At 37.3% G+C, this 115,343-nt stretch carries 99 protein-coding genes (1 of these 99 cut by a window edge); 60 read left to right on the top strand and 39 right to left on the bottom strand.

Annotated elements, in window-relative coordinates; translation table 11 throughout:
* Together ACMGDK_RS05770 and ACMGDK_RS05765 are read right to left on the bottom strand one after the other, a co-directional pair.
* A protein-coding gene (locus tag ACMGDK_RS05770; protein ID WP_436807053.1) for a hypothetical protein crosses the window boundary here: on the bottom strand, positions 1-318 show its beginning. It extends 342 nt beyond the left edge of the window; only the first 318 of its 660 coding nucleotides appear in the window; it begins with the start codon at positions 316-318; its stop codon lies off the left edge, out of view.
* Between the two features lie 8 nt (positions 319-326).
* Entirely contained in the window at positions 327-2,105 is a 1,779-nt protein-coding gene (locus ACMGDK_RS05765) for an AMP-dependent synthetase/ligase (protein WP_436807052.1), read from the bottom strand.
* A gap of 222 nt (positions 2,106-2,327) precedes the next feature.
* Between ACMGDK_RS05765 and ACMGDK_RS05760 the strand changes: the two genes are divergently transcribed.
* Entirely contained in the window at positions 2,328-3,467 is a 1,140-nt protein-coding gene (locus ACMGDK_RS05760) for an acyl-CoA dehydrogenase (protein WP_062652654.1), read from the top strand.
* Positions 3,468-3,489: 22 nt separating this feature from the next.
* Positions 3,490-3,855 carry a hypothetical protein gene (locus tag ACMGDK_RS05755; protein ID WP_436807051.1) on the top strand — a complete coding sequence of 122 codons (366 nt, stop codon included), beginning with the start codon at positions 3,490-3,492 and terminating at the stop codon, positions 3,853-3,855.
* Between the two features lie 173 nt (positions 3,856-4,028).
* Here the strand turns inward: ACMGDK_RS05755 and ACMGDK_RS05750 are convergent, their stop codons facing one another.
* Positions 4,029-4,979: a DUF4349 domain-containing protein gene (locus ACMGDK_RS05750; protein WP_436807050.1), complete on the bottom strand. Its 951-nt coding sequence runs from the start codon at positions 4,977-4,979 to the stop codon at positions 4,029-4,031.
* A gap of 360 nt (positions 4,980-5,339) precedes the next feature.
* On the opposite strand from ACMGDK_RS05750, the gene ACMGDK_RS05745 reads away from it, so the two are divergent.
* The 4 genes from ACMGDK_RS05745 (at position 5,340) to ACMGDK_RS05730 (ending at position 10,923) form a co-directional block, all read left to right on the top strand.
* Positions 5,340-5,738 (top strand): hypothetical protein, encoded by a 399-nt coding sequence (locus ACMGDK_RS05745; RefSeq protein ID WP_436807049.1) that lies wholly within the window; start codon positions 5,340-5,342, stop codon positions 5,736-5,738.
* Between the two features lie 7 nt (positions 5,739-5,745).
* Positions 5,746-8,007, top strand: coding sequence for a zinc-dependent metalloprotease family protein (locus tag ACMGDK_RS05740; RefSeq protein WP_436807048.1), 2,262 nt, complete (start codon positions 5,746-5,748; stop codon positions 8,005-8,007).
* 84 nt (positions 8,008-8,091) lie between these two features.
* Positions 8,092-8,580, top strand: coding sequence for a hypothetical protein (locus ACMGDK_RS05735; protein ID WP_436807047.1), 489 nt, complete (start codon positions 8,092-8,094; stop codon positions 8,578-8,580).
* Positions 8,581-8,595: 15 nt separating this feature from the next.
* The gene (locus ACMGDK_RS05730) at positions 8,596-10,923 is read left to right on the top strand and encodes a zinc-dependent metalloprotease family protein (protein ID WP_436807046.1); all 2,328 of its coding nucleotides are present in this window, start codon (positions 8,596-8,598) and stop codon (positions 10,921-10,923) included.
* 65 nt (positions 10,924-10,988) lie between these two features.
* Here the strand turns inward: ACMGDK_RS05730 and ACMGDK_RS05725 are convergent, their stop codons facing one another.
* On the bottom strand, positions 10,989-12,584 hold the full coding sequence (locus ACMGDK_RS05725; protein ID WP_436807045.1) for a peptide chain release factor 3: 1,596 nt from the start codon (positions 12,582-12,584) through the stop codon (positions 10,989-10,991).
* Between the two features lie 349 nt (positions 12,585-12,933).
* On the opposite strand from ACMGDK_RS05725, the gene ACMGDK_RS05720 reads away from it, so the two are divergent.
* The 8 genes from ACMGDK_RS05720 (at position 12,934) to ACMGDK_RS05685 (ending at position 25,601) form a co-directional block, all read left to right on the top strand.
* Positions 12,934-13,764 (top strand): CPBP family intramembrane glutamic endopeptidase, encoded by an 831-nt coding sequence (locus ACMGDK_RS05720; RefSeq protein WP_436807044.1) that lies wholly within the window; start codon positions 12,934-12,936, stop codon positions 13,762-13,764.
* A gap of 59 nt (positions 13,765-13,823) precedes the next feature.
* The gene (gene rdgB, locus ACMGDK_RS05715; RefSeq protein WP_436807043.1) at positions 13,824-14,411 is read left to right on the top strand and encodes an RdgB/HAM1 family non-canonical purine NTP pyrophosphatase; all 588 of its coding nucleotides are present in this window, start codon (positions 13,824-13,826) and stop codon (positions 14,409-14,411) included.
* Between the two features lie 87 nt (positions 14,412-14,498).
* On the top strand, positions 14,499-15,413 hold the full coding sequence (locus tag ACMGDK_RS05710; RefSeq protein ID WP_436807042.1) for a ribonuclease Z: 915 nt from the start codon (positions 14,499-14,501) through the stop codon (positions 15,411-15,413).
* A gap of 7 nt (positions 15,414-15,420) precedes the next feature.
* Entirely contained in the window at positions 15,421-16,191 is a 771-nt protein-coding gene (locus tag ACMGDK_RS05705) for a TIGR02757 family protein (protein WP_436807041.1), read from the top strand.
* A 12-nt stretch (positions 16,192-16,203) separates the two neighbouring features.
* Entirely contained in the window at positions 16,204-16,755 is a 552-nt protein-coding gene (locus tag ACMGDK_RS05700; RefSeq protein ID WP_436807040.1) for a DUF1003 domain-containing protein, read from the top strand.
* 227 nt (positions 16,756-16,982) lie between these two features.
* Positions 16,983-19,343, top strand: a complete 2,361-nt coding sequence (locus tag ACMGDK_RS05695; protein ID WP_436807039.1) for a choice-of-anchor L domain-containing protein — start codon at positions 16,983-16,985, stop codon at positions 19,341-19,343.
* 171 nt (positions 19,344-19,514) lie between these two features.
* Positions 19,515-23,114, top strand: a complete 3,600-nt coding sequence (locus tag ACMGDK_RS05690; protein WP_436807038.1) for a choice-of-anchor L domain-containing protein — start codon at positions 19,515-19,517, stop codon at positions 23,112-23,114.
* A gap of 108 nt (positions 23,115-23,222) precedes the next feature.
* The gene (locus ACMGDK_RS05685; protein ID WP_436807037.1) at positions 23,223-25,601 is read left to right on the top strand and encodes a choice-of-anchor L domain-containing protein; all 2,379 of its coding nucleotides are present in this window, start codon (positions 23,223-23,225) and stop codon (positions 25,599-25,601) included.
* Positions 25,602-25,679: 78 nt separating this feature from the next.
* On the opposite strand, the gene rsmA is transcribed toward ACMGDK_RS05685, so the two are convergent.
* Positions 25,680-26,450, bottom strand: coding sequence for a 16S rRNA (adenine(1518)-N(6)/adenine(1519)-N(6))-dimethyltransferase RsmA (gene rsmA / locus ACMGDK_RS05680; RefSeq protein WP_111960365.1), 771 nt, complete (start codon positions 26,448-26,450; stop codon positions 25,680-25,682).
* A 91-nt stretch (positions 26,451-26,541) separates the two neighbouring features.
* On the opposite strand from rsmA, the gene ACMGDK_RS05675 reads away from it, so the two are divergent.
* The 8 genes from ACMGDK_RS05675 to ACMGDK_RS05640 all read left to right on the top strand — a co-directional run bounded on the left by ACMGDK_RS05675 (position 26,542) and on the right by ACMGDK_RS05640 (position 32,570).
* Positions 26,542-27,441, top strand: a complete 900-nt coding sequence (locus ACMGDK_RS05675) for a cell division protein FtsX (RefSeq protein WP_436807036.1) — start codon at positions 26,542-26,544, stop codon at positions 27,439-27,441.
* A gap of 2 nt (positions 27,442-27,443) precedes the next feature.
* A complete protein-coding gene (locus tag ACMGDK_RS05670; protein ID WP_436807035.1) occupies positions 27,444-27,740 on the top strand; it encodes a DUF3098 domain-containing protein in 297 nt (98 codons plus the stop codon).
* A gap of 102 nt (positions 27,741-27,842) precedes the next feature.
* A complete protein-coding gene (locus ACMGDK_RS05665; RefSeq protein ID WP_436807034.1) occupies positions 27,843-28,661 on the top strand; it encodes an undecaprenyl-diphosphate phosphatase in 819 nt (272 codons plus the stop codon).
* A gap of 5 nt (positions 28,662-28,666) precedes the next feature.
* Positions 28,667-29,116 carry a hypothetical protein gene (locus tag ACMGDK_RS05660; protein WP_436807033.1) on the top strand — a complete coding sequence of 150 codons (450 nt, stop codon included), beginning with the start codon at positions 28,667-28,669 and terminating at the stop codon, positions 29,114-29,116.
* The gene (truB, locus tag ACMGDK_RS05655; RefSeq protein ID WP_436807032.1) at positions 29,116-29,814 is read left to right on the top strand and encodes a tRNA pseudouridine(55) synthase TruB; all 699 of its coding nucleotides are present in this window, start codon (positions 29,116-29,118) and stop codon (positions 29,812-29,814) included. Before ACMGDK_RS05660 ends, truB begins: the two co-directional genes overlap by 1 nt.
* A complete protein-coding gene (locus tag ACMGDK_RS05650) occupies positions 29,811-30,389 on the top strand; it encodes a hypothetical protein (RefSeq protein WP_436807031.1) in 579 nt (192 codons plus the stop codon). The genes truB and ACMGDK_RS05650 overlap by 4 nt, the downstream gene beginning before the upstream one ends.
* On the top strand, positions 30,389-31,111 hold the full coding sequence (rluF, locus tag ACMGDK_RS05645; RefSeq protein WP_436807030.1) for a 23S rRNA pseudouridine(2604) synthase RluF: 723 nt from the start codon (positions 30,389-30,391) through the stop codon (positions 31,109-31,111). Before ACMGDK_RS05650 ends, rluF begins: the two co-directional genes overlap by 1 nt.
* 238 nt (positions 31,112-31,349) lie before the next feature.
* Positions 31,350-32,570, top strand: a complete 1,221-nt coding sequence (locus tag ACMGDK_RS05640) for a YncE family protein (protein WP_436807029.1) — start codon at positions 31,350-31,352, stop codon at positions 32,568-32,570.
* An 82-nt stretch (positions 32,571-32,652) separates the two neighbouring features.
* On the opposite strand, the gene ACMGDK_RS05635 is transcribed toward ACMGDK_RS05640, so the two are convergent.
* Positions 32,653-33,927 carry a hypothetical protein gene (locus ACMGDK_RS05635; RefSeq protein WP_436807028.1) on the bottom strand — a complete coding sequence of 425 codons (1,275 nt, stop codon included), beginning with the start codon at positions 33,925-33,927 and terminating at the stop codon, positions 32,653-32,655.
* Between the two features lie 235 nt (positions 33,928-34,162).
* Positions 34,163-34,507, bottom strand: coding sequence for a MerR family transcriptional regulator (locus tag ACMGDK_RS05630; protein ID WP_034704939.1), 345 nt, complete (start codon positions 34,505-34,507; stop codon positions 34,163-34,165).
* Between the two features lie 196 nt (positions 34,508-34,703).
* Between ACMGDK_RS05630 and ACMGDK_RS05625 the strand changes: the two genes are divergently transcribed.
* On the top strand, positions 34,704-35,585 hold the full coding sequence (locus tag ACMGDK_RS05625; protein WP_436807027.1) for an AraC family transcriptional regulator: 882 nt from the start codon (positions 34,704-34,706) through the stop codon (positions 35,583-35,585).
* A 53-nt stretch (positions 35,586-35,638) separates the two neighbouring features.
* Here the strand turns inward: ACMGDK_RS05625 and ccoG are convergent, their stop codons facing one another.
* Complete coding sequence (gene ccoG / locus ACMGDK_RS05620; protein WP_436807026.1) at positions 35,639-37,081, bottom strand: cytochrome c oxidase accessory protein CcoG; 1,443 nt, start codon at positions 37,079-37,081, stop codon at positions 35,639-35,641.
* A 268-nt stretch (positions 37,082-37,349) separates the two neighbouring features.
* Here ccoG and ACMGDK_RS05615 point away from each other — a divergent pair, with 268 nt between their 5' ends.
* On the top strand, positions 37,350-38,243 hold the full coding sequence (locus ACMGDK_RS05615; protein ID WP_436807025.1) for an SMP-30/gluconolactonase/LRE family protein: 894 nt from the start codon (positions 37,350-37,352) through the stop codon (positions 38,241-38,243).
* Between the two features lie 214 nt (positions 38,244-38,457).
* Here the strand turns inward: ACMGDK_RS05615 and ACMGDK_RS05610 are convergent, their stop codons facing one another.
* Together ACMGDK_RS05610 and ACMGDK_RS05605 are read right to left on the bottom strand one after the other, a co-directional pair.
* On the bottom strand, positions 38,458-39,765 hold the full coding sequence (locus ACMGDK_RS05610; RefSeq protein ID WP_436807024.1) for a DEAD/DEAH box helicase: 1,308 nt from the start codon (positions 39,763-39,765) through the stop codon (positions 38,458-38,460).
* 297 nt (positions 39,766-40,062) lie between these two features.
* The gene (locus ACMGDK_RS05605; protein WP_436807023.1) at positions 40,063-41,325 is read right to left on the bottom strand and encodes a C45 family peptidase; all 1,263 of its coding nucleotides are present in this window, start codon (positions 41,323-41,325) and stop codon (positions 40,063-40,065) included.
* A 279-nt stretch (positions 41,326-41,604) separates the two neighbouring features.
* Between ACMGDK_RS05605 and rpsA the strand changes: the two genes are divergently transcribed.
* The 4 genes from rpsA (at position 41,605) to ACMGDK_RS05585 (ending at position 48,455) form a co-directional block, all read left to right on the top strand.
* Complete coding sequence (gene rpsA, locus ACMGDK_RS05600; RefSeq protein ID WP_116012919.1) at positions 41,605-43,395, top strand: 30S ribosomal protein S1; 1,791 nt, start codon at positions 41,605-41,607, stop codon at positions 43,393-43,395.
* A gap of 249 nt (positions 43,396-43,644) precedes the next feature.
* Positions 43,645-46,275: a T9SS-dependent M36 family metallopeptidase gene (locus ACMGDK_RS05595; protein WP_436807022.1), complete on the top strand. Its 2,631-nt coding sequence runs from the start codon at positions 43,645-43,647 to the stop codon at positions 46,273-46,275.
* A gap of 125 nt (positions 46,276-46,400) precedes the next feature.
* Positions 46,401-47,381, top strand: coding sequence for an EamA family transporter (locus ACMGDK_RS05590; RefSeq protein ID WP_436807021.1), 981 nt, complete (start codon positions 46,401-46,403; stop codon positions 47,379-47,381).
* A 78-nt stretch (positions 47,382-47,459) separates the two neighbouring features.
* Complete coding sequence (locus ACMGDK_RS05585) at positions 47,460-48,455, top strand: alpha/beta fold hydrolase (RefSeq protein ID WP_436807020.1); 996 nt, start codon at positions 47,460-47,462, stop codon at positions 48,453-48,455.
* A gap of 305 nt (positions 48,456-48,760) precedes the next feature.
* On the opposite strand, the gene rplS is transcribed toward ACMGDK_RS05585, so the two are convergent.
* Positions 48,761-49,117, bottom strand: coding sequence for a 50S ribosomal protein L19 (rplS, locus tag ACMGDK_RS05580; protein ID WP_034704964.1), 357 nt, complete (start codon positions 49,115-49,117; stop codon positions 48,761-48,763).
* 289 nt (positions 49,118-49,406) lie between these two features.
* On the opposite strand from rplS, the gene ACMGDK_RS05575 reads away from it, so the two are divergent.
* The gene (locus ACMGDK_RS05575) at positions 49,407-52,145 is read left to right on the top strand and encodes a fibronectin type III domain-containing protein (protein WP_436807019.1); all 2,739 of its coding nucleotides are present in this window, start codon (positions 49,407-49,409) and stop codon (positions 52,143-52,145) included.
* 223 nt (positions 52,146-52,368) lie between these two features.
* On the top strand, positions 52,369-53,070 hold the full coding sequence (locus ACMGDK_RS05570) for a CoA transferase subunit A (RefSeq protein ID WP_436807018.1): 702 nt from the start codon (positions 52,369-52,371) through the stop codon (positions 53,068-53,070).
* A gap of 183 nt (positions 53,071-53,253) precedes the next feature.
* Here ACMGDK_RS05570 and ACMGDK_RS05565 read toward each other — a convergent pair whose 3' ends face one another.
* Positions 53,254-55,059 carry an ABC transporter ATP-binding protein gene (locus tag ACMGDK_RS05565; RefSeq protein WP_436807017.1) on the bottom strand — a complete coding sequence of 602 codons (1,806 nt, stop codon included), beginning with the start codon at positions 55,057-55,059 and terminating at the stop codon, positions 53,254-53,256.
* Positions 55,060-55,180: 121 nt separating this feature from the next.
* On the opposite strand from ACMGDK_RS05565, the gene ACMGDK_RS05560 reads away from it, so the two are divergent.
* Positions 55,181-55,834 carry a CoA transferase subunit B gene (locus tag ACMGDK_RS05560; RefSeq protein ID WP_306844701.1) on the top strand — a complete coding sequence of 218 codons (654 nt, stop codon included), beginning with the start codon at positions 55,181-55,183 and terminating at the stop codon, positions 55,832-55,834.
* Positions 55,835-56,310: 476 nt separating this feature from the next.
* On the opposite strand, the gene ACMGDK_RS05555 is transcribed toward ACMGDK_RS05560, so the two are convergent.
* Positions 56,311-57,129 carry a DUF4197 domain-containing protein gene (locus ACMGDK_RS05555; protein WP_436807016.1) on the bottom strand — a complete coding sequence of 273 codons (819 nt, stop codon included), beginning with the start codon at positions 57,127-57,129 and terminating at the stop codon, positions 56,311-56,313.
* A gap of 102 nt (positions 57,130-57,231) precedes the next feature.
* Here ACMGDK_RS05555 and ACMGDK_RS05550 point away from each other — a divergent pair, with 102 nt between their 5' ends.
* From ACMGDK_RS05550 to ACMGDK_RS05510, 9 genes are all read left to right on the top strand, one after another.
* The gene (locus ACMGDK_RS05550; RefSeq protein ID WP_436807015.1) at positions 57,232-59,499 is read left to right on the top strand and encodes a glycoside hydrolase family 20 protein; all 2,268 of its coding nucleotides are present in this window, start codon (positions 57,232-57,234) and stop codon (positions 59,497-59,499) included.
* 148 nt (positions 59,500-59,647) lie between these two features.
* Positions 59,648-60,640 (top strand): isoaspartyl peptidase/L-asparaginase family protein, encoded by a 993-nt coding sequence (locus tag ACMGDK_RS05545; protein WP_436807014.1) that lies wholly within the window; start codon positions 59,648-59,650, stop codon positions 60,638-60,640.
* An 87-nt stretch (positions 60,641-60,727) separates the two neighbouring features.
* Positions 60,728-61,276: a hypothetical protein gene (locus ACMGDK_RS05540; protein WP_436807013.1), complete on the top strand. Its 549-nt coding sequence runs from the start codon at positions 60,728-60,730 to the stop codon at positions 61,274-61,276.
* Between the two features lie 18 nt (positions 61,277-61,294).
* Positions 61,295-61,957 (top strand): copper homeostasis protein CutC, encoded by a 663-nt coding sequence (locus tag ACMGDK_RS05535; protein WP_436807012.1) that lies wholly within the window; start codon positions 61,295-61,297, stop codon positions 61,955-61,957.
* Positions 61,958-62,072: 115 nt separating this feature from the next.
* On the top strand, positions 62,073-64,559 hold the full coding sequence (locus ACMGDK_RS05530) for a beta-mannosidase (RefSeq protein WP_436807011.1): 2,487 nt from the start codon (positions 62,073-62,075) through the stop codon (positions 64,557-64,559).
* A 161-nt stretch (positions 64,560-64,720) separates the two neighbouring features.
* Positions 64,721-65,632 carry an AEC family transporter gene (locus tag ACMGDK_RS05525; RefSeq protein ID WP_436807010.1) on the top strand — a complete coding sequence of 304 codons (912 nt, stop codon included), beginning with the start codon at positions 64,721-64,723 and terminating at the stop codon, positions 65,630-65,632.
* A 350-nt stretch (positions 65,633-65,982) separates the two neighbouring features.
* A complete protein-coding gene (gene priA / locus ACMGDK_RS05520; protein ID WP_436807009.1) occupies positions 65,983-68,430 on the top strand; it encodes a replication restart helicase PriA in 2,448 nt (815 codons plus the stop codon).
* 160 nt (positions 68,431-68,590) lie between these two features.
* Positions 68,591-70,060: a D-alanyl-D-alanine carboxypeptidase/D-alanyl-D-alanine endopeptidase gene (gene dacB / locus ACMGDK_RS05515; RefSeq protein ID WP_436807008.1), complete on the top strand. Its 1,470-nt coding sequence runs from the start codon at positions 68,591-68,593 to the stop codon at positions 70,058-70,060.
* Positions 70,061-70,145: 85 nt separating this feature from the next.
* Positions 70,146-72,074, top strand: coding sequence for a M1 family metallopeptidase (locus ACMGDK_RS05510; protein WP_436807007.1), 1,929 nt, complete (start codon positions 70,146-70,148; stop codon positions 72,072-72,074).
* Between the two features lie 232 nt (positions 72,075-72,306).
* Here ACMGDK_RS05510 and ACMGDK_RS05505 read toward each other — a convergent pair whose 3' ends face one another.
* On the bottom strand, positions 72,307-73,185 hold the full coding sequence (locus tag ACMGDK_RS05505) for a cupin-like domain-containing protein (protein WP_436807006.1): 879 nt from the start codon (positions 73,183-73,185) through the stop codon (positions 72,307-72,309).
* A 159-nt stretch (positions 73,186-73,344) separates the two neighbouring features.
* Between ACMGDK_RS05505 and kbl the strand changes: the two genes are divergently transcribed.
* The 4 genes from kbl to gldG all read left to right on the top strand — a co-directional run bounded on the left by kbl (position 73,345) and on the right by gldG (position 77,746).
* Complete coding sequence (gene kbl / locus ACMGDK_RS05500) at positions 73,345-74,541, top strand: glycine C-acetyltransferase (RefSeq protein WP_436807005.1); 1,197 nt, start codon at positions 73,345-73,347, stop codon at positions 74,539-74,541.
* Positions 74,542-74,731: 190 nt separating this feature from the next.
* Complete coding sequence (locus ACMGDK_RS05495; RefSeq protein ID WP_436807004.1) at positions 74,732-75,283, top strand: CopD family protein; 552 nt, start codon at positions 74,732-74,734, stop codon at positions 75,281-75,283.
* 59 nt (positions 75,284-75,342) lie between these two features.
* Positions 75,343-76,071, top strand: a complete 729-nt coding sequence (locus ACMGDK_RS05490) for an ABC transporter permease subunit (protein ID WP_336379860.1) — start codon at positions 75,343-75,345, stop codon at positions 76,069-76,071.
* A gap of 4 nt (positions 76,072-76,075) precedes the next feature.
* Complete coding sequence (gene gldG, locus ACMGDK_RS05485; RefSeq protein ID WP_436807003.1) at positions 76,076-77,746, top strand: gliding motility-associated ABC transporter substrate-binding protein GldG; 1,671 nt, start codon at positions 76,076-76,078, stop codon at positions 77,744-77,746.
* A 58-nt stretch (positions 77,747-77,804) separates the two neighbouring features.
* Here the strand turns inward: gldG and ACMGDK_RS05480 are convergent, their stop codons facing one another.
* From ACMGDK_RS05480 to ACMGDK_RS05470, 3 genes are all read right to left on the bottom strand, one after another.
* Positions 77,805-78,623: a YegJ family protein gene (locus tag ACMGDK_RS05480; RefSeq protein WP_436807002.1), complete on the bottom strand. Its 819-nt coding sequence runs from the start codon at positions 78,621-78,623 to the stop codon at positions 77,805-77,807.
* A 131-nt stretch (positions 78,624-78,754) separates the two neighbouring features.
* Entirely contained in the window at positions 78,755-79,396 is a 642-nt protein-coding gene (locus ACMGDK_RS05475; protein ID WP_436807001.1) for a hypothetical protein, read from the bottom strand.
* A gap of 563 nt (positions 79,397-79,959) precedes the next feature.
* A complete protein-coding gene (locus tag ACMGDK_RS05470) occupies positions 79,960-80,388 on the bottom strand; it encodes a DUF4268 domain-containing protein (protein WP_436807000.1) in 429 nt (142 codons plus the stop codon).
* Positions 80,389-80,520: 132 nt separating this feature from the next.
* Between ACMGDK_RS05470 and ACMGDK_RS05465 the strand changes: the two genes are divergently transcribed.
* The 3 genes from ACMGDK_RS05465 to ACMGDK_RS05455 all read left to right on the top strand — a co-directional run bounded on the left by ACMGDK_RS05465 (position 80,521) and on the right by ACMGDK_RS05455 (position 82,388).
* On the top strand, positions 80,521-80,928 hold the full coding sequence (locus ACMGDK_RS05465; RefSeq protein ID WP_034706128.1) for an RrF2 family transcriptional regulator: 408 nt from the start codon (positions 80,521-80,523) through the stop codon (positions 80,926-80,928).
* Between the two features lie 193 nt (positions 80,929-81,121).
* Positions 81,122-82,009, top strand: coding sequence for a sulfite exporter TauE/SafE family protein (locus tag ACMGDK_RS05460; RefSeq protein WP_436806999.1), 888 nt, complete (start codon positions 81,122-81,124; stop codon positions 82,007-82,009).
* A gap of 88 nt (positions 82,010-82,097) precedes the next feature.
* Positions 82,098-82,388, top strand: a complete 291-nt coding sequence (locus ACMGDK_RS05455; protein WP_116011384.1) for a putative quinol monooxygenase — start codon at positions 82,098-82,100, stop codon at positions 82,386-82,388.
* Between the two features lie 188 nt (positions 82,389-82,576).
* Here the strand turns inward: ACMGDK_RS05455 and ACMGDK_RS05450 are convergent, their stop codons facing one another.
* Together ACMGDK_RS05450 and ACMGDK_RS05445 are read right to left on the bottom strand one after the other, a co-directional pair.
* Positions 82,577-83,872, bottom strand: a complete 1,296-nt coding sequence (locus ACMGDK_RS05450; RefSeq protein WP_436806998.1) for a T9SS type A sorting domain-containing protein — start codon at positions 83,870-83,872, stop codon at positions 82,577-82,579.
* A gap of 181 nt (positions 83,873-84,053) precedes the next feature.
* On the bottom strand, positions 84,054-84,872 hold the full coding sequence (locus tag ACMGDK_RS05445; RefSeq protein WP_436806997.1) for a choice-of-anchor J domain-containing protein: 819 nt from the start codon (positions 84,870-84,872) through the stop codon (positions 84,054-84,056).
* A gap of 93 nt (positions 84,873-84,965) precedes the next feature.
* On the opposite strand from ACMGDK_RS05445, the gene ACMGDK_RS05440 reads away from it, so the two are divergent.
* From ACMGDK_RS05440 to def, 9 genes are all read left to right on the top strand, one after another.
* Positions 84,966-87,071: a TonB-dependent receptor plug domain-containing protein gene (locus tag ACMGDK_RS05440; protein ID WP_436806996.1), complete on the top strand. Its 2,106-nt coding sequence runs from the start codon at positions 84,966-84,968 to the stop codon at positions 87,069-87,071.
* Positions 87,072-87,085: 14 nt separating this feature from the next.
* On the top strand, positions 87,086-88,195 hold the full coding sequence (locus tag ACMGDK_RS05435; protein WP_436806995.1) for an HmuY family protein: 1,110 nt from the start codon (positions 87,086-87,088) through the stop codon (positions 88,193-88,195).
* 20 nt (positions 88,196-88,215) lie between these two features.
* Positions 88,216-89,094, top strand: a complete 879-nt coding sequence (locus tag ACMGDK_RS05430; protein WP_436806994.1) for a heme/hemin ABC transporter substrate-binding protein — start codon at positions 88,216-88,218, stop codon at positions 89,092-89,094.
* Positions 89,078-90,118: a FecCD family ABC transporter permease gene (locus ACMGDK_RS05425; RefSeq protein WP_436806993.1), complete on the top strand. Its 1,041-nt coding sequence runs from the start codon at positions 89,078-89,080 to the stop codon at positions 90,116-90,118. The genes ACMGDK_RS05430 and ACMGDK_RS05425 overlap by 17 nt, the downstream gene beginning before the upstream one ends.
* A complete protein-coding gene (locus tag ACMGDK_RS05420) occupies positions 90,118-90,888 on the top strand; it encodes a heme ABC transporter ATP-binding protein (RefSeq protein ID WP_436806992.1) in 771 nt (256 codons plus the stop codon). The genes ACMGDK_RS05425 and ACMGDK_RS05420 overlap by 1 nt, the downstream gene beginning before the upstream one ends.
* A 2-nt stretch (positions 90,889-90,890) precedes the next feature.
* Entirely contained in the window at positions 90,891-91,541 is a 651-nt protein-coding gene (locus tag ACMGDK_RS05415; protein WP_436806991.1) for a class I SAM-dependent methyltransferase, read from the top strand.
* 4 nt (positions 91,542-91,545) lie between these two features.
* Entirely contained in the window at positions 91,546-92,574 is a 1,029-nt protein-coding gene (locus ACMGDK_RS05410) for a hemin-degrading factor (RefSeq protein WP_436806990.1), read from the top strand.
* 214 nt (positions 92,575-92,788) lie between these two features.
* Positions 92,789-93,661, top strand: coding sequence for a ChaN family lipoprotein (locus ACMGDK_RS05405; protein ID WP_436806989.1), 873 nt, complete (start codon positions 92,789-92,791; stop codon positions 93,659-93,661).
* A 283-nt stretch (positions 93,662-93,944) separates the two neighbouring features.
* Positions 93,945-94,574 carry a peptide deformylase gene (gene def, locus ACMGDK_RS05400; protein ID WP_436806988.1) on the top strand — a complete coding sequence of 210 codons (630 nt, stop codon included), beginning with the start codon at positions 93,945-93,947 and terminating at the stop codon, positions 94,572-94,574.
* A gap of 18 nt (positions 94,575-94,592) precedes the next feature.
* Here def and ACMGDK_RS05395 read toward each other — a convergent pair whose 3' ends face one another.
* The 5 genes from ACMGDK_RS05395 to ACMGDK_RS05375 form a co-directional block, all read right to left on the bottom strand.
* The gene (locus ACMGDK_RS05395) at positions 94,593-95,153 is read right to left on the bottom strand and encodes a YdcF family protein (RefSeq protein WP_436806987.1); all 561 of its coding nucleotides are present in this window, start codon (positions 95,151-95,153) and stop codon (positions 94,593-94,595) included.
* A 41-nt stretch (positions 95,154-95,194) separates the two neighbouring features.
* Positions 95,195-95,917: an NERD domain-containing protein gene (locus ACMGDK_RS05390; RefSeq protein ID WP_436806986.1), complete on the bottom strand. Its 723-nt coding sequence runs from the start codon at positions 95,915-95,917 to the stop codon at positions 95,195-95,197.
* A gap of 116 nt (positions 95,918-96,033) precedes the next feature.
* Positions 96,034-96,456, bottom strand: a complete 423-nt coding sequence (locus tag ACMGDK_RS05385; protein ID WP_436806985.1) for an organic hydroperoxide resistance protein — start codon at positions 96,454-96,456, stop codon at positions 96,034-96,036.
* Entirely contained in the window at positions 96,457-96,891 is a 435-nt protein-coding gene (locus tag ACMGDK_RS05380) for a MarR family winged helix-turn-helix transcriptional regulator (RefSeq protein WP_436806984.1), read from the bottom strand.
* Positions 96,892-96,922: 31 nt separating this feature from the next.
* Positions 96,923-97,555, bottom strand: coding sequence for an NAD(P)H-dependent oxidoreductase (locus ACMGDK_RS05375; protein WP_436806983.1), 633 nt, complete (start codon positions 97,553-97,555; stop codon positions 96,923-96,925).
* A gap of 248 nt (positions 97,556-97,803) precedes the next feature.
* Here ACMGDK_RS05375 and ACMGDK_RS05370 point away from each other — a divergent pair, with 248 nt between their 5' ends.
* Entirely contained in the window at positions 97,804-98,556 is a 753-nt protein-coding gene (locus ACMGDK_RS05370) for an SDR family oxidoreductase (RefSeq protein ID WP_436806982.1), read from the top strand.
* 105 nt (positions 98,557-98,661) lie between these two features.
* Here the strand turns inward: ACMGDK_RS05370 and ACMGDK_RS05365 are convergent, their stop codons facing one another.
* The 15 genes from ACMGDK_RS05365 to ACMGDK_RS05295 all read right to left on the bottom strand — a co-directional run bounded on the left by ACMGDK_RS05365 (position 98,662) and on the right by ACMGDK_RS05295 (position 113,348).
* Positions 98,662-98,973: a hypothetical protein gene (locus ACMGDK_RS05365; RefSeq protein ID WP_436806981.1), complete on the bottom strand. Its 312-nt coding sequence runs from the start codon at positions 98,971-98,973 to the stop codon at positions 98,662-98,664.
* A gap of 68 nt (positions 98,974-99,041) precedes the next feature.
* Positions 99,042-99,995: a protein-glutamine glutaminase gene (locus ACMGDK_RS05360; RefSeq protein ID WP_436806980.1), complete on the bottom strand. Its 954-nt coding sequence runs from the start codon at positions 99,993-99,995 to the stop codon at positions 99,042-99,044.
* 295 nt (positions 99,996-100,290) lie between these two features.
* On the bottom strand, positions 100,291-101,337 hold the full coding sequence (locus ACMGDK_RS05355) for a serine hydrolase domain-containing protein (protein ID WP_436806979.1): 1,047 nt from the start codon (positions 101,335-101,337) through the stop codon (positions 100,291-100,293).
* A 174-nt stretch (positions 101,338-101,511) separates the two neighbouring features.
* Entirely contained in the window at positions 101,512-102,240 is a 729-nt protein-coding gene (gene lipB / locus ACMGDK_RS05350; protein WP_436806978.1) for a lipoyl(octanoyl) transferase LipB, read from the bottom strand.
* 83 nt (positions 102,241-102,323) lie between these two features.
* Positions 102,324-103,052: a tryptophan synthase subunit alpha gene (gene trpA / locus ACMGDK_RS05345; RefSeq protein ID WP_436806977.1), complete on the bottom strand. Its 729-nt coding sequence runs from the start codon at positions 103,050-103,052 to the stop codon at positions 102,324-102,326.
* Positions 103,049-104,587 (bottom strand): hypothetical protein, encoded by a 1,539-nt coding sequence (locus tag ACMGDK_RS05340; protein ID WP_436806976.1) that lies wholly within the window; start codon positions 104,585-104,587, stop codon positions 103,049-103,051. Before ACMGDK_RS05340 ends, trpA begins: the two co-directional genes overlap by 4 nt.
* On the bottom strand, positions 104,587-105,768 hold the full coding sequence (gene trpB / locus ACMGDK_RS05335) for a tryptophan synthase subunit beta (protein ID WP_436806975.1): 1,182 nt from the start codon (positions 105,766-105,768) through the stop codon (positions 104,587-104,589). Before trpB ends, ACMGDK_RS05340 begins: the two co-directional genes overlap by 1 nt.
* A gap of 45 nt (positions 105,769-105,813) precedes the next feature.
* The gene (locus ACMGDK_RS05330) at positions 105,814-106,338 is read right to left on the bottom strand and encodes a hypothetical protein (RefSeq protein WP_436806974.1); all 525 of its coding nucleotides are present in this window, start codon (positions 106,336-106,338) and stop codon (positions 105,814-105,816) included.
* 27 nt (positions 106,339-106,365) lie between these two features.
* Positions 106,366-107,025 carry a phosphoribosylanthranilate isomerase gene (locus ACMGDK_RS05325; protein WP_436806973.1) on the bottom strand — a complete coding sequence of 220 codons (660 nt, stop codon included), beginning with the start codon at positions 107,023-107,025 and terminating at the stop codon, positions 106,366-106,368.
* Between the two features lie 18 nt (positions 107,026-107,043).
* Positions 107,044-107,823 (bottom strand): indole-3-glycerol phosphate synthase TrpC, encoded by a 780-nt coding sequence (trpC, locus tag ACMGDK_RS05320; protein ID WP_436806972.1) that lies wholly within the window; start codon positions 107,821-107,823, stop codon positions 107,044-107,046.
* Positions 107,824-107,934: 111 nt separating this feature from the next.
* Entirely contained in the window at positions 107,935-108,924 is a 990-nt protein-coding gene (gene trpD / locus ACMGDK_RS05315) for an anthranilate phosphoribosyltransferase (RefSeq protein WP_436807255.1), read from the bottom strand.
* 32 nt (positions 108,925-108,956) lie between these two features.
* The gene (locus tag ACMGDK_RS05310; protein ID WP_436807254.1) at positions 108,957-109,526 is read right to left on the bottom strand and encodes an anthranilate synthase component II; all 570 of its coding nucleotides are present in this window, start codon (positions 109,524-109,526) and stop codon (positions 108,957-108,959) included.
* 80 nt (positions 109,527-109,606) lie between these two features.
* Positions 109,607-111,031 carry an anthranilate synthase component I family protein gene (locus tag ACMGDK_RS05305; RefSeq protein ID WP_436806971.1) on the bottom strand — a complete coding sequence of 475 codons (1,425 nt, stop codon included), beginning with the start codon at positions 111,029-111,031 and terminating at the stop codon, positions 109,607-109,609.
* A 249-nt stretch (positions 111,032-111,280) separates the two neighbouring features.
* The gene (locus tag ACMGDK_RS05300; RefSeq protein WP_436806970.1) at positions 111,281-111,925 is read right to left on the bottom strand and encodes a hypothetical protein; all 645 of its coding nucleotides are present in this window, start codon (positions 111,923-111,925) and stop codon (positions 111,281-111,283) included.
* Positions 111,926-112,289: 364 nt separating this feature from the next.
* Positions 112,290-113,348 (bottom strand): outer membrane beta-barrel family protein, encoded by a 1,059-nt coding sequence (locus tag ACMGDK_RS05295; protein WP_436806969.1) that lies wholly within the window; start codon positions 113,346-113,348, stop codon positions 112,290-112,292.
* 386 nt (positions 113,349-113,734) lie between these two features.
* On the opposite strand from ACMGDK_RS05295, the gene ACMGDK_RS05290 reads away from it, so the two are divergent.
* Genes ACMGDK_RS05290 through rlmF form a run of 3 tightly spaced genes read left to right on the top strand, consistent with a single transcriptional unit; the run spans position 113,735 to position 115,262 of the window.
* A complete protein-coding gene (locus ACMGDK_RS05290) occupies positions 113,735-113,959 on the top strand; it encodes a hypothetical protein (protein ID WP_436806968.1) in 225 nt (74 codons plus the stop codon).
* A complete protein-coding gene (locus ACMGDK_RS05285; RefSeq protein WP_436806967.1) occupies positions 113,959-114,333 on the top strand; it encodes a c-type cytochrome in 375 nt (124 codons plus the stop codon). The genes ACMGDK_RS05290 and ACMGDK_RS05285 overlap by 1 nt, the downstream gene beginning before the upstream one ends.
* A gap of 2 nt (positions 114,334-114,335) precedes the next feature.
* Positions 114,336-115,262, top strand: coding sequence for a 23S rRNA (adenine(1618)-N(6))-methyltransferase RlmF (rlmF, locus tag ACMGDK_RS05280; protein ID WP_436806966.1), 927 nt, complete (start codon positions 114,336-114,338; stop codon positions 115,260-115,262).
* The last annotated feature ends 81 nt before the right edge of the window (positions 115,263-115,343 follow it).

Genomic DNA, 115,343 nt, shown 5'->3' with positions numbered 1-115,343 from the left:
AGGAACAAATTTTCCCTTTTTATCAATGACGTTAGGATACATTTCCTCATCGCCTACAAAATTGTAAGCAATAATTTTATCATAATCAAGCTGGCTAAAAGGAACTCCGTTTCTGATGTTGGATTTTATGATATCTGCAGTTTTAATGTAATCCAATAGTGCTTTTTCTTTTAAAGCATTAGGAATAGTATTATATGAAGGTGTTGAGATTTCTGTTTTTCTCTCTGAGGAATCTATCTTTTTTTGGCAGGAAAACATAAAAAATACCAACCCAACAAGAGTGGATTGGTAAATTAATGTATAGTTGAATAATTTCATATAATAATTTAATCCTGATGATCATACATCTTATTATACAAAGCAATGAATTTTTCTTTTATCGCTTTTCTTTTAAGCTTTAAAGTTGGAGTAAGAAGTCCCGTATCGATGGCCCATACTTCAGGGGTAAGCTCAATTTTTTTGATCTTTTCCCAATTTCCGAGATGCTCATTGATACCTTCCATCTCCTTTTCAATTCTTTCCTTTAATTCGGGGCTTTTGGCAATTTCTGCTGGGGTTGAACCAATATTCAGGTTGTTTCTCATTGCCCAGCTTTTTGCAAATTCGAAATCGGGCTGTACCAAAGCACACGGCATTTTCTCGCCGTCTCCTACTACCATAATCTGCTCAATAAACTTTGAAGCTTTTGCCTGGTTTTCAATTATTTGAGGGGCAATGTATTTACCGCCCGAAGTTTTAAACATTTCTTTTTTACGGTCAGTGATCTGCAGGAATCCCTCACTGTCGATATGCCCGATATCTCCTGTTTTGAAAAATCCATCTTCAGTAAAAGCTTCTTTAGTCAGATCTTCGGCTTTAAAATAGCCTTTGAAGATAGAAGGTCCTTTTACTGTAATTTCACCATCTTCCTGAATCTTTACCTGAAGATTGTCTAATGGTCTGCCGACGGTACCGATCTTCATTTTCTCAAAACTGTTTACAGAAATAACCGGTGACGTTTCAGTTAAGCCATATCCTTCTAAGATAGGAATACCGGCATTTTGGAACATCAGGTTTAATCTTGTGGACAGAGCTGCAGAACCGGAAACCAAAGTGATAATTTCCCCGCCAAGGCCTTCTCTCCATTTAGAGAATACCAGTTTATCCGCAATAATTCCCTGCAATCCTGAAGGTTTGGAGATTTCTTTTTTCTTGCTGATTAAATTTAAAGCCCAGAAGAAGATTTTTGATTTCAGTCCGCCGGCTGAAGAACCTGTGTTATAGATCTTATCATAAACCTTTTCCACCAGTCTGGGTACAACGCTCATATAATGCGGTTTCACTTCTTTTACGTTTTCACCCATTTTTTCAATGCTTTCCGCGAAATAAACAGAAAAGCCACTGTACTGGAAAAGATAAAAAAGCATCCTTTCAAAAATATGGCAGATAGGAAGGAAGCTTAGCACCCTTGTATCTTTGTAATCCAGGCTTTTTTTCTTGGGAATTCTTGGAAAAGAGCCCAAAACATTAGAAACAATATTATGGTGGGTAAGCATTACACCTTTTGGTCTTCCCGTTGTTCCGGAAGTATAAATAATAGTCGCCAGATCCTCAGAATTAATGGCATTGGAAAGATCTTCCACTTCAATCTGAGTGGAATCGTCCTCACCAAGATCCATAATTTCTTTCCAGTTGGCTGCTCCGCTTATCGTGTCAAAAGTGAAAATTCCCTGTAATGAAGGGATATTGTGTTTCACCTTCATTACCTTATTAAGCAATTCTTTATCAGATACAAAACAGTACTGTATTTCGGCATTATTAAATATGAACTCATAATCTTCAGGAGAAATACTCGGATAAACCGGAACGGAAACGACACCGATTTGAGACAGTCCAAAATCCATAACCGCCCATTCCGTACGAGAATTGGTGGTGATCAGAGCAATCTTGTCCCCAGGTTTTATACCCAGCTTTAAAAGCCCTCTGGATATTTTATTTCCCTGATTGATAAATTCTAACGTCGAAGTTTTTTTCCACTCACCTTGATATTTAGTCACAAACATATCTGTTTTAGGAAATTTTTCCAAAGCATAGTGTGGAATATCGAATAATCTTTTGATTGTCATGATTTTTTAAGCAATTTTTAAAGAATTTTAAATATAAGCATTTTTTTTAATTGTAGTAATCATAAATCACCAATTGATAATTAATTGAATGCCTGCCATAATATCGGGGGGCTTTTACCAATTATTCTGTGAAAATTTGAAACTGTCTGTCCCTAACTTCCAATTCTATTTTCAGATTTCGCTAAAAAGTGTAAATTTACGGCTATCTAATTATTATTTTTTATGGACTTTAATTTATCGGAAGAACAGCTGATGATTCAGCAGGCTGCAAGAGATTTTGCACAAAATGAACTATTACCTGAAGTTATAGAAAGAGACCGCGATCAGAAATTCCCTACAGAACAAGTAAAGAAAATGGGTGAAATGGGACTTTTGGGAATGATGGTAGATCCTAAGTACGGCGGAGCAGGGATGGATAGTGTTTCTTACGTTTTGGCAATGGAGGAGATCGCAAAAATAGATGCTTCTGCAGCTGTGGTAATGTCCGTAAATAACTCTCTGGTATGTGCAGGTCTTGAAAAATTTGCTTCCGAAGAACAAAAAGTGAAATATCTTACTCCTCTTGCCAGCGGAAAGGTAATTGGTGCTTTTGCATTATCCGAGCCTGAAGCAGGTTCTGATGCTACTTCCCAAAAAACAACCGCAGAAGACAAAGGAGATTACTACCTTTTAAATGGTATTAAAAACTGGATCACAAACGGGGGAACGGCTTCTTATTATATTGTAATTGCACAGACAGATCCTGAGAAAAAACATAAAGGAATTAATGCTTTCATCGTTGAAAGAGGCTGGGAAGGTTTTGAAGTTGGTGTGAAAGAAGACAAACTGGGAATCAGAGGAAGTGATACACATTCTTTGATCTTCAACAATGTAAAAGTACCTAAAGAAAACAGAATCGGGGAAGACGGATTCGGATTCAATTTTGCAATGGCAGTATTGAACGGAGGAAGAATCGGTATTGCTTCTCAGGCATTAGGTATTGCTTCAGGAGCTTATGAATTGGCTTTAAAATATGCTAAAACAAGAAAAGCCTTCAAGACTGAGATTATCAATCACCAGGCAATTGCATTTAAATTAGCAGATATGGCTACCCAGATTACTGCAGCAAGAATGTTATGCTTTAAAGCAGCTTGCGAGAAAGATGCAGGTAAAGACATTTCTGAAAGCGGAGCAATGGCAAAATTATACGCTTCCCAGGTGGCAATGGATACTACGATTGAAGCAGTACAGATCCACGGCGGATACGGATATGTGAAAGAATATCATGTAGAAAGAATGATGAGAGATGCGAAGATTACGCAGATCTATGAAGGTACTTCCGAGATCCAGAAAATTGTGATTTCCAGAAGCATCGCAAAATAAATTAATATACAAAACACTGCTTATGAAAAAAACTTTGTGGATCAGCCTCGGCGTAATCCTTCTTCTGATAGGAGTAACGGTATGGTATAAGTACTATTTCGTCTTTGGAGAAGGAGTAAAATCCGGCTATCTGAATTATGCCATGAAAAAAGGCTATATTTTCAAAACCTATGAAGGAAAACTCATCCAGGAAGGTTTTGGTAAAGGAAAAACAGGAACCATTACAAGCTACGAATTTGAATTTTCTGTAGAAGATCCTGAAATTTTTAAACAGCTGGAAACCAACAGCGGTAAAACTTTCGATCTTCATTACAAAGAATACAATGGAGCGCTTCCATGGAGAGGAAACACAAAGTTTATCGTAGACAAAATCGTGAACATGAAATAGCGAAAGGCTCCCGATCGGGAGCCTTTCTTTTTACAAACCACTTTTTATAATATACTATCAAGCTGAATAGCTGATAAATAAATCAATTATAAATATACAAAGAACAGGTTCTGCAGGTATTTGATTTTTATTAAAATAATATTAAAAAATCCATCAAACGATGGATTTCAGCTTTATTGAGGATTGTTATCGGCTCGTTTTTTACTTTTTTTCTTGTAGAAATAATATCCTGCACCGGCAATCAGGAATAAAGGCCATAATGGAAGAATGAAAAGAAAGATAGAAGTTATTACATTCCAGCCTGATGAAACTGCTGCCAGTGATTTTTCGCCGAAAGTTTCAGGCACTTTTTCATATTCAGGTTTATCTGTAAGGGTTACCGTTATAGTACATAAAGTATTCTCTGAGTAATTGTTTCCGGAAACCTGTATGTTTTTTGTCTCAATATCGCCGATGTTGCTTAGATCGTTCATTAAGTCATCGAAATTACGGATAGGAACTTTGATATCCATATTATATACTCTTTGGCTATTTTCGGCGTAAGATGAACTTCTGCTGACTGCTTCTGCAGTAACATAAGAAAGCTCTTCGCTTTTGACGTAACCGTTATTTTTTACGGTTTCTTCTTTTACAAATTCTTTTACGGTTTCTGCATTAACTGCTTTTACAGAAAGAATACCTGTTTTTACCATTTTATTTTTAAGCTCATAGCTGTCATTCTGGGGCTTTTCTTTGTATACAATCTTGGTTTCTTTGATGACTTTTGGAGCTGGCACATGAACAACGATTTTTTCAGCCTTTTTCTCTGTTGAATCTTTCTTCTCAATCTTCGATTCCAGTTTTGTTGAAGCAATTTTTTCGGTTAAAGAGTCAACCATCTTAGACGTATTTTCTATTTTCTGCTGAATTTCGCCTTTGGCATCTTCAAAATCTTTTATTCTGACATTGGCTGAATCCAGAACTTTGTCGGCAGTATTATTTATAGAATTGATCGTTTCATTCATCGCAGCAACAGTGCTGTCTGCAGGATGTAAAGTATCTTCTATCTGGGATGTTGCAGCTTCTCCTTTTTTACACATAATAAACGTGCCTGATACTGCAAGAAGTAATATGAACTTTTTCATAACATTAATTTTTTGATGAAGTAAAATTAGCGGAGGATGGAGACAGACTTTTTGTAAAAGAAAAGTATTATTCTGGTAAAATTTTAAACAATTGAAAATCATAATATTACAAGTGTTTTACAATTATTTTACAAACTGTTTTTAATTTCAGAAAATATGATGACACAGATAAGATTTCAAAAAGAAAACATTTGCTTATTGTCTCATTTTAAGAATTTTAATGATCGGAAATGACAAGAGAAATAAGAATTTTATGTTTGAAATTTTTTTATATTTGTTATTATGGGTCTATTTATTAAAAGTTTTCTTTTTTTGAATTTTTTCAGCTTTTTGCTGATGAATTGTGCTGATTATAAAAATATGACACAGATGAGTCACCTGGACAAAAATCAGGATAAAGTAGAATTTACCGAGATCAGAAGACTTAATCTTAAAACAGATCTGAAAGAATATACAGTTATTACTTCTACAAAAGGAATCAAAGAGCTGTATAAGAAACTCAATGATTCAAAATATTCAAGATCAGCACCCATCCCCGTTTTAGAAGAAGGGGAATATTTTTTAGTCTTAAAACCTAAACTGAAAAAGATAAAAAACGGCGATATCGAAATTGAAAAACTGGAAACAACTGGTTCAACCCTGAAAGTTTTTTATAAAGAAGTTGAAAATCAGGAATACGCAGAAAAAAAACAATCTGATCCCATACTGATCCTGAAAATTATAGGTAGCCCTAAAAATATTAAATTGCTGATACAATAAATACAATATGATGAATAGAAAATTATTACTTCTGACAAGCCTATTGCTTCTTTCGGGAACAGCTGTGGCTCAGCAGAATACTTGGAGCAGAACTGGACAAAAGACCGTAAAAGAAACAAGAGAAAGAGGAGTAAGAACTTTAGAGTACCAATTGGTCAATCTGAATACGGAAGAGCTAAAACATCAGCTTTCGCTGGCTCCGGACAGAGACCGTCTTTCTTCTGAAAAAGGAGTTCTTGTAAAATTTCCCAATGATCAGGGAACATTTGACACTTACGAAATATTTGAAGCATCTACAATGCATCCCGATCTTCAGGCAAGATATTCCGATATAAGATCTTATGTAGGTCAGAGACTAGGAGACCCTACTACCAATATCCGATTTACTTATGATCCGTATTTCGGACTGAATGCGGTAGTGAAAGGAATAAAAGGAATGTACTATATAGATTCATATTCGCAGGACAACAAAACGTATATGGTATATGACAGGAAAAATGCGGTTTCTCAAAGCCGTTTCGACTGTCTGTTTAAAGGAGAATCTCCTTTAGCTAATCTTGTTCCGGATATGCATGGTAAAACTGTTGTAGACGGTCTGATGCGTAAATATAGATTGGCTATTACTACAACTACAGAATATACGGCTTATGCAGCTTTACAGGCAGGTGTAGGTGGTGGAACAGACGCCCAGAAAAAAGCAGCTGTACTTGCAGCAGTTAATCTAGTAGTAGCACGCCTTAATCAGGTATTTGAAAATGAAATTTCAGTGTCTCTGCAACTTGTTGCTAATACGGATCTGTTGTTTTTCATTGCTTCAGATACCTTTGATCCATTAGATGCCTATCAGATGATTGATGAGAATGTTACAGTGACCAATAATGCAATTGGTGTCAATAGTTATGATATTGGGCATGTATTTTTCCAGGCGACTCAGGGTAATGATAATGGCCTTGCTTATACTCCCTCAATTTGCGATAGTGATAAAGCCGGAGGAGTTACAGGATCTGAAATTCCTGTGGGAGATCCATTTGTAATTGATTATGTGGCACACGAAATGGGACATCAGTTTGGTGCCAATCACACTCAGAATAATGGCTGTAACAGAAACACAGCAACATCAGTAGAACCAGGAAGTGCAAGTTCCATCATGGGGTATGCAGGTATTTGTTCTCCAAATGTACAGAATAATAGTGATGCTTACTTCCATGCCGTAAGTATCCGTGAGATGTATACTAGAATTACCGGAGGCGGAAACTGCGGAATGAATACAGCATCAGGAAACAACGAACCGACTGCAAATGCGGGACCTGACAAAACAATCCCAATGGGAACTCCATTTGCTTTGACGGGTGTAGGCTCCGATCCGGATGGCGATGCAATTACCTATAACTGGGAACAAATTGATACCGGTGCTGCAACAATGCCCCCAAGACCTACCAATACTGTAGGCCCAATGTTCAGATCGATGTGGGCGACAACATCTCCTACAAGATATTTCCCAAGACTTTCAACAATTGTGGAAGGATATGATCCTACCATTATTATAGCTGGAAACTATAGAGCGTGGGAGAAACTGTCTACAGTAGCAAGACCTTTAACTTTCTCCTTATTGGTGAGAGATAATAAACCGGTTGGCGGACAAACAGGGCGTGATGATATCCAGCTTACTGTATCTACCGCTGCCGGACCGTTTACAGTAACCTCTCAGAATGCTGGCGGAATAGTATGGAATGCAGGAACCACTCAGACCATTACATGGAATGTAGCCAATACCAACGCAGCTCCTGTAAACACAGCGAATGTAACGATCCTGCTTTCTACAGACGGCGGACTTACGTTCCCTCATACGCTTGTGGCGAGCACACCGAACAACGGTTCTTACACATTCAATGTTCCGGGTGGCTTAGGAAACAGCTCAACGGCAAGAATAATGATCAAAGCAATTGATAATGTGTTTTTAAATGTGAATACAACAAACTTCACCATCAATTCTACATTAGGAACCAGCGAAACTGAAAAAGCTGAAGAAGGAATAAAGATTTATCCGAATCCTTCAAAAGGAATCTTTACTATCGAAACCGAAGCGGGCAACGGCATTTCGTACACGGTATATGCAATGGACGGAAAACTGGTCAATGCAACTAAAGAGGTAAAAGGAAGTAAGATTCGAGAAGAAGTTAACCTGTCCGGCCTTCCTTCAGGGGTTTATATCGTTCAGGTAGAAAAAGACGGCCAGAAAATATCTAAAAAGCTGGTTATTAAAAAATAATTTAAGCTTTTGCTATAAAATAAGCCGTTCAATAATTCCATTGAACGGTTTTAATATTTACATTTGCTTATTAATATTTTTCTGATGAAAAAAGTATTTTTGTTAATCTTTCTGTTGTTGCTTGGGTTGGGTGGATCAGCCTGTACAAACCTTTCTGCTGCAAAAAATGTTGTTGAAACAGAATCGGTAATGAGTAAGAATAATAATGAAATAAAATTTTCAGAAGTACGGAGAGTGAATAAAAATATACCATTAAAAGAGTATACAATTTTACAATCTTTTGAAGAAACAGTAAAATTATACAGTTTAATGCAAGATAAAAGATTTTCCCGGTCAGAGCCAATTCCTACGCTGTCTGAAAATGAGTTTCTTCTTGTGTTGAAACCTACATTGAAAACACTGCAATACGGAGATATTGAAATAGAGAAGATAGAAGAGGATAAATCTGTTTTAAATGTTTACTATAAAGAAATTAATAACGAAGAATATTTATTGAATAAAGAAAAGAATCCCATACTGATTCTTAAAATAGAAGGGAAAGTTCCTTCAGGTGTTAAACTAATAACCTCTTAATTTATAAAAAGTCAGATGAAGAAAAAATTACTAGTTCTGGGTGCCTTGCTTATGTTTTCAGCAGTAGGGTTTGCTCAGCAAAATCATTGGAAAAAACTTGACTCAAAAATCAACACTGAGATTCGCGAAAGTAATGTAAGGATTACAGATTTTGTTTTGTTTAAACTTAATGTCAGTGAGATTCAAAATCAACTCAAAAATTTGCCGGACAGTGACCTGCATTTGTCCCGAAAAGGAGTATTGTTGAATTTTCCAAACCTTGAAGGAGGTTTTGATACCTATGAGGTTTTCGAATCGTCAACGATGCATCCCGACCTTCAGAACAGATATTCTGAAATCCGGTCTTATACAGGCTTCAAAAAAGGTGACAAATCAGCAACTTTAAAGTTTACTATAGATCCTTATTTTGGATTTAATGGTATGATCAGGAATAACCTGGGAATTTATTATATCGATTCTTATACAACAGATAATAAGGTTTATAAACTTTATGATAGGAAAAATGCGTCATCTCTTAATCAGTTTGAATGTCTTTTTGATGAAAATAATGATGAACTGAAAGAATCAGCTTTAAACGCTCAGAAAACAGTTATTGACGCATTAAACAGAAAGTACAGGCTGGCTATTACAACGACAACAGAATATACTGCTTATATTGCAGGGCAAGCCGGTGTAGGCTCAGGAACGGATGCTCAGAAAAAAGCGGCAGTTCTTGCGGCTGTGAACCTGGCCGTAACAAGATTAAATGAAGTTTTTGAAAAAGATATTTCAGTAAGATTACAGCTTATTCCGAATACAGATTCTTTATTCTTTATCAGCACAGATACTTTTAATACCCTGAATGCAAGCCAGATGCTTAGTGAAAATATCACGGTTACCAATAATATTATTGGTGCCGCTAATTACGATATTGGACACTTGTTCTTTCAAGCCAATGCAGGAAATGATAATGGCTTAGCAGCCACTCCTTCCATTTGTGGAAACAGTAAAGCCGGTGGAGTTACAGGTTCTGCAGTTCCGGTAGGCGATCCTTTTGTAATAGATTATGTAGCCCATGAAATGGGACATCAGTTTGGTGCAAACCATACGCAAAATAATAACTGTAACAGAAACACACCTACATCGATAGAGCCGGGAAGTGCAAGCTCTATTATGGGATATGCCGGTATTTGTGCTCCAAATGTACAGGCCCATAGTGATGCTTATTTTCATGCAGTAAGTATTGCTGAAATGTATGCCAGATTAACTTCAGGTTCTACTTCGAACTGCGGTGTTAAAACGCCCATTGCAAACGCAGAACCTATTGTAAATGCCGGAACAGATAAGAGCATACCGAAAAGTACACCATTTATGCTGACGGCAACTGCAACGGATGCAGACAATGATGCTCTTACGTATACCTGGGAACAGACTGATTTTGGGGCTGCGGCTATGCCTCCCCAACCGGTAAATGGAGTGGGGCCACTTTTCAGGTCTGTAATGCCTACAGCATCACCTTCAAGATACTTTCCTAGGCTGTCAACCATTGTTTCCGGCTATGACCCTGCAATTGCAACCCCTGGAGATGTGAGAGCATGGGAAAAGCTTGCTTCCAGAGGTAGAGATCTTAATTTTTCAGTTCTTGTAAGAGATAATAATCCTCTGGGAGGGCAGACAGGACGTGATGATGTGAAACTTACCGTTGTGGATACTGCTGGACCTTTTGTGGTTACCTCACAAAACACAGCAGGAGTTGTCTGGAGTGAAGGTCAGTCATATGCAATTACATGGGATGTTGCCAACACAACAGCTGCACCCGTAAGCACACCTAATGTAACGATCCTTTTGTCAAAAGACGGCGGTCTTACTTTCCCAACTGTTTTGGTTCCAAGCGCTCCTAATAATGGTTCTTATAACTATACTGTTCCGGGTGGTCTTGGAACAATTTCTAATAATGCCAGAATTATGGTGAAAGCTGTGAATAATGTATTTTTAAATGTCAATTCGCAAAATTTTACCATTAATTCATCAGCGGTAGTAAATCCCGGAGGGGGAAATACGGGGAATCCAACAACCCCTATAAGAATATACAAAGGCTTGATGATATATCCGGTACCTTCAAATGATGGTTATGTTTACATTAAAGCTGATTTTCCTAGACAGATTCCGCTGCGTCCTTACGTTATTACTTACGAATTATTTTCAATGGATGGAAAACTGATTGTTCCTAAAAAGACCAAATACATATTTGACCAAGATCTGGAACAGATTAACCTAAAACATTTACCTACTGAATCCTATATGATCCATGTTACTGTAGATGGAGAAAAAATTGTTAAGAAATTAATGATGATACCTAAGTAAATCATTCAGATAGATTCTATAAAAAAAACCGTTCAGATGAACGGTTTTTTGTTTTTTATTGCAATTTAGTCTTGTTGAAATTCACTGATGAAATGCAGCTTTACATTCGGAAATTTTTCCTGTGTCATATGAATGGTGAATGAAGAATCCGCCAAAAATACAAGCTGATCATATTTATCTCTGGCAAGGAAGCGCTGCTTTAATCTCGCAAACTCCTTAAATTCCTCAGATTTTTCATCCGCTTCCACCCAACATGCTTTGTGCATTGAAAGAGGTTCATAGGTACATTTGGCACCATATTCATGCTCCAGACGGTACTGGATAACCTCATATTGAAGCGCTCCCACAGTCCCGATGATCTTTCTGCCATTCATTTCAAGGGTAAATAACTGGGCAACCCCTTCGTCCATCAGCTGATCAATACCTTTGGCTAACTGCTTAGCTTTAAGCGGATCGCTGTTGTTGATATAACGGAAATGTTCCGGCGAGAAGCTTGGTATACCTTTGAAGCTCAGTTTTTCACCTCCTGTTAATGTATCACCGATCCTGAAGCTTCCTGTATCATGAAGACCAACAATATCGCCAGGGAAACTTTCGTCTACAACCTCTTTTTTGTCTGCGAAGAATGCATTCGGGGAAGAGAATTTCATTTTTTTGCCTTCCCTTACCAACAGGTAATTTTCATTTCTTTTGAATGTTCCTGAAACAATCTTCACGAAAGCAAGCCTGTCTCTGTGTTTCGGATCCATATTTGCGTGGATCTTGAAAACGAATCCTGTAAAATTATTTTCTTCCGGCTTAACAAGACGTATATCACTTTCTTTAGGTTGAGGCATTGGAGCAATTTCGATAAATGCATCCAATAATTCACGCACTCCAAAGTTATTTAAAGCTGAGCCAAAGAAAACCGGCTGTAAATCACCGTTCATATATTCTTCACGGCTGAATTCAGGATAAACAGACTGTACAAGCTCTAGTTCATCTCTTAGGTTTTGGGCTGCTTTTTCACCAATTACTTCATCTATTGAAGGATCATTGATGTCATCAAACTTAACCGTTTCACCGACTCTTTGTTTCTTTTCTTCAAGAAACAGCTGGATATTGTTTTCCCAGATATTATAAATTCCCTGGAAATCACTTCCCCTACCAATAGGAATAGACAACGGAACCACTCTTAATCCTAATTTCTGCTCAACTTCATCCAAAAGATCAAATGCGTCCTTACCTTCACGGTCAAGCTTATTGATGAAAACCAGCATCGGAATGTTCCTCATTCTGCACACCTTAACCAGTTTTTCAGTCTGTTCCTCAACTCCTTTTGCAACGTCAATTACGACGATCACAGAGTCTACAGCTGTTAAAGTTCTGTAAGTATCTTCAGCGAAATCTTTGTGACCTGGTGTATCCAGAATGTTGATCTTGTGATCCTTATATTCAAAAGCCAATACGGAAGTCGCAACGGAGATTCCTCTCTGTCTTTCGATTTCCATAAAGTCGGAGGTAGCCCCTTTTTTTATTTTGTTGGACTTTACTGCACCGGCTTCCTGGATAGCACCCCCGAAAAGAAGTAATTTTTCCGTAAGGGTTGTCTTTCCGGCATCCGGGTGGGAAATGATCCCGAAAGTCTTTCTTTTTTGTATTTCTTTGATTAAGTCTGACATAGTGTATTTTGAAGTTGCAAAAATCGGGATTTTTTATGAGGTTTCAAATAATTTGCAGGAATAAATGGTTGCGTGTGATGGAATAGGGGTTTTATAGGTTTGAGAGGAGAGTTGTTGGGTGGAAATGGGTTAAGCTAATATTCCAATTTAGATTTAAGGCATCAGGTTTTAGACTGAATCCAAGACTTGACTGAGTTAAAAAGGGCAAAGCCCAAACCTTCACAGACTAAGAATCTTCATTCCTTCTCCGCTCAAACCCGAAACTAGCATGCTTCAACAATTTCCCTTTTTAGTTGCTTAAGGCTTTCAAAAAAATTATCTTTGTTTTTACAAACTTACAGAGAAAAGTATGGAGAATAGCAGGTATCCGAAGTTTACCTTTACATGGATCGGCGGTCTTGTTTTAGTGGCAGGATTATTTATAGGAACAATGGCTGTTTCTTTTTTCGGCAGTTTTTGGAAAATTGCTTTTAGGGAAAACCTCGAACTGAAAGACTGGTTCCTGATGGTAACCAATGCTGCAGGTTTTCTGACTGCTATTGCTTTTTTCGATTTTTTCATTGTAAGACCTTCAACCGGGAAAAAACTGAACTTCAATTTTTCTCCTACGAATTTTTCTACCTACCTCCTGATATTTCCTATGATGATGGGTATGATGTTCATTTCAGAATTTATAACATCTCTTATTCCTACCACAGGGCCGTTCTGGGGAAAATACTATGAGTTTTTCTCAAAGCTTATGGAGCAGCTGACCTTTGAGCCGGTCATCATGATCATTATGACCGTAATCATGGCCCCTGTTTTTGAAGAAATTATTTTCAGGGGGATTATCCAGAAAGGGCTTATCAACAAAGGGGTAGACCCACGGAGAGCTATTTTTTATGCATCCGTTATTTTTGGGCTGGTTCACGGAAATCCATGGCAGTTTGTAGGAGCCGTATTGCTGGGATGTGTATTGGGGTTTGTTTACTATAAAACAAAATCACTATTACTGCCGATGCTGTTGCATGGGTTTAATAATCTGTGTTCTTCATTGCTGGTTACCTACACCAAAAGTGAGAGCTTTGCAGACGCTTTTAAAATTTCCGAATGGGTTATTCTGGCTGTCGGGATTGTACTTTTTTCTTTGTTCTATTATCTTTTTACGAAAAAGTATAAAGTACATTACGCTGAAATTTAAATAAAATTCAGGATAGAAAATCAACCGTAAATGTTATGGAAAAAACAAATTGAGCAAAAATGAATATAGATATGGAATTATTGGTTGCCACACACAACGAACACAAAAAAGAAGAAATCCAGCAGATCCTGGAAAATAATTTTACAGTAAAAAGCCTTACCGATTATAATATACATGAAGAGATTGTAGAAGATGGCGACTCTTTCAAAGCGAATGCCCTGATCAAGGCAAAATACTGTTTTGAAAAAACCGGGATCCCAAGTTTGGGGGACGACAGCGGTCTTGCTGTTGAAGCTTTGGATGGCAGACCCGGAATTTTTTCTGCACGTTATGCAGGAGATCATGATTTTGCTAAAAATATTGAAAAGGTTTTAAGCGAGCTGGAAGGTCAGGAAAATAGAAAAGCCTATTTTATTACCGTTCTATGCTATTATGATGAAAATGGAGCCCGTTATTTTGAAGGAAAGGTTCATGGAAATTTACTTACAGAAAATAAAGGACACAAAGGTTTTGGATATGATCCTATCTTTGTTCCCGAAGGACATGACAGGACTTTTGCGGAAATGAATCCTGAAGACAAAAACAAGATAAGCCACCGCAAACAGGCATTAGACCTGTTTATGGACTTCCTTAAAGTAAAAGAGTAATAATTCTATGCTGGTCAGTATTTAAACTTACATCCAAAAGATATGTTTAGATTTTCTGTCGTACATTTGTTATAATAAACTATTGATTTGAGTACTTATTTAACGATATTAGGCTTTAATTCAGCTATTCCGACCATTAATTCTTCACCTACGGCACAGCTGCTGGAAATGGAAGAAAGACATTTTCTGATCGATTGCGGAGAAGGAACCCAGGTACAGCTGAGAAAAGCAAAAGCGCGATTTTCAAAGATCAATCATATCTTTATATCACATCTTCACGGTGATCACTGTTTCGGTCTTCCCGGTCTTATTGCCTCTTTCCGTTTGCTAGGAAGAGATAATCCTCTGCATGTTTATGGCCCGAAAGGAATCAAAAAAATGCTGGAAACCATTTTTACCATTACAGAAACGCATCGTGGTTTTGAAGTGGTTTATCATGAGCTGGATAAAGACTATTCCGAAAAGATCTATGAAGACAGCAGGGTAGAGGTATATACAATCCCGCTGGATCACAGAATATACTGCAATGGGTATCTTTTCAAAGAAAAACCTAAGGACAGGCACCTGAATATGAAGGAAATCGCTAAATACAGCGAAATAGAAACCTGTGATTACCATAATATAAAAGCAGGAAAAGATGTTGTGCTGAGTGATGGGTATGTTCTCAAAAATGAAGTGCTGACCCTGGATCCGGCACCTCCTGTTTCCTATGCTTTCTGCAGTGATACCCGATATCTTGAATCGGTGCTTCCGATCATTAAAAATGTATCGGTTCTGTATCACGAATCCACTTTCCTTCATGACCTGAAAGAAATGGCAGATTATACCGGACACTCAACGGCTTTAGAGGCGGCAATGATTGCCCAGAAGGCTGAAGTGGGAAAACTGATCTTAGGACATTTTTCAAACAGGTATGCAGACCTTACGGTATTTACGGATGAAGCCAGAAATGTTTTTCCCAACACCTTCCTGCCAAAAGCATTGGAGAGTGTAAAAATTTAAAACCTTTATGCTGAATTTTGAAGAATTAAAAAGCTTTTTGAATGAAAAGGCAGATCAATACAACAGCCCTGATTTTATTGAAGATGATCCCATACAGATTCCACACCGTTTCACTTTAAAACAGGATGTAGAAATTGCCGGTTTTCTGGCGGCCACTATTTCCTGGGGCAATCGGAAGTCAATCATCAAATCTGCAGATAAAATGCTTGATATTATGGGGAACTCTCCTTATGATTTTGTATTGAATCATTCTGAAAAAGATCTGGAAATCCTTCAGGACAAAAGTATACACAGGACCTTTAACGGTCAGGATTTTGCTTACTTCATCAGGCAGTTCAACAAGATTTATAACGAAAATGAAAGCCTGGAAAATTTATTTACGGTAAAAGATCAGGAGACTAATTTTCAGCATGCTATTGAAAGATTCAGAAGCAGTTTTCTGGAACCGGAGAAGCACAGAAGCCACAAACATGTCAGCTCACCTTATAAAAACTCTTCCTCCAAAAGAATTATTATGTTTCTGCGGTGGATGGTAAGGAAAGACAAACATGGCGTAGATTTTGGTATTTGGGGAAATATAGATCAGAAATACCTCTCGATCCCGTTAGATGTACATACAGGAAATATTTCCAGAAAGCTGGGACTGGTTTCCAGAACACAGAACGACTGGAAAACCGTAGAAGAACTGGATGTAGCCATCAGGAAATTTGATGAAAATGATCCTGCTAAATATGATTTCGCCCTGTTTGGGCTTGGAGTGACCAAAGAATTATTATAACACTAAGAAAGGATGAAAAAAGAAACTGAAAAAATAGACGCCTTAGAAAAAATTGCGAACGGCATTACTTGGTGGGTAGGGTCTATCCCGTCACTCATTGTTCATACTTTATTTTTTATTACCTCATTTCTTTTGCCGATGCTCAATATTGTTGAGTTTGATAAGATGCTTCTGATCCTTACAACGGTAGTTTCTTTAGAGGCAATTTATCTGGCTATTTTTATTCAGATGTCTGTCAATAAGAGTCATGAAAAGATTGAAGATATCCAGGAAGATATTGAGGAGATTAGTGAAGATATTGAAGACATTCAGGAAGATATCGAAGAGATTAGTGTAGATATTGAAGAGATCAGCGAAGATATCGAGGAGATTAATGAAGACATTGAAGATATCCAGGAAGATATTGAAGAGATCAATGAAGATGAGGATGAGGAAGACCATAATGAAAGGGCAAAAAACGTTATTCTGAAAAGTAATGTCAATTCCAATAAGAATGAAATCAAGGCATTAAAAGATATAATAAGCCAGCTTCAGACAGAGATAGATCAGCTGAAAAAGGAATAATACAAATGAGAACTGAATAGTTTTCAAAAAAACATAAGCAGACCATCAAATTGGAGCTGCTTTTTTTATGCTCATTATCCAAATTTTAAAATAAATCCTACTAATTTTGTGGAATATGTAATTATAAAATAAATTTATTGTTAATATAGATGCTGAATTAATAAAGTTAACTGTAAAAAAGTGTATTTTATTGATATTTTTGTTACATTTGAACAAATAAAAATAAAATGTTCAATTATAGACTGAATAATTACTTTTTAGTTACGATGTTTCTATTGGCTTCTGTTTCTGCATTTTCCCAGAAAGTGAACAGAAAGCCGCAACTCGAAAAGTTTAGCATCCAGAGTAAAAAAGCCGGTGCATTTATTGATGTAAATGTGCCTACTTACGCACCTTCCGCGTTCACCATAGATCAGCTTGTGAAGAATGTACTGATTTCCGGAGGATCTGTCTGCGCAGCTCCCAATGTGAGCAATGTAACCATATCTCCTAACCAGCCGCCAACAGATACGGAAAGGGCCTGGGGATATTTCCATAAAGGAACCACTAATTTTCCTTTTACTGATGGGGTTGTGCTTGTTTCCGGTAAGGCGCGAAGAGCTGGAAATGCATTGGAAGCGTCCACATTAAGCGATATTGTTCCGGGAGCAGGGATGAATGATCCTGATTTGGTAGCTGCTATTAATCCACCGGATGACCTTAAAGATGTTGTGTCCCTGGAATTTGACTTCGTTCCGAACAGCAATCAGGTGAAGTTTAATTATTTATTTGCTTCAGAGGAATATACAAGCGGATTCCCATGTGGAGACTTTGCTGACGGTTTTGCTCTTCTTCTGAAAAAAGTAGGAGACCCAACCTATGAAAATTTGGCAGTTCTGCCCAACGGAGCAGGACCGGTAAGTGTTCTTAATATTGTGCCAATGGGAGTAGGATGCGATGGTGAAACCATTAATGAGCAATACTTCGGCGGATTGAATACCACAAATATTGAAACCAATTTCATAGGTAGGACTATACCTCTTACAGCAGTGGCTACAGTTATTCCGGGACAGACTTATCATTTTAAAATGGTTATGGCAGATGCAGTTGACAATAGTTATGATTCTGCCGTATTTCTACAGGGAGGATCATTTGACATAGGGATGACAATTGTGGATGGTAACGGAAACCCGTTGGGTCAAACCCTGAATATGTGTGATAACACACCGCAGATTTTGAAAGCACAGGTAACAGCTGTGCCGGGAATGACTTACAAATGGTACAAAAACGGTGTAGTGATTCCTAATGCAACCAGTGCTGTATATATAGCCACTTCACCCGGGGTATATGAAGTAAAAACTTTTGTGGGCGGAACAGAATGTCAGAAAGCCAGCATTACCATTATAGGAGGAACGTCGCCAACGGCTCAGAACGCAACACTGAAGCTTTGTGCTACTCCGGCTCTGAGTACGTTTAATTTAGAAGATGCAAAGCCACAGATAAGTACTACGCAGGGTGCCGTATTTCGTTTTTATGCCAATCAGGCAGATGCGCAGGCTCAAAACAACAATTTTATCACGAATCTCACTAACTACAATGGTACCGATGGACAGGTTATATATGTAGTCGTTTCCAATGGTGCATTTTGTAGTAAAATTGTGACTCTTACGTTAAGACGAGAAGAAACACCTGTTGCCCAGGTTACCGCTCTAAGAATGAGGATCTGCGAAGGAGAATCTATGATATTAACAGCTGCAGGCGGTGTAACCTATCAATGGGGAGATACTTCTTTTACCGGAGGAGTAAGGACGGTAAACCCAACCCAGACAACAACCTATACAGTATATGCTATTGGTGCACAGGGCTGTAAATCTTTACAACCCGCATCCATTACCATTGATGTGGTTCCGGCTATTGTATCTACACTGAAAGGAGGACAAATCTGCGAAGGGGACATGATCCTTTTAGATGCCGGCTCCGGACCGGGTTATACCTATGAATGGAACACAGGAGAAACCACTCAGGGCATTACCGTATCAACTCCGGGTGAATATACCGTAATGATCAGTAATGGAGTATGTTTAAAAGAATTTAAAACCCAGGTGATACGCGCTGCGGTTCCCGAAATTATAAAAGTTGATTATAATGACAGTGGAACAATGGTTCTTACAGCGAGCAATCCTAGTAACGGGGTATTGGAATATTCGGTGGATAACGGCTTTACATGGCAGGCGTCCAATGTATTTTCCAATGTTCCCAAAAATACAGTAATATCTATACGTGTTAAAGTGAAGAATACCAGTTGTGTAGGATTTCTGGAGTACTTTACATTTGTTATGAAAAATGTAATTACACCAAACGGAGACAACGTAAATGACATCATTGATTTTAGCGGAGTAAGCAGTTACAAAGACTTCCAGGGTTTTGTTTTTGACCGTTACGGAAGAGAAGTGTTTAAAGCCGGAAAAACCAGACCGTATTGGGATGGCTATTTCCAGGGGAAACGTCTGCCTACCGCATCTTACTGGTATCAGGTAACCTATCAGGATCCTGCCAGTAAACAGACGGCAGTGAAAACAGGATGGATTCTTCTTAAAAACTTAGAATAATCTTTTATATAATTTACAGAAAGGCTGGCATTTTTGTCAGCCTTTCTTATTATTTTCAAACAAAGCAAATTTATATTGCAGAATAAGTAAACTTGCATTAGTGATAATGTAAATTGTGTTAAATGAAGTTTCAATCAAAAAAAATAGTATTTTTGTTTAAAATACTATAAAATGTTAAATAGGAGGATTGGAAATTTATTTTTGGCGTTATTTTTTGCATTCATCGGCAGTTTGGTTTTTGCTCAAAACACAGACAGAGCATCGATACCTGCAAAAAAAGCTAGTGCCGCCTCTATGAAAGCAGGTGTTTTTATAGATGTAAATACACCCAATTATCCAGAGTCCAGTTACAGCATTACACAGCTGGTAAAAGACGTATTGATTTCCGGAGGAGCGTGTTCCACATCCAATGTAAGCAATGTCAATGTTTCTCCCAATCTATCAATAAACGATCCTGGCCGAAGCTGGGGATTTTTTAATAAAGCAACCACAGCTTTTCCTTTTGCAAAAGGAATTATTCTTACAACTGGCTACGCTGCAAAAGCAGGTAACAGTTATCAGGGAGTTTTAAGTGACGGCCTGAATACTTTTGGAGATACAGACCTGGCTACGGCTTTGGGAATCAATAATGGTGAACTGAGAGATGCTACCTACATAGAATTTGATTTTGTACCAGCTTCTACAGAGGTTACATTCAGATACCTGTTTGCTTCCAAAGAATATACTCCCGCCTACCAGTTTGCATGTACCAAATCAGACGGATTTGCTTTACTGTTAAAGAAATCCACAGATCCTACCTATACAAATCTGGCAGTACTTCCCAATGGAGCAGGCCCCGTGAGTGTAACTAACATACATCCTGCAATTTCCGGGAGTTCTGGCTGTGGCCCTATAAACGAACAGTATTTCGCAGGGATCAATAACCCTATTGTTGAAACTAACTTTGATGGACGTACCGTTCCTTTGACCGCAAAAGCTACTGTAATTCCCGGCCAGACCTATCACTTCAAAATGGTCTTGGCAGATTTTAGTGACAGGAGCTATGACTCAGCTGTATTTCTGGAAGCAGGATCATTCGATATTGGGGTTAAAATTCTAGATCCTGCCGGAGTGCAGCTTCCTGATACAGTCTATATGTGCGATAATGCACCTCAGACATTTACGGCTTCTGTTCAGGTTCCTAACGTTACTTATCAGTGGTTCTTAAATAATATTCCTATTCCCGGTCAAACCGGAGCTAGTTATACTGCTACGCAACCAGGTGTATACAGTGTTCAGGTATTCATCCAGGGAAACACATGCCCGGGAACGGGAACCATTACAGTAGTTGGAGGAACTTCCCCTACCGTACAGAATGCGACTCTGACAGCCTGTTACGCTGCTGGAAATGCAACCTTTAATTTACCTTCTGCAGACGCTTCTATAAGTACAACCCCTGGTGCAACATTTACATACTACTTAAACCAGGCAGATGCGCTTGCCGGAAATGCAAATACCATTCCCAGCCCTGCAACCTATTCCAGCCCTGGAGGACAAACAGTATATGTTCGCGTTAAAAATGGCTTCTGCTTCAAAGTAGCTGAATTGCAGCTGGTAAAAGCGCCTCAGATGACTGCATCAATTTTACCGCCTGCGGTATTAACCTGTGCCAGCTCGCAGACCACTTTAGATGCTTCAGCTTCTGTTTATCCTGCGGGATCTACTTTTAACTGGACTACAACTGGAGGAAATATCGTTTCCGGAGGAAATACATTAACTCCGGTTATCAATGCCCCGGGAACTTATACTTTAACAATATCAAAAACTTATCAGCCGGGACCTGTTACCTGTACTGCTGTTGCCAATGTTACAGTTACAGGAGACAGTGCTCCACCTGTCACAGGGCTTACAGCAAGCAAAATACAGATATGTAGTGGTGAATCGGTAACTTTAACAGCTTCAGGAGGTGCCACCTATAACTGGACGGGACTTCCAGGGACAGGTAATACCCAGACAGTATCACCTACTGCAACTACCACGTACACTGTAACTGCTGTAGGAGCTAATGGATGTGTGTCGCAAAACCCGGCAACGATTACTATTGAAGTTTCGCAGCCCATCACTGTACAGAACGCTATATTGCATAAATGCTACGCTCCGGGACTTACCTATGACCTGACAACTGCTCAGAGCCAAATCACTTCTGCAGGGGCAGGTGTTACTTTTACCTATTATATCAATCAGGCTGATGCTCTTGCGGGAAATGCTAATTTTATTGCAACACCTACAACCTATTCGCCACCGGGAAATCAGACAATATATGTATTGGTGAAAAACGGAGGATGCCATTATGTGGTTTCCCTTCAATTGCTGAGAACAGCAGAAACAACACTTACGATAGCAGCACCTCAGGAAATAACCTGTACTACGCCTCAGACTACATTAAATGCTTCAGCATCTGTAGTACCTGCAGGATCTACGATTGCTTGGACAGCAACCGGAGGTGGAAATATAGTGTCAGGGGCCAATACGCTTAATCCTGTAGTCAATGCAGGTGGAACCTATACACTTACAGTTACCAATGTATCCCAGCCGGGAAATCTAAACTGTACTTATACAGCAACGGTTACTGTAACACAAAATACAACATTACCAACAGCTACTCTTGTATCGTCCCAGCCTAGAATATGTTTGGGAGAATCGGTAACATTGACTGCTTCAGGAGGTGTAACTTATAACTGGACGGGACTTCCCGGAAACGGAAATACTCAGGTCGTTTCGCCAACTGCTACTACGGTATATGAAGTATTTGCGGTATCAGCTAACGGATGTGTTTCTGCAACTCCGGCAACAGTTACTGTGATAGTTGGACCGCCAACAGCAGGCATATCTGCATCCAAATCAAAAATATGTGTTGGAGAGTCCGTTACCCTTACGGCTACCGGAGGAATTACCTATAATTGGGTAGGTCTTCCCGGAAACGGAAGTACTCAGGTGGTTTCGCCAACAATTACTACAGAATATTCAGTTTATGCATTGGGAGGTAATGGCTGCAGCTCTGTACTGCCTGCTAAAGTAACCATCGAAGTGGTGCCGGCTATTGTATCTACATTAGAGGATGTATATGTGTGTGCGGGAGATACAGGCGTTCTAGATGCCGGGGCTGGTACTAACTATACTTATTTATGGAGTACAGGCGCAACAACCCAAACTATATCTACGAATGTTCCCGGAACTTATACCGTTACCATCAGTAATGGAGTGTGTTCTAAAACTTTCACTGGAAAATTATTAAATCCAGATCTCCCTCAGTTTACGAATATAGTATATGATAATCATGTGCTTACCCTTACGGCAAGCAATCCTACGGGAGGTGAATTGGAATATTCAATAGACGGAGGCGTGGTATGGCAGTCGTCCAATATATTCTATAATGTCTTAAATAATACAAATTACCATGTGATGGTAAGGGTAAAGGATGCAAATTGTAGTACCTCATTAGATTACTTCACATTTGTAATCAGTAATGCCATAACGCCTAATATGGATGGAATAAATGACACAATAGATTTCTCAGGAATTAGGGGATATAATAATTTTGCGGCATCAGTTTTTGACCGGTATGGTGCAGAGCTTTTCAAGGCCACCAAAACCGATGCTGTCTGGACAGGCTCTTTAAAAGGAATGAATCTGCCTACAGGTACTTACTGGTATAAAGTACAGTGGGAAAATCCTGCCAGTAAAAAACTGGAACAGCGATCAGGCTGGATATTGCTAAAAAATAGAAACTAATAGATAAACCTTCCATATTTGGAAGGTTTGTTTTTTTTATGTTAAAAAATTTATAAAAAATATAGGATATATTTAGAAATAAATTAAATTTGTTGAAACAAAAGTATTATGCGAAGAAATCTACTATTCCTTTTATTTTTCTTAGTCGTTTCGACATTTTTATATTCACAAGCAGACGGACCCCGAAAACCTCCTAAAGAAAAGCCTGCAGGATCAATGACTCAAAAAGCAGGTAATTTTATTGATGTAAACACTCCCGGATATGCAGAATCGAACTATTCCATTACGCAGCTCGTAAAAGATGTTCTGATCTCTTCAGGAACAAATACTTGTGTAACACCTACTGTAACCAATGTTAAAATTACACCCAACCATGCTGTGACAGATGCTGACAGATCCTGGGGATATTTTCATAAAGGAACTACTAATTTTCCTTTCAAAGACGGGATTGTACTTTCTACGGGAAAAGCCAGACGGGCAGGAAATGTAGCTGAAACAAACCTGAGTGACAATAATGGGGGTGGTACAGATTCAGACCTTGCACAGGCTATTGGATCTACCGGAACACTGACTGATGGTGTTCTTTTGGAATTTGATTTTGTCCCTACCACATCGCAGATTAAATTTAATTATATTTTGGCTTCGGAGGAATACTCCGGCTCCTTCCCATGTCAGTATGCAGACGCTTTTGCTATTTTGCTTAGACCTACATCAGGAGGACCTTATCAGAATATGGCAGTGCTTCCGGGCGGTGCCGGTCCTGTAAGTATTACCAATATTCACCCGTTAATTCCTGGAGGTGGCGGCTGTGCTGCGGTTAATGAAATGTATTTTGGAGGATATAATACGGCCAATATTGAAACAAATTTTGAAGGAAGAACAGTTCCTCTTACCGCAACCGCGACTGTAGTGGCAGGGCAGGAATATCATTTTAAAATGGTCGTTGCCGATTATGCACCGGGAAGCTTTGAAGATCATGGCTGGGATTCTGCTGTATTTCTGGAAGGAGGATCATTTAATATCGGTGTAGAGCTTCTGGACCCCAGCGGTGCTACATTGCCTTCCGAAATCAATGTCTGTGATAATGCACCACAGGTGATCACAGCGTCAGTAAGTGACCCAAACTTATTATACCAATGGTACCTAAACGGAGCTCCGGTAACAGGTGCTACTACCAATACGATTACGGCTGTACAACCCGGAATATACACTATTGAAGTAAGTGTTCCCGGAAATCCTTGTCCGGGTAAAGCAACCATAGAAATTCATGGCGGAACCACTCCGCAGGCACAGGATGCTACTCTTTTACTGTGTTCTACGCCGGATATTACCACTTTTGACCTGACGAATGCTATGCCGTCAATAAGCCCGACACAGGGAGCTGTATTCAGATTCTATGTAAATCAGGCTGATGCTGTAGCTCAGAACGCGAACTATATTCAGAATGTTTTAAATTATAACGGTACAGACGGGCAGATTCTTTACGTAGTAGTGTCAAACGGAGGCTTCTGCAGCAGGATGATAGAATTAACTTTACAAAAGGAAACTACACCTAAGGCCGGGATAAAATCTTCCAGAATTAAAATATGTCCGGGAGAAGCAGTAACCCTGACGGCTGAAGGAGGTGTAACGTATCAGTGGGTTAATTTCCCGGGTACAGGCAATACACAAACCGTAACTTTGCATCAGACGACAACATTCTCTGTTTATGCAGTCGGAACGAAAGGATGCCGTTCTTTAAATCCTGCTACCATAACAGTAGAGGTTACACCGGAGATCACTTCACCTTTAAAAGATGTGGAAATGTGTTTAGGTGACCGTATTACTTTAGATGCAGGTGCAGGACCTAATTATAAGTACTTATGGAGCACGGGAGCTACAACACAAACCATTACTACAGACAGTTGGGGTGTTTATACGGTAGAAGTGGATAACGGATTCTGTAAAAAGGTCTTCACCGCAAAAGTAGGAGGTGCAGCTACACCTTTCGTGACTGCAGTGAATTATGAAAGTGCTAAAAAAACAGTGACAATTATTGCCGAGAATCCTATGATGAATAATACTCCAAGTACTTTAGAATATTCTATCGACAATGGAATTACCTGGCAGGAATCTAATGTTTTCACAAGCCTTTTAGATAATACGAATTATACAGTATTGGTGAGAAGAGTGGGAACCCATTGCGTGGGAACCTTTGATTTCTATACCCTGCAGATCAATAATATCATTACACCTAATGATGATGGTGTAAATGATGTTCTGGACCTTACAGCACTGGTTGGATTTAAAAATTTCACAGGATCTGTTTTTGACAGATATGGAGTGGAAATGTTCAGATTCTCTAAAGAAAAACCTATATGGGACGGAACAGTGGGTGGAAAAAAACTTTCTACGGCAACTTACTGGTATAAATTTAATTTCGAATATCCCAAGTCTAAAATTCAAATGAACTGGTCCGGATGGATCATGCTTAAGAATCGAGAATAAGATACAGAAATCATACATAGAAAAGCCTTTCAAGTTCACTTGAAAGGCTTTTTATTTTTTTGAAATAAAAACAACTACTTATTGATTTTGTTTCCAGAGATTGGCGAAGCCTATAAAATCCAGAACGCTGAGCTCTTCCGCTCTCTTGTCCAAAAATTCGTGGGTCTTTAAAGCTTCAGGAATATTCAATATTTTCAATGAGTTTGAAAGCTTTTTTCTTCTCTGGTTAAATCCTGCTTTTACAATCTGCTTAAAAAGAACCTCGTTTCCGGCCAGACCTTCTTTTGGATTTCTTGTCAGTCGGATGACTCCTGATTTTACTTTCGGAGGCGGATTAAACACATTTTCATGAACGGTGAACAGATATGAAACATCATAATAAGCCTGGATCAGGACAGAAAGAATACCGTAATCTTTAGTTCTGGGTACTGCGGCCGTTCTTTCTGCAACTTCTTTCTGGAACATTCCTACCATTTCAGGTATTTGCTGATAATAATCAACGATCTTAAAAAGAATCTGTGAAGAAATATTATAAGGAAAATTACCAATAATGGCAAGTTGCTCTCCATTGATAAAATGGAAGTCCTGTTTCAGGAAATCTCCTACAAAAGTATTTTCTGTGATCTTTGAATAATTCTTTTTCAGATATTCAATAGATTCGGTATCTATCTCTGCCAGATAGATAGTCTGTTCTTTTTCAAACAGATATTTGGTAAGGACGCCCATTCCGGGACCTACTTCCATGACATTTTTATAGTCTTCAAAACTAAGACCTTCCACGATTTTTCTCGCGATATTTTCATCTGTCAGAAAGTGCTGTCCAAGATGTTTTTTTGCTTTTACACTCAAAGTTTTTTATGATTTTATTAACAATGATTTTCTTTAATTCGTCCCAAATTTCGGAAGATTTTTTCTAATTTAGCCAAAAATTTTAATATTAATGGCTAAATCTGTAGATGAGTTTAATAAGAAAAGGCTTCGGTCAAGCAATATTACAGTCGTAATAAGTATCGCATTAGTGTTATTTTTGTTAGGATTAATGGGGCTTATTTTAATCAATGCTCAAAAGTATTCTGACTATATTAAAGAGCAGCTGGTAGTGAATGCTTATTTTGATGAGAACTATGATGCGAAAGATTCTGTAAAGATTGCAAAACTAGAGGAAGAAACTTTTAAAAAGGTACAGACCTTAGCTCCTGTAAAAAAAGCAACTTATATCTCCCGGGACATGGCGGCTAAAGAAGCCAAAAAAACAATGGGAATAGACAGCGATGCACTTTTTGAGGAAAATATTTTCCCTTCCTCTATCGAAGTGGCATTAAAGCCCGAATATGTGGATCCAGCAAAAATTGACGGGGCAATTAAAGTGATCAAAGCCGTTCCGGGTATTGTAGATGTTAAAAATGACAGTACTTTAATGGTGGACGTTTACAATAACCTCAGCAGAATTCTGAAGTGGATTCTGGGATTCTCTATTCTGTTTCTGGTTTTGGCAGTAGTGCTGATCAACAATTCGATCAGACTCAAAATATTCTCCAAAAGATTTATCATTAAAACCATGCAGCTCGTTGGGGCAAAAAGAAGATTCATCCTTAAGCCGTTTATCATCGAAGCCATTGTTTTGGGGGCTATCGGATCTGTAATCGGTCTTCTGGCGCTGGGAGGAGTCTGGTATTATTTTACGAGCCAGATTGGTTCAGCTTTCGTACAGGATAACAACCAGTACTTCTGGCTGATTGTATTAGTGCTTGGTGTAGGAATTTTTATTTCTGTTTTAAGTACCATTTTCGCTACATGGAGATTCTTAAAATCAAACGTTGACGATCTATATTACTCTTAATAATGAGCAAAAAAACAAATAAATTTGCCGCTTCAGAGTTTGGCAAGGAAACCGAAGTACCGCAGGAAAATACCTTTTACTTCGGGCAGCAGAACTTCAAGTGGATGCTGATAGGGCTGGCTTTTATCGTAGTAGGTTTTCTGCTGATGATGGGGCCGGATGCCAATACGGTAGATGGGAAATTTGATCCCAACTCATGGAATGACGGTATTTTTTCCATCCGCAGGATCAGAATTGCGCCACTGTTTATAGTAATAGGCTTTGGAATAGAAGTTTATGCTATTTTAAAAAGAAAATAAATCAATACATTCTTTATTTAGAGATTAAAGGGTTAAGGAATTTAGAAGAACTTTCTACATTTCAGAATCTTTTAATCTTTAAATTTTTTATATACACAAAATATGGATTTAATTAAAGCAATCATTATTGCTATTATTGAAGGGCTTACAGAGTATCTTCCTATTTCTTCTACGGCACACATGGGATTTGCAGCGAACCTTTTGGGTCTGCAGGATGATGAGTTTCTGAAAATGTTTCAGGTGTCTATTCAGTTCGGTGCTATTTTATCGGTTGTAGTGGCGTACTGGAAAAAATTCTTTGATCTGAAAAATCTCCAGTTTTATTATAAGCTTGCTTTTGCCGTTGTACCTGCATTGGTTCTGGGGTATTTATTTGATGATAAAATTGAAGCTGTCCTTGGAAACCAGATCGCTATTTCTTCAGTGCTCGTATTGGGAGGTGTGGTTCTGCTTTTCGCAGACAAATGGTTCAAGAATCCTAAAATTGATGATGAAAAGGGGATTACTATAAGAAAAGCCATCACGATAGGCTTCTGGCAGTGCCTTGCGATGATGCCGGGAACCAGCCGCAGTGCAGCTTCTATTATTGGAGGAATGTCACAGGGGCTGACCAGAAAGGCTGCTGCAGAATTTTCTTTCTTCCTGGCTGTTCCAACAATGCTGGCAGTAACAGTATATTCTGTTTTCCTGAAAACATGGGGAAAAGAAACCGGAAATCCTCAGAAAGGATATGAAATGATCATGGCATCTCAGGATCACATTATGATCTTCGTAGTAGGAAATATTGTAGCATTTATTGTGGCGTTGATCGCCATTAAAGCATTCATCGGAGTATTGAACAAATATGGTTTCAAGCCTTGGGGCTGGTACCGTATCTTTGTAGGAATTGCTTTGTTGATCTATTTCTATTTCTTTAAATAAGGCCCATGAAAACTAATATTTTAAAAATATTGGCTTTTTCCGGCCTGATCGTGTCCTGTGCTCCGGCACATACGCTGTTTGTAAAAAATAATACAGGAGAAAGAATAGAATTTTTCGTTGAGCTCAAAGAAAAAAATATTGCTGAAGATCTATTGATCTGTAAGGAGCTTGTCCCGGACGAAAAACTGGACCACAAACCTTTTATGGAATATTCCAAAGAAGGAAAATGTTACCGCCAAAAAATTACATCTGTTAGCAAAACCAGCTATAAATTTAATTTACCTGAAAATTATACAGTAAATATTGCTCCCAATAATTCAGTGTACCCTTTTCAGAATATATATTATTTCATTGGTGATAAAAAATGTTTTGTGAATGTGGAAAATGGACCTGATTGCAAACAAAGGGTCAATAAGTTGCCAAGCCTAGTAAGTATCACCGAAATTTTAGAATAATGACAGCTGAAGAACTGCAATCAGGATATGTATTTTTATTGGACAAACCTTTGGATTGGACCTCTTTCCAGGCGGTCAATAAGATGAAGTATAAACTCAAAAGAGAGTTTAATCTTCCCAAGAAATTTAAAATAGGCCATGCCGGAACTTTAGATCCGAGAGCAACAGGCCTGCTTATTGTCTGCTGCGGAAAATTTACAAAGAAAATTCCCGAGATTCAGGACGCTCCCAAAGAATACTGGACAGAGATCAAAATAGGAGTTCAGACCGAATCCTATGATACAGAAAAGCCTGAAATTCTTCATCAGGATATTGCTCACATTACAGAACAGCAAGTCAAAGAAGCTCTTGAAAAATTCGTTGGGGAAATAGAGCAGAAACCTCCGGTATACTCAGCCATAAAAATTGACGGACAGAGAGCTTATAATTTAGCTAGAGCAGGAGAAGAAGTTGAAATGAAATCCAGGAAAACGACAATCTTCTATCTCAATGATATTAAAATTGATTTTCCTTTGGTCAGCTTTACGGTAGGATGCTCAAAAGGTACCTATATCAGAAGTCTGGCTCACGATATCGGACAGGAACTTGGAGTGGGAGCTTACCTTACACAGCTTAGACGCACCAAGATCGGTGAGTATACGATTGAAAATGCAACAGCTGATTTCTTAGAGAATGAATATAAATTCGAAAACTTATGATAAAAAATTTCCTCTTGCTTTTAGGGTTGTTATTTTCCGTTACCTACTTCTCTCAGGAAACGGAGACTAAAAAAGCCAAAATGGATTTTTACTTCAACCCATCACTCAATATCAGCTATAATCTACAAAACAAAGATAATCAGTTTACGGATTCGCAGTATATTGAACCCAAACAGATTGGGAAAATAACATATGGAATAACAGCAATAGGAGGTTACAATTTTCTTACTAACTTTGCACTCGGAACCGGACTTAAATACAGCTTTATAGAAGATAATTACCATCTGGTATACTGGATGATTCAACCGAAGATCATATTCAGTCCGGGTGACCGTCCTTTTTATATTGATTTAAATTACGGAAAGCAGCTTAACCATTCAGCGATTTCTGATTCCGAATTTTGGGGAGCAAGGCTGGGAATCATGGTTTCCTATTCAAAAAGGCTGAGCCAGGAAGGTGGGATTACTTTTGAAGGATATCAGCTGAATGGTAAATCTAACGGCTTTTTTATTGGATTGAGCTATGGGGTTACTATTTTCAGCAATAAAAATTATACAGGTTACGGAGAAGACTAATGGAAAAAACGCGCATCAATAAGTATTTATCGGAAGTTGGCTTTTGTTCACGAAGAGCTGCAGATAAACTCTTGGAAGAAGGAAGGATAACAATTAACGGAAAGGTCCCGGAAATGGGAACCAAAGTTTCTGATGAAGATCTTGTGGAAGTAGATGGAAAACCGATCCGTGAGCCGCAGGATAAGCCTATTTACATCGCTTTTAACAAACCTGTGGGGATTGTGTGCACTACAGATACCAAACGCGAGAAAAACAATATTGTTGACTATATCAATCACCCGAAAAGAATTTTCCCGATCGGAAGACTGGATAAGCCCAGTGAAGGCCTAATTCTTTTGACCAGTGACGGCGATATCGTAAACAAAATTCTAAGAGCAAGAAATAACCACGAAAAAGAATATATCGTGCGTGTAGACAAACCGATTTCGCCCAAATTTCTTGAAAAAATGAGAAACGGAGTCCCAATTCTTGACACAGTCACTAAAAAGTGCGAAGTGGAAAGGATCGATGACATGACTTTCCGGATTATCCTTACGCAAGGACTTAACAGGCAGATTAGGAGAATGTGCGAATTCCTAGGGTATGAAGTGAAAAAACTAAAACGCATCCGCATCATGAACATCAAACTGGATCTGCCGGTGGGAAAATGGCGTGATCTTACGGAAGATGAATTTAATACGCTCAACAACCTCCTTTCTGATTCAATCAAAACAATCGATTAAGATTATATATTAAAATAAACAAGTATAAGCAGGAAATATTTTCCTGCTTACTTTTTATATCTGTTATTTTGTTAAACAAATCAGAACTTCTGTCTCCGACTAATCTATCTGAAGAAGAGGAATAGAAAAAATACTTAAAATGTTGCTGTTTAATAATATTCACACATTGGTGTAATATTTTTAGTTTGTTAGTGAAAATATATTATATTTATAATAATAACTATCAAAACTAAAAACCATGAAATTAAAATTGAATTTATTCTCTCTTATTATTTTAATAACATTTTCTAATTGTCAAAATGATAACCATAATTCGGATCTTCCGCACGATTCTTCTTTTTATATTGACTATAGAAGCTTGAAAGGATTACCAGATGGAATAGCTGTCATTGAGCTTGATCCTGAAGCACCAAATTTTGGACATATTAGCAGCAAACTTGAATTAGGCATTGGTGTCCTGCCTCATCATCTTTATTATAATCAGAGTGCAAACAAATTATTTACCACTGCTTTAGGAGGGAGTTATCTCTACCAGATAAAAACGGAAAAAGACAAAAACGGACAGCCGAAACTAGTTAATGCAACACCTATTGATACAGGTGAGAATACGGTAGGAGAAAATTTGTTTTTTACCAATGATGGAAGATATTTTATGACTTTTATGGGAGGGGCAGGAGGACCAAAAGATGGTAGTATAGGTGTTTTTAACGCAAATAACAACCAGCTTATCAAAACTATTAAAGCGCCGATTCAAACCAATCCAAATCAATTTATCATGTACCCGCATGGTATTTCTGTTAATGAGGAAAAAGGAATAATGATGGTCACCTCAACCATTCACCCGGATCTTAAGACTGGAATGGGAAATACTTGTACTTTATTAGATCTAAATACCTATGAATTAAAAGAGACCTATCTGGTAGCAGACTCACAAACGGATATGTCCAGTCCTGTCGAGGTTCTGTTGCTGCGTGGAAAATTTCCACAATATGCTCTTGCAACGACAATGCTGGGTGGCGATATCTGGATTGCTCCATACAATGCTACCACCAAGAAGTATGATGCTTTTAGTAAAATATTTGAAGGAAGCACACAAGGATTAGGCTGGGCACTTGAAATGTATATCGATGATAACAGCAGGCTTTATGTAAGTTTTGCAGATCCCGGAAAAGTTTTGGTCTTTGATATAAGTAATCTTCCTCAATTAAAGCTTTTAAAAACCCTTACCGCAGATAAAGGAGCGCATCATATGGTTTTCTTTAAAACCAAAAAAGGAAAAGAAGTTGTAGCAGTACAAAATAACCTGTTGGATATTCCTAACTTAAATTCCGGCACCATCAGTGTCATAGAAATCGAGACGGGGAAAACATTAGGTACCGTCGATTTACAAACCAAATATGGAATACTACCTGAATCAATTGAAGGAACCAATGGTCCCAGCAGCTACATGCATCACTAAAACTTAAAAGAATGCACCAGATTAGAAACTATCCAAAATTAGCACATATTGTTTTGGGTAGTTTTTATTATATGATTTCCAGTTATTTTAAATATAATTTCATTCTTTCTTCATACTCTGGCTTTAATTTTAAAAGCTTCAGAATTTTCTTATCATCCGTGTAGGTAGCCCGGTAGAATATGATCTTATCAGCAGAATATTTGAAGTAGGGATGATCTTTCAGCCATTCTTCAGGGGCTTCTGTTAAAGTATATTTAGGAACATTTGAAACATCTAGCGGAGCAATAGAAAATAATTTTTGAACCAAATTTTTATCAATATTATAGGTATCTAAAATTTGTTGTTTATTAACGAAACCTCTCAGTTTTTTTCTAAATCCGATCATCGATCCGGCACTTTTTTCATCCAAACCAAATTCCAGCAATTGCCTGAATGTGATCCTATTTAAATCAACTTTTGAAAAATCAGTTTCCTGTTTTTGAACCTTATTCGTGCTCGTATTGAGTTTAATATAAGGACTTAATTCCTGGAACTTTTCCGGAGAAATAACAAAGCATTTCTTTATATCTTCGAGTGATTTGAAACTTCCTCTGAGATTTCTGTCCCTGTAATTGATAATTGTATTCGCCTGTTTTTCAGAAAATCCTAAACCTTTCCATCCATCCAGGTCCAAACTATTGGGGTCAAATGAATGATGCTGAAAAGTAGATTTTATGGCGTACTGATTACCGGACTTTCTAAAATTGTCAGGTGTTTTTACCGGAAGCAGTATATAGGGCTCAAGCTTGCTGTAATTTTCTGAAGAGATGATAAAACATTCTTTGAATTTTTCCTTGCTTACAAAACTTCCACCCAAATAATTCCTGTATTTTAAGATAGCCTTAGCCTGCTTTTCACTGAAACCCATCTTCATCCATTCCGAAGCAGAAAGCCCATCCGGATTAAACTTTTTAGAAACATAAATTTCTTTCTTGTTATTCGTTTTAAACTTTTCAAAGTGGCTGTCTTTGCCATTTGCAGGAAGCAAAATAAAAGAATTCAGCTCCGTAAATTTTTCTTCAGAAATTGCATAGCATTTTTTGAGCTGTTCTTTTGATGTAAATTCACCTCCTACAATCTTTTTGTAGTTAAGAATCGTAGAAGCCTGCTTTTCAGAAAATCCTAAACGCATCCATTGCTTTTCATCCAGATCATTAGGGTCAAAATCAGTCAGGTTGTGAGCAGCAGAGTTTTCCGCAATGAATTTTACTTCAGGAAAATCTTCTTTTTCCCGGCTGGTATACTTCTGAAATGCCAAAAGGACGATCAAAAGCATTCCCATGAATGCCAGTTTCCGGTAATAATTTTTTCTCATCATCCAGTAAACTTATCAATAAAAAAAAGCTGAAGCAATGATGAAAAGCAGAAACGATCGATTTATCAAGTAAATTCAATATAAGCACTTGATAAAATAAATGGAAATATATTGTATGCTAAAATAATTTAAAGGATACTTAGAATCAATAAGTTACATTATTGTAAAAAGAACGACAACGAAATCACGAAACAGGACCAGAATCTACTCCAAAATAGAAATTCTAAAAAAATTAAAATTATTCAGAATCTCTGTCCGCCAGAGAAGCCTTCAGTTTCTGAAGCTCGGCTTTTATAAATTCAAGACGGTCAATGATGGTAACTGTTTCAGAAATTTTACTGTTGGTCGTCAGAGCAATCCTTGCTCCATCCAGCGTATAGCCTTTTTCTTTTACCAGATGGTAGATCATCTGCAGGTTCTTGATGTCTTCAGGAGTAAAGTAGCGGTTGCCTTTCTTGTTCTTTTTAGGTTTGATAATAGGAAATTCCTGCTCCCAATAACGTATTAATGAAGTATTTACATCGAAAGCTTTTGCCACCTCTCCAATGGAATAATACAGTTTGTCAGGTAAATTTATTTTCATTGTTACAAATCCTAAAAGCCAAAGATAAAAATTTTTTAACCTCGGATGCAAATTATACAGCTTCTATTCCTGTCTTCCGGATAATATCAAAATTTCCGGATAAGGAATTGATAAAAATCTGTCTTTTTATGAAGCTTGTTTTTTCTCTCTTTTTACAGTACTTTTATACAATAACTACGTCTGTATATTATCAGTAATGAATTCTATCTCCGTTCTTCATATTGACCTTTTTCAGTCCGGCAGGAACACCTCTCATTTTTATTTCAATACGATGAAAGAACATCTGGTGGTAGGGCACCGGCATATTGAAAAGCCACATCGGCATGATTTCTATGCTGCCGTTCTTTTTACCAAAGGACAAGGAATTCATGAGATCGATTTTCAAAAATATGATGTTTCTGAAGGGAGCCTTTTTTTTCTTTCTCCCGGACAGATCCACAGCTGGGAGCTTTCAGAAGATATTGACGGGTATATTTTCTTTTGTTCACAGGAATTTTACGAAATGCATTATGTGAACCAGAAATTAAGAAACTTTCCTTTTTTCGGTTCCGTATCTTTTCCCAGGAAGCTGCAGCTGGACGCTGATGAGCTGATAAAAAACAAGATTTTATTTCAGGAGCTGGGAAGAGAGTACCAGTCCCAGAATCTTATGAAAGAAGGGCTGATCCTTTCATTAATGTCTCAAATTTTTATTAATTCAGCAAGGCTGTTTTCAAAAGAAATCGACAGCCAGTCTTCTTCCGCGAGCCTTTCTTATTTTAAACATTATCAGGATTTTGAAAACCTGATCGAGCAACATTTTACCGAACAGAAATCAATCTCTTATTATGCATCACTGTTGGGAATTACTCCAAAGCACCTGAACCGTATTGCACAGACCGTTGTTCAGAAAACGGCAACCGATGTTATCACTGAAAGAGTAGTGCTGGAAGCTAAAAGGATGCTGATGTACCTTGATGAAAGTCTTGTGGAAATCGCTTTCAGGCTTGGATATGAAGAATATTCCTACTTTGTAAGAGTATTCCGGAAAAGCTCCGGAATGACTCCTACTCAGTTTATGAGAAAATATAAGGTTTAAAATTAAAGGAAAGATGAAGGAAGGCTGAAAACTGAAGTCATTGACGTTCTCTTTTACAACAAAAGTTTAAACGGTCCTTCAAACGTCGTCTCAAAAGAATCCAGCATTTCTCCTTTTTCATCAAAAACACCGATCACCATATTCTGTTTGGAAAACTTAATATCTTCTTCAGGGAAAGTAATATTGATATTTCCTTTCAGGATTTCGTCACCTTTCAAAATGATTTTTTCAGAACCAAAATAAGTGATCTCTGCATGAGCAGGAGTCATTACTTTAATAGTCAGGGTCTTCTTCTCATTGGATTTATTTAAAAGCGTATAAATAAAAGTATTGGTGATCTTTCCGTCTTTAATAAAGAATGTAGAGCCTGCCGGCTTGATGAATTTAGCTTCCATAGATCCACGGTCGTACATTAAGAATCCTAAAAATCCGATCAGCAGGGCCAGAAATACTGTAGTTGCCTTCATTCTAGATGTAAATCTGAAAGCTTCCCGGTTTTCAATTTCTGCTTCCGTAGCATAACGGATCAGTCCTTTTGGAAGTCCTACCTTATCCATTACCTCATCACAGGCATCGATGCAGGCTGTACAGTTTACACATTCCAGCTGCTGGCCGTTTCTGATGTCAATACCTGTAGGGCACACCACAACACACTGATGGCAGTCTATGCAGTCTCCTTTTCCGGTTGCTTTACGGTCTTCATTATTTCTCCATTTTGAGCGGTTTTCACCTCTTTTGAAATCATAGTAAACATTAATGGTCTGCTTGTCTATCAATACGCCCTGAAGCCTTCCGTATGGGCATACCAAGGTACAAACCTGTTCGCGCAGCCAGGCGAAAACAAAGTAAAATGTCATCGTGAAAAATATCATCACAAGGAATTTTACAGAATGAGCCTCAGGCCCTTCCTTCATGATCCGGAATACTTGTTCGTATCCTACAATGTACATGAACATGAAATGGACAATGATTAGTGAGATTAATGCAAAAACAGACCACTTCAGTACTCTTTTTCTTATCTTTTCTGCATTCCATTCCTGTCTGTCCAGTTTCATCTGCTTATTTCTGTCACCTTCTATCAAATATTCAATCTTTCGGAACACCATTTCCATGAAAAGCGTCTGCGGACACAGCCAACCACAGAATATTCTTCCGAAAACTACTGTAAATAACATAACGAAGATTACGGAAGTTACTGCACCTAATGCAAGAATAAAGAAATCCTGCAGGTAAAAAGGCTGCCCGAGGATAAAAAATCTCCTATCGATCACATTAATCAGAAGAAAAGGATTACCGTTGATCTTTACAAATGGCAGCCCAAAAAATATAGCCAGCATAAGAAAACCTGCATAGTTCCTGTAGTTGGTATACTTTCCTTTTGGTTTCCGGGGAAATACCCATTTTCTTTTCCCCGTTTCATCCATGGTTCCTACCGAATTTCTAAACGTCTCATTTTCAAATTCTACAAATTTGTCGCTGCTTGATTCTGCACTCATTGCGGTACTTTTGTTAAGTTAAAAAGTATTAAGGTGATATTTTGAGGCTGGATCAAACTGTTTTTCAGTCAGTTTTTAAGAGGATAAAAATAGTGTTGATCTTACCGTAGCAAAGGTCCGGATAAAACTATTTTTCAACTAATACCATCTGCTTCAAAAATAGGACAATTGAGACATTTTTGTTTTAAATTTTATTATATCAAAATGAGTAAATGTATTGGGATGTTATGACTGATATTGTAACTTGCAGTCTTTAAATAAATGAAGAATGAAAAAGATAGGTTACATAAGTGTAATTGGTTTGGTTTTCGCATTGGTAAACTGTCAATCAGTAAATTATAACAAAATGTTTTATGAAGGTGTGCAGCCGGAGAAGATTTCGGATCAGTTCAGTTTTACAGAAGGACCGTCTTCGGATCAACATGGGAATGTTTATTTCACTGACCAGCCCAACGACAAAATCTATTATTGGGACTGGAAAACAAATAAGATCATAGAGTTTTTAGGAAAAACAGGGAGAGCAAACGGCACTCACTTCGATAAAGACGGAAACCTCATCACCTGTTCCGATGATCAGGGTGAAATCTGGAAAATTTCAAAAGATAAAAAAGTAGAGGTGGTCCTGAAAGGGTTTCAGGGAAAAAGGCTGAACGGACCTAATGATATATGGAATGATTCAGCCGGAGGAATGTATTTTACAGATCCTTTATATGAAAGAGATTACTGGGTAGATTTTAAGCAGGAAATTGCTCATAAAAGCCTTTATTACAGATCCAAAGAAGGAAAAACAGTCAAGCTTGAAACTTTTGTGCAGCCCAACGGGATTGTTGGAAGTGAAATGTTTAATAAGCTTTATGTTTCGGATATTGATGCCGGGAAAACCTACGTTTATGATATTCTTGGTGAAGGAAAGCTCTCTGAAAAACGGCTGTTCTGTGAAATGGGCTCAGACGGTATGACGCTGGATAAACACGGAAACCTTTATTTAACGGGAAAAGGAGTTCATATTTTCAACCGTCACGGGAAAAAGCTGTACCATATTCCTATTGAAGAAGACTGGACGTCTAATGTAACTTTTGGAGGGGAAAATAATGATATTCTGTTCATTACGGCCTCAAAATCTGTTTACAAGCTGCCAACTAAAGTAAAAGGAGTAAAATAATGTCATTGCGAGGAGCGTAGCGATGCAGCAATCTCTAGTCGTATACTAAATCTGTGCAATTCTTGGGAGCTTAAAGAAAGAACAGCACTAATTTTTGTGTTTTTTTTGAGATTGCTTCACCTTCGGTTCGCAATGGCCAAAATAAAAAAAGAGAAGTCCATAACGGGCTTCTCTTAATATTCTTAAAGGCTTAATACTAACTTAATGGTTCAGATTAATAAGCCACTTCCATTTTGACTTTCTTGCCCTTCAGTTTTTCATTGCTTAATTTCTTCAGAACAAAGCTTACTTTATTTCTGGAAACTGCCACATAAGAAGTTGTGTCTTTCACTTCAATGATACCGATATCTTCTTTCTGCAGTTCCCCTTTTTTAATAAGGTATCCTACAATATCCACTTTATTCACTTTGTCTTTTTTGCCGGCACTGATATAAATGGTCTGGAAAGGAGTTTTCTCCGGAACTTTATTAAAACCGGCTACACTCTCTTCCGGTGTATTGCTTTTAATGAACGGGAAATTTTCATCTTCGGTCATGATCAGGTAAGCAAAACCTTTCGCATTCATTCTTGCTGTACGGCCGTTTCTGTGGATGAAAGCATCTTCTTTCGGAGGAAGCTGGTAATGAACGATAGATTCTACTTCGGGAACATCTAGGCCACGGGAAGCCAAATCTGTAGTGATTAAAATTCTTGCAGAATCATTCCTGAATTTCAAAAGGGCACGTTCTCTTTCATCCTGTTCCATACCGCCATGGAACGTTTCTCTGTCGATTCCTTTTTCCCTTAAAAGTTCAGAAATACGGTCTACAGCTTCACGGTGATTACAGAAGATCAATGTTCTTTTGTTCCCGATCTTGCATATTAAATTAAAAAGAGTATCCAGTTTTTCCTCAGAAATAGTCATTACTTTTCGTAACTGGATATCCGGTTTTACTTCGCTTAATTTTAGAAAATCAATGATCTTTTCATTTTTTAACCCTGTAAACTTTGGAATTTCATCCATCGCAGTTGCTGAGGTTAAAATTCGTTGTGAAAGGCCTTTCAGCGAACCGGAAATATATTCCATATCTTCATGAAAACCCAGTTCCAAAGCCTTGTCAAACTCATCCAAAACCAAAGTTTTGATCGTTTTGGGGTCAAAATTGTTGTTCCTCAAATGATAAGCAACCCTTCCAGGTGTTCCGATGAGAACTGCCGGAGCTTCAATTAAATTATTAACCTCAATTTTTTTATCATGACCGCCATAGCAGACAGAAACTTTATAATCTGTTCCCATCGATTTGAAAACCTGCTCAATCTGCAATGCCAGTTCTCTGGCAGGAACTAAAATTAATGCCTGGATTCCTGAAATATCCTTTTTAAGGTTTCGAAGAACAGGAAACAAAAAAGCGAGCGTTTTCCCTGAACCGGTAGGAGACAGCAAAACAACATCCGTATTGTTTTCAGTAGTTTTATATGTAGATTTCTGCATCTGATTCATGTCCTGAATCTGCAGTTTTTGATAAATTGATTCTAATTCCATTTTGCAAAGATAATGAATTTAGAGAGCAAGTTTGGAGTGGAAGAATGTGAGGGTTTTAGAGCGGAATCGTTTTTGAGTTACGAGTACGGAGTAGGAGAGTCTTAGAGTGGGAGGGTCTTGGGGTTCGAGAGTTTGAGGGTTTCTGGTTTTTGGATTCAAGTTTGAGTTTTAGAATTGAAGAATGTACATCCCGAAATATTGAATGAAGGACAAATATCTGGTGGCTGAGGCACTCGAAGCCACCAGTAGTCATATGTTGTATCTCACGTCTGAAATCTAACGTCTTGCATCTGCCATCTATTTCAACCTGCTCAGCATCTCTTTCCCTCTTAATAAAGTCACAGGATAGGCTTCATCAGAATTAGCTATGGCTTTCTCATAAAAGTCTTTTGCCATACTTTTATTTCCTTGAGTAAAATTAATAAAACCTGACATTTCGTACATGAAATTACGGAGTTTGAGATCTTTTTCTTCTTTATCTGACAGATATTTTAAAAGTTTTCCTGCGGAAGTGAGCCTGGTGTCTTTGTATGGTTTGATATCATATCCATTAGGTTTGCTGAACCAGTAATCCCACATAGCACCGTTATTATGTTCGTTCCATGAATATTTAATCAGCTGTAAGGCCACTTCAAGTAGAGCAGGATCCAGGTTTTTATTTTTCGGATCTGCTTTCTCACTTTCTGCAATATACCGGTCGATAGTGATTTCTATACCTTTATCCTGCATTTCCTGGAAAACAGATTCCTTAAGATATAAAGGATGATTCTTAGAAAAATTTTCATAGGCGAATGAAATAGGAAAATGATCGGCAAGATTTTCTATGTGGTAGCCTTTTTTCAGTTCAGATTTTAAATCAATTTTATAGACAGTATTGTAATCGTGAAAAAGATAGACGTAGATGATTCCTTTTTTAAGATCGCAGATAGTAGAATACAGAGTGTTCAATTCTCCTTCCTGATGGGTTTTGTCCAAAATATTTTTCAGGAAATCGATATTGTTTTCCTTAGAACCGGAAAGCATTTCGTTGGCAATGTCAGGCCTTCTGCATGACAGCTTTCCATTAATCATATTACAGTTTGAATTCACCTGAAAATCACCATTCTTTTCTATGATGCCTCCGGGAGTGATCACGATAGAATTTCCTTCTTTATCGGCTAATAAAACTTTAGCAGATATTGCATAATCATATTGCTTAAGGATAACCATGGCTTCTTTTACCGTTTTGCATTTTCCTAATATTTCCCACATCAGGTCTCCTTTATAAGGATTTTTTAGGTTTAATTTACTCAAATCATAATTAGCAGCTGCAAAATCATAAAAGAGTCCGTATTCATTCATTGCAGCTGCAGCCTGCATATCGGGAGCTCCGAAACAAACGGATCCATAACGGTTCTTGGTAGCAGGATTATACCAGATCCTTGTAAAAGGAGTGACATCATCTTCATTAGCTGCGGCAAATGTTTCTCCTCCTCTTGAACAGGAAAAAATAGTACATGCTTTTATGGAATTATTGTATGAAAGCAAAATAATTAAAGCTAAAAGGAATATTTTGTGCATGGCTCTGACTGTTAAAGAGTTTGATTTATATCAGGCTCTCTTTTAAAAACAATTCAGCTGGTAAATGTATTACACTGGGCTTGAATTTCTATTTGATTTTATAGTAAAGAAAAGAGGTTTAAATCCGTTGTTAATATTAAAAAATAGTTGTATCTTTGCACCCACTTTTTGTGTGAAAGGTTTGAAAGGTAAATTATTAAAAATTAATTACTTCCGTATTTTTTAGATCCACATTTATTCAGACCATTAAAAAAGAAGGAATACAAATTTTATTAGAAAATGTCAAAAGAGACAAATTCAGCAGAGGTTTTATTAAACCAAAACGTAGCACCGGAACAATTTGATTGGGATTCATTCGAGTCAGGTCTTGATGCAGACGCAAGAAAAGAAAAGAGCGATTTAGAAGAAATCTACAACGGATCTTTAAGCAGTTTAAATGATAACGACGTTATCACTGGTAAAGTTGTAAGATTAACTGATAAAGAAGCTATCGTTGACATCGACTTCAAATCAGAAGGTGTTATTTCTCTTAACGAATTCCGTTACAACCCAGGTCTTAAAGTAGGTGACGATGTGGAAGTAATGGTAGACAGAAGAGAAGACAAAACCGGACAATTACAGTTATCTCACAGAAAAGCTAGAACGCTTAAAGCTTGGGATAGAGTAAACGAACTTCACGAAACTGGAGAAATCGTTAACGGTTTTGTTAAGTCTAGAACTAAAGGAGGTATGATCGTTGACGTACACGGAATCGAAGCATTCTTACCAGGTTCTCAGATTGATGTTAAGCCAATCAAAGATTACGATCAGTTCGTAGGTAAAACTATGGAGTTCAAAGTTGTGAAAATCAACCCTGAGTTCAAAAACGTAGTGGTATCTCACAAAGCATTGATCGAAGCAGATATCGAAGGTCAGAAAAAAGAAATCATCGCTCAGCTTGAAAAAGGTCAGGTTCTTGAAGGTACTGTTAAGAATATTACTTCTTACGGTGTATTCATCGACTTAGGAGGTGTTGATGGATTGATCCACATTACAGACCTTTCTTGGTCTAGAGTGAACCACCCATCTGAAATCCTTGAGGACGGACAGACTGTAAAAGTTGTTATCCTTGATTTCGATGATGAGAAAACAAGAATCCAGTTAGGTATGAAGCAATTAGAAGCTCATCCTTGGGATGCTCTTTCTGCTGACATGAAAGTTGGTGACAAAGTAAAAGGAAAAGTAGTAGTTCTTGCTGACTATGGCGCATTCGTAGAGATCGCTCCAGGTGTAGAAGGATTAATCCACGTTTCTGAAATGTCTTGGTCTACTCACTTAAGATCTGCAGGAGACTTCGTGAAGGTAGGTGATGAAGTAGAAGCTGAAGTATTAACACTAGACAGAGAAGAGAGAAAAATTTCTCTTGGTATCAAGCAGTTATCTAAAGATCCATGGGAAAATATCGAAGCTAAGTATCCGGTAGGATCTCAGCATGTAGGAACTGTAAGAAACTTCACTAACTTTGGTGTATTCGTAGAGTTAGAAGAAGGAATCGACGGATTAATCTACATCTCTGATCTTTCTTGGACTAAGAAAATCAAGCACCCATCTGAATTCTGTGCAGTAGGTGATAAATTAAACGTTATCGTTCTTGAATTAGACATCCAGGCTAGAAGACTATCTTTAGGTCACAAGCAGTTAACTGAAAACCCTTGGGATAAATTCGAAACTAAATATGCTGAAGGTACTATCCACGCTGGTAAAGCTGTAGAGGTTCACGATAAAGGAGCTTCTGTACAGTTCGAAGACGTAGAAGTAGAAGCTTTCTGCCCGTCAAGATTATTAGAGAAAGAAGATGGATCTAAAATCAAGAAAGGTGAAGATGCTCAGTTCAAAGTAATCGAATTCAACAAGGAATTCAAAAGAGTAGTAGTTTCTCATACAGGAATCTTCAGAGACGAAGAGAAGAAAAATATGAAAGACTCTGCTTCTAGAAACGTATCTTCTTCTTCAAACAATGAAGAAAGATCAACTCTTGGAGATATCGATGCATTAGCAGAATTGAAAAGAAAAATGGAAGAGGGTAAATAATCCTTTAACTCCATTGAATAATGAAGCCGCTCATTTGAGCGGCTTTTTTTGTTATTCAGATTTACCAGCTCAAATTAATCCTGTAGATATAAACAGGCTTTTTAAGAAGATAAATAATAGCTGAATTGTGAAAATGATAAAATACTATTAATGGTTGTTTCCTTCGAAATAATATTTATTTATTAAATAATTTTCAAAAAAATAAATTAATTGTGAATTATTTGTAAATTAGCGGCTTTATTAGTAAAAATGAAAAAAATAACTCTACCTCTTTTATTTGCTACATTCGTAGTATTTCCTTCCGCTTTATTTTCACAAGATAATGATAAGCTGGTTAAAGATTATATTTCTCAAAATAGAATCAGAGAATATAAAAAAAATGACCTTACCAATTTCGTCATTGATAATGTTGATCATTCAAAATCAATGAATGGAGAAGTTGTGAAGTTCTTACAAACCTATAATGGCCTTCCGGTATACAGTTCTGTGGGAACAGCTCTGATTAAGGATAATAAGATTGTCTATTATACAGATAATTTTGTAAAAGATTATACTGCATCTACATCACGCAATGCTGCAATCAATAAACATACGGCTCTTCAGAAAATCGCTGAGGAACTGAAGAATCCTGGCATTGCTGATTTTACTATTCTGGAATATCTTGAAAAAAGTAATAAACGGGCTACATCAGCAAATCAGAGATTGGTTTATACAAATGACGGAAATGGTAATTTACGCCTGGCGTATGAATATACTCTGGCAGAACCTAAATCTCCAAATTATTGGAACATTTTAGTGGATGCAAATGATGGAAAAATATTGGTAAAAAACAATCTGACCTTATCATGTAATTTCCACCCTGAAGCGTTTGCTTCGGATGCAGATCATAACCATGCAGATCATTTCGAGAATACACTCATGGGTCCTCAAAATAATACAGCACAAAGTAACGCACCTTTATTTACTCCTGATAATGCATCATATAATGTATTTCCTATGCCGATAGAAGCACCTACTTTTGGAGCAAGATCAATCATCAGTAATCCTTGGGTACTGAATGCTTCTCCTGAAGGGTGGCATTCCGACGGTACTACCCATTATACGGTTACAAGAGGAAATAATGTTTTTGCATATGAAGACGTTGCAGGAACAGCCTTAACAATAGCCCCGGATTATTTACCAGGAACTCCTGCTGAGGGCGGGGCAACAAGAAATTTTAATTTCCCTTTCAATCTTAATGACCTGCCTGTAAATAACAGGAATGCTTCAATTACTAATCTGTTTTATCTGAACAATAGGATTCATGATGTTTTCTATCAGTTTGGATTTACAGAATCTGCCAGAAACTTTCAGCAGAATAATTTTGGAAAAGGAGGAGTAGACGACGACTCAGTGTATGCGGAAGCCCAGGATGGAGGGGGTACAAACAACGCCAACTTCTCTTCGCCTCAGGATGGTTATAATCCCAGAATGCAGATGTATCTTTGGTCATCTGTAGGAAGAGTATTTTTTTATAATGCACCGGGTACTGCTGTTTCCCGTACACCGGGAGCGGGAACTGCACAGTTTGGTAACCCTCTTACTTTTACTGGAACTACCGGAAATGTTAAGCTGTCACCAGTTTTGGACGGTTGTACAGCCTTACCGGCAGGATCACTTGCCGGAAATATAGGCTTGGTGGAAAGAGGAACATGTGCTTTTGCCATTAAAACAAAAAATCTTCAGGATGCCGGTGCCATCGCAGCTGTGATCTATAATAATCAGGCCAACGGTGCTACTTTAAGTAATATGTCAGGAACAGACGCTACGATTACTATTCCATCTGTACTTATTGCTTATTCAGAAGGAGAATATATCAAAACTCAGCTTTCCGCAAATACAACGGTAAACGTTACATTAAAATCGAACATGACACCGGATGGAAGCTTTGATAATGGAATTGTAACTCACGAATATGGCCATGGAATTTCCAATAGAATGACAGGTACAGGATATGCGTGTTTAAATTCAAACGTGAGTAAAGAGCAAATGGGAGAAGGATGGTCGGATTTCTTTGCATTGATGCTGACAAACAAGGCTGGTGATAATGCGGGTGTCGCCAGAGGTATGGGGACTTATGTAGGTGGGCAGGCAATCACAGGCTCTGGAATCAGACCTGCTAAGTATTCACCGGATTTTTTAGTCAACAATTATACTTACGGAAGAACAAATGGTATGGAATATACGAACCAAAATGGCAATATTGTACCGGATGTACACTCTATTGGGTTTATTTGGGCAACGATGCTTTGGGATCTTCATTGGAAATATGTTGCAAAATATGGCTATTCTTCAGACGTACTGGCAAATACAACGAACGGAAGCTCAAGAGTATTACAGCTTGTTACGAATGCATTAAAGCTCCAGGCATGTAACCCTAGCTTCATAGAGGGCAGAGATGCGATATTGGCAGCAGAACAAGTGGCTACTCAGGGACAGGATAAATGTATGATCTGGCAGGTTTTTGCAAAAAGAGGTTTAGGCGTAGGCGCAACAGCAGGACTTAAGAACAATATCAATGATCAGGTAGAAAGCTTTGCTTTACCAGCTGAATGTGCAGTATTGGGTACCGAAGAGGTAAAGTCTGCTAAGGAAAATCAAATTTCTATCTATCCAAATCCTGCTAAAGATGAGTTTTACATCAGCTTCCCAAGCAGCACCATTGGAAAAGTAAGTCTGGAAATCTATGATATGTCAGGAAAACTGGTATCTTCGGAAGATAAGATTTCACCGGATGCTAAAAAGGCGGTTTCTACAAATAACCTGGCAAACGGAACCTATATGGTAAAAGTTAAAGGCCTTGGTTTCGAAGCAGCTTCCAAAGTAATCGTTAAGAAATAATACTTAAACCATTAACTATAAGAATCGCCGCAAGCAAAGCTTGCGGCGATTTTATTTATCTATCAAACTGATGCCTTCTGTATTTCAATTATTATATTGTAACTTTGCAGGCTGTAAAAAAAATTATGAAGAAGAAAAATATACTCAAGGGAGTTTTATTCGTAGGGATTGGGGCCAGTATATATGGAATGCTGGCTACGTTTGTTAAAATGGCTTATCATGATGGTTATACCACTTCAGAAGTCACTACTTCCCAGTTTCTGTTGGGATTAATCGGGCTTTTGATTCTGAATTTTATACAGACCATCACATCCAAACAGAAGCTTTCAGCACCAAGCTCCAAAGAAGTGAAAATGCTGATGATTGCAGGAACATCTTTAGGATGTACAAGTTTATTCTATTATATTGCAGTTCAGTATATTAATGTTTCCATAGCAATTGTGCTGCTTATGCAGTCAGTTTGGTTCAGTGTTGTCGTGGAAAGTATCATATCAAAGAAGTTGCCCAATGCCAGAAACGTAGTTTCCGTAATTATCGTTCTCGTAGGTACTATACTGGCTACAAATCTGATTAATATGGACATTGAGCTCGACTGGCACGGAATATTCTGGGGATTAATGGCAGCAGCTTCCTATACAATGACTATGTTTACATCCAATACGCTGGCTACACATCTCCCCGTATTCAGGAAAAGTATTATTATGCTTTGCGGCGGAGCAGTAGTAGTAATCGCATTCCTGTTTTTTGCTCAGATTGGGCCTATGTATTTTGACGGGTTAAAATCATTATATCTCAATTTCACAGAAAATACAGAACATATCCACTCATTCAATTATTCAATATTCTGGACTTATGGATTTGTACTTGCTTTGTTTGGAACTATTATTCCGCCTATCTTATTCAACATAGGTTTTCCGAATGCAGGGCTTGGGCTGGGAAGCATTGTTTCATCACTTGAGCTGCCGGTTTCTGTGACCATGGCTTTCGTTTTACTGGGTGAAAAAGTCTTACTGGTACAATGGGTGGGAATTATCCTTATCCTTTTTGCTATTGTTCTGATGAACCTGCCTGCGAAAAAAGAACTGAAAGTAGTAGAAGTAGCTTAAAAAATAATCATAAATAGTATTAAAAACCGTTTCTTTTGAAGCGGTTTTTTTAATTTTAATACTTCAAATAAGTTTCCTATGAAATATTTTAGAAAGGCAGTGGCAGTTATCATGCTGTCTGCAGTACCGGTTCTTATGTTTTCGCAGATAAAGCCCTTAGATGCGATGCTGATGGAGTATCAATATCCTTACGAGGTTCATTTTATAGACTTAAAGTCTCAGAATAATAATCTTAAAATGGCTTATATGGACGTACAACCCCAAAGGCCTAATGGAAAAACGATTATGCTCCTTCATGGAAAGAATTTTAACGGAGCTTATTGGGAAAAGACGGCAAAAGATCTTTCAGATAAAGGGTTCAGGGTGATTATTCCGGACCAGATAGGATTCGGGAAATCCTCGAAGCCTCAAAATTACCAGTTTTCTTTTTCACAGCTGGCCGAAAATACCAAAGCCATATTAGATAAACTGGAGATTGATAAAACAATAGTGCTGGGACATTCCATGGGCGGAATGGTTGCAGTAAGATTCGCGTTGCTTTACCCTGAAAAAATTCAGAAGCTGATCCTGGAAAATCCTATAGGCCTGGAAGATTATAAAACCTTTGCAGCCTACCAGACCATAGATCAGGCCTATCAGTCTGAGCTTAAAAATACTGCCGAAACCTACAAAGCTTACCAGCTAAAATTTTATTACGATAATAAATGGAAAGATGAATATCAGCCATGGCTAGATCTTATTGCCGGCTGGACGCTGCATAAAGATTATCCACAGGTAGCCTGGGATGCTGCGCTGACTTCCGATATGATCTACAATCAGCCCGTTTGCTATGAATTTAAAAATATCAAAATACCTACACTACTTATTATCGGAACGAGAGACAGAACAGCAATAGGAAAAGACAGAGCACCTAAAGAATTACAGCCTAAAATGGGACAGTACCAGGAATTGGGGAAAAAGGCACAACGGGAAATTGCTGACTCAAAATTAATTGAACTTGAAAATGTAGGTCATCTTCCTCATATAGAAGTGTATCCAAAATTTTTCACTGCTTTGTATGATTTTATTAAGTAAGCCCGATACGTATTTTCAAAAAATCCTAATTAGCTGATAATTAGTATATATTTTTTGTTTTACTTTTTTAAATAAAATGCCCTTGTTTATCTTAAAAAGATTTTTTTTTTATTTCAAAAAACTTTGTCTAACCTTGCAATAATTAAACACAAAGAAAAGACTATGAACAGATTTTAAAGAATTCATTGAACTATAATTTTTTTAGATCTAAACAAAGACTGAGGCTTTTGAAATGCCAGCCTTTTTATCAAAAAAAAGAGACTACCTGAATAGATAGTCTCTTTTTGTATGTATTGTTGTCTGAATTACTTTTTCTTGTAAGCAGCATCCTTGATTCTAGCTTTTTTACCTCTAAGGTCTCTGAAGTAATAAATTCTAGATCTTCTAACTCTACCTCTTCTATCAACTTCAATTTTCTGAAGTGCAGGCATGTTGATAGGGAATACTCTCTCTACACCTACATCACCACTCATTTTTCTGATTGTGAATGTTTTTGTAGCGCCAGTACCTCTCAATTGGATAACGGTACCTTTGAAGAACTGAGTTCTTGTCTTTTGTCCTTCTTTAATTTCGTAATACACAGTAATTGTGTCTCCTGCTTTGAATTCAGGGAAATCTTTTTTAGTAATGTACTGGTCTTGTACGTACTTTAATAAATCCATTATTAATAAAATAAAATGTTAAAGCTAAGCAACTTACACGTTCTTCGTCAGAGGTTGAATAACAGGTCGCAAAGATACAAAATACTTTTTGATTCTACCAAATAATTAATGTGCTAAAAACTATAATTTTTTTATCCGGAATCTGTCGTAAAGTTAACAGTTCCTTTAAGTTCCCATCAGGCATAGTTTATATGGGAAATCTACTTTTGCACGAAATTAAAAAATCAGATTATTTTTTTAATGATCTGATTTATAAATCGAAATAAATCTATACAAAAGTAAACTATCTATGAAACATTATTTCTTCTTTCTCTGTTTTGCCGTCCAGATGGCATTCGGACAGACGCTGTTTCCTTATCTCCAGAATCCGACACCGAATTCGATGATCGTCAACTGGAAAACGGCCTCCAATAATGAAACGACCGTGATCTACGGAACTTCACCTACCAGCCTGAATGTGACGGTTACCGGAACAACCAACATTTTTTCCGATACAGGCTATAATAACAACTATTATTATCACACGGCGAAAATCGCCGGACTGCAGCCGAACACCAAATACTATTATAAAATAAAAACAGGTACCACTGAATCATCTGTCTATAACTTCAGAACGCTTCCTTTGCCAGGACAGGCTGCCACTGCAGACGGGAAAATACGTTTCCTGATCATGGGAGACAACCAGATCAAAGCGGAACCGAGGTATGATACCCTTACCCTGAACGCCTTCAAAAAATTAAAGCAGAAATTCGGAGCCAATTCCGACCCTTCTGATAATATTGCGCTTACCTTTATGGTGGGAGACCAGGTGGATGTGGGAACACTGGACCATTATGAAAATGTTCATTTTAAAAAGAACATTAAATTATCCCCTTATCTTCCTATTCAGACTACAGTAGGAAATCATGAGACGTACGGAACCCTTGGAATGAATTCTTACTATGCCCATTTCTATATTGATGAAATTAAGTATAAAAATATTTTATCAGGAAACGAAAATTATTATGCACAACAGGCTGGAAACGTTCTGTTTGTAAGTTTAAGTTCTGAACATACAGGTACAGCACAGCAGACATGGCTTTCCCAGATTTTGAATGAAGCAAACGGCGATCCTACGGTAGACTGGATTATTTCTTTAAGCCACAGGCCTTATCAGGCAGAGCAGTATGTAGGAGATATTTCCACATGGGTAAGAAACAATGCAGTGCCGTTATTGACGACTTCCAGTAAATATTTAATGCACGTTGGAGCCCACCATCATTTATATCACAGAGGCCAGCTGAAAGATACCCCGAATTACCAGATCATTTCCGGAGGCACGGCATGGGACCAGTATTGGGGAATGTCTAATGAGCAGGATTTTGATGATGTACAGAAAACACTGCCGGACTGGACTTACCAGATCGTGGAGGTAGATGTACAGACCGGAAAAGTAGATATAGAATGCTACTCAATTGGTGGTATCTACAACAAGAAGCAAAATGAATTGGTAGATACTTTCCACAGATATAAAAACCAGCCAAAACCTTCGAAACCATCTATTACCAATACTTTTTCCGCTCCGATAACGCTGCCTTTAACTCTTAACGGAAGTGCTTTTGCATCATCCAACGGAGAATTACTGAATACCACGCAATTTTTAATCAGTAAGGCATCGAATTTTTCAGTGATTGAAAAAGAATTTTACCGTGATTACGAAAACTGGTTCGGAAAAGACGGAAACGGAACACCGGATAAAACAAAAAACTTAAACGCTGGACTTGATATTACAAAAGCAACCATGGCTGCGAACTCTATTTCAAACGGAATGTATTATGTAAAGGTACGTTACAGGGACAGAAACCTGGAGTGGAGCGAATGGAGTGAGGTAAAGCAGTTTGAAGTGTCCGGAAGTGTGGTTTCCAATCCTACCTTTACATTAGACAAAACCGAATATACGCAAAATGAACCCATTACAGCCACTTATACCGGAGGACCCGGAAATCAGCAGGATTGGGTAGGAATTTATAAAAAAGGGCAGACGCCGGCAACTACAACTTCTCAAAGTTATCTTTATACGAACGGACAAACGGCAGGAACAGCTGTTTTCCCTAATGGACTTGCCAATAAAGGTCAGTATTTCGCAGGCTTCTTTGCCAATGGAGGCTATACTGAAATCACAGGCAGAAAAAGCTTTTACGTAGGACCGAAAGTACAGCTACAGACAACTGCAGATACTTATCCTGTAGGAGGAACGGTGATCATCAATTACAGCAACGGACCGAATCTGGTAAAAGACTGGATCGGGATTTATAAGATGGGACAGACACCGGGAACTAATACTTCTATCAAATGGAGCTATGTGTCAACACCTTCAGGAACATTGAATTTTACAGGTCTTCCGAAAGGATATTATTACGCTCAGTATCTACTTGAAGACGGGTATACGGGAATCGGAGATAAGGTATTCTTTAAAGTAGGAGACATCGTTACAGAGTTATGGATCAACAAACCTGTTTATACATTAGGCGAAAATATTACGGCTTCATGGACAGATTCTCCGGGAATTATCAAAGACTGGCTGGGAATTTATCCTCAGAGTGTTCAGACGCCGGATGACAATTTTGTTTCTTATACTTATTTCGATGGGGTTACGCAGGGAACAAAAACAATCCAGGGAACAGCGCTGCCTACAACACCTGGTAACTATTATATGGTGATGTTTACGAATGACTCTTATACAGAAGTCTCAAATAGAAAACAGTTCCAGGTAACCTCCGGAACACTGGGAACCGACGAGGTAAAAAGCACTGAGAAAAATGTAGTGATATACCCGAACCCAACGAAACCGGGTGAACCTACATTCATTAAGAGTGATTACCCGATTGAGAAAATTGAGCTGGTATCAGCATCAGGACAATTATTGTACGAATCAAAAAACATCAACAACCAACGTTTTTCTCTGGTGAATGAAAATCTTCCGAAAGGAGTATACTTTGTAAAAGTACACACCAGAAAATTATTTACTTTGAAATTGGTGATACAGTAAATAACAGTAATATGACAATAATAAAATCGGCGGCTTGAAAAAGCCGCCGATTTTATTATTGCAAAAAAGTAATAAAGAAATATTAAATCATCAACTCTCCGTGAGATCACGGAAATTTTTCCTTCCCTTGCTTTTGATTGCTTCCTTGAAAACAGCATGAATTTCGTCTTTAGGATATATGATAAAATTTATTAAATTTAACGGACAGAAAATCTAGTATTTCATGATAGATAAAAGAGTAAAAAATGCGAAAGAAGCCATCACCGGAATTGAAGATGGAATGACCTTGATGTTGGGTGGATTTGGTCTGTGCGGGATCCCTGAAAACTCCATAAATGCCTTAGTAGAGAGCGATGTAAAAGACTTAACCTGTATTTCAAACAATGCCGGTGTGGATGATTTCGGATTAGGCCTGCTCCTTCACAAAAGACAGATCACAAAAATGATCTCTTCCTATGTAGGAGAAAATGCAGAGTTCGAAAGACAGATGCTTTCAGGAGAATTGGAAGTTGAACTTACCCCTCAGGGAACTTTGGCGGAAAAATGCAGAGCAGCCCAGGCTGGAATTCCAGCTTTTTATACCCCGGCAGGCTACGGAACAGAGATCGCAGAAGGTAAAGAAGTGAAAGATTTCGACGGAAAGCCTCACATTCTTGAACACGCTTATAAAGCAGACTATTCCATCGTAAAAGCCTGGAAAGGAGACCATGTCGGAAACCTGATCTTTAAAGGTTCTGCAAGGAATTTCAACCATCCTATGGCGGGTGCCGCAAAAATTACCATCGCAGAAGTAGAAGAACTGGTAGAACCGGGAACATTGGATCCTAATGAGATTCATATTCCGGGGATTATGATCCAGAGAATCTTCCAGGGTGAAAAATTCGAAAAGAGAATAGAGCAGAGAACAGTCAGAACAAAAGAATAAACGTTCTATTTTTAATCACAAAAGTTTTTAACGCTTAAGATTAATTAAGAAGCTCATCAAAGTACATTAAGCTTTTAGAAAATCTTATATAAACTTCTGTTATTGTTGTAACCTATTTAAGCTTTTGTGATTAAAATAGCATAAAAACAAAGCGCTGGAAATATTTTCAGCGCTTTAGTTATATTATGCTTCCGGTGAAATGAGCATTTTTCTTTCCCCGATCTGCTGTCGCCACATAGCATAATACAATCCTTTTTCGGCAATTAAATTATCGTGGGAGCCCATTTCTATCACTTGTCCGCGTTCCAATACATAGATTCTGTCAGCATGCATGATCGTGCTTAAACGGTGGGCGATAAGAACCGTAATTTGTTCCTTTTCTTTTGAAATGTCTTTTATGGTAGAGGTAATTTCTTCTTCCGTAATGCTGTCCAATGCCGAAGTTGCTTCATCAAAGATTAATAAATGAGGTTTTCTTAAAAGCGCTCTTGCAATCGCGATTCTTTGTTTTTCCCCGCCGCTCAGCTTCAGTCCGCCTTCCCCGATAACGGTTTCGATACCTTTTTCGGCTCTTTCTAGCAATGCTGTACAGCTGGATTTCTGCAAAGCAATTTCCAGTTCAGATTCTGTAGCTTTAGGATTTACAAAAAGAAGATTTTCTTTGATGGTTCCTGCAAAAAGCTGCGTATCCTGAGTGACAAAACCAATCTGATTTCTCAGCTCATCAAAATCAAATTCTTTTCCGTTGATGCTATTGTAAAAAATATTTCCTTCCTGAGGTCTGTATAATCCAACCAGCAATTTTACCAATGTACTTTTCCCTGAACCGCTAGGCCCCACAAAAGCGATGGTTTCTCCATTTTTAACATCAAAAGAGATATTATTTAAAGCTTTATACTGAGCAGACTGGTGTTTGAAAGAAACATGTTTAAACTCCAATTCTTCAATAGCCCCGATCTGTTTCGGATGGAGTGGCTTTTCTTCCACCTCTTTTTTCATTAAATTATCAAAATTGAAAAGAGAAGCCTCAGCCTCACGGTAAGAAATAATGATGTTCCCGATTTCCTGCATCGGTCCGAAAATAAAGAAACCATAAAACATTAAAGAAAGGTACTGTCCGGGAGTCACAATATTCTTAAAGATTAGAAGCAACAGGGTCATGGTAATCATCTGCTGGAGAAAATTCACCATTGTTCCCTGGATGAAGCTTAAAGAACGGATGCTTTTTACCTTTCTGAGCTCAAGTCCAAGAATCTTGTATGTATTGTTGTTTAAACGGATCACTTCCTGATTCGTTAAACCTAAACTTTTAACAATTTCTATATTTCTTAAGCTTTCTGTAGTACTTCCGGCTAAAGCAGTGGTTTCCGAAACGATATTCTTCTGGATGCTTTTAATTCTTTTGCTCAGTAAATTGGTGATAAATGCAATCAGGAAAATTCCGCAAATGTAAACAGGCATAATGGACCAGTGCAAACGGATAGCATACACGGAAACGAAAATAATACTGACTAAAATTCCAAAAAAGATATTGATAAAACTGGTGATAAACTTTACAGTATCTTCCCTTACTTTTGTTAAAATAGACAAAGTTTCACCACTTCTCTGATCCTCGAATTCCTGATAAGGCAGGGCCATTGAATGTTTTAAACCGTCTGTAAAGATTTTTGCACCGAACTTTTGAGTGATCACACTTACTGCATAATCCTGAAATGCTTTGGCAATGCGGCTTACCATCGCTGTTCCGATGAGCAGACCTAAAAAATAGAACACCCCATGATAAATTCCGTCTCCATATAAATACTGGTTCAGATTTCTGGGTAAAAGTTTTTCCTTATCAAAGAAATTAGGATGCGTTACCAGCTGATCCAGGATATTACCCGTAATGGCCGGAGCAAATAAAGAAAAAACCTGATTAATGGTTGCCAATAGCAAAGAAAGGATAATCAACCACTGGTAAGGCTTGAGGTATCTTAAAAGTATTTTCATTTTAATAAATAATGTTGCAAAATTAGAGATATTATTTTGACTTATGGTATTAATAATTTTGAATAACAAAGACCTTTTGTATTCAAGTGAAAAGAATTAAATTGCAGTCTAAGTTTTTATTATGCTTACAAAAGAACAAATTGCTAAAAGGATTTCAAAAGAACTGAAAGACCGTTATTATGTAAACCTGGGAATCGGAATCCCTACATTGGTGGCTAACTATGTTCCGGATGGTATTTCCGTAGAATTTCAGAGTGAAAACGGAGTTCTAGGAATGGGACCTTTCCCGTTCGAAGGTGAAGAGGATGCCGATATCATCAATGCCGGAAAACAGACTATTACCATACTGCCAGGAGGCTCATTTTTTGATTCAGCCTTTAGTTTTGGAATGATTCGCGGCCAGAAAGTAGACCTTACTATCCTTGGCGCGATGGAAGTTTCAGAAAACGGAGATATTGCCAACTGGAAGATTCCCGGAAAAATGGTAAAAGGAATGGGTGGAGCAATGGACCTTGTTGCTTCTGCAGAAAATATTATTGTTGCCATGATGCACGTGAACAAAGCAGGAGAAAGCAAAATCCTGAAAAAATGCAGTCTTCCGCTCACAGGTGTTAACTGTGTGAAAAGAGTAGTGACCGAACTGGCTGTACTGGACGTGACTCCAGCCGGATTCAAACTGGTGGAAAGAGCTCCCGGTGTTTCAGTGGAACATATTGTAAAATCTACAGAAGCAGACCTGATCATTGAAGGTGAAATCCCTGAAATGCAATTCTAAATAAAAAATAAAGCCTTGTTACCGACAAGGTTTTTTTATGCATTTAACCGACATTTTCTCCCACCGATAGAGCAGATGACACAGATTTTCTTATCACTCTAAATTTAAAGAATTGTAAATGTTCTCAAAAAGGCTTATGAAACGCTATTAAACCGACATAGGAAAATGGAGCGTTAAAAAAATAAATGCTGTGAACGTTAAGAAAATTCTACTGTCCGAAGCGCGACACTTTAACTGAACCGAAGAACATATACAGGATTCGCGCAAGTTTTAGAGTTTTTAGAGAACAGTATTTGTTTTTAGCGGAAGTTTTCAGGTCTTGAATTTTTGTTTCTTTTGTTTCAAGACAAAAGAAAGCTATTAAAAAATCTCTCACAGATTGAACAGATAACGCAGATTTTTTAATACAAAAGAAAAACTGCTTCAAAAAATGAAACAGTTTATATATTTTTAAAGTTTTTTGAAAAAAAACTAAATTATTTCCCGTCTTGTGCACCAAAAACCTTTTGCAAAATAGAAGTTGTTCTCATCGCAGGAGTATTTCTGATCTCGCTTTCTTTGTCAGCCACCATTTTAAATACACCATTAATTGTTTCTGTCGTCACATATTCGTTAAGATCGGTCGTTACAGATTGTCCCGTAAAAGTATTGTACTTTGAAATCAGGTTTTTCCATACCGTATCTGCACCCACTTTTCCTAATGAAGCCTTCACTTTTGGCTGGAAAGCTGTGAATAACTGACTTTGCGTTTTGGTCTGTAAATAATTGGTTGCCGCATTATCACTGCTTAATAAAATATTTTTAGCATCCGTGATCGTCATTGATGTAATGGCTTTGGTGAAAATAGGAGTGGCTTCTGTTACCGCATCCTCAGCAGCCCTGTTTAATAATTTTACCCCTTCATCTGCAAGGCTTCCCATTCCCAGGGAGCGCAGCGTGGTATCAATCTTCCTTAATTTTTCAGGCATTAAAATTTTTACCGCTTCATTCTTTAAGAATCCGTCTGTTAAGGCCAGTTTCTTTACACCATCAGTTACCCCAAGGCTTAAGGCCTCCTTTAATCCTGAAGAAATCTGCGTTGAGGTTAAATTTCCCAGATTAACAGGTGATGCTTTAGTTGGAGCGGTTGTAGTGGGATTGGTTGTAGTGGTGGTTGTAGAACTTTTAGGTTTTGATGGATTATCAAGATCAACACCGGTTTTGGTTTTAACTGTAGATTTGATGATGTCTAAGAGCTGTGCCTGTGAAGAAACTGAAAATAATAAAGCAGCAGCGAATAAAATATTTTTTCTCATTGTATCTTTTTTGCAAATTTAGATGTTTTATTATTTAATAAGTTAAATGCCCAAAGAGTTTTGGAAAATAATTATATTAGCTAAAACCTTAATCATAACTAAATGCGACGTTTTCTTTTTATGTTTTCTGCTATTTTTTCCACAGTTTTTCATGCTCAGAAGAAGCCAGATTTAATTCCTTATCCTCAAAGTGTAACCATGCAGGAAGGAAGGTTCATCATTCCTGAAACGCTGATCCTGAATGACAAACTTCCAAAAGAAGAAACAGAGTATTTCAAAAAAAGGCTTGGTTCCAGTGTGAAATTTCAGAACAGCAGTAAGACAGAAGGAATTCATCTGATGTACATGCCGTTTCCACAGCCAAAAATTCCAATTCATCCCGAAGAAGATAAAGAAAAGTATACTATTGACATTTCCCCCAAAAAGATTTTCATAACTTCCAATACCAGACAGGGTTATTTTCTGGCTCTTCAAACTCTGGCTCAACTTTTTGAAGAACATAAGGCAGATAGGGAAATTCCTGCTTTAAGAATTGAAGACCAGCCTAAATTTGCCTGGAGGGGAATGCATCTGGATGTCTGCCGTCATTTCTTCAATGTGGAGGAAGTAAAACAATACATCGATTATCTTGCCATGTACAAGCTGAATACCTTTCACTGGCACCTTACAGATGATCAGGGCTGGAGAATTGAAATAAAAAAATATCCGAAACTGACTGAGGTCGGTTCAAAACGTAAAGAATCAATGACTGGAGCTTATGTAGACAATACATTTGATGGAAAACCTTATGGTCCCTACTTTTACACACAAGAGCAGATTAAGGATGTCGTTAAATATGCCGAACAGAGACATATTATCGTAGTGCCGGAAATTGAAATGCCGGGCCATGCCTTGGCCGCTTTATCAGCATATCCGGAACTTGCGTGTACAAAAGGACCCTTTGAATCTGCTACAAAATGGGGTGTTTTTGACGATGTTTTCTGTCCCAAAGAAGAAACATTCACATTCCTGGAAAATGTTCTCGAAGAAGTGATTGCATTATTTCCGTCTCAGTACATTCACATCGGTGGTGATGAATGTCCGAAAACGAGATGGAAAGAATGTGCCCACTGCCAGGAACTGATCAAAAAGAATAACCTGAAAGATGAACATGGATTGCAAAGCTATTTCATTCAGAGAATTGAAAAATATGTGAACAGAAAAGGCAGAAAGATTATCGGCTGGGATGAGATCCTTGAAGGCGGTCTGGCTCCAAATGCTGCCGTTATGAGCTGGACAGGTGTAAACGGAGGAATCGAAGCTGCAAAATCTTCTCACTTTGCCGTAATGACTCCCGGAGCCTACTGTTATTTTGATCATTATCAGGGAGATCCGCAATCAGAACCTAATGCTTTCGGTGGATTTACGCCCCTGGATAAAGTTTATTCCTATAATCCTATTCCTGCAGAGCTGAATGCTGAGCAGGCCAAATATATTTTAGGCGTTCAAGCTAATTTATGGACAGAATATATTACAGATTTTAAGCAGGTACAGTACATGATATTTCCAAGGCTGATGGCCCTTTCTGAAGTAGGATGGGGAACCGCAGATCCCAAGAACTATAAAGAATTTGAAAACAGGGTGATCAGCCAGTTCAAAGTTCTGGATAAGATGAAGGTGAATTATGCCAAAAGTATCTATAATATTTCTGGAAAAGTGCTTCCTGCCAAAAACGGTATTGCTTACGAGCTTACAGTGTCACAAAATCCTAAGGGAATACGCTATACCATAGACGGAACAGAACCTTCCGTCAATTCACAGGCTTATCAGGGGCCTATTGCTGTTTCGAAATCTCAAACTGTTAAATCCGCTTATTTTGAGGACGGAAAACTTAAAAGTGCTGTGTCTACGCAGGAATTTACTATTTCAAAAACAACAGGAAAAAAAATAACACTGGAACAGCAGCCAAATGAAAATTACTCTTTTGGAGGAGCCTTCACCTTGGTAGACGGCATTATCGAGAATACAAGACAGCTGGGAAAAACATGGCTGGGCTTCCAGGGAAAAGATGTCGTTGCAACAATTGATCTTGGACAGAAAACTACCTTTTCAGAAGTTTATTTTAATACCCTCGAAAATAAAGGAAGCTGGATCCATCTTGCAAAATCTGCACAGATCTTTGTTTCCGATGACGGAAAGAACTTTAAAATGATCAAAGAGATAGGAAAAGACGAGATCCAGAATTCGAAAGGGAAAATAAAGCTGAATGTAGGAAACCAGAATGCAAGATACATTAAACTGAAAGTAGAAAACGCAGGAATTATTCCTGCCGGAAACCCCGGAGCAGACTCAAAAGCGTGGCTGTTTGTTGATGAAATCGGGGCGAATTAATCCTGAAGCTAAATATAATACTGTAAAATAATCTTCAATTATAGCATTGATCATAAAAAAATAAAGGGCCATAGTGTATATTCTATGGTCTTTTTCCTTTTCAGCTAGCGGGAAAATTGCTAATTTGGAGGTCAAAATATATCTAAACATGCAAAGTAGACGAAACTTTATCAAAAAAACGGCTGCTGCTTCCCTGGCACTTGCCGTAAGCCCACTGGATCTGATTGCAGGAGAATTGCAGGAGAATTCTAAAATAGCCGGCAAACCTATTGTTCTTTCCACGTGGAATTTCGGTCTGAAAGCCAACGAAGAAGCCTGGACCATTTTAGGAAAAGGCGGAAAAGCACTGGATGCCGTGGAAAAAGGAGTTCGTCTGGTAGAATTGGATCCCGCGGAAAGAAGCGTAGGCTATGGCGGACGTCCGGACAGAGATGGCAGAGTGACCCTCGATGCCTGTATTATGGATGAAAACTACAATATTGGTTCAGTAGCCTGTTTGGAATATGTTAAAAATCCTATTTCCGTGGCCAGAGCCGTTATGGAAAAAACACCCCATGTTATGCTTGTTGGGGATGGAGCGCTGCAGTTTGCATTATCACAGGGTTTTAAAAAAGAAAACCTTCTTACTCCCGAGTCTGAAAAAGAATGGAAAGAATGGCTGAAAACCAGTGAATACAAGCCGGTTGCCAATATTGAAAACCATGATACCATTGGGATGATCGCTTTGGATGCACAGGGCAATCTTTCCGGAGCGTGTACCACCAGCGGAATGGCTTTTAAAATGCATGGCAGGGTAGGAGATTCTCCGATCATTGGCGCAGGATTATTTGTAGACAATGAAGTGGGTGCTGCTACAGCTACCGGTCATGGCGAAGAAGTGATTCGTACAGTTGGAACTCATCTGGTGGTTGAACTGATGCGACAGGGAAGAAACCCTCAGCAAGCTTGCAAAGAAGCCGTTGAAAGAATTGTAAAAATAGCTCAAAGAAGAAATAAAAATCTTAAAGATATCCAGGTTGGTTTTATTGCCTTAAATAAAAAAGGAGAATATGGCTCTTACTGCATTCAGGATGGGTTTAATTTCGCCGTCTATGATCAGAAAGGCAATCGTCTGGAAAAACCGGAATTTGCCCTGAAATAATGTATTTTATTTAAAATTCAATAGAAAAAGGCTTTAACCCTTTTTTCAAAACGTCCCAATAGAATGGCTTTAGCCAAAATTTGAAAAATGAAAAGAATAATCATTGCATCCTTGTTTCTGGTAACAGCATGTAAAGAAGAAAAGAAAGAAACTCAAACACAGGTACAGCAAGAACCTTTCCCCAAAAAAATTAAGACATCCGAAAATAAGCCCGACGAAGCAGCAGCAGAAAAATGGCTGAAAGAAAGTATCGAAAATTACTTCAAAGCGGATCTGGGTAATATGGATCGTGAAATGCAGGAAATAACAACCAAAGACTATTACGAGTATAAAACAGATGCAATGAATGTGGATATGGATGTTGACGGAAGCCTTACGTTAAAAGAATTCCAGGACAAATGGAAAGGTAAATTTGATACTGATAAAGCTGGAATAGACTCCGGATTCCTAATTTCCGCTCAGGACTGGATTAATATTGAAATTAGAAATTGTGACTTAAAATCTTCGTCAGATAATAATTACGTTTTTAATGTAGTCCTGGCTGATGATGGGTTTAAAGCCAAATATTCCCGTCAGATTAAAGTTATAAAAACAGATAATAAATTTCTGATAGCAGATGTTATTGAAGAAGAGTAAAATTTAAATAAACGAAAAATGTCAAGAATAGAAATAGCATGTTTCAATCCGGAATCAGCAATGACTGCATTTGAAAACGGAGCCGACAGAATAGAATTATGCGACGGACTAAATGAAGGCGGAACAACCCCTGATTTTGAAACAACAAAAGAACTAAGAGAAAAAATAAATATCCCGATTTTTGTGATGATCAGGCCCAGAGGTGGGGATTTTACCTATTCGGAATCTGAGTTTGAACAAATGCAAAAAGATCTGCTCCAGCTTAAATCTCTGAAAGTAGATGGTTTTGTATTTGGAATTCTGGACGAAGATAATCAGATACATGTAGAACACAACAAGATTTTGGTTGAGATGGCATATCCTCTTCCATGTACTTTTCACCGTGCTTTTGACAGAGCAAAAGGCCTTGAAGATTCTTTGGAAAAAGTAATTGGCTGTGGCTTTAAAACGATCCTCACTTCGGGCCATGAGCCCAATGTTTCAGAAGGAAAAGAAAACTTGAAAAAACTGGTTCAGCTTTCCAATGGAAGAATAGAAATTCTGGTTGGAGGCGGACTTCGTTCTACCAATATTGAAGAGATCAGAGAATTTACAAATGCCGGTTATTTTCATTCCTCGGCAATTACAGACGGCGGATCTTTTGCCAATGCGGATGAGGTTGTAGCTTTGAAGAATAAATAGTTTTTGAGAAAAACAAAGAATCTGAAACTGACTACCCTGAATTTGGGATTACGGATAAATTTTAACAGTGAATTCATTAAATATGGGATTCACAGAATTGTAAACAAACCTATTAATGAATAAATCTGTCCTTTTTGCTTTCCTTTTTATTCAAAGTATTATGAATGCACAGCTTACAGAACGAAGTTTGTCTTCCGAAAAATGGCAGTTCAAAAATACACAGGAACAGAAATGGTTGCCTGCAAAAATTCCGGGCACTGTACATCTTGATTTGATGGATAACAAGGTCATTTCCGATCCTTTCAAAGATGAAAATGAAAAAAAAGTACAGTGGATAGAAAATGAAGACTGGGAATATAAAACCAGTTTTAAAGTATCATCAAAAGAGCGGGTGAATGATCATATTGATCTTATTTTCAACGGTCTTGATACCTTCTCAGATATTTATCTGAACGGCAAACTATTGAAAAAAACAGACAATATGTTCAGGAAATGGGAAATTCCTGTGAAAGAATTCCTGAAAGAAGGAGATAATGAATTGAAAATTAAATTTAGATCGGCAGTAAAAGAAGGGAAAGAACTGGCCGGGAAAGTTCCGTTTACCATGCCGGAATCGCCCAGGAGCTTTGTGAGAAAAGCTCAGTATCAGTTTGGATGGGATTGGGGTCCGAGATTGGTTACTGCCGGAATCTGGAAAGATGTAGAACTTCATTTCTGGAATAGTGCTCAATTAAAAAATGTAAAAATTGAACAAAAAAGTCTAACAAAACAGCGTGCAGAGCTCAATATTCAAACGGAAATTTTTGTAGATAAAGAAGGGGAATATTCTATTACAGTTAATACTCAATCCAATAAATTTCAATTAAAAAAAGGTGAAAATAACGTTCAGATACCTTTTAAAATTAGCAATCCAAAACTTTGGCAACCCAATGGATGGGGCGATCCTAATTTGTACAACATAAAAATTTCTCTGCAAAAAGATTCAAAAATCCTTTCCGAAAAAACCGAAAGAATTGGGTTAAGAACCATTGATTTAATTCAGGAGAAAGATCAGTCAGGAAAATCTTTCTACTTTAAAGTTAACGGGAAACCACTGTATGCAAAAGGAACAAACTGGATTCCTTCTGACAGCTTTTCACCCAGAATAACCAAGGAAAAATACCGGAAGCTCATCAAAGACGCCAAAGATGCTAATATGAATATGATCCGTGTCTGGGGTGGCGGCATCTATGAAGATGATGAATTCTATAAAGTTTGTGACGAAAACGGTATTTTAGTCTGGCAGGATTTCATGTTCGCAGGAAGCTTTTATCCCGCTGATGACACTTTTCTAAATAACGTCAAAGAAGAAGTAAAAGACCAGATCAACAGGCTTCAGAACCATCCATCCATTGCTTTGTGGTGCGGAAATAATGAAATTGATGAAGCTATTGTCAACTGGGGTTATCAGAAACAGTTCAAATATTCAAAAAATGATTCCCTTCAGGTTTGGAAAGACTATAAAAAGCTGTTTCATGAAGTAATTCCTACTACAATGAAGGAAACTCTCACTCCGGATAAAAATATCTACTGGCCGAGTTCGCCGTCTATCGGATGGGGACATAAAGAAAGTCTCACAGAAGGAGATTCCCATTATTGGGGAGTCTGGTGGGGCGAACAGCCGTTTGAAATTTATAATGAAAAAGCAGGCCGTTTTATGTCAGAATATGGTTTTCAGGGAATGCCAAGCCTGGAAGCTATGAAATCTATGTTTTCCGGAACTCCGGATCTCAGCCTTCAGAATCCGGTTATTAAAGCCCATGAAAAAAATGCCAGAGGTTGGGACATCATCGCTGAATATATGAAAAGGGACTATAAAACCCCCGCGGATTTCGTAAAGTACAATTACATTTCCCAGCTGCTCCAGGCCCGAGGAATGAGAATTGCTGTTGAAGCCCATCGCCGGGCAAAGCCTTATAATATGGGAACATTATACTGGCAGCTCAATGACTGCTGGCCGGTTGTTTCCTGGTCGTCCATTGATTACCTTGGAAACTGGAAAGCCCTGCATTACCAGATGAAAAGAAGCTTTGAGCAACAGGTTATTCTGGTTGACGAAAAAGAAGGCTTTTTGAATTTTCACGCAGTTAATGACGGGCTGGAACCTTTTAAGGATGTTAAATTAGAAGTAAAAGCAGTAAGTTTTGACGGTAAACTTTTAAAAGAATCAGTGACAGATTTGAAAGGAAAAATATTGGAAACTATTCTAAGATTAAATCCTATTGAAATTAGAAATTTAATTCCTGAAACGGACAGAAATAAAATCTTTCTGCAGTTTACATTAAGAAATAATGATGGTAAAGCTATTGCCGTAAACCACCATTTCTTTTCCAAACCTAAAGATTTGCCGTTGACAAAACCCACCTTTAAGATTAGAAAAATTGCAGCAGACGAAATTGAAATTTCTACAGATGTTTTAGCAAAAGATGTTTATCTGATGGGAGATACTCATTTCAGCGATAACTTTTTTGATCTCCTTCCTAATACTTCAAAAAAGATAAAACTTTCAAAACCTTTGGAAAATATCGAAGTTATGAGTCTTTGGGATACACTGCAAAATTAAAACATCATACAGCAATAAAAATCTGCTCAATCAGCCCAATCTGCGAGAATTAAAAAATAAACCTTAAACCCAAAACCCATGCAATTCTAAGCATACATTTATTTTTAAATAAATTGATTTTCCTCAAAAATCAACCGTAACTTTATATTCAATTTTTAAATATGATGGTCAATTTTGTTCTGATTGCAGTGTGCATTATTGCCGGAATGGTATTCAAAGCAACGAAATCTATCCATCCCGATGCTCACAAAGGCATCAATACCTGGATTCTGTACCTTGCCCTGCCCGCAGTTTCTTTTAAATACCTGCCCAAAGTTAAATGGACAACGGAAATGCTGTTCCCCATTGCGGCTACCTTTCTTATTTCTGTTTTCTGCTTCTTCTTTATGATGTTCTACAGTAAAAGTAAAGGCTATTCACGACGGTCCAGAAGTACAATGGAACTCACAAGCGGCTACAGCAATACATCCTTTATCGGTTTCCCCCTCATTAGTGCATTTTATGGCGAAAATCTTTTAAGTATTGCCATTATTTGTGATCAGACCATGTTCTTTGCCCTTTCCACATTAGGTATTATAGCAGCAGTGAAAGGAGGAAGCAGGACCGGAAAGGTAAGTGCAAAATTTATTTTAAAGAGACTGGTCACTTTTCCTCCATTGATAGGGTGTGTCGCAGCATTGGTATTATCTCAGTTTATTGATTTTACATTAGCAGAACCATTTTTTGATAAATTAGCGGCAACAGTAAGTCCATTGGCTTTATTTTCTGTAGGGCTCCAGTTAAAATTCAATGGATGGAAAAAGCTGATCCCGCAGATGTCCGTTTCCATGCTCTATAAATTGATCTTAGCGCCTGCAATTGTTCTGGGACTGGCTTTGCTTCTGAATATAAAAGGAGATGTGGCAAAAATTACTGTATTTGAAGCTGCCATGCCGACGGTTGTCACTTCAAGTATTATTGCAGAACAGTTCAGGCTCAATACCAAGCTTGCCAATCTCATCATCGGTTTCAGTATTATTGTTGGGTTCCTTACCTCTGCGGCCTGGTATTATATCACAGAATTTCTTTTCTAAAATCGTCATACCGGTCTTGTATACAAGACGATGCGGCTGAATGTTTAAATATTCTCTCGAAGATTTTTGCAGATTGAGCAGATGTTTGCGTTATAATTATACTTTTATCTATTAAGATATAAGAGCACTATTGAGCCTGTTTTATTCATGATTATAATCATAATATCCATAAATATCTGCTCAATCTGCAAAAATCTGCGAGAGTAAAAAATGCAATCACTCATTTAAAAAAATAAAGAGAACTATAAGTTTAATCAGAAAAACAACATCAGACTGCTTTACCCTTTGATTTCAATAAAAAATTGCAGTTCTCTAAAGAAAAATCTAATTTTACACTTTAAAAATTTCCCTTGCAGTACGTCCAAATCGTTTTACCGCTTAATTTAAAAGGATCTTTCACCTACAAAGTTCCCGAAGAGCTGATATCTCATATTCAGCCCGGAATGCGTGTGCTGGTACCATTTGGAGGGAAGAAAATTTATACCGGGATTGTTTTTGAATTACATGATAACCCACCTGAAAACTTTGTAGCTAAAGAAGTCATCAGTATTCTGGATGATAAACCCATCCTTCCTGAGCAGCAGATTAGCTTCTGGAACTGGCTTTCAGAATATTACCTTTGTGGGCTGGGAGAGATTTACCGTTTTGCATTTCCATCTTCTTTAAAACTGGAAAGTGAAACCTATTTAAAATTAAAACCCAATATTACGGTTGATTTTGAGAATCTGGATGTCAATGAAATGTACCTTATTCAGGCGTTGGAAGTCCGCCAGCTCATTAATCTTACGGATATTGAAGCATTTATCCCTAAAAAGGATATCATCAAAACAATCAATTCCCTGATTGATCTGCAGTATATTGAAATTGATGAAAAAATTGCTGAAAAATATAAAGCTAAAGAAGTAGCTTATGTCAGGATCAGTGATGAGGTTTTAAGCAACCAGAATCTCACGGATATTCTTTTAAAGCTGAGCAAAGCTCCGAAGCAGAAAGATCTTTTTCTGGCTATTTTAGAAAAGCAGACTGAGCATCCGGAAGTTCCTATTAAAAAAGCAGAACTGTTTGAGGATGGATATTTTGGAAGTTCTCATTTTAAATCCCTTGCAGATAAAGGTCTTGTCGAAGAATATCATATGCAGAAAGACAGGATCGAAAGCTATGAAGGTGAAATTGAAGAACTTGAAGAGCTTTCCGAAGAGCAGAAAGAAGCCAAAATGGAGATTGATGAGGCCTTTGAAGAAGGAAAGAATGTATTGCTGCATGGTGTAACTTCCTCAGGGAAAACCCATATTTATTTAGAAAAAATTGAAGAATGTATCCAGGAAGGAAAAAATGTTCTGTTCCTGCTTCCTGAAATTTCTCTGACCAAGCAGATTACCCAAAGATTAGAAAAAAAATATGGCAGACAACTTGGCTTCTATCATCAGAAGCTAACCGATTTTGAACGAGTGGAAGTCTGGAGAAGAATCAAGCAGAATGATATTAAAATTCTTATAGGAACACGTAATGCGTTATTCCTGCCATTTCAGGATCTTGGACTTATTGTCGTGGATGAAGAACATGATTCTGCATACAGACCAAGGGAAGCTTCACCTTATTTCAATGCTAAAGATGCTGCGCTGGTTCTGGGAAACCTTTATGGAGCCGGTGTAATTCTGGGGTCGGCAACACCTTCTGTGGAAAGCTACTATAACGCCAGAAAAGATAAAATAAAATATATTTTCCTGAATGAAAGATTCGGGAATGTAAGCCTGCCGGAATATGAACTCATCAACTTTAAAGAAGCCCAGGAATCCAAAAAGGTTTCCGGAAATTTTTCTTTACACTTAATAGATGAGATCAAAAAAACGCTGGACGAAAAAAATCAGGCCATTGTGCTTCACAACCGCCGTGGTTATGCCAATGTGATAGAATGCGAAACCTGCGGCTATGTCAATTACTGCTCAAATTGTGATGTCGTAATGACCTATCACAAGGCAGCCAACGAGATGAAGTGTCATTACTGCGGACAAAGAGCCTCAAAGCCGAGAACCTGCCCGAAATGCCATTCGGAAAACCTTAACGAAAGAGGAGTAGGAGTAGAACAGATTCATGAAGAAGTGTCCAAAATATTTCCTGATCATGAAGTAGACAGAATGGATGTGGATTCCATGCGTAAGAAGTTTGCGTATGAAAAGCTGTACGAAAAAATAGAAGAAGGCGAAACAGATATTATTGTAGGTACACAGATGATATCGAAAGGGCTGGATTTTGATCATATTGAGCTTGTTGCTATTCCTAAAGCGGATTCTTTACTGTATGTCCAGGATTTCAGAGCGGAAGAAAGAGCATATCAGCTGATCACCCAGGTTTCCGGAAGAGCCGGGAGAGTTTCCGGAAAAGGGAAAATTTTAATTCAGACCTATAATCCTGATCATTCCGTTTTTCAGCTGATCAAGATGAATAATCCTGCTAAAATTTACAAATACATCCTTACCGAACGCCAGAAATTCCATTATCCGCCGTTCACCAAGCTCATTATGATCGAGCTGAAACACCGGAAAGAAGACAAAGTGAACCGGGCTTCCCAGTTTTTAGGATCCGTCTTAAGAAAATATCTTCCCGAAGAATGTGTTTTAGGACCGGAAAGAGCACAGATTGCAAGGCTTAATAATTTATACCAGTTCCAGATTATGCTGAAACTTCCCCGCGGGAAAAAGTACGATGAATTCAAAAAAATGGTTTTGCTAAGTTTGAATGAATTTGATGAAATCACTGCTTATCAAAGTATTAAAAAAGATGTTTTTGTGGATTTTTAACATTTTTTAACAAACTTTACGCTCTTTTATAAGAACTCTGTAACCCTTTTTATAACAATAATTTCTACTTTTGGTCGTTCATTAAATGTTTGGCTCTTTAAACGGATGATTTAACTTATCATTTTTTATAGCGTCAAACTATGGAAACAAAAAAAGATACATGGTAAATTACAGAAAATATATTTCAGGTGTAGCGGTATTGGCTTCTGGGTTTTTCCTTGCCCAATCTACCGTTTCTACAGTTCTTTACTCACAGGCATACGACAATCAGAAAAATACTTTGAATCTACCTTCTCCGGTTACCTCAATGGCGGAGAAAACGATTCTGTCGGCCAAAGAGCTTGTAGATATTAATGTAAACACAATGATGGCGGATCCTGTGCTGAAAAATGCAAACTGGGGATTCGTAGTGTATGACCCCAAAACGAAGAAGGTCATTTCTTCGTACAATGAGAATACTCCTTTAGTACCGGCTTCTACCACAAAATTGCTCACGACGGAAACAGCCTTAAGCCTTTTAGGTGAAAATTACCGTTGGATAACGCAGCTGGAATATTCAGGGACTATTGATGAAAACGGAGTTTTAAATGGCAATCTGTACCTCATAGGCAGCGGCGATCCTTCTTTAGGAACCAATAAAGCCGGTGCATGGTCTTACAGAGATATTATTTCAGACTTCATGGGCGGACTTTCGCGCGAAGGGATCAGAAAGGTAAACGGTGATATTATCATCCAGACAGCGCTTTTCAAAGGCAATATTACAGGGCTTCCGGAAAATGTTGTATGGCTTGAAAACAATAATTACTATCTGCCTGTAGGAACCACCCGCGAGATCAACCCAGCCAATGAAAAGCTGATCATGAAAAAATCAGGATTGGCTTCTGACAAAAAGTATTTCTATATGTCTCCTTATGCCAACCAGATGGTTTATGCAGAAAAATATGAAGGGGACGGAATTTTAACGACAAAGCTTCCCGATGCTCCGGCTTATCTTGCCAATTCTTTCAGAACAACACTGGTAAAAAGCGGAATTGGAGTGACCGGAAAAGTAACCCCTAAAATGACAGATGCAGCTCCTGAGAGCAGAAAGCTGGTTTCAGCCTATAAATCTCCTACATTAGGGGATATTGTCTTCTACACGAACCAGCACAGTGACAATTCTCTGGCAGAAGCTTTACTGAAAACAGTAGGCTTTCAGAAAATGGGTGACCAGACCTCGGAATCAGGAAGGATAGTGGTAACCAACCACCTGAAAGAGGAAAGTTTTGATATGATGGGCCTGAATTATATGGATGGAAGCGGACTTTCAAGAAGTAATAATGTAACGCCTATTTCCCAGGTGAAGTTTTTAACATCTTTAATGGATGAAAAATATTACAAGACTTATTTTACTTCGCTGCCGGTAGGCGGACAGTCCGGAACACTGAAAAGAATGTTCATCGGTACCGGAAACGGACAGGTTTTTGCAAAAACAGGAACTTTGAATAAAGTAAAAACATTAGCAGGATATCTGAAGACCAATTCAGGGAAAACTCTTGTGTTTTCTTTAATGGTAAACAATTATTCAGGATCTGTAGACATGGTAAAGAAAAGAATGGAAAAAATTCTTGAGCCGGCTCTAGATCTTTAAAAAATATTATTTTAGTATTCTAAAAACCTTTTAATCAATGATTAGAAGGTTTTTTTTATCTTTGGTTATATCTAATATTCTGAATATGAAAAAAATTTATCTTCTAATTCTGGGCTTATTGGTTTCCCAGCAGTTCTATAGCCAGATACAGGATCAAAATATTGAAATGAAAGGGCTCATCGCAAAAGAAATGAATGCTTTTGCCAAGAAAATGACCACCTACAATATTAATCCCAACACTTTAAATTATGATCTTCAGTATCAAAGGATGAATGTCACTTTAGATCCTGCAGTATACAATATCTCAGGTTCTGTGACGTCCCATTTCAAACCTAATCAGAATATGAGCAGCATTTATTTTGATCTGTCGGATATCCTGGTCGTTTCTCAGGTACAGTATCATGGAAGTAATCTTAATTTCCAGCAGCTTCCGACAAAAGAAATAAAAATAGATTTTCCGGCTTCAATTCCGGCGAATACCCTTGATTCCTTAACGATTCATTATTCCGGTGCTCCTTCTGCTGCACAGAACGCTTTTACAACAACTACACAGGGCGGAACACCTATTGTCTGTACGTTAAGTGAACCCTATGGTGCACAGGATTGGTTTCCAACAAAACAAAGCCTTAATGATAAGATTGAAAGATTTGATTTAAAAATTACCACGCCTTCACAATATAACGTTGCAGCCAACGGAAAAGTGATGTCCGAAACAATACTTCCGGGAAGTCAGAAGCTTACCTTCTGGAGAACAGCTTATCCCACATCGGCTTACCTGATTGCCTTTTCCATTACCAATTTTGTTAAGCTTAATGATACCATGGGAAATCCGCCGTTTCCGTTCGTTAATTATGTTTATCCTTCCACCAATGCAAATGTAACAAGTATGTCTAATATTGAATGGACGAAAGTGGTTATGAATACTTTTGAAACCTATTTCGGGCCTTATCCTTTCCGCAACGAAAAATACGGACATATGGAGTTCACCTATGGAGGCGGAATGGAGCATCAGACCATGTCGTCCATGGGAAGCTGGAGCAAAGGGCTTATTGCCCATGAGCTTGCCCATCAGTGGTTTGGTGATAAGGTGACCTGTGGTGCATGGAATGATATCTGGCTGAATGAAGGTTTTGCCACTTTCGGAGCTGTTCTTGCCAATGAAAAGCTATTGATGACCAATACAGAGTTCAAGAACTTTCTGCTGGGAGAGATTAACAATATTACTTCTGCTCCCGGTGGTTCTACTTACGTTCCGGATTCCGGCCTTTCCAGTGTAAGCAGAATATTCAGTAACAGGCTTAGTTATGCAAAAGGAGCTTATATTTTAAGAATGATCAAATGGATCCTTGGTGATGCAGCTTTTTATCAGGCGATAAGAGAATATCATGCAAGACCGAACTTAGCCTATAATTATGTGAGAACTGCAGATTTTAATGCATCACTGTTGCAGTCTACGGGAACAGATTTTACAGGTTTTTTTAATGACTGGCTATACGGCGAAGGTTACCCGACCTATACTACAAAATGGAAACAGACCGGAAATCAGATCCTTTTTAAAGTTTCCCAGACTCAAAGCAGCCCTTCTGTAAGCTTTTTTGAAATGCCGTTACCGATCAAAGTAAACGGGACCGGCGGACAGACTGCTTATTTTGTACTGAATCATACTTCTGATAACCAGTATTTCCTTGAAGCAGTTTCTTTCCCTGTGGCCAGTGTTGAATTTAATTATGAATATCAGATTCTGGAGAAAAACTCTACAGTGATGCAGGATAATACATTAAGTGTATCATCCGTTGAAAAAGAAGATTTTGCACTGTATCCAAATCCCGCAACGAACGAGCTTTATGTAAAAGGAATGGATAGGGCTGTTGAGTATTCCATTCATTCTATGGATGGGAAACTCATCAGAAAAGATGTATATCAGCCCGGAAAAGCGGTTAGAATCTCAGAACTGGTTCCCGGATCTTATATTTTCACCATTAATGAAAAGAATATAAAGTTTTTAAAGCAATAACATAAAATAAGCATTCAGTTACTCTTCTATTGGCGACGGAGAACTGAATGTTAGATTAAAAAATAATTTTTAAATGCCGGATAAACCTTCAGCAATGAAGGTTTTTTCTTTTATACTGGAAACACTTTAAAAGATTGGATAAAAGATATACAAAGGACGTTCTGCCGATAATATTACGTATATAAATTCCATTGTTAAATAATTTTAATTGTTAAAATGATACTGAAGTCTTTCAGATCAGAAAAGTCTTTTGTTTTCTGGATGCTGTTGCTGCTCTTTTTCTGGCAATTTTCACTTTATATCTGAACCATTTTTCTTTAAAGAGCTTTCTCATCATGTTGTCAAAGTTCCTTGTTATTACCATATTTTTGAAACCGCGCCATTTTTCCAGAATGCTGGACGGGAGTGCTCTTACAGAAACAGAATAGCCTGCTGTTTCATATTGTATATAATGCCACCAGCCGGAAGGAATATAAAGTGTTTCACCAGGTTCTAATACAGCTTCATAGCCGTCCAGGTAGAGCAGAGCCGGAAATTCTCTGTAGTCCGGATCTTTAATATTCGGTAAGCTGTGAAAATTATAAGGAAGTTTATACATAAGATCCGATTGCTCCCAAGGGAAAAGCCAGATCCTTTTGGTTCCCTGAAATTGTGTAATAAAAACATGGGACATGTCAATATCAATATGATTTCTGGTCACAGAGCCTTCGCCTCCAAAGAACATAAAAGGCAGCCATTTCAATATTTTCCCGTTTGTAACATCATTATGATGAATGTCATCTTTAAGTTCCGGCCTGATGGTAAGCAGATTAAATAAAAACAGCCTGTGTTCTGTAGGAGCGCTGCTGATCAGATCGAGATATTCAGCAAATGTTGTCTGACCGATTGGACTGCTTGCCACTTTATCCAGAGATTCCAGTTCGCTTCCATAAATATTGACTTTTTGATTTCCGGCTATTTCTTTGAAATACTCATAATTCCATTTTGCGAATGCAGGACTTTCCGGATCAATAAAATCCTCCAGAATAACGGGAAATCGAGGTTTCATATGGGTTTTTATAAAGCTCCCGGAACTTATTTTCTTAACTTTTTGTATCGGAGTCAATCTCATAATCCTGAATTTGTAAACAAATATAATTATTATTCTACTAAATTAGTAGACTAATAGTGTTAAAACTGAAATTGAATTTCTATTTTTTAGAATTAAACTGATAAAAGCTGATATTTTAATGCCTTTTTATTAAATTAGCACATCTAAAAAATTACTAAAATGATCTCTGAAAAATATCTTCAGCATTTACAGAACGAGCTGCAAAGCATTGAAAATGATGGCCTTTATAAAAAAGAAAGAATCATCACTTCTCAGCAGAGTGCAGAAATTGAAGCTAACGGAAAGAAACTTTTAAACTTTTGTGCAAATAATTATCTGGGTCTGTCAAACAATCCGGAAGTAATGAAAGCTTCTCAGGGCATGATACAATCTCACGGTTATGGAATGTCTTCTGTACGTTTTATCTGTGGAACACAGGACATCCACAAACAGCTTGAGAAGAAAATTGCAGACTTTTTAGGTCTTGAAGATACTATTTTATATGCAGCATGCTTTGATGCGAACGGTGGTGTTTTTGAGCCTTTGTTTACTGAAAAAGATGCTATTATTTCAGACGAGCTGAATCATGCATCCATTATTGACGGGGTACGTCTTTGCAAATCGGCAAGATACCGTTATAAAAATAATAATATGGCTGATCTGGAAGCCCAATTGATTGCTGCTTCAGAAAAGAATCACCGTTTCAAGATCATCGTTACAGACGGGGTTTTCTCCATGGATGGTATCGTAGCTGACCTGAAAGGTGTATGTGACCTTGCTGATAAATACAATGCTCTGGTAATGGTGGATGATTCTCACGCTACAGGTTTCATCGGCAAAACTGGCCGTGGAACACATGAAGCCAATGAAGTAATGGGAAGAGTAGATATTATTACGTCTACATTAGGAAAAGCTTTAGGAGGAGCTCTTGGAGGGTTTACTTCCGGTAAAAAAGAAATCATCGATATGCTGAGACAGCGTTCGCGTCCGTATTTATTCTCAAACTCATTAGCACCCGGAATCGTTGGGGCTGCTTTGAAAGTTCTGAATATGATCTCAGAAGATACTTCACTTCGTGACCAGGTAATGGAAAACGCTGAGTATTTCAGAAAAGAAATGGTAGCTAAAGGATTTGATATTCCGGAAGGTGATGCAGCTATCGTTCCAGTAATGCTGTATGATGCTCCTCTTGCTCAGAAAATGGCTGAAAAACTGATGGATGAAGGGATTTATGTGATCGGATTCTTCTATCCTGTGGTGCCGAAAGGCAAGGCAAGGATCAGAGTACAGCTTTCTGCTGCCCACACAAGAGCGCACCTTGATAAAGCGATTGCAGCTTTTGAAAAAGTAGGAAAGGAGCTGGGTGTTATTTCTTAATTAAAAATTCAGGATATAGATGCTTCGGCTTTGCTTAGCATGACAATGTTCATTATTACGTTTGATTTTTAGGTGAAAATTAAAACAGTTAGTATAAGTGATGTCATGCTGAGTGAAGCCGAAGCATTTTTATAATTATTTCTAACAAATATTTTTGTTATTAACATTATATTTGCCATTATTTTAAAAAATGCTTTATACAATAATCAAAGCACTGCACATTATCTTCATGGTAAGCTATTTTGCGGGAATTTTTTATCTCGTAAGAATTTTTGTTTACTACAAGGATACAGATGAGTTTGCAGAAGAAAAGAAAAAGATTCTTAGAGAACAGTATACTTTCATGGCAAGAAGGCTGTGGAACATCATTACTGTTCCGGCAGGTGTTATTATGGCTGTCTGCGGAATTGTTATGATCTTTCTGAATACCGGGCTGATGAAAATGCCCTGGTTTCATTTAAAACTGACTTTCCTGATCGGTCTTGCCATTTATCACTACTGGTGCTGGAAAAAAGTATTAAAGCTGAAAGAACTGAACGGAGAAACAATCGAAACCCCTAATATTAAGCTGAGACAGGCTAATGAAATCGCAACGTTCATTCTGTTTCTGGTGGTTTTTACAGTAATCCTGAAATCTTCAGTTATTGAATACTGGTGGCAATTAATTGCAGGATTTTTCGTTCTTGTATTTCTGATCATGATGACCGTTAAACTCGTTAATAAGAATAAAAAAAACAAATAATTGTTTAAGCAGAATGTATACATGAATACATTTCAGCTTTTACATTTTACAAAAAAACTATGATTGCAATTTTAAAGAAGGAACTTTGGAGTTACTTTGGAAACTGGAGCGCATGGGTGATTATTGCTGCATTCAGTCTCATCACAGCTCTTTTCCTGTTTTTCTTCGAGAATGATTCTAATATTTTCGACATCGGGATGGCCTCCCTGCAAAGCTATTTTGTACTGGTTCCATGGCTTTTGATGTTTATTATTCCTGCACTTTCTATGAAAACCTTTGCTGAAGAGCAGCAGACGGGAACGTTGAACTGGCTGTTTTCCCAGCCTTTAAAAGTTTCAGACCTGGTAGCGGGAAAATTCCTTTCAGTATGGATTGTTGGGGTTTTATGCCTTATTCCGTCACTGATTTATCTTTATACCGTATACGTTTTAGGAGTTCCTACAGGAAATATTGACCTTGGAATGACCTTCGGAAGCTATATTGGATTAATTGTTTTAATTGCCGCTTTCTCCGGAGTCGGAATTCTGGCTTCTTCGCTTTCTCAGAACCAGATCATGGCTTATCTTTTAGGAGTTTTCATGTGCTTTATCATGTATTTCGGGATAGAACAGCTGGCGAGCTACAAACTTTTAGGAGGTGCAGATTTTATTCTTCAGAATATTGGTTTTTATCAGCATTTTCTTGGCTTTACCAGAGGTCTTATTGATCTCAAAGATGTGGCTTATTTTATTCTGATCATCGGTGCTACGCTATTGTTGTCCAACCATTTTATCACTAAAAAGAAGTAGCATTATGAAGAAGTTCAATATTAAATCTCCATTAGGAATTTTCTTAATTGCAGTGGTACCCTTGGTTATTCTGCTTACGTATTCAGGAATCAGATTAGATTTAACCAAAGAAAAAAGATATACGCTTTCGGATAATACGATAAAGGTACTGGAATCGGTGAAAAAACCGCTTACGGTAGATGTTTATCTTGAAGGTGACTTTCCGGCAAGCTTTAAGCAGCTTCAGAGCGAAACCAGATTTATGCTGGAAGAGTTCAGAAAAATCAACCCGAAGATCGATTTCAAATTTATTGATCCTATTAAAACAAAAATGTCCCAGGATACGCTGATGGCAATGGGAATGCAGCCTTCTGTTCTTCCGGATGTTAAAGACGGAAAAATTTCACAGATCACCCTTTTTCCATATGCTGTTATAAAATACGACAAAAGGGGAGTTTCTATTCCGCTGGTTGTACAGCAGGCAGGAATAGATGCGGATCAGCAGCTGACAAGATCTATAGAAGGTCTGGAATACAGCCTTGTTTCCAATATCAAGAATATTGCGGCCAACAAAAGAAAGAAGGTAGGAATCCTGGTGAATCATGATGAACTGGGACCTGAAGAGTTCCATAGCTTTATGCAGCTGGCACTGGAAAATTACGATGCAGGGCCGGTAATTCCAAAAAACCAGACGGAGCTTACTCAGGAAGATCTGCCTTTGCTGAAACAGATGAGCGCTCTGGTCATTGCAAAACCGAGAAAAGCATTCACAGATAATGAAAAAGTGATTCTTGACCAGTTCATTATGAATGGCGGGAAAACACTTTGGATGATCGATGCCGTAAATGCTGAAATGGATACTTTGACAAGGTCTCAAAAGGTAATGCCTTTCCCTGTAGATATCAATATGACGGATTTCTTTTTCAATTACGGAATCAGGATCAATCCGGCTTTAGTGAAGGATGTGAAGAAATTTGCACTCCTGAAGCTGGTAACCGGTGAAGTAGGAGGGAACCCACAGTATACAAGTCTGCCTTGGCCTTATTTTCCTTTGGGAATTGCTGAGAATGATAATCCGATCACGGAAAATATCAACCCGGTAAAATTTGAATTTCCAACTTCCATTGATACTTTGGGCGGAAGAAAAAATATTAAGACAAAAGTACTTTTTGAATCCAGTGAGAGAACACTTCTTAAACAGGTTCCCAACTATGTGGATCTGAAAGAAATTGCCAGTGTAGACAGTCTGGGTCAGATGGAAAAACCAAGCACTCCGAAAATTTTTGCCGTTGCGCTGGAAGGGAAGTTTAATTCTGCCTATGCATCAAGAATTGAAAGAAAAGGTTATCCCGGATTTAAAAGCCAGAGTCCTGAAAACAAAATGATCATCATTGCAGACGGAGATGTAGGAAGAAACAAAATGCACAAAGGCGAGCCGCTTCCGATGGGAATTGACCGTCTCACCAATCAGGAGTTCGGAAACGAACAGTTTCTGAGAAATGCACTGGATTATCTTTTGGATGACAGCAACCTGATGGCTCTCCGAAACAGAAACATAGAAGAACGACTTCTGGACCGAAACCGCATTACGGAAGAAAAAACAAACTGGCAGTGGCTGAATTTATTACTGCCTTTGGTAGTGATCGGCCTGCTGGGAGGATTGTTCTTCTGGCTGAGAAAGAGGAAATTTGGATAATAAAAAGAGAAACCTGCAGGTTTCTCTTTTTATTATAAATCTTTTAGTTAAGTATTCTTTAGCCTTCCAGAGCTGGAATAATATGTTCCCACTTCAGCTGTTTCGCATAGTCCAGAGCGGTTTTTCCGTTGTTAGATTTTACATTTTTATCTGCTCCGGCTCCCAGAATAACTTTTACAGACGTAAGATTTCCGGCGATGGTTTCTTTATGAAGAAGGGTAAGCCCGTTTTTATCCTTGTTGGTAAGTTCGTCAGGATATTCCTGAAGGAACTTTAGGAATTCTCCTTCCATATTTTTACTCATCGGATGCTCTATAAGGTTTTCTGGCTTTTCATCCTGTTCGTTTACCAGCTGTATATCATTAAAGTCACCGAAATCAAGCTGCCATGCGTCGTCATGTTCCTTTCTTTCATCTTCCGGCATATCGGCACGCATTTTATGAATGGTAAATCCGCCGTAAGCTTTCGGCAAAGGATTGGCGGGTGAAGAAAACAGTTTGGAAAGTCCTTTTGGTTGCTTAACAGTAGGAGTGATGGCAAAAAGCCAGTCGCTGATCTCATTCAGTGGGATCTCAAAATAATCTCCGGCCTGGATGTTGGTAAGGTTGTTGGGATTGTTAATCAGGAATCCGCTTACCGTATCACCGTCAAAATCAATCTCATTGATCCACATGTGTTCTACTGTATTTTCTCCTGTTTCAGGGTCTTTTTCACTGAATGCCGCCTTTACGCAGGCAAGGTCGAGGCCGGGGATGATTCTTCTGTTTTCCCAGGACTGTTCCCGCCAGAAATATTTAAAAGTCTCTCTTGCTCTTTCATATGCTTCGATCATTTTAGGGTCCTGCCCATCAGTAAATATAAACGAGTTCTCTTCCATTGTGATTGGTGATTGTTATTTAATAGTAGTATTATGTAGGGTTTAAAAATGGTGTACAACACTTTTAAACCCTACATTTTTTTATTTTAGATTAAAAATATAAAATGTTTGTTTTTGTGAATTGAGGTTTCTTATTGCTCCTGACCTACAGTTTCAGGAAGCAGTCGGGCCGTCTTGTAATAGCTTATATCAGTTGGAATTTTGCTCTGCAGATCCTTAAAAGTAGAATATTCATAATGTTCCCATTCCAGGTCATTATCAGGGTTGGGCGTTTTGTCTATAGCCAGTTCAAGTTTTCCGTCTTCCTGATAGCTGAATTCTATGGCAGCATATTTTTCGCCGTTGTCATCAGAAGTGTACCAGCATTTTGTTGTTCTTTCCGGTATAGGTTCCAGTGTGTCAGTATCCAGGATTTGAGAACAGATGAAATTTTCAGGATCATCATGGTAAAAAACCGTTTTTGAGATCAAAGGCTTTTCATCTGCGGATAATGAATATATTTTGTTGGTGGCAATGGTAAAATTTCCGGTTGACTGCCTTTTTTCAATATCGAAAAGATCAGATTTTTCCTTCAGATAATTTACAATCTGCTCTTCATCCTCATCTTGGCTCATAAAATAATTAATATTGTATATTTCATCTTCAGCGAGAAACTCGATTTCTTTCAGTATTCCGGAATCTTTTTCATAATAATATAAATGATAATCGTCCAGTTTCTCTGCTTTCGCCTTTGAAATCACTTCTCCAAAAATATTTTTATATACTTTTTTCATGGTTAATAGTTAATGTATGTTGTGTTATCAGTGTATTTGTTTTCCTCCTTAGCTGCAGTTTTAGATGCTTTTATTTTGATGATAAAGAATTTAAAGAAACTATTTTATGCAGGTTTATAGTACTGCATTTTCAGGGCCATCTTTTATATTTTGTAATATTTTTATAATTACAGCAGAAATTCTTTATTCACATGCCGTAAGACACAGTAAGCAGAATGACATGCATATTTTTAGATTTTGGTAAGATAAAAAATGTTTGTACCATCTGAATTTTTCTCACGGGCATACGGACTGCCTTTGAGCTTAAAATTCTCATCTCTGTATTCAGTTTTCATGGGCTAGTTTTTGTGAGTGCAAATATATTTAAAATCAAATAATTACCGAATTATATCTGCGCTTTTATAATAAGATTTTTTAATAATGAATTATAAAAACAGATTGGTTTCGGATGCAGAAATTATTTGACATCTTCATTTTAAGAACTGTAGCAAAATATTCCTGTCAAATGCAAATAAAATTTCAAAACTATCCATATAGAATCATGAATATGACGGCCTGTCGAATTAAACATCCTTTATAAAATCTTCATATTCATAATAAAACCTCTCAAAACCATCCATTTTCTCCCGGAAAAACTCGAAAGTTTCCTGCCATGTATTTTTATTGAATATAGAAACGTTATGTTTTTCTATCCAAATTTTGCTGATTACTTTTCCGTTATCAAGGGCAAAATGCTCTTCCTTCTGAAAGTCGCCTATAAAATCTTTCAGAATGTCTTCCAAAGACCATATCTTTTCATAATAAGCATTCCGGAAGATCTCATCTTTCATTTCTATATCCAATGAGACCGCTGCTTTTTTATTGTCAGCATAAAATTTAAATGACAAATCTTTGATCTTTGTATCATACAGAATCCATTTTCTAGGAAAAGACTTTCCAAAAGCCGTCCAAAACTCTTTTTTTAGCTGTTGTGCTTCTTGCTTACTGAACATATGAGCAAACTTAAGAATTTAATAGGAAAGGAACAACGTTATGAAACGTTAATGTATCAATTAGAGAAATTAACTTTTACGATCATTATTCTCCATTTATCTAATTCAAACTATTTTCTTATTTTTGCTGTAATGCTTTCAAAAAAATCCCAATATGCTTTTAAAGCGCTTTCATACCTTGTAGAAAAAAGGAATGATGGCCCGGTCCTTATTTCCGAAATTGCGGAACATAAGAAGATCCCTTTGAAGTTTTTAGAAAATATTCTGCTGGAACTGAAAAAAGCAGATATCCTTGACAGTAAAAAAGGGAAAGGAGGAGGATACTTTTTAAAGGGAAATCCTGAAAATGTAAAACTGGCAAAAATCATCCGGCTCGTAAACGGTCCCATTGCGATGTTGCCATGTGTCAGCTTAAATTTCTATGAAAAATGTGAGGACTGCAATGAAGATCACTGTGGACTTCATGATGTGCTCATAGAAGTCCGTGATGCCTCTCTGAATATTCTTGAGAAAAAAACTTTGATGGATCTGGTCGACTGACCTGGTCCTTTTTTTTAAATAATTAGTCTACTTGTTTGGTAGGATAATATTTTTATTTGATATTTGCAGTGAACCAAATGCCTTAACCATAATGAATACTGCTTTTATTTCAGTTTTTTAGATTCTAAAAATACAGATGATACAAATATCTGATGAATGAAACTGAGGGCAGGTGCTGTAATAATATTGTAATATGATAATTTCAAGAAAAATCCAGATAAGACTCAATGTATTCTTTATTACGGCTGCAGTACTGCTGATCACCGTTGTATCCATGTACGAATTGGGATATATGGATGAGCTGTTGAATATTTTAGCTAAAGATAATTATATTTTTTACTGGATGCTTCTGGTTGGTGTGTTTGCAGAGATCGTAGCCGGATCCATGGGAATGGGTTATGGAGTGATCTGTACAACAACTCTTTTGTTCCTGAATATTCCCCCTCATATTGTAAGTGCCAGTATTCATTCTGCAGAAAGCTTTACCACTGCTGCAGGAAGTTTAAGCCATATCAAGCTTAGAAATGTGAGCAAAAGCCTGGTTAAAAAGCTTGCTGTTCCGGCAGTGATCGGAGCTATTATTGGAGCGGTAAGTTTGACTTATTTAGGAGAATATTATGCCAAAATCACCAAGACACTTATTGCTTTCTATACCCTTTACCTGGGAATTCAGATCCTTTCTAATGCTTTTAAAAATAAGCAGAACAGGGCAATGAAAAAGAAAACCAATCTTACAAGGCTTGGTGTGATCGGAGGCTTTATAGATTCATTTGCCGGAGGAGGCTGGGGACCACTGGTTACCGGAACTCTTATTAAAAATGCTTTCACGCCCAGATTTGCGGTAGGCAGTTCTACTGTAGCCAAATTTATCCTGACCATCACTGCTGCCATAACATTCTTCTTTACCCTTGGAATCCAGCACTGGAATATCATCCTCGGACTTTTGATAGGCGGGATCATCACGGCTCCTTTTTCTGCCATGCTTACTGCAAAACTCCCTGTTAAAAAAATGTTCCTGGTTATAGGAATCCTTGTTATTGTGATGAGTTCCATAACTATTTATAAATCAGTTTTCAAGTAAATATTTATGGACTTTGCAGAAAAATAAATGTCACAAAAACATGTTTAGCATTGAAAATATTCTACTTTTACATCCTAAATAATAGAACATGAATTTGCATATAGTAGCGCTTTTTAAGTTTAACGAAAACTATCTGATGGACGCTGTGGAACTTTTTCAGAACCTTGTAAAAGAAACCAGAAAAGAAGAAGGATGTCTTCAGTACGATCTTATTGAGGACAAAGATAACAAAGGAACTTTCTTTCTGATCGAGCTGTGGGAAAGTGTTGAGCATCACAACAGGCACAACGGGCAGGACCATCTTCTGGATTTCCGTAAAGATGCTTCAAAGATTATGGAAAGCTCTGCCGAAGTTTATAAAGGGTTTAAGATTTATTGATTTTAAATTTAACTATTAAAGATTTAAAATTTAAAGGCTCAAGATAGGAGATTCTGAAATTGTAATATATTATCCGGTTTCTAATTCTTCAATCTTTAAATTTTTTAATTAAAAAACATATAAAAGGCGGTCTCAGATATTGAAACCGCCTTTTGATTAGAAAAAATAGAAAGTATTAAAATTTTGAGTTATTTTACTATAAGTTTTTTCGTTTCAGTACTGCCTCCGAAAGTGATTTTTACTAAATAATTTCCTGCAGTAAGATGTGATAAGTTCAGATCCTGCCTGTAAAAGCCTGCCTGGTTGGTCAGTTCAGCAGTATGTACTTTTTTCCCAGTAAGATCATAAATTTCGATGCTTCCCTTATTATTGGCTTTTTCTTTTACATCAAAAAGTACAGTCACTTTTTTGTCCGCTGTTGTAGGATTTGGATAGATCCCAAAAGATGCTTTTTTGCTCACTTCCGTTATTCCCAAAGTAGCCGTGATCTTTTTGTATTTAAAATACATATCTCCGGTAGAGGCACCTCCGTTGGTTGTGAAGTACATTCTGTAGTAATCATTACCTTTTTTCACGTAATACACTACATTATTGTAAACATTTCCGATTCCTTTCCATGAATGACCGATTGTGGTAATGTTGGAAGAGAAATTAGCATCAGCAGGTGTAGAGAATGCAGCTGTTTCCTGAGTTTCAGGCTGTACCTTTGCTACTTTTACACTAGGCCCCTGGATGGCTCCTGTAAGAGGATACATCATCATATTATTATAGAAAGTGTAATACTTCGTAAACATAAAGTCCCACGCACTTTTAGACGGCTCCATATTGGGAACTTTTGCGCCTGTAGTAAATGAGAAATAGTTGAAATAAGCATCATCCGATCCGTTGGCAATGGTTCTTGTTTCAGTAGGGCCCCATGCTGTTCCGTTCCATTTGGAATATCTGAACGTATATCCCGCAAAAGCATCTTCAATGGCAAATTTCACATAAGTATTGGATGCAGTATATTTCAAAACAAAAATTGCTTTTCCTTCAATGTGATGAGTTAAAGAATTGTAAACTCCCCAGCCTGTTGATGGAATATTAGGATTGGGTGATGTAACAGGGCCCTGCTCGAAAGCTCCCTGACTGATATCATTTGTTTGGTCAGGATTGTATAGCGGCTCGCCCCAGTTTGCGATATTGGTGATATTAATGTTATCCCAGTCTGCCAGGTTTGTAGAAGCAGTATACACTTCAATATTCAGTGCATCATTAACTCTGGAACCAAATGCAAAATTGGAGTTTCTGTAAAAAGCTACATCCCAGGTATTCGCCGGCTGGGAAACCATATTGCCGTCGGCAAGGTTAAAAAAAACACGATGCTGGTAGGAAGGCCCCATCGTCATATTTGCCTGCGTGTATCCTAATGCATCAGTTTGTGCCAAGACAGTCTGCTGAACAGAAAGAGCCAATACTGAAGCCAATAATAGTTTTGTTTTCATAACTGATTTTTAAATTCTTATTTAGAATGATTCCACAAAGTAGATAATTATTTTTAATGATTCTAAATAAAAACATGATTTATATCGTGTTTCCTGCTATTATTTTGAAAGAGAATAAAAGAGCCGGTCGGAAATAACTTCCGGCCGGCTTCAGAAAGGCATAATACTAGTCTAATAAACCTTATTTCTTGATAAATTTAGATTTCACTACCGAACCCTCAGCAGTTTCTACCAGCAGATAATACACTCCAGTCTGAAGCCCGCTGATATCAAATGTATGTCCCTTCAGTTTTCCTTCCGCAGCCTTTTGTCCTGCCGCCGAATAAACCTCAATGTTTTTAGGTTCCGCTTTTGTGATGAATTCTAAAGCATTATTGTCTGAACTTACAGCAAATCTGAAGTTCTCTTTTGCCTTCGTTATATCATTAACTCCTAAAGAAGTAGGGGTGTTATATACTACATCATCCACCTGTACGGCCACGTGGGTAGCACTTGGAGTAAATTTAAAAACAATATAGGAACCTGTAGTCGCGGGAATATTAACACTTATGTTCTGAATTACTCCAATTGTAGTTACACTGATAGGATTTCCTACAGACACAAAAGTCGACATATCGCTGGCGCTTGTTGCTAACCCGATTTGTATTGTTCCCGGTCCGGGGGATGGAGAAACTAATGTAGTGGTAAATGTTAAAACTTTATTTCCTGCTAGATTCTCAATCTTAGGAGTAATAAGATAAGAAGGAGCTGTAGCATTATTACCAGCATAAGACTGGATAAACCTCTGCGTATTGTCATTGTCCAGAGCAGCTACAATCATTCTTGGAGGGGCAGGTGGAAATACACCCGTAATAGGAGCTACAACGGCAGACCATCCATTTTGAGGAAAAGTCGTAGTTCCAATAGTAAAGTTGTTGAAATTTTCATTAAGCGTTGCTACTTGTGCATGTGCTGTAGCAGCCGTAAACATTAATGTTCCTAAAAGTAGTTTTAATTTCATAACGTTATTTTTATTTAGAATTATTCCACAAAAATAAGTATTTATTTTTAACTATTCTAAATAAAGCATTATATTTGCCAAAATTTTTGCTTTATGAAGAAGAAAGTGCTTTCCGTTCTATCATTATCCATTGCCTTTTGGATGAATGCACAAGAAAAAGATTCTCTTAATAAAAATAAAATAGAGGAAGTTGTTATTACAGGACAGTACACGCAGCAGTCCATCAATAAATCAATATATAAAGTTGAAGTTATAGATGCCCAGCAAATCAAAAATATGGCAGCTACGAATGTTGCAGATGTTTTAAATCAAAGTCTTAATATCCAGATTACCCCGGACACCCGGTCGGGAAACTCTACAGCCAATATGATGGGGCTTGATGGCAATTATGTAAAAGTATTGATAGATAATATCCCCGTAGTAGGTGATACAGGATTGGGAAGCAATATTGACCTTACGAAACTTTCACTGAATAATGTAGAAAGGATAGAAATTGTAAAGGGAAGCATGGGAGTGGAATACGGTAATGGAGCAGTGGCCGGAGTCATTAATATCATCACCAAAAAAAGCAATACAAAAAAGGTAAGCGTAAGAGCATCCCTGCAGGAAGAAACAGTAAGGGACAATTATGACCTGAAGAAAAAGGGAAGCGGAAGACATATCCAGAACCTTAATGTAGACTATAATATTAATAATAACTGGTTTGCCAATATCAGCTTTAATCATAACCAGTTTATGGGATATGAAGGGGAGAGTAAAGGTTATAAATACTTTGAAAGAGACAATCAGAGAGGTTTTGAGTGGAACCCGAAAGATCAGTACGATGCCTCTGCATTAATACGGTATTCGAAGAATAAAACGTCTTTCTACTACAAACTGTCATATCTGTATGAAAAATTCAATTTCTACAACCCGGAAGTTAACAGAATTCCTCTGAACGATGGAATGGGTGGTGCACTTTACGAAAGTATTGACCGGGAGTATAATACCAAACGATGGGCCCATCAGTTTAATATTCAGACCAATATCGGAAATATCCGGTATATGGGAGATTTCTCTTATCAGAATCAGGACAGAAAATATCAAGATTACAATTACGATATTCCCAACAGATCTGTCAGAATCAGCAGGGAAGACAGGTCATATTACAAGACGGATGTGATCTATTCAAGAGGAATGTTCAGTAATTTCCTCAATAATAAGACATTCGATTTCCAGCTTGGCTACGAATTGGATTATACCAATGGATATGCAGCGCTGATTGCCGGAGATTTTTTCGGTGAAGCAGTGAAAAGGAAGATTTTCACCTATTCCAACTTCCTTTCAGCAGAATGGAATATCTCAGACAGATTTTCTGTGAGACCGGGCGCAAGATTATCCGTAAGTGAAAATTTTGATAACCAGTTTAATTATTCTCTTTCCGCGAGATATAAAACTTCTGAAAATTCCAATTTAAGAGCTGTGGCAGGTACTGCAAACCGTTTTCCTACCTACGATGAACTTTATACATATTTCGTGAATATCAATCACGATGTACAGGGAAATCCGGATCTGAATCCTGAAAAAGGTTTTTCAGCAGGTGCTTTCTGGGATCAGAATTTTTCAGCAAATGACTGGAAAATCGGGTACAGCGTTAATGCATTATATCTGGACGTACGGGACAGAATAGAAATGGTACTCGTGAAAGATCCCTCTACCTACAAGTATATGAATATGGACAAGTACAGAAACATGCTGTTCTCTGCCAATGTAGACTTTAAAAAAGATCAGCTGGCATTATCTTTACGAGGTTCTGTAAGCGGAACTTCAGTTGCTCTGAATGGGCTTTATCATGCATCACCTACAGATTACCAATATCTTGTTCAGGCAGGAGCATCGGCTAATTATAAATTGAAAAATACCAAAACCGCTTTTGCCCTTTACTATAAATATACAGGGCCCGGAAGAAACTATGTACTGGAAAGCGAAGCAACAGGCTTCAGGCTGGGAAAAACAGATGACTTTCATATGATGGATTTTATTGTAAGCCAGCCGTTCTGGAAAGATCATATGGAACTTTCTGTGGGAGTGAAAAATATATTTGATGTAACGACTATTAACACTACGGCTACTGCCGGAACTGCCCATAATGGAGCGACTGACCGTCTTAATCTTTATTACGGAAGAAGCTATTTCGCGAGATTAATCTATCAATTCTAAACAAAAGCTACCTTATGAACTATTTAAAAATATTCGCACTTTTTTCAGCTATCGCTTTACAGTCCTGTGCTTCAGCTGATGAAGATCCCGTTCCGGCACCGCCAATTACCGGATCTGTAGTAGACGTAAAAGTAGGAGGCGCTACCGAACCGAATCAGGTCTGGATAGATTTAAGTGATTATGAAAACCCCTCTGTCAATAAAAGAACAGACTGGGATCTTGGTTTCTATACCGGCGACGGATTTCATGTGGTAATCAACTCTTCCCTTGCCATGACAGTAGCAAAAATCTCTAATAAAACAGATATCAAAACGGTTACTGAAGCAGATGTTGCAACCCTTAAAGGAAGCATAATGGTTGGTACATTTGATCCCGCCAATATGCAATACATTGATCATCCGGACGGTAATTTCCTTACCCAGACTTCAGGAATTGAACCTATTAAGGAAAATGATGCCGAAAATCCTGTGTATCTGTTAAATCTTGGAAGAGATATTCCGTCATCTGATAATATCGGGCCAGGCTCTGTTAGCTTATCCGGTGCGGCCAGAGGCTGGAAGAAGATCCAGATTTTCAGAGCACTGAACGGATACAAAATACGTTACGCTGATGTAGGAAATACAACAACTTATAGTGAATATTTCGTACCAAAAGATACGGACTATAATTTTACTTTTTTCAGTTTTAATACTGGAACACCGGTGAAAATTCAGCCTAAGAAAAAAAGTTGGGATCTCGGTTTTACCACGTTTACCAATGAAGTCTTTACAGCACCTGGAGTAAGCGCCGGAAGTTATTTCTTTGCGGATTTTGTGGTAACAAATACCCTTAACGGAGTAGGAGTATACCCGGTAACGGCGGCAGGGAATCTTGATCAGGCTTATAATTCATTTAAGTTGGGAGATGTAGATCAGTCAAAATTTGTATTTAATGACCAGAGAGCTCTTGGTGATAAATGGAGAACCACTACGGGAACAACGGATAACCCGCAGCCACATGTTTATGCAGACCGTTTTTTTGTCCTGAAAGATGCTGAAGGCTTTTATTTTAAGCTGAGATTCAATACCATGAAAAGTGAAGACGGACATCGTGGCACTACCAATTTCGAATTTGATCCTTTATAATAATCAAATAATAGTATATCATGAAAAAATTAATCCTTGCAGCTTCCATTCTGATGGCAGTATATTCATGCAAAAAAGCAGAAAGTGCTAAAAAAGAGAATACAACAGAAACCTCTTCTGAAGCTCCGAAAACCAATAACAAAATCGTTACCCTGAGCGGTGGAATTACAGAAATTGTAAGTGCACTGGGCCACGAAAAAGAAATTGCGGGAACAGATGTTACCAGTACCTATCCATCAACATTAAAAGCTACGGCAAAAGACCTTGGACACGTAAGATCCATGACGATTGAGCCGATTATGGCTGTAAATCCTACTTTAATTTTAGCTTCAGAAAAAGATATCAACCCGGAGTTGATGACTAAGATCAAGTCTTCAGGAATCAAAGCTGACATTTTTAAGCAGGAATACACGGTAGAAGGAACTAAAAAGCTTATTGCTGACGTAGCAAAAGCAGTAGGAAATACAGATTATCAGAAATTAAATCATAAAATTGATGCTGATCTGAAGCAAATTCAGCCTATCGCTAAAAAACCAAAAGTATTGTTTATCTACGCAAGAGGAAACATGCTGATGGTTGCAGGTAAAAATACACCTATGGCCTCTCTGATCGGTCTTGCTGGTGGAGAAAATGCAGTGAATGATTTCGAAGACTTCAAGCCTTTAACACCGGAAGCCGTTGTAAAAGCTAATCCGGATATTTTATTCTTCTTTGAAACAGGACTTCAGGGTGCCGGCGGAAACGAAGGAGCTCTTAAAATGCCTGGTGTAGCACAGACCAACGCAGGTAAAAACAAAAAGGTCATCGCAATGGATGGAGGATTGGTTTCAGGTTTCGGACCTAGACTGGGAGAAGCAGCAGTAGGATTAAACAAACTTTTAATTGAGAACACCAAATAAATTATACTTTTATCTGACTATAGGTGCCGTACTGCTTGTCATTATAGCGGTACTGGCACTTAATACAGGAGTCTACGATTTTGGGGGAACATCAGCCTTCAAAGTTTTATGGCAATATATAAAAGGCGATCCGGGCTTATCTTTAAGCGATAAATATGTGATCTGGGATGTACGGGCAGCAAGAATCATCATGGCCATTTTAATAGGAAGCATGCTCGCTATTTCCGGAACCGGTCTGCAGGGGCTTTTTAAAAACCCTCTGGCGACAGGAGATCTGATAGGGCTTACATCAGGGGCAACACTGCTGGCAGCTATTGCCATAGTTTTAGGAGGACATTTCAAGCAGTATCTTCCTGAAGCCGTACAGTTTTCACTGGTGGGGATTGCAGCATTTATTGGTTCCCTTTTATCTATGATGCTGGTGTACAGAATTTCTACAAGCAGTGGTAAAACCAATGTAGTCATGATGCTCCTTACCGGAGTGGCCATTACAGCGATCGGGTTTTCGATCACCGGATTTTTGATTTATATTTCAAAAGACGAACAGCTCAGAGATCTTACCTTCTGGAACCTGGGAAGCCTTGCAGCGGCAACCTGGACGAAAAATATTATTTTAACATTTGTGCTGGTCATTTCCTACACTATTCTGCTTCCTAAAGGAAAGGCTTTAAATGCCATGATGCTTGGGGAAAAAGATGCGCAACATTTAGGGATCAATGTAGAAAAGCTTAAAAAGCAGATCATTATTATTGTGGCTTTAATGGTGGGAAGCTGCGTGGCATTTTCAGGAACCATAGGATTTGTAGGGCTTATAGTGCCTTATATCTTAAGACTTTTATTTAAATCTAATTATGCATTTATCCTGCCATTGTCAGCCGTATGCGGAAGTATATTACTGTTGACAGCCGATACATTCAGTAGAAGTATTGTAGAACCGTCGGAGCTTCCGATCGGGATTCTTACAGCATTGATGGGAGGTCCTATTTTTATTGCGATCTTAATTAAATTCAAAAAATCCCTGTAATGATAAAGGCACATCAGATCAGTTATAAACATAAAGATTTCCATATTCTGGATGGGATAGACGTCACTCTTGAATATGGTGAGTTCCTTGCTATTGTAGGACCGAATGGAGCCGGAAAATCAAGTTTGCTGAGTGTATTGGCTAATGAAATTAAATCCAGGCAGAAGATACTATTTAAAAATAAAGCGATTACCGAATGGGATGTAAAAGAACTCTCTAAACATAAGGCTAAATTCTCTCAGCACAACAGCAATGATATTCCGCTTGAAGTAAAAGACGTTATCATGATGGGAAGATATCCCTATTTTGATGCCCAGCCGGGAAAAGCAGACCTGGAAGCCATGAATACGATGATGTATGAAACCGATATTTTTCATCTGAAAGACAGAGAATACAATACATTGTCCGGAGGAGAAAAACAGCGTGTGCATCTTTCAAGAATAATGGCCCAGCTGGAAAATGAGGTCGATCACAAACTGGTATTTCTGGATGAACCGCTCAATAATTTAGATATAAAACATCAATACAAGGCTTTGGAGATTATTAAAAATTTCACCAAAAAAGCCAACAGCGCTATTGTTGTACTGCATGATCTGAATCTTGCTGCACAGTTTGCCGATAAAATTTTATTAATGAAATCAGGGAAGGTCTCCGCATACGGAACACCACTGGAAGTATTTACGGCCGAAAATATCAGCCATGCCTATAATTTCCCGTGCACCATCTGTGAGCATCCCATTACCAATAACCCAATGATCATTTTTGGATAACCATGGAAAAAGATGAACTAAAAATCCTCGCCCAGAATCTCGCCAATCCACAGGGTGAAAAAGGCATAGAGATCGGCGAGATGATGAACGCGACTAACATCAGCATGACATTAGAAAGCATCAAGACGCTTTTAATAGAAGATGATGAGCACATCCTTGAAATAGGACACGGCAATGCCGGACATCTGAAAAATATCTTAAGCAGAGCCCAAAATCTGAAATATACAGGAATAGATATTTCTGAAACCATGTACAATGAAGCCAGAAAGCTTAATAAAGATTTTGAAAGTCAGGCTGATTTTGTATTGTATGAAGGAAAAAAGCTCCCTTTTGAAGATAAAACTTTTGACAAGATATTCACAGTCAATACCGTTTATTTCTGGGAAAATCCGGTTGAATTTCTCAATGAGATCTACAGGGTTTTAAAAAAGGACGGAACTTTCGTTCTTACGTTCGGACAGAAAAAATTCATGGAAACGCTGCCGTTTACAGAATACAATTTCACCATGTACAGCAACAGCGAAATGGAGCAGCTTGTTTCCAAAAGCCACTTTAAGAGAATGAAAATTTCTGAAAAAGAAGAAGATATACAAAGTAAATCAGGAAACGAAACCATCCATAGAATTTATACAGTTTTAACCATAAAAAAATAAAATAATGAGCACATTAGTTAATGATTTAAAGGAAAAATGGGAAGCTCTGAAAGCAGAAAATCCACATATAAGAATAAGAAATGCTGCAACACAGCTGGGCGTAAGCGAAGCTGAACTATTGGCAACAAGCATAGGGGAAGGAGTAACTGTTCTTAAACCTGAATTTCCTGCTATCCTTACCGAAGCAGAACAATTGGGTAAAGTAATGGCGCTTACCCGCAATGACGAATGTGTGCACGAAAGAAAAGGAACCTACCAGAACGGTGATTTCAGCAGTCCGCATGCACAGCTTTTCGTAGGAGAGGATATTGATCTTAGAATATTCCTTAACCACTGGAAATCTGCGTTTGCAGTAGTGGAGGGAGACAAAAAAAGCCTTCAGTTCTTCGGAAAAGACGGTCTTGCCCTTCATAAGATTTACCTGACCAAAAACAGTGATGAAGCCGCTTTCGATGCTATTGTGGAAAAATTCAAAGCAGAAGACCAGGACCAGACTTTCACTATTGAAGCTGTGGCACCAAAAGCTCCGGAAAAGGCCGATTCTGAGATTGATGCTGAAGGATTCAAAAAAGCATGGACGGAATTAAAAGATACCCACGATTTCTTTATGATGACAAGGAAATTCGGGGTAAGCAGAACCCAGGCATTGAGACTGGCTCCGGAAGGATTTGCTAAAAAGATAGATAATTCTAAAGTGGTGAATGTTCTGGAAGACGCTTCAGAAAAGAATATTCCGATCATGGTATTTGTTGGAAACAGAGGAATTATCCAGATCCATACAGGAAACGTGAAGAAAACACTTTGGCATCAGCAGTGGTTCAATGTAATGGACCCGGATTTCAATTTACATTTGGATGTTACGAAAATTGCAGAAGCATGGATCGTTAAAAAACCTACTGAAGACGGCGAAGTAACGGCTATTGAAGTATTCAACAAAGAAGGAGATTTCATCGTTCAGTTCTTTGGAAAAAGAAAACCTGGAATTCCTGAACTTCAGGAGTGGAAAGATCTTGTTGCAGAATTAGAGAAATAAATAGTTAGATGATTTTTAATGGACCGTTTTGTTTTAAATTCAAGGCGGTCTTTTTATGAATGACAGGGCAGATATGTAGATTTGTTGAAGATTAAGAGATTTAATTTGCTTAAATCATAAAAATCTTTTGTGACTTTTATGGTGTAGAATCAGCGTAAAAATTTGTGATATTTGTAAAAAGCATTTGTGTAATTTGTGTTTAAATAAAATAAAAATGAAAAATATTTTCATCGCCGTTTTGCTGGCAATTTTTTGTTCGTTAAGCGGACAGGATTTCAAAGCTTACCAGTTTTATGACAAGAAAGGAAAGGAAGTAAAAACAGATAAGCTGATCAAAGAGCTGGCTGAATATGATGTTGTTTTCTTTGGAGAGAATCATAACAGCTCTATTAACCACTGGCTTCAGCTGAAAGTGACGGAAGGCTTGTTCCAAAAGAAAAACGGACAGATTATTTTAGGGGCAGAAATGTTCGAAAGAGATAATCAATCACAGCTGAATCAATATCTAAACGGGAAGTTCGATGCCAAAACATTAAAAGACTCTGCCAGATTGTGGAATAATTATGCAACAGATTACAAACCGCTGGTTGATTTCGCCAGAACTAAAAAACTGAATTTTATCGCGACTAATATTCCAAGAAGGTATGCTTCTCAAACGGCAAAGGAAGGACTTGAATCTTTAAATAAATTAAGTGCTCAGGAGAAAGCCTATATCGCACAGCTTCCGATTAAAGTAACACTGGATACGCCAGGCTATCAGGAAATGAAAGCGATGATGGGAGACCATGCCGAAGGAACAAAAGTAATGAACTTCATTTCGGCACAGGCTACAAAAGATGCCACCATGGCTGAATCTATCCTGAAAAGCATGCAGGCCGGGAAAACTTTTATCCATTACAACGGAAACTATCACAGTAAGGAATTTGGTGGAATCTATTGGTATATCAAGCAGAAAAACCCGAACCTTAAAATGGCGGTGATCTCTGTTTTTGAATCTGAAGATCCGGAGCTGAAAGTTCCTGCGAAAGAATATATTCCGACAGATTTCAACCTGATTATTCCGGCTGATATGACGAAAACATTTTAAATTCTTAGGTTCTTCCTGAGGACCAGATTTTTTATAACAAAATAGAGGCTTCGACTCCGCTCAGCCTGACAGCCGATACTATTGTGTATAGTAATAACATTGTCAGGCTGAGCGGAGTCGAAGCCTTTCAGATTATAACTCATGATAACCTATATAATGATTCTTTTAAAATTCAATAGAAACGGGCTTTAGCCCGTTTAATATATAAAAATAGCCAAACTGGGCTTCAGCCTAATTATATGTTTGAAACACATTAGTTATCTTTGTCTCACAAATAATAAAAATGAAAAAAATATCTTTTCTGCTTATCTTCTTTATCGGACTCATCCATGCACAGAAACTGACATCAAACGAAATTTCGCTTATTAATCAGGGAGATATCAGTACAGCATTACCTATTTACCAGACTACAGATTCTCATCAGCATACAACTTTATTAAATCTTTCAACAGAAATTGATCCGGTTGATTCCAATACCGCAACTTTGGTCAAGAGAATGAAAGAATCTCTTCTTTCAACAGATGGTGGAGTAGGCATTGCGGCGCCACAGGTCGGAGTCAATAGAAAAGTGATCTGGGTACAGCGTTTTGATAAAGAAGGAAATCCCTTGGAATACTTCATTAATCCTGTGATTGTCTGGAAGTCAGAATTGCAGAATCTTGGTCCCGAAGGAGATTTATCCATTCCTGAATTCAGAGATCAGTTTTACAGAAGCAAAGTGATCCAGTTAGAGTATGTGGATCTGAAAGGACAGAAATATTCCGAAATCGTAGAAGGTTTTACTGCGGTAATTTTCCAGCATGAAATAGACCATCTTTTTGGCATCCTGATTTCGGATAAAAAAGAAAAAGAGAAAAATGATTCTTATAAAAAGGTGGATGCATTTAAAAGGAGTGATTCAACAACGAGATAATTTGTCATTTGCAGTATCTTAGCCAATATAATAAGCCACAAATTCTCTCAATAACGAATATATGTCTCTCAATTCAAAATATTGAGGACTTACACTACTTACGTTTTTAAAATGTTGTTTTCTAAATAACATTTTAGTTCTTGTCAAATGAAAATATTGAGAAACGACAATTAAACTTTGAAAATTTAAACTGTCTTTTAATTTAAGGGTGTTATTCACGGTTGCAAGTGTGTTGTTGCCAAAATTATCGACAATTATAATGCTGTCAGATACTTTGTTTTTAATTAAATATTCTTTCATTTTGTCACCTTCGTAAAATCCCTCTTTTCCCAGTCCGCCACTGACTAATATTTTTTTCACTCGTCCATAACGATAAAGATTAAGTCCACATTCCACGCGTTTTTCAAGTCTTTCTGAAAGTGTTCCTTCTTCATTTACTGTATTGCCTAAAATGACAGCGATATCTGCGTGCATATTTTTGTCTGTCAAACCATCAACAATTATATAAATCAAATGCCCACATAGCCATAAAAGCATAATGGTAATAAGTATTTCGAATGTTCGTTTAAGGGTTTTCATAAAATGACAACTCATTTTTACAACACAGTTTTAATAGAATGTTACTTTTTATTTCTGGTATACTTACATCTGGGAAAATTATTACAGCCCAGAAAAGTTCCATATTGACCATTTCTCTCAATAAGATTTCCACCACAATTCGGGCATAAGGTATTTTTATTCATACCAGAATTAACCTGGAGTTTTTTATCTTTATTTCGGCTGTTTGTTTTTGCCGTTAGAATTATTGCAACAATTTCATTCTTAGTTTGTTCGTTAATGTAATACGAATCATATTTTTTTATTGTTCTGACTAAGCTGTTTATATAAACAACATCGGTATATGTTTTGGTTTTAAGTGTTGCTCTTTTTGTAAATGTAATTATTGAATAATATCTCAGATATTTATAATTTTTCAATACATGTTTTAAAGCATAAATATGCCCTTGGTTTTGTAAAATAGGGTTGTAAAACTTACGTCTGTATTTATAAATAGCCTGAGTCCAAAATTTATCTTTTTCATAGCCTAAAATCCAACCTTTGTAATTCTTGGTTTCAATAACAAATATCCCGTAATCTGAAACAATAATATGATCTATCTGCGAAGTAGAGCCTTTAATGTTTAATTCAATATTATTCAAAACAATGTATTTTTCATTGTTGAGTCTTTTTAAAGCTTTCGAGGCTTTATTCTCACCAATTAATCCCTTTATTTTTGGAGTGTAGTATTTAATTAATAAAATACACAGAGCTAATAGAAAAATAATTAAAAAATTACTATCCATACTATTTGTATATTATTTCTGTTAATGCTTCTACGCTTATTGGGTTGGTTGTCATTGGTAAATAAAAAAAATCTGCCTCCAAAGAAACAGATTTTTTTATAAAAAAGAAACTAATCTTAGTGATTCGTTACCGAAAGCTTCACCTCCATATTATTCCTTGTCGCATTAGAATATGGACAAATCTGGTGGGCTTTTTCAGTTAATTCCTGTGCTTCTTCAATAGAAACTCCCGGAATATTTACATCCAGTTCTGCTGCAAGTCCGAAACCTCCGTTTTCCAGCTGCCCAATACTGATTTTTGCAATGACTGTTGTTTCACCGGTTTTCACCTTTGAAAGACTGATCACCCTGTTAAGAGCGCTGTCAAAACAAGCTGAATATCCTGCAGCAAAAAGCATTTCAGGATTAGCAAAGTCGTCATTGCCGCCACCTAAAGCTTTAGGCATTCTTACATCAAGTTCCAAAACTCCGTTTTCGCTTTTTACATGGCCGTTTCTTCCGCCTTGTGCTGTTACTTTGGTTGTATATAATGTTTTCATTTATTTTTCTATTTTGTTTAATATTTTTAAGATCGTTTCTTTGAGATGAAGCAGATCTTCCGTCTCTACACCAATCTTGTTCTGTATTTTTCCTGGAATTTCACAGGCTTTCTGCTGCAGCTGCCTTCCCGAATCTGTTAAAAAGACTTCAACCACTCTTTCATCCTCTTTTTTTCTCTTTCTGGAAATAATTCCTTTACTCTCAAGCCTTTTCAGAAGAGGAGTCAATGTTCCGCTGTCCAGAAACAGCTTTTCACCGATATGGTTCACTGCAAGACCATCATTTTCCCATAGTACCATCATCACCAGATACTGCGGATACGTAATATCGATCTCATCAAGGAATGGCCGGTAAAGTCCTGTGATCTCCTTGGCAATAACATAAAGCGGAAAGCAGATCTGATTTTCTAATTGTAGTGATTTTGAATTTTCCATAAAGCTGAACTTGAGAGCGGTAATAAATATATTACTTTTTAATGATGAATTCCTCCATAGGAACTCTTACTTTTTTCATTGTGGACAGCCAGTCTTTTTCTTCATCCCTGTAGCCAAGGTATAAAAGGCTGACACTTTTTAATCCTAATTCTTTTAATCCCAGGATTTCATCCACAACTTCATTACTGAAACCTTCTGCAGGAGTGCTGTCGATCTTTAATTCTGCAGCCTGAGCCATAGCTAAGCCTAACGCAATATAAGTCTGACGGGCAGTGTGAGCAAAATGCTGTTCAGGAGTCTGAGCCCCGTACATTTCTTTGATCTTATCGGTATAGCTTCCGAAACGCCCTCTTGGCAAATCCCTTACATCCGTATGATAATCATATACCTGATCGATTTTTTCGTTGGAATAACTGTCCCACGCAGCAAATACTAAAACATGGGAACTGTCTCTCATTACTTCAGGATTCAAGGCTCCCTGTACCATCTTTTCTTTTAATTCCTGATTTTCTACGACGATAACGCGGAATGGCTGTAGCCCTGAAGAAGTAGGTGCCAGCCTTGCTGCTTCTAGAATAGTGCTAAGATCTTCCTGTGATACTTTTTTTGAAGGATCATATGCTTTTACCGCATGTCTCCATTGTAAGTCTTCTATTAATGACATTTCTATTATTTTAAATTTATACTTTTTGTGTTTTCATCACTTTTAAAGGTGATGATTGAATTCTGATACAAATGTATGATTAATTAAATTGCACACAATTTAATTTTGATAGATTTAATTGATGTGGATTTTAGAAAAAACAAATTGGTGAAGTAAATCAGCTTGGTTTCTTTGTTTTCAACAAGAATCGGATTTTTTATGAAGCTCTTTATTTGAAACTTTGCAGTAGAAATTATAATAAAAAAACAATGCAGAGATTTAAAAACAAAACAGCCCTGATCACAGGAGGAACCAATGGGATGGGGTTTGCAACAGCGCAAAAGTTCATTAACCAAGGTGGAAAAGCAATCATTACAGGCCGAAGTGAAGAAACAGTAGATCATGCTTTAAATAAACTGGGAGCTCAGGCTTTTGGAATTGTTTCAGATGCAGGAAACATGAAAGACCTAATGAATCTGCAAACCGAGGTGAAAAAATATACGGCAACCATTGACGTAATTTTTGCCAACGCAGGATATGGAAAATTCTTTCCTATTGAAAATGTAAACGAAGAGCATTTTGACGAGTTATTCAATGTGCTTGTAAAAGGGCCTTTCTTTACGGTACAGCAGATGTTACCGCTAATGGGAAAAGGAAGCTCAGTCATTTTCAATACCTCAGTAGCTACTGAAGTTGTAATGCCCAATTTTTCAATTTATTCTGCTGCAAAATCAGCGGTGCAGTCTTTTATTAAAACCTTCGCTGTGGAGCTTACAGAACGCGGAATCAGAGTTAATGGAGTCAGCCCCGGACATATCAAAACCAATATTTTTAATAATACAGGGCTAAACGCTGAACAGATTGAAAGTGCAGTTCACGATATTATTCCCACTATTCCTTTTAAAAGGCAGGGAGAGCCGGAAGAGATTGCAAATACTGTATTGTTCCTGGCGTCAGAGGAGGCTTCTTACATTCATGGAGCTGAAATTAAGGTAGATGCAGGAATTTCCGTTATAAGATAAAGTTAAAAATCCCCAACATATCAATGTCAGGGATTTCTAGGAATTATTTAATCTTCTTCTGCTTTAAATGCAGGAGGTAGGAAGAGGAAAAAGGAGATAACCAGATCAGGGAATTTCGTTGATCTGTTTTATAATATTTGTATTATTTTCAATACCTATATTATAAGCTTTTCCTCTTTTATGACTTTGGTTTGTTTTCTCCAGGAGGTTTTTGTAATCGGCTCCTTTTTTAGACAGATAAAAAATCTGCGGGCTTATTCCGATTGATATACGGGTGAACTCTTCCGGTTTTTCCGGGTCTTCAGCTACATTAGTGATGACAGAGTTATTATACCAGGTCAGGTTTTGTGAACTTGAGCTGCCGGAACAGGATGTGATCATAAATAGTATTAATAAGAGATAAGTCCAGATTTTCATAAAAAAATATTTAGCAAACAGCTTCTGCCACTAAGTTATGATAAAAATGGCAGAAGCGTTTATGTTAATTAGAATCCACAGCTCGCAACACTTGGAGCCGGTGATGGAGAACATCCGGAATATGGTGAGAATATAGTCAGTACACAGTTGGTATTCACTAAATTATTGTCATACAGATAAGAATTGGTAGGACTTCTGTAATATACATTTCCTGCTGTATTGGCGTAAGAAGATACAGATGCAGATCCACAGCTGGTGTTGATACATGCATTTCTCCATGTGGTATCCGTAACAGGTCCGCTAGGGAACAGGGAAGGATCTATGATTCTTTTTTCAGTAACACCTGATGCATTTTTATAGCTTACAAGGATCGCAACATGGTAACTCCATGCTACACAACAAGTACCCGTAGATGCTTTTAAGTTTCCGTATACAAACTGTTTTTCACAGTCGTAGCCGTTGTTGATCAAAATTTGTCTCATTTTATGAGCTCTGGCATAACATCCGTCTACAGGATATCTGAATGTAATGCATGGTGAAGATGCCGTAGAAGTACCGCAAGCCTGGTTTTTGATCAGGGCAAACATGCTGTTTAATGTTGCTACATTGGGAAGAACGCTTGTTAATTTGTTCGTTTCATTTTTAACCTCTTTGGTATAAACAGATTTGAAAAAGCGGATATCCTCTTCGCTTCCTTTTTCTACTTTCGCAATTTCATGCGTGTTAGGCTTAATAAAAACCTGGATTGGAGATTCGTTTTTTACGGCTTCTCTGATCAGGCTGATGTACTTTTCATTTTCCTTCGTTGGCGTTATCGTATAGAATTGAGCCGTCACAATGAATGATACTTTCAGGGTGCCGTTTTCATCTTCTATCCCTACCGGAACTGTTTTTCCCAAAGCCGTCAGGGTTTTGTTGGTGGTTTCGTTCTGACTCATCTGCTGTTCTGCGCTGGAGTCTGTACAGGAATTAAATGACAGGGCTGTCACAAATACCATCATTGATAACAAAAAATTTCTCATAATTCTCATAGTTTGGTGGTTAATAATATATTGCTCTAAGTTTTTGGTGTCATTTTTGAGTAAAATCCATTAAAATAGTTCACTTTATTGTGATATTAAAAGTAAATAAAAATAAAATACCGGCAAACTATTTTTCAATAAAATGTTAATTATTTTAACATAAGTTTGAATTATACTTGTGTTTTAGGGTGTTTGGGTAGATTTTTATTATCAATATGTAAGTATAGCTCCGATAGTCATAAAATTAAAAACCCCGCACAGTAGAATGAGCGGGATGATTTATTTTAAAAAGTAATTATTTCCTTTTGATCAGGCTGCTTTCCAGAACAATATCTCTGATGAGTGCTTCGTGGTAATAATACAGATTGTTGTCTTCACTCATCTGATTTTCCATGATAATAATGCTTACATCGGAGCCGGGAACATAGACATTCAGAGATGCAAAACCATCACCAAGACCTGTGTGTCCCAAATAAGGAATACCATTATATTTCACGATACGCATATTATAACCGTAACCTGATTTCTCTTTTCCAAATACATCGTGCTGTGATAGAATTGATGAAGTAGTCATCAATGTATAACTTTTAGAGCTCAGAATTTTCCCTTTATGAAGGAGTGAATTCCAGACTGCCATATCTTCTGCTGTTGTAACCACACCGTCAGCAGGCATATTTTCATCAGTGATGAATGAATTTTCAACAGGAGTAAAATTATTATCCTTATTTATATGTCCCAACACCAGATTTCTGCGGTTATCTTTTGAATAGCAAAACGTATTCTTCAGATGAAGTTCTTTGAACAGATCAGTAGCCTGCTGGATATAAGATTTACCGGAAGTCTTTTCAACGATCTTTCCTAAAAGGATATTCGACAGGTTTCCATACTTAAATTCTGTGCCGGGTTTAAATAATAAAGGTTTCTCTACATCAGCAATTCCATGGGTATGATTTAAAAGCTGATGAACAGTAACCGAGTCTGCCCAGGGCTGGGTCAGGGAAGGAAGATATTTTTTGATTGGTGCATGCAGATCGACTTTTCCTTTTTCAAATTGTTTTAATAGTAATACAGAAGTGATCTGTTTGGTATTGGACATGATCTCAAACTGGTCATCCATTTTCAACGGAATTTTCGTCCGGCTGTCTTGAAAACCATAAGCTTTTGAGTATTTGGTTTTTCCGTTTTGCGTAATCAGAACGACTCCGTTAAATGGCCTGGGAGAAGTTGGAGATTGTATTAAACTGTCAATGCGTCTGGCATAGTCATCTTTGCTTTGGGCATACGATACGGATGCAGAAAAAAGAAATGCTGTAACGCAGAAAATTCTGTTAACCGGGTTCATTGGGCTTAAAAGTTTAGATTGGGTGTGATAGTATAGAAAACCAAAAATAAGCTTTAAAATAATACGTGATCAGAAAACTTTGAAATAAATTTTTTAGAATCATGATTCATCTGTAAATAAAGAAAACCGACTGTAGAACTACGGCCGGTTTTTATTTTTCTGATAATTTTTTTATTATTTTTGAACGAGTTCAGCTCCGAAAACTTCTGCAAAGTGCTTTCTGATTTTTCCTTTCAGATCTTCCATTTCTTCAGGTGAAAGTTCTCTTTCAAGCTCTCTTTTTACGGAAGTCACCTGTTTGTCTTTAATACCACATGGAATAATGTATTCAAAATACCGCATATCCGTGTTTACATTCAAAGCAAAACCATGAAGGGTAACCCATCGCGATGCTTTTACACCCATCGCGCAGATCTTTCTGGCATAAGGTTTTCCAACATCCAGCCATACACCGGTTTCTCCCGGGGAACGCTCGCCTTTAATACCGAATTCACCAATAGCCCTGATGATCACTTCTTCCAGATTTCTCATATACAAATGAATATCGGTAAAGAAATTTTCAAGATCCAAAATAGGGTAGCCAACGATCTGTCCGTATCCGTGATAAGTGATATCTCCGCCACGGTTCACTTTCACGAAAGTAGCGTCTATTTCCTTCAGTTTGTCGATACCCGCAAGCATATTTTCTTCATGACCGCTTTTTCCCAATGTATAAACATGAGGATGCTCTACCAATAACAGGTGATTTGGAGTCGTGATGTGTTGTTCTTCAGGCAAATCACGGTTTTTTATCTTGGTATCAATGATGTTTTTCATCAGGCTTTCCTGATAATCCCAGGCGGGCTGATACTCTTTTATACCCAGATCTTCAAATTCTACCGATTTATTTTGATTTGTATTCATACGTTGATGTCTGTTTTCTTAAATGGTTATGAAATTATAACCTCATACCATTTTTTGACATACAAATTTAGTGAATTTTACCCTTATACAGCATGGATAAAATCTATGGCAGCATTCTTCCAGTCTTTATTGTTTAAAAGTGTACTAACGAAGGCAGTTCCTATAATCCCGCCGGCAGCTTTTTCCGTTACATTCTCAAAATCCTCCTTGGATTTGATCCCGAAACCGATCATCACCGGATTTTTAACAGGAAGAGAGGCCAGCTTTGACAGATAGGTTTCATTTTTCAGAACGGCATTGTCATTTCCTGTAGTTGATGAGGAACTTACCGCATACAGAAATCCAGAGCTTAAAGAATCCAAATACAAAATCCTTTCATCGGAAGTTTCAGGAGTAACCAGAAACGTAAAATTAAGGTTATACTTTTTTAAGATCTGCTGATAATTATTTTCAAACTCAATAGGCGGCAGGTCGGGAATAATCAGCCCCGAAACACCACTTTCCGAACATTCACGACAAAACTCTTCAAATCCAAAACTCAAAACAGGATTGATATATCCCATCAGGATAATAGGAATATGAATGTCATCCTTTACTGTTTTCAACTGGGAAAACAGTTTTTCAATGGTCATTCCGTTTTTTAGTGCCAATTCGTGGGCCTGTTGGATCACCGGACCGTCTGCTACGGGATCAGAATAGGGCATCCCGATTTCCATCATATCAGCACCGGCATCCTGGATGAGTTTTATAATATCAGCGGTATCTTCGAGTTGCGGAATTCCTGCTGTGAAGTATATGTTTAGTTTTTTCATTTCTTTGGCATTTTTAATAATATATGATAGAGATTAGTAGTTTGGCCTTCTCTATTATGAGTAGTTAAAATCAATTTATTATTTGTATATTCTGTTTTTAATTCTAAAAGTTCTTCCTTCTTATAGATAAAATTAAAAGAATTAATATGCTCAATATATTTTTTATGAAAATTTTCAAAACCATAGTTCTGGATGTTACAATACACTATCAGGAATTTATTATAAAGTCCTTTTGAATCATATTTATTTTCTAATTTATAAATATGCTTTTCTATTTCTGACTTATTAATTGAATCGAGATTTAGCGCTTCAACAAAAATTTCACAATTATTATGTATAATAACTCCGTCGACACTACCAGCTTTTATTCCAGTGTTAGATTCTCCATATGTAGATTGCTCGGTCGTAAAATATTTGGTAGATAGTATATCTAATATCTGTTTGGTTCTTGTATCCTCATCTTCATTCCAAAATTTTTTATTTTCCTGCATTTTATAGCAAGCATTCAAAATATCTTTTACTATTGAATTTTGAATTTCATCAAGTTTTGATAAAATTGGAGTTATTTCATTAATAAATTCTATTTCATCTTGAAGCCATTCATTTAATATCTCTTGGAAAACCTTTTTTTCTTCGTCTAATTTATTAGGAATATATCCATGTGTTAACTTTTGCTTTCTCTTTTCTACGATTAATTCTAATTTTAATTTTTCAATATCATCTAGACTAAATTGCTTGACTAACGATTGTAAGTTAATTGAACAAATGATATCATTAGTAATATTTAATAAAGTGTGAACTAATTCTTCTTTTTCCAGAAAAGTAATTGTTGTTAAACCTGTGTATTTATTTGTTATAGCAGTTTTACAAGGGGGGAGTTGTTTAGAAAACCTATTTTTTAGTGATAAAAAAATGCTTAAATCAAAAGGAAAAACCTCAAACCACTTATTATAAGTACTTAAGGTATCATTAAAATTAATTGTTGAGTTATTTTTATTAAACCTTTTATCTTGTAAATAAGTTAAAATTTCTGAATATTTTTCACTTTCTTTTTTGTGATGCTCTAAATATTGTATTACATAATCTAAATATGAACTTAAGAACAAGGCTTCCCCATAACCTTGAGGAAACTGCCCAAAACTTAAAATAATATAATCAATAAAATCAATGATCTCTTTTTTCCAGTCTTCATTTTCAATATAATTTAAAATATGATCATAAGTATAAAATAATTTATCAGTGAAAAGCTTTGGATAGTTCTTAAAATCTTCCTTATTAAACCATTCTTCGAAAACTAATTTTTTATGATTTTCGCAGCAATTAGGAAATTTTTGAAATCTTATACTGATTTCATTAAGTACATGCAAATAATTTTTTTTGCAATTTTTACATTTTTGGTGTTTATGATTTTTATATTTAAATCTTTTAAAATCTGTATATTTTATATAAATCTTACCTGAAAATTCATAAATAAAATCCCCACAATAATTATGGGCTATTATATCTCCTATAAAAAAATTAGATGCTGTATTCATTAAGCTAAATTACGTAAATATGTTTCCATATCCTTATCTCCACGTCCGCTCAGGCAGATCACGACAATATCGTCTTCACCGAATTTCTTTTTGTTTAATACAGCCAGAGCATGTGAGCTTTCCAGTGCAGGAATGATGCCTTCCAGTTTCGTCAATTCAAAAGCGGACTGTAAAGCTTCCTCATCATTGACGCTAAAGAATTCTGCCCGTTTTTCCTTAAACAAATGAGCATGGAAAGGCCCGATTCCCGGATAATCAAGTCCCGCAGAGATAGAGTGGGGCTCAATCACCTGCCCGTCCTCGGTTTGCATCACAAGACTTTTGCTTCCATGAAGAACACCTAAGGTTCCCAAAAAAGTTGTGGCTGCCGATTTTCCTGAATCTATTCCCAATCCGCCGGCTTCTGCAGCAATAATTTTTACCTCTTTTTCTTCCACGAAATGATAAAAAGTTCCTGCAGCATTGCTTCCTCCACCTACACAGGCAATTACGTAATCAGGATTTTCTCTCCCGATTTTCTCTTTCAGCTGTTCTTTGATTTCCTTTGAGATAATACTTTGAAATCTGGCCACCAGATCAGGAAAAGGATGAGGTCCCACCACGCTTCCGATGACATAATGTGTTGTCACCGGATTATTGATCCAGTCGCTAAGGGCTTCATTTACTGCATCTTTCAGGGTTTTAGAGCCTGAGGTTGCTGGAATCACTTCTGCACCCAGCATTTTCATTCTTGCCACATTCGGAGCCTGTCGCTGGATGTCTATTTCTCCCATATAAACGATGCATTCCATGCCCAGCAGAGCGCAAGCCGTAGCCGTGGCCACACCATGTTGTCCGGCACCTGTTTCTGCAATAATTCTTGTTTTTCCGAGGCGTTTCGCTAATAAAACCTGCCCCAAAGCATTGTTGATCTTATGGGCTCCGGTATGGTTGAGGTCTTCTCTTTTCAGATAAACCTGAGTATTATATTTCTGGCTTAAATTCTTAGCAAGATAGAGTGGTGTAGCACGTCCGACATAATTTTTAAGCAGATCCTGATATTCATTCTGAAATTCTTCAGATTCTATGATCTCCAAATAATTTTTCTGCAGTTCTTCTACATTCGGATAAAGCATTTCAGGGATGAAAGCACCTCCGAATTCACCATAATATCCGTGTTCATCAGGGTTTTTATAATTCATTGTATTATTTTTAGTCATTAAATAAGTATTTTCTGAGTATCACCTTTAATTTGACATTCCGTCGCTCAGCGTATTGATAAATTGTATGTTGTAATTCCGTTGCTGTCTTGTGATCAGTTTTTTATGATGAAGTAATTCAATTTTACTGATCAGGTCAATCAAGGTGGCTGTATCTATTTTTGAATCATACATTGTAACGGCAATTTCCAGATTGTCAATTAAGAAATAAGGATCTGAATCTTCATAGAGCAGAAAAATTTTAGCATAAATCTTTCCCAGGTCGTATTTAACATTCGTTTTGACGTGGCTGTCTAAAAACTTGTCAGAAATAATCACAAGATAATAGCTGTTCCACAGACTGATTCTTTCAAAAAAATACTGGATATCATCACCATCAAAAATTTTGATAATATCTATAAATTCCTGCAACTGTTTATCAATGGACCAGTTCTCTGCATCGCTGTCATTCTGTGAAACAAAATTGTACAGAGCCTGAATTTTTTCATTCCCGAACTTAGGCGGAAATAAGGTTTTATAAAATGTTTTTTTTAGCAAATGAATGTTCATCATCTTGTGTGTATTTTTTTGCTGTTCTTTTCAGAACGCTTTCGAAATGAATTTTCTTATTTTTTCCAGGTCTTTAATTCCCGGTTTCAGTTCAAACTTTGAATTAATATCGATTACAAAAGGTTTTTTTTCCAAAAGGCGGATATTTTCAATGTTCTCCTCTGAAATTCCACCGCTCAGAAAATAGGGAAGTGGAATTTTCAGTTCATTCAAGACCGCCCAGTCAAACTGCTTTCCTGTCCCTCCGAATGCCTTGCTGTCCGTGTCGAAGAGAAAATAATCGACAACTGAAGCATGAGAAATAATTATTTTTTCTATTTTTCTCCTCGTTTCCTGATCATTACTTCCGATCCTGATGACTTTTATAATTTTAATTTCCGATCTGAGGTTTTGTTTTAATCTGATCACAAAATCTTCATTTTCGTCACCATGAAGCTGCACGATATTTAATCCTGCTTTTTCTGCAATATCTGTAATGATCCCGATCTCTTCATTGACAAAAACTCCTGTTTTTCCCAAATGATTGATTTGCGAAATATCTTCCAGACTCAAATGATTCAAAACATATCTTGGTGATTTTTCATAGAAAATAAAACCGAGAAAATCTGTTTTCATGGAAATCAGTTCATGAATTTGATTTAATTGGGTCAATCCACAAACTTTTAGTTTTGGCTGCTGGTTTTTATTCATTGCTAGATTGATAAACCGTTACAGTGCTACATTAGAAACAAATTCAGCGAATTTATTTGCCGGATCTTCATTCTTCATAAAATATTCTCCCATCAGAAAACCGTCAAATCCTTTTTCCTTTAAATATTTAAAATCTTCTATACTGTAAATGCCACTTTCTGCAACAGACAGAACATCTTTTGGGAGCCGATCTTTTAAAAGGACGGAATGCTGAAGATCAACCTTAAAATCCTTTAAATTCCTGTTATTGATGCCGACAAGATCAATTTTAGAATTAAAATGATTCAGTTCGTCTTCTGTATGGATTTCGAGAAGAACTTCCAGATCCAGCTGATGGGCCAGCTCTGTAAATTCCAAAACCTGATTGGGCGAAAGGCAGGCGGCAATCAGTAGAACAGCATCGGCACCCATATTTTTGGCTTCATAAAACTGATATTCATCTACCATAAAATCCTTTCTGAGAATAGGAATATTGATATGGTTTCTTACATTTAAAATATCATTAAAACTTCCTCCAAAAAAATCAGTGTCTGTCAGAATAGAAATTCCGGAAGCACCAAAACTTTCATAGGCAGAAACGACTTTTAAAGGCTGAACTTTATCATTAATGATTCCTTTTGATGGGGATTTTCTTTTAAATTCAGCAATAATTCCGCTTTTATTTTTGACAGATTCTTTCAGAGAAAAACTTTTCCTTCCAAAAAAATCAGAATTCTTCAGATCATCAAGTGAAATTTTCGCTTTTGAAACGGAAATTTCTTCCTTTTTTCTTTCAATAATTGTATCGAGTATTGTCATTTTTTAATTAGAAGTTAGAGGTTAGAAATTAGATGTTAGACATGTCGGAGAATAGTTTAAAGTTTCAACTATCAACTAATATCAGCAACTATCAACTGATTAATTATCAAATTAACCATTCACCAGTAATTCAAGGCTCCTCAATGCTTTTCCACTTTCGAGGCTTTCTTTTGCCAGTGCAAGGCAATCTTCGTAGGTTCCGAATTTCTTAGTGTGAAAAAGAGCTGTAGATGCATTTGCTAGAACTACTGCGTTTTGTTGTACCGAGCCTTTTCCTTCCAGGATATTTCTAAAAATTTTTGCCGATTCCTGAGGTGTTTCTCCCGCCTTAATACTTTCCGGGCTTACGGATTCAAATCCCAGATCTTCAGCAGAGTAGATCTCTTCACCGCTTTTCGTAATAATTTTGCTGTCTTGGGTAAGACTTATCTCATCATAACCATCCAATCCGTGTACAAGGATAAACTCGCGTTCTTCTTTCTGTAATAGATATTGGTAAATTCTTGCAATCTCTAAATTGTAAACTCCAATTACGGAATATTTCGGTTTTGCAGGATTGACAAGCGGGCCCAGAAGATTAAAAAATGTTCTTAATCCTAAAGCCTTTCTTAATGCACCAACAGACTGAAGAGCCGGATGAAAATAAGGAGCATGAAGGAAGCAGATATTGGCTTTTTCAAGATCTTCATTCAGCTGGTCAGAATTTTTTTTGAACTGATAGCCGAGTTCTTCCATCACATTGGATGACCCTGTAGTAGCAGATGCCCCGTAATTTCCGTGTTTGGCAACTTTCTGGCCAGCTCCGGCAACGACAAAGCTTGCCAGCGTTGATATATTGATAGTGTTTTTACCATCACCTCCGGTTCCCACAATGTCCATTGTGTCATCATGGTCAAGATATACAGGAGCAGCCATTTGTAGAAGAGCTTCTCTGAAACCTTCCAGTTCCTTCAAAGTAATATTCCGCATCAGGAAGACACTGATGAATGCAGTAACTTCTGCAGAATTAAATTTATTCTGGGCGATCTCGATCATCATTGCCTTTGCCTCAGATTTGGAAAGGGTTTGATGATTGAACAGGTATTGAAGGATCTCTTTCATCTGAGGTGCTTTTATAGGTGTTTCTGTAGTTTTCAATTTAAAAGAAAGTTTTTGATTATCACTTCCCCGTCAGGAGTTAAAATACTTTCAGGATGGAACTGTACCCCGTGAACATCATAGGTTTTATGCTGCAGGGCCATAATCATTCCGTCTTTATCTACAGCGGTAATTTCCAGCTCTTCCGGAAAACCTTCCGGATTAACCGCCCAGCTGTGGTATCTTCCCACTTCCATTCCTGAAGCCAGGTTTTTGAAAATTTTAGTGTTTTCTTTAACCAGTTCGGCAGAAGTGGCCACTCCATGAAAAATTTCAGAAAGATTGATCAGGCTTCCTCCAAAAGCTTCTGCAATAGCCTGTTGTCCAAGACATACACCCAGAATACTTTTAGTAGAAGCATACTCTTTGATCAGATCCAGTAGAATTCCTGCTTCTTCGGGAATTCCCGGGCCTGGAGAGAGGATAATTTTATCATATTTTCCGATCTCTTCCAAGGTGATCTGATCATTTCTTACCACATCCACCTTTTGATCCAGAATTCTTTCAATAATCTGGACAAGGTTGTATGTAAAACTGTCGTAGTTATCAAAGACCAGAACTTTCAGTGGTCCGTTGGTTACCGGTTGATTTATATCGTTGTTCATTTTTTTGTTTTTAATTGTTGGGTAGGAGTTAAAAGTTGCTGCTAACTCAATACTATTTTACTTGCTTTGTCTACCGCTTTTTTTAAGGCGTTTAATTTATTGTTCACTTCCTGCAGTTCACTTTCAGGGACTGATTTTGCGACCAGTCCGGCTCCTGCCTGATAATAAAGGGTATTGTTTCTGCTTAAAAAAGTACGGATCATAATAGCTTGGTTGCAGGTTCCGTTTAATCCTATCATGCCTATGCATCCGCCATAATAACCTCTGGAATCCTTTTCATACTGATTGATCAGCTGAAGGGCTTTATGTTTGGGAGCCCCGCTTAAAGTCCCTTGCGGGAAGGTTGCGGAAACCATATCAAGAGGATTGAGGTTTTCAGGAAGATCAGCTGTGACTTCACTTACCATATGAATAACATGGGAGAAAAGCTGGATCTCTTTCAGTTTGGTAACAGTTACATTTTTGCCGAGCTTACCAAGATCGTTTCTTGCTAAATCTACCAGCATGGTGTGCTCTGCATTTTCTTTCGGATCATTTTTTAATGCTTCAATAGACTGGAGATCAGTTTCCAGATGTCCGGTTCTTTTAAACGTTCCTGCAATAGGATGAATAATGGCTTTATTGTCTTTGATGATCAACTGGCTTTCAGGACTGGAACCAAATAATTTATAGTTTCCATAATCGAAAAAGAAAAGATAAGGGGAAGGATTGATATTCCTGAGCGCACGGTAAACATTGAATTCATCCCCTTTGAATTTCTGTTCAAACCTTCTGCTTAAAACGAGCTGGAAAACATCACCTCTCATACAGTGCTTCTGCGCCGTTTTTACCAGTTCAATATATTCTTCATCCGTAAGATTAGAGGTCTCACTATCAATTTTTTCGAAAGGATAGACCGGAGTGTTCTGATTTCTGATCAGGTTTTCCAGAAGATAAAGTTCAGATTTTAACCCAGGAATTTGATTTTCAATAATATGCATTTCGTCATTGTAATGATTGATTGCAATAACATATTGGTATAATCTGTAACGCAGAATCGGGATCTCTACTTCCGGGCTCTGTGGTTTTAAGCTGATGTCTTCAAAAAACTGCACGGCTTCAAAACTGGTATATCCAAAAAGACTCTGAGCGGTCTGTTCAATAGGATCATGAGTGATTTCGCATTCGAAAGTACTTTGAAAATCATCAAAAATATCGGTGATATTACGTTCCCCAATCAGCTGCTTCACAGGATCTGAACCCGGTAGCTTAATTTCAAATTCAGTAAGGTTTTTAACCTCAATTCCTGCCACAGCATTTACAGCAATAAAAGAGAAATTATTATCAATATTCTTAGAATCTGAGCTTTCCAGAAGGATCGTATCCCTGAATCTGTCTCTGATCTGAAGATAAATATTCATGGGAGTATAAAGGTCTCCCAGTGTTTTTTTTGAATTGGTTTTTATTTTTATTTTCTGAGTGGTCATCTGACTTGTATTTTTTGTTTTGGATGAAATAAAAAAGGCTTCAACGGAATCCGTCAAAGCCTATATATTGTTTATTTTAATTATTCTGCTATCTCGTTAGCAACATGACAATACCTCCAGACCCGACGAAGAGTTTGAAAGCCACCACCAAATATTGTTGCTCATATTAAACATGGGACAAATGTAGAAATTTTTTTAATATAAAAACAAAAAATGGCAGAAAATAAAAAAACTTAATTTTGAAATTTTCTATTGAAGCTGCTTCAATTCATTTTTTAATTCCTCAATTTTTGTCTTGTATTGATCACTGTCATAGTGTTTTACATATTCTTCCAGAGCTGAAATATATTCTTCAATAAATTCCTTATTGGTTCTGTCAGCCTCGTATTTGATCTTCGCAGAGTTCACCGGGGCCATTTTTTCATACTGCAGCAATGCGTTTCCTTCTTCAGACTGATAATAAAGAATCACAATGTTTTTCTCATATCCCGGAATATATTTTACCGGAAAATGCTGTTCCGTCCTTGGGATCCTGATGGCATTTTCAATCGGATAAATAGTAGCACTTGTTGTTGAAAAATAAGTAGATACATATTTTCTATCCTGCTTTTTTACAATGGCTTCATAATCATGAATATACATGTCATTCAGTGTGGAATTGGTTTCCACATCAGAGGTGATGACGGCTGTACTTTCTACGCCGTATTTATTTAAAAACCAGGCATTCAGATACTGTCCGGCAACACCGTTCAGAATAGCAAGAGGAAGAATCGGAGCGAGAAACCATGCCTTTTTGGTAACATAAGAAAGTAAACCAAAGAATACTAAAAGTATGATCACCGTGTAAAAACCGTGATGACTGGTGAAAAACAGAATTTTGGATATAAAGATCATTGAAGTTTTGTTAAGTTAAAAAGATAAGCAGATAAAATTGATTTGCCTTATGAGTAATGAGGGATTATTTCTAATTCTATTATATTTTTGTTATGTATTTTGTACAAAGGACCTGTTTTTTTGTTTTCCAATTTAAATTTCATAATTCCTTTTATTTCAAATAGTTAATATTTTCAAATATTGTAGAATTAAGTTGATTGTTGTAAAAAAATAATTAGATTTTATCGTGCTCTTGATTTTAATTCTTCAGAAAGTTTATCAGTACTGGTGCCATCTTTCTTTATACCTTTTGCCAATTTATATACCAATCCCAATCTTATCCAATGTGTATCAAAATTTTGGGTAATATTTGATATTTGATTTTCTATAATTGAGGTATTTTTAACAGTATAAGTTCTGAATATATCATACCAACTAAAGACACTTTCAGTTTATTATCAAAGAATGATTTACTAATTCCAATATTTGCGGTAAACAGGTCTTGTGTCTTATATGGACCTTGAATAAATGGAGTTCTATAATCTGTTGTAAATTCCAATTTTAAAGTCTTAGGTAATGAAAAAATATTAGATACAACCATTTGACCAGACCAGATACTAGAATTTATATTTATGGTATTATCACTTATTCTATTATATAAAATGATTCCATTTAAATTCAGATTCCACCATTTGAGTGGCTGTAATGAAATATTAGAACTAAAAGATAATGAATTGCTTTTATTTATATTTATTGGAGTAAGTATGGTTGAAGTATTGTCATTATCCTGAATAGGAGTTTGATATATTTGATTTTTATTAATAAAATAGGCAATACTAAAAATATATTTATTTTTCAGGATATATTGCACCTCTAATTGGTGTGAAAAGCTGGGCTTTAATTCAGAATTTCCTACGAGTCTTGTATATTGATCCACATAATAAACAAACGGCATTAGATTTCTAAATTTTGGACGATTAATCCTTTTATTATATGATAAACTAAAACTGTTATTTTTTGAAGGGTTATAAGAAAAATTGAAAAAAGGGAATAAATTGATATTATCCCTTTTCAAAGTGAAGTTATTTTTTTCATCTACGCCTTTCAAAGGATTATATTCTAATCTGCTTCCAACGGTAAAACTCGTTTTATTAAAATTTTTATTATATTGAATGTAACTTCCAAAAATCCATTCATTATACTCGTATTTATCTGATTTAGAAAGGGAAAATACTGAAGATTCATAGAAATTATTTTCACTGTCTATACTTTGATAGATTGCTTTCGCTCCTGTTTCAAGTTTTGATAAGGAGTCTAATTTTATTTCATAATCGAGCTGAGAAAGAACTATATTTACTTTATTGGGAGATTCATTTTGTAAATCATCATAAGTATGAGTTGCAGGATATTGTAAGGAAGAAAGAAAGGAATTATTTTTTATCAATTATCATGTGATAACTAACGCCACTAATATATAAAATATTTTAATATAACAACATGTAGTGAGTTAAATTATGAATATTTTTAAAAAAAATATTCATAATTTAGGGAACTATTATCGCTTGATATCACTAATAAACATCTTACTTTTTTATATATGGAAATGAAATTAAATAAAAGTTCTTCACTCAATTATCAGCACTTTCGCTGAATTAAAATTAATAAATGTGAAAGTTTAATTATCCGTATCTTGTATCTAAAAATAATCTTTTGGCTATGCAATTATTCTTTTGACTGTTTTATATACAGTAAAATCTTATTAAATGGGAAAATGTCAGTAATTTAAAAGCTTATTTTTTATACTTTTGTCTAAATTTTATAGAAAAAATAATGAGAAAAGTATTAGCACTTGCATTTATCGGAAGTTTATTCGTTGTAAACTGTTCTAAGAAACCAGACAATAATCTACAGGACAGTAACACTATGCTTGAGGAGCCTGAGGCTACAACTGTGGTAGATTCTACAGCGAAGACAGTAACTCCCGCTGCATCCACAACACCTTCACCAGCTACTCCTGAAGCCGCTAAAACAGATTCTGCTGCAGCAAAAAAATAATGAAGAAATTCCTTTTGGCAGGAACTGTAGGATTTCTGATCCTTTCCTGTTCTAAAAAAGAAAATACGGAGGTACCAAGTATGCCTTCCGAAACATCCGCTGTTTCGGAACCGGCGAAGACTAATCTTTCAGGTGACCAGATCATCGAAACATTAGACTGTTCAGGATGCCATGCCGTAAATGAGAGAATGATAGGACCTTCTTATAAGGAAATTGCAGAAAAATATTCTGAAAAAGATATTGAACTGCTGGCTTCCAAAATCATAGAAGGGGGAAGCGGAGTTTGGGGAGGTGTTCCGATGGCTCCTCATCCACAGGTGTCTAAAGAAGATGCTAAAAAAATGGTAGAATATATTCTGAGTCAGAAAAAATAAATATGTCTACCGAAAAATCCAGTCTGCACACAAGAAATCTGCATCGCAATCCTTATGATTTTGATCAGCTTATTTCTTGTGTGCCAGAACTGAAACACTATGTTTTCGTTAATGCTTATGAAACGCAAACTATTAATTTTAGTCTTCCCAAAGCGGTAAAACTGCTTAATCAGGCATTACTTTTACATTTTTACCATATCAAAGACTGGGATATTCCCGAAACCAATCTTTGTCCGCCTATTCCCGGACGGGCTGATTATATCCATTATATCGCCGATCTTATCGCCGGACAGCAGCCCGAAATCCCGACAGGAACTTCTGTATCGGGTTTGGATATCGGAACAGGAGCGAACCTTGTGTATCCTTTACTGGCCCACAGATCTTATGGATGGAAAATGTTGGGAACAGATATTAATAAAGCTTCTTTGGAAAATGCACAGCATATTTTAGATCATAACCAGGATGTATTATCTGCTATTCAATTAAAACAACAGCCTGATTCCAATCATATCTTCAAAAATATCATCGAATCTGGAAACCGTTTTACATTTTCTATGTGTAATCCTCCATTTCATGATTCCGAAGAATCTGCGCTGAAAGGAAATCTCAGGAAAACAAAAAATATCAATAAATCAAAGGCTAAAAAATCTCTCCTTAATTTTGGCGGACAACAGTCAGAATTATGGTGTGAAGGCGGAGAAATTGCTTTTATCTCAAAAATGATTGAAGAAAGTGCTCAGTATAGTTCGCAGATTCTTTGGTTTACTTGTTTAGTGTCTAAAAAAGATAATCTGCATAAACTAACAACTCTTTTAAAGAAGGTCAATGCATTAGATATAAAAACCATTGATATGGCTCAGGGGCAAAAGATAAGCAGGATGCTGGCCTGGACATTTATTCCTCAGAAGGAAAGGGAAGGATGGATATAAAAATGTCACTGGTCAATTTTGCTGCGCAAGTCAATAGTGAATTATAATTTACCAAAAAGTTCACTGTGAAGCAGATTTACT

It is taken from the genome of Chryseobacterium hilariae (assembly GCF_051400735.1).
In the GTDB taxonomy this organism is placed as follows: domain Bacteria; phylum Bacteroidota; class Bacteroidia; order Flavobacteriales; family Weeksellaceae; genus Chryseobacterium.
This window is presented reverse-complemented; position numbering and strand designations above follow the sequence as displayed.

Bases quoted from the DNA above. Each gene is read 5' to 3' on its own strand.
- ACMGDK_RS05595 (WP_436807022.1), top strand. From the start codon at position 43,645: ATGAAAAAAATAACTCTACCTCTTTTATTTGCTACATTCGTAGTATTT.
- ACMGDK_RS05375 (WP_436806983.1), bottom strand. From the start codon at position 97,555: ATGTCATTAATAGAAGACTTACAATGGAGACATGCGGTAAAAGCATAT.
- ACMGDK_RS05745 (WP_436807049.1), top strand. From the start codon at position 5,340: ATGACACAGATGAGTCACCTGGACAAAAATCAGGATAAAGTAGAATTT.
- ACMGDK_RS05290 (WP_436806968.1), top strand. From the start codon at position 113,735: ATGAGAAAAGTATTAGCACTTGCATTTATCGGAAGTTTATTCGTTGTA.
- ACMGDK_RS05610 (WP_436807024.1), bottom strand. From the start codon at position 39,765: ATGGAATTAGAATCAATTTATCAAAAACTGCAGATTCAGGACATGAAT.
- ACMGDK_RS05560 (WP_306844701.1), top strand. From the start codon at position 55,181: ATGCTTACAAAAGAACAAATTGCTAAAAGGATTTCAAAAGAACTGAAA.
- trpA (WP_436806977.1), bottom strand. From the start codon at position 103,052: ATGAAAAAACTAAACATATACTTCACAGCAGGAATTCCGCAACTCGAA.
- ACMGDK_RS05545 (WP_436807014.1), top strand. From the start codon at position 59,648: ATGCAAAGTAGACGAAACTTTATCAAAAAAACGGCTGCTGCTTCCCTG.
- ACMGDK_RS05555 (WP_436807016.1), bottom strand. From the start codon at position 57,129: ATGAGAAAAAATATTTTATTCGCTGCTGCTTTATTATTTTCAGTTTCT.
- ACMGDK_RS05575 (WP_436807019.1), top strand. From the start codon at position 49,407: ATGAAACATTATTTCTTCTTTCTCTGTTTTGCCGTCCAGATGGCATTC.
- ccoG (WP_436807026.1), bottom strand. From the start codon at position 37,081: ATGAGTGCAGAATCAAGCAGCGACAAATTTGTAGAATTTGAAAATGAG.
- rdgB (WP_436807043.1), top strand. From the start codon at position 13,824: ATGAATATAGATATGGAATTATTGGTTGCCACACACAACGAACACAAA.
- kbl (WP_436807005.1), top strand. From the start codon at position 73,345: ATGATCTCTGAAAAATATCTTCAGCATTTACAGAACGAGCTGCAAAGC.
- trpB (WP_436806975.1), bottom strand. From the start codon at position 105,768: ATGAATTATAAAAACCCTGATGAACACGGATATTATGGTGAATTCGGA.
- ACMGDK_RS05305 (WP_436806971.1), bottom strand. From the start codon at position 111,031: ATGACCACTCAGAAAATAAAAATAAAAACCAATTCAAAAAAAACACTG.
- ACMGDK_RS05670 (WP_436807035.1), top strand. From the start codon at position 27,444: ATGAGCAAAAAAACAAATAAATTTGCCGCTTCAGAGTTTGGCAAGGAA.
- rplS (WP_034704964.1), bottom strand. From the start codon at position 49,117: ATGGATTTATTAAAGTACGTACAAGACCAGTACATTACTAAAAAAGAT.
- dacB (WP_436807008.1), top strand. From the start codon at position 68,591: ATGGTAAATTACAGAAAATATATTTCAGGTGTAGCGGTATTGGCTTCT.
- ACMGDK_RS05340 (WP_436806976.1), bottom strand. From the start codon at position 104,587: ATGAATACAGCATCTAATTTTTTTATAGGAGATATAATAGCCCATAAT.
- ACMGDK_RS05410 (WP_436806990.1), top strand. From the start codon at position 91,546: ATGAGCACATTAGTTAATGATTTAAAGGAAAAATGGGAAGCTCTGAAA.
- ACMGDK_RS05740 (WP_436807048.1), top strand. From the start codon at position 5,746: ATGATGAATAGAAAATTATTACTTCTGACAAGCCTATTGCTTCTTTCG.
- ACMGDK_RS05590 (WP_436807021.1), top strand. From the start codon at position 46,401: ATGAAGAAGAAAAATATACTCAAGGGAGTTTTATTCGTAGGGATTGGG.
- ACMGDK_RS05550 (WP_436807015.1), top strand. From the start codon at position 57,232: ATGCGACGTTTTCTTTTTATGTTTTCTGCTATTTTTTCCACAGTTTTT.
- ACMGDK_RS05365 (WP_436806981.1), bottom strand. From the start codon at position 98,973: ATGAAAATCTGGACTTATCTCTTATTAATACTATTTATGATCACATCC.
- rpsA (WP_116012919.1), top strand. From the start codon at position 41,605: ATGTCAAAAGAGACAAATTCAGCAGAGGTTTTATTAAACCAAAACGTA.
- ACMGDK_RS05470 (WP_436807000.1), bottom strand. From the start codon at position 80,388: ATGTTCAGTAAGCAAGAAGCACAACAGCTAAAAAAAGAGTTTTGGACG.
- ACMGDK_RS05685 (WP_436807037.1), top strand. From the start codon at position 23,223: ATGCGAAGAAATCTACTATTCCTTTTATTTTTCTTAGTCGTTTCGACA.
- ACMGDK_RS05540 (WP_436807013.1), top strand. From the start codon at position 60,728: ATGAAAAGAATAATCATTGCATCCTTGTTTCTGGTAACAGCATGTAAA.
- ACMGDK_RS05665 (WP_436807034.1), top strand. From the start codon at position 27,843: ATGGATTTAATTAAAGCAATCATTATTGCTATTATTGAAGGGCTTACA.
- ACMGDK_RS05605 (WP_436807023.1), bottom strand. From the start codon at position 41,325: ATGCACAAAATATTCCTTTTAGCTTTAATTATTTTGCTTTCATACAAT.
- ACMGDK_RS05370 (WP_436806982.1), top strand. From the start codon at position 97,804: ATGCAGAGATTTAAAAACAAAACAGCCCTGATCACAGGAGGAACCAAT.
- def (WP_436806988.1), top strand. From the start codon at position 93,945: ATGAAAAAAATATCTTTTCTGCTTATCTTCTTTATCGGACTCATCCAT.
- rlmF (WP_436806966.1), top strand. From the start codon at position 114,336: ATGTCTACCGAAAAATCCAGTCTGCACACAAGAAATCTGCATCGCAAT.
- ACMGDK_RS05585 (WP_436807020.1), top strand. From the start codon at position 47,460: ATGAAATATTTTAGAAAGGCAGTGGCAGTTATCATGCTGTCTGCAGTA.
- ACMGDK_RS05510 (WP_436807007.1), top strand. From the start codon at position 70,146: ATGAAAAAAATTTATCTTCTAATTCTGGGCTTATTGGTTTCCCAGCAG.
- ACMGDK_RS05735 (WP_436807047.1), top strand. From the start codon at position 8,092: ATGAAAAAAGTATTTTTGTTAATCTTTCTGTTGTTGCTTGGGTTGGGT.
- ACMGDK_RS05750 (WP_436807050.1), bottom strand. From the start codon at position 4,979: ATGAAAAAGTTCATATTACTTCTTGCAGTATCAGGCACGTTTATTATG.
- ACMGDK_RS05570 (WP_436807018.1), top strand. From the start codon at position 52,369: ATGATAGATAAAAGAGTAAAAAATGCGAAAGAAGCCATCACCGGAATT.
- ACMGDK_RS05330 (WP_436806974.1), bottom strand. From the start codon at position 106,338: ATGATGAACATTCATTTGCTAAAAAAAACATTTTATAAAACCTTATTT.
- ACMGDK_RS05445 (WP_436806997.1), bottom strand. From the start codon at position 84,872: ATGAAATTAAAACTACTTTTAGGAACATTAATGTTTACGGCTGCTACA.
- ACMGDK_RS05430 (WP_436806994.1), top strand. From the start codon at position 88,216: ATGAAAAAATTAATCCTTGCAGCTTCCATTCTGATGGCAGTATATTCA.
- ACMGDK_RS05385 (WP_436806985.1), bottom strand. From the start codon at position 96,456: ATGAAAACATTATATACAACCAAAGTAACAGCACAAGGCGGAAGAAAC.
- ACMGDK_RS05325 (WP_436806973.1), bottom strand. From the start codon at position 107,025: ATGAATAAAAACCAGCAGCCAAAACTAAAAGTTTGTGGATTGACCCAA.
- gldG (WP_436807003.1), top strand. From the start codon at position 76,076: ATGAAGAAGTTCAATATTAAATCTCCATTAGGAATTTTCTTAATTGCA.
- ACMGDK_RS05625 (WP_436807027.1), top strand. From the start codon at position 34,704: ATGAATTCTATCTCCGTTCTTCATATTGACCTTTTTCAGTCCGGCAGG.
- ACMGDK_RS05405 (WP_436806989.1), top strand. From the start codon at position 92,789: ATGAAAAATATTTTCATCGCCGTTTTGCTGGCAATTTTTTGTTCGTTA.
- ACMGDK_RS05525 (WP_436807010.1), top strand. From the start codon at position 64,721: ATGATGGTCAATTTTGTTCTGATTGCAGTGTGCATTATTGCCGGAATG.
- ACMGDK_RS05450 (WP_436806998.1), bottom strand. From the start codon at position 83,872: ATGAAAACAAAACTATTATTGGCTTCAGTATTGGCTCTTTCTGTTCAG.
- ACMGDK_RS05535 (WP_436807012.1), top strand. From the start codon at position 61,295: ATGTCAAGAATAGAAATAGCATGTTTCAATCCGGAATCAGCAATGACT.
- ACMGDK_RS05455 (WP_116011384.1), top strand. From the start codon at position 82,098: ATGAATTTGCATATAGTAGCGCTTTTTAAGTTTAACGAAAACTATCTG.
- ACMGDK_RS05635 (WP_436807028.1), bottom strand. From the start codon at position 33,927: ATGATGAGAAAAAATTATTACCGGAAACTGGCATTCATGGGAATGCTT.
- ACMGDK_RS05460 (WP_436806999.1), top strand. From the start codon at position 81,122: ATGATAATTTCAAGAAAAATCCAGATAAGACTCAATGTATTCTTTATT.
- ACMGDK_RS05480 (WP_436807002.1), bottom strand. From the start codon at position 78,623: ATGGAAGAGAACTCGTTTATATTTACTGATGGGCAGGACCCTAAAATG.
- ACMGDK_RS05755 (WP_436807051.1), top strand. From the start codon at position 3,490: ATGAAAAAAACTTTGTGGATCAGCCTCGGCGTAATCCTTCTTCTGATA.
- ACMGDK_RS05360 (WP_436806980.1), bottom strand. From the start codon at position 99,995: ATGAGAAATTTTTTGTTATCAATGATGGTATTTGTGACAGCCCTGTCA.
- ACMGDK_RS05390 (WP_436806986.1), bottom strand. From the start codon at position 95,917: ATGGATAGTAATTTTTTAATTATTTTTCTATTAGCTCTGTGTATTTTA.
- ACMGDK_RS05530 (WP_436807011.1), top strand. From the start codon at position 62,073: ATGAATAAATCTGTCCTTTTTGCTTTCCTTTTTATTCAAAGTATTATG.
- ACMGDK_RS05640 (WP_436807029.1), top strand. From the start codon at position 31,350: ATGAAATTAAAATTGAATTTATTCTCTCTTATTATTTTAATAACATTT.
- ACMGDK_RS05285 (WP_436806967.1), top strand. From the start codon at position 113,959: ATGAAGAAATTCCTTTTGGCAGGAACTGTAGGATTTCTGATCCTTTCC.
- truB (WP_436807032.1), top strand. From the start codon at position 29,116: ATGACAGCTGAAGAACTGCAATCAGGATATGTATTTTTATTGGACAAA.
- ACMGDK_RS05705 (WP_436807041.1), top strand. From the start codon at position 15,421: ATGCTGAATTTTGAAGAATTAAAAAGCTTTTTGAATGAAAAGGCAGAT.
- ACMGDK_RS05615 (WP_436807025.1), top strand. From the start codon at position 37,350: ATGAAAAAGATAGGTTACATAAGTGTAATTGGTTTGGTTTTCGCATTG.
- ACMGDK_RS05395 (WP_436806987.1), bottom strand. From the start codon at position 95,153: ATGAAAACCCTTAAACGAACATTCGAAATACTTATTACCATTATGCTT.
- ACMGDK_RS05700 (WP_436807040.1), top strand. From the start codon at position 16,204: ATGAAAAAAGAAACTGAAAAAATAGACGCCTTAGAAAAAATTGCGAAC.
- ACMGDK_RS05765 (WP_436807052.1), bottom strand. From the start codon at position 2,105: ATGACAATCAAAAGATTATTCGATATTCCACACTATGCTTTGGAAAAA.
- ACMGDK_RS05660 (WP_436807033.1), top strand. From the start codon at position 28,667: ATGAAAACTAATATTTTAAAAATATTGGCTTTTTCCGGCCTGATCGTG.
- ACMGDK_RS05355 (WP_436806979.1), bottom strand. From the start codon at position 101,337: ATGAACCCGGTTAACAGAATTTTCTGCGTTACAGCATTTCTTTTTTCT.
- ACMGDK_RS05300 (WP_436806970.1), bottom strand. From the start codon at position 111,925: ATGATCTTTATATCCAAAATTCTGTTTTTCACCAGTCATCACGGTTTT.
- ACMGDK_RS05380 (WP_436806984.1), bottom strand. From the start codon at position 96,891: ATGGAAAATTCAAAATCACTACAATTAGAAAATCAGATCTGCTTTCCG.
- ACMGDK_RS05650 (WP_436807031.1), top strand. From the start codon at position 29,811: ATGATAAAAAATTTCCTCTTGCTTTTAGGGTTGTTATTTTCCGTTACC.
- ACMGDK_RS05490 (WP_336379860.1), top strand. From the start codon at position 75,343: ATGATTGCAATTTTAAAGAAGGAACTTTGGAGTTACTTTGGAAACTGG.
- lipB (WP_436806978.1), bottom strand. From the start codon at position 102,240: ATGAATACAAATCAAAATAAATCGGTAGAATTTGAAGATCTGGGTATA.
- ACMGDK_RS05495 (WP_436807004.1), top strand. From the start codon at position 74,732: ATGCTTTATACAATAATCAAAGCACTGCACATTATCTTCATGGTAAGC.
- rluF (WP_436807030.1), top strand. From the start codon at position 30,389: ATGGAAAAAACGCGCATCAATAAGTATTTATCGGAAGTTGGCTTTTGT.
- ACMGDK_RS05720 (WP_436807044.1), top strand. From the start codon at position 12,934: ATGGAGAATAGCAGGTATCCGAAGTTTACCTTTACATGGATCGGCGGT.
- ACMGDK_RS05415 (WP_436806991.1), top strand. From the start codon at position 90,891: ATGGAAAAAGATGAACTAAAAATCCTCGCCCAGAATCTCGCCAATCCA.
- ACMGDK_RS05695 (WP_436807039.1), top strand. From the start codon at position 16,983: ATGTTCAATTATAGACTGAATAATTACTTTTTAGTTACGATGTTTCTA.
- ACMGDK_RS05475 (WP_436807001.1), bottom strand. From the start codon at position 79,396: ATGAAAAAAGTATATAAAAATATTTTTGGAGAAGTGATTTCAAAGGCG.
- ACMGDK_RS05675 (WP_436807036.1), top strand. From the start codon at position 26,542: ATGGCTAAATCTGTAGATGAGTTTAATAAGAAAAGGCTTCGGTCAAGC.
- ACMGDK_RS05435 (WP_436806995.1), top strand. From the start codon at position 87,086: ATGAACTATTTAAAAATATTCGCACTTTTTTCAGCTATCGCTTTACAG.
- trpD (WP_436807255.1), bottom strand. From the start codon at position 108,924: ATGAAAGAGATCCTTCAATACCTGTTCAATCATCAAACCCTTTCCAAA.
- trpC (WP_436806972.1), bottom strand. From the start codon at position 107,823: ATGACAATACTCGATACAATTATTGAAAGAAAAAAGGAAGAAATTTCC.
- ACMGDK_RS05565 (WP_436807017.1), bottom strand. From the start codon at position 55,059: ATGAAAATACTTTTAAGATACCTCAAGCCTTACCAGTGGTTGATTATC.
- ACMGDK_RS05690 (WP_436807038.1), top strand. From the start codon at position 19,515: ATGTTAAATAGGAGGATTGGAAATTTATTTTTGGCGTTATTTTTTGCA.
- ACMGDK_RS05725 (WP_436807045.1), bottom strand. From the start codon at position 12,584: ATGTCAGACTTAATCAAAGAAATACAAAAAAGAAAGACTTTCGGGATC.
- ACMGDK_RS05760 (WP_062652654.1), top strand. From the start codon at position 2,328: ATGGACTTTAATTTATCGGAAGAACAGCTGATGATTCAGCAGGCTGCA.
- ACMGDK_RS05730 (WP_436807046.1), top strand. From the start codon at position 8,596: ATGAAGAAAAAATTACTAGTTCTGGGTGCCTTGCTTATGTTTTCAGCA.
- ACMGDK_RS05420 (WP_436806992.1), top strand. From the start codon at position 90,118: ATGATAAAGGCACATCAGATCAGTTATAAACATAAAGATTTCCATATT.
- ACMGDK_RS05440 (WP_436806996.1), top strand. From the start codon at position 84,966: ATGAAGAAGAAAGTGCTTTCCGTTCTATCATTATCCATTGCCTTTTGG.
- ACMGDK_RS05465 (WP_034706128.1), top strand. From the start codon at position 80,521: ATGCTTTCAAAAAAATCCCAATATGCTTTTAAAGCGCTTTCATACCTT.
- ACMGDK_RS05630 (WP_034704939.1), bottom strand. From the start codon at position 34,507: ATGAAAATAAATTTACCTGACAAACTGTATTATTCCATTGGAGAGGTG.
- ACMGDK_RS05505 (WP_436807006.1), bottom strand. From the start codon at position 73,185: ATGAGATTGACTCCGATACAAAAAGTTAAGAAAATAAGTTCCGGGAGC.